The organism is Allobosea sp. UC22_33 (assembly GCF_042700715.1).
Taxonomy (GTDB): domain Bacteria; phylum Pseudomonadota; class Alphaproteobacteria; order Rhizobiales; family Beijerinckiaceae; genus Allobosea.
Genome location: NZ_CP170556.1, coordinates 1016758 through 1128918, shown reverse-complemented (window position 1 = coordinate 1128918; position 112161 = coordinate 1016758). Strand labels below are relative to the sequence as shown.

102 protein-coding genes and 1 pseudogene (1 of these 103 only partly in view) are annotated in these 112161 nt (G+C 67.4%); 40 read left to right on the top strand and 63 right to left on the bottom strand.

What is annotated here, in order from left to right; translation table 11 throughout:
- Together ACFJGT_RS05305 and ACFJGT_RS05300 are read right to left on the bottom strand one after the other, a co-directional pair.
- Nucleotides 1-724, bottom strand: the 5' portion of a protein-coding gene (locus tag ACFJGT_RS05305) for an amidase (protein WP_377846596.1). 689 nt of this gene lie to the left of the window's left edge; only the first 724 of its 1413 coding nucleotides appear in the window; it begins with the start codon at nt 722-724; its stop codon lies off the left edge, out of view.
- Between the two features lie 11 nt (nt 725-735).
- Nucleotides 736-1965 (bottom strand): M20 family metallo-hydrolase, encoded by a 1230-nt coding sequence (locus ACFJGT_RS05300; RefSeq protein WP_377846594.1) that lies wholly within the window; start codon nt 1963-1965, stop codon nt 736-738.
- A gap of 144 nt (nt 1966-2109) precedes the next feature.
- Here ACFJGT_RS05300 and ACFJGT_RS05295 point away from each other — a divergent pair, with 144 nt between their 5' ends.
- The 3 genes from ACFJGT_RS05295 (at nt 2110) to ACFJGT_RS05285 (ending at nt 5430) form a co-directional block, all read left to right on the top strand.
- Nucleotides 2110-3516 carry an MATE family efflux transporter gene (locus tag ACFJGT_RS05295; RefSeq protein ID WP_377846591.1) on the top strand — a complete coding sequence of 469 codons (1407 nt, stop codon included), beginning with the start codon at nt 2110-2112 and terminating at the stop codon, nt 3514-3516.
- 195 nt (nt 3517-3711) lie between these two features.
- Nucleotides 3712-4473, top strand: a complete 762-nt coding sequence (locus tag ACFJGT_RS05290; RefSeq protein ID WP_377846589.1) for a L,D-transpeptidase — start codon at nt 3712-3714, stop codon at nt 4471-4473.
- Between the two features lie 156 nt (nt 4474-4629).
- Nucleotides 4630-5430: a DUF2076 domain-containing protein gene (locus ACFJGT_RS05285; RefSeq protein WP_377846587.1), complete on the top strand. Its 801-nt coding sequence runs from the start codon at nt 4630-4632 to the stop codon at nt 5428-5430.
- 94 nt (nt 5431-5524) lie between these two features.
- Here ACFJGT_RS05285 and ACFJGT_RS05280 read toward each other — a convergent pair whose 3' ends face one another.
- Nucleotides 5525-6226 (bottom strand): L,D-transpeptidase, encoded by a 702-nt coding sequence (locus ACFJGT_RS05280; protein WP_377846585.1) that lies wholly within the window; start codon nt 6224-6226, stop codon nt 5525-5527.
- 281 nt (nt 6227-6507) lie between these two features.
- Entirely contained in the window at nt 6508-7938 is a 1431-nt protein-coding gene (locus tag ACFJGT_RS05275; protein WP_377846583.1) for a lipopolysaccharide biosynthesis protein, read from the bottom strand.
- A 213-nt stretch (nt 7939-8151) separates the two neighbouring features.
- Here ACFJGT_RS05275 and ACFJGT_RS05270 point away from each other — a divergent pair, with 213 nt between their 5' ends.
- Together ACFJGT_RS05270 and ACFJGT_RS05265 are read left to right on the top strand one after the other, a co-directional pair.
- Complete coding sequence (locus ACFJGT_RS05270; protein ID WP_377846580.1) at nt 8152-8643, top strand: GNAT family N-acetyltransferase; 492 nt, start codon at nt 8152-8154, stop codon at nt 8641-8643.
- The gene (locus ACFJGT_RS05265) at nt 8640-9482 is read left to right on the top strand and encodes a DMT family transporter (RefSeq protein ID WP_377846578.1); all 843 of its coding nucleotides are present in this window, start codon (nt 8640-8642) and stop codon (nt 9480-9482) included. The genes ACFJGT_RS05270 and ACFJGT_RS05265 overlap by 4 nt, the downstream gene beginning before the upstream one ends.
- Here the strand turns inward: ACFJGT_RS05265 and ACFJGT_RS05260 are convergent.
- The 3 genes from ACFJGT_RS05260 to ACFJGT_RS05250 all read right to left on the bottom strand — a co-directional run bounded on the left by ACFJGT_RS05260 (nt 9469) and on the right by ACFJGT_RS05250 (nt 10967).
- On the bottom strand, nt 9469-9897 hold the full coding sequence (locus ACFJGT_RS05260) for a DUF1801 domain-containing protein (protein WP_377846576.1): 429 nt from the start codon (nt 9895-9897) through the stop codon (nt 9469-9471). The two genes, ACFJGT_RS05265 and ACFJGT_RS05260, sit on opposite strands and share 14 nt — an antisense overlap.
- Nucleotides 9898-9959: 62 nt before the next feature.
- On the bottom strand, nt 9960-10442 hold the full coding sequence (locus tag ACFJGT_RS05255) for a PaaI family thioesterase (protein ID WP_377846574.1): 483 nt from the start codon (nt 10440-10442) through the stop codon (nt 9960-9962).
- A 69-nt stretch (nt 10443-10511) separates the two neighbouring features.
- The gene (locus ACFJGT_RS05250) at nt 10512-10967 is read right to left on the bottom strand and encodes a MarR family winged helix-turn-helix transcriptional regulator (RefSeq protein WP_377846572.1); all 456 of its coding nucleotides are present in this window, start codon (nt 10965-10967) and stop codon (nt 10512-10514) included.
- 229 nt (nt 10968-11196) lie between these two features.
- On the opposite strand from ACFJGT_RS05250, the gene groES reads away from it, so the two are divergent.
- The 5 genes from groES (at nt 11197) to ACFJGT_RS05225 (ending at nt 18044) form a co-directional block, all read left to right on the top strand.
- Complete coding sequence (gene groES, locus ACFJGT_RS05245) at nt 11197-11484, top strand: co-chaperone GroES (protein WP_061964603.1); 288 nt, start codon at nt 11197-11199, stop codon at nt 11482-11484.
- 47 nt (nt 11485-11531) lie between these two features.
- Nucleotides 11532-13169, top strand: coding sequence for a chaperonin GroEL (gene groL / locus ACFJGT_RS05240; protein WP_377846569.1), 1638 nt, complete (start codon nt 11532-11534; stop codon nt 13167-13169).
- Between the two features lie 216 nt (nt 13170-13385).
- Nucleotides 13386-14300, top strand: a complete 915-nt coding sequence (gene phnD / locus ACFJGT_RS05235; protein ID WP_377846567.1) for a phosphate/phosphite/phosphonate ABC transporter substrate-binding protein — start codon at nt 13386-13388, stop codon at nt 14298-14300.
- Between the two features lie 152 nt (nt 14301-14452).
- Entirely contained in the window at nt 14453-15565 is a 1113-nt protein-coding gene (locus ACFJGT_RS05230; protein WP_377846565.1) for a branched-chain amino acid ABC transporter substrate-binding protein, read from the top strand.
- A 385-nt stretch (nt 15566-15950) separates the two neighbouring features.
- Nucleotides 15951-18044, top strand: a complete 2094-nt coding sequence (locus tag ACFJGT_RS05225; RefSeq protein WP_377846563.1) for an ABC transporter ATP-binding protein/permease — start codon at nt 15951-15953, stop codon at nt 18042-18044.
- A 95-nt stretch (nt 18045-18139) separates the two neighbouring features.
- Here the strand turns inward: ACFJGT_RS05225 and ACFJGT_RS05220 are convergent, their stop codons facing one another.
- From ACFJGT_RS05220 to ACFJGT_RS05180, 9 genes and pseudogenes are all read right to left on the bottom strand, one after another.
- A complete protein-coding gene (locus tag ACFJGT_RS05220; RefSeq protein WP_377846561.1) occupies nt 18140-18625 on the bottom strand; it encodes an META domain-containing protein in 486 nt (161 codons plus the stop codon).
- A gap of 134 nt (nt 18626-18759) precedes the next feature.
- Nucleotides 18760-19746 carry an ATP phosphoribosyltransferase gene (gene hisG, locus ACFJGT_RS05215; RefSeq protein WP_377846558.1) on the bottom strand — a complete coding sequence of 329 codons (987 nt, stop codon included), beginning with the start codon at nt 19744-19746 and terminating at the stop codon, nt 18760-18762.
- Nucleotides 19743-20198 carry an ATP phosphoribosyltransferase regulatory subunit gene (locus ACFJGT_RS05210; protein ID WP_377846556.1) on the bottom strand — a complete coding sequence of 152 codons (456 nt, stop codon included), beginning with the start codon at nt 20196-20198 and terminating at the stop codon, nt 19743-19745. Before ACFJGT_RS05210 ends, hisG begins: the two co-directional genes overlap by 4 nt.
- Before the next feature lie 184 nt (nt 20199-20382).
- A pseudogene (locus tag ACFJGT_RS05205) lies at nt 20383-20826 on the bottom strand (ATP phosphoribosyltransferase regulatory subunit); the annotation flags it as partial.
- A gap of 234 nt (nt 20827-21060) precedes the next feature.
- Nucleotides 21061-22701 (bottom strand): histidine--tRNA ligase, encoded by a 1641-nt coding sequence (gene hisS / locus ACFJGT_RS05200; RefSeq protein WP_377846554.1) that lies wholly within the window; start codon nt 22699-22701, stop codon nt 21061-21063.
- Nucleotides 22702-22898: 197 nt separating this feature from the next.
- Nucleotides 22899-24272: a glycolate oxidase subunit GlcF gene (gene glcF / locus ACFJGT_RS05195; protein ID WP_377846551.1), complete on the bottom strand. Its 1374-nt coding sequence runs from the start codon at nt 24270-24272 to the stop codon at nt 22899-22901.
- A gap of 3 nt (nt 24273-24275) precedes the next feature.
- A complete protein-coding gene (locus ACFJGT_RS05190) occupies nt 24276-24911 on the bottom strand; it encodes a DUF2585 family protein (protein WP_377846549.1) in 636 nt (211 codons plus the stop codon).
- On the bottom strand, nt 24911-26098 hold the full coding sequence (locus tag ACFJGT_RS05185; protein WP_377846547.1) for an FAD-binding protein: 1188 nt from the start codon (nt 26096-26098) through the stop codon (nt 24911-24913). The genes ACFJGT_RS05190 and ACFJGT_RS05185 overlap by 1 nt, the downstream gene beginning before the upstream one ends.
- Nucleotides 26095-27531, bottom strand: a complete 1437-nt coding sequence (locus ACFJGT_RS05180) for an FAD-binding oxidoreductase (RefSeq protein WP_377846545.1) — start codon at nt 27529-27531, stop codon at nt 26095-26097. Before ACFJGT_RS05180 ends, ACFJGT_RS05185 begins: the two co-directional genes overlap by 4 nt.
- 138 nt (nt 27532-27669) lie before the next feature.
- On the opposite strand from ACFJGT_RS05180, the gene ACFJGT_RS05175 reads away from it, so the two are divergent.
- Both ACFJGT_RS05175 and ACFJGT_RS05170 read left to right on the top strand, forming a co-directional pair.
- On the top strand, nt 27670-28575 hold the full coding sequence (locus ACFJGT_RS05175; RefSeq protein ID WP_377848927.1) for a LysR family transcriptional regulator: 906 nt from the start codon (nt 27670-27672) through the stop codon (nt 28573-28575).
- 145 nt (nt 28576-28720) lie between these two features.
- Nucleotides 28721-29656 carry an SMP-30/gluconolactonase/LRE family protein gene (locus ACFJGT_RS05170; RefSeq protein WP_377846542.1) on the top strand — a complete coding sequence of 312 codons (936 nt, stop codon included), beginning with the start codon at nt 28721-28723 and terminating at the stop codon, nt 29654-29656.
- A gap of 9 nt (nt 29657-29665) precedes the next feature.
- On the opposite strand, the gene ACFJGT_RS05165 is transcribed toward ACFJGT_RS05170, so the two are convergent.
- The 4 genes from ACFJGT_RS05165 to mscL all read right to left on the bottom strand — a co-directional run bounded on the left by ACFJGT_RS05165 (nt 29666) and on the right by mscL (nt 34072).
- Nucleotides 29666-31021, bottom strand: coding sequence for a protoporphyrinogen/coproporphyrinogen oxidase (locus ACFJGT_RS05165; protein WP_377846540.1), 1356 nt, complete (start codon nt 31019-31021; stop codon nt 29666-29668).
- Nucleotides 31022-31156: 135 nt separating this feature from the next.
- Nucleotides 31157-32218: an AbrB family transcriptional regulator gene (locus ACFJGT_RS05160; protein ID WP_377846538.1), complete on the bottom strand. Its 1062-nt coding sequence runs from the start codon at nt 32216-32218 to the stop codon at nt 31157-31159.
- A 118-nt stretch (nt 32219-32336) separates the two neighbouring features.
- Nucleotides 32337-33530 (bottom strand): pyridoxal phosphate-dependent aminotransferase, encoded by a 1194-nt coding sequence (locus ACFJGT_RS05155; protein ID WP_377846536.1) that lies wholly within the window; start codon nt 33528-33530, stop codon nt 32337-32339.
- A 122-nt stretch (nt 33531-33652) separates the two neighbouring features.
- On the bottom strand, nt 33653-34072 hold the full coding sequence (gene mscL / locus ACFJGT_RS05150; RefSeq protein ID WP_377846534.1) for a large conductance mechanosensitive channel protein MscL: 420 nt from the start codon (nt 34070-34072) through the stop codon (nt 33653-33655).
- Between the two features lie 272 nt (nt 34073-34344).
- On the opposite strand from mscL, the gene ACFJGT_RS05145 reads away from it, so the two are divergent.
- Complete coding sequence (locus ACFJGT_RS05145) at nt 34345-37917, top strand: NahK/ErcS family hybrid sensor histidine kinase/response regulator (protein ID WP_377846532.1); 3573 nt, start codon at nt 34345-34347, stop codon at nt 37915-37917.
- Nucleotides 37918-38074: 157 nt separating this feature from the next.
- Here ACFJGT_RS05145 and ACFJGT_RS05140 read toward each other — a convergent pair whose 3' ends face one another.
- Nucleotides 38075-38638: a thioesterase family protein gene (locus tag ACFJGT_RS05140; RefSeq protein ID WP_377846530.1), complete on the bottom strand. Its 564-nt coding sequence runs from the start codon at nt 38636-38638 to the stop codon at nt 38075-38077.
- 105 nt (nt 38639-38743) lie between these two features.
- On the opposite strand from ACFJGT_RS05140, the gene ACFJGT_RS05135 reads away from it, so the two are divergent.
- The 4 genes from ACFJGT_RS05135 (at nt 38744) to ACFJGT_RS05120 (ending at nt 41289) form a co-directional block, all read left to right on the top strand.
- Nucleotides 38744-39256 carry a tyrosine phosphatase family protein gene (locus ACFJGT_RS05135; RefSeq protein WP_377846528.1) on the top strand — a complete coding sequence of 171 codons (513 nt, stop codon included), beginning with the start codon at nt 38744-38746 and terminating at the stop codon, nt 39254-39256.
- 148 nt (nt 39257-39404) lie between these two features.
- Nucleotides 39405-39869 (top strand): Lrp/AsnC family transcriptional regulator, encoded by a 465-nt coding sequence (locus tag ACFJGT_RS05130; protein ID WP_173049670.1) that lies wholly within the window; start codon nt 39405-39407, stop codon nt 39867-39869.
- A 75-nt stretch (nt 39870-39944) separates the two neighbouring features.
- Nucleotides 39945-40202 (top strand): exodeoxyribonuclease VII small subunit, encoded by a 258-nt coding sequence (locus ACFJGT_RS05125; RefSeq protein WP_377846526.1) that lies wholly within the window; start codon nt 39945-39947, stop codon nt 40200-40202.
- 166 nt (nt 40203-40368) lie between these two features.
- Nucleotides 40369-41289, top strand: a complete 921-nt coding sequence (locus tag ACFJGT_RS05120; RefSeq protein WP_377846524.1) for a pirin family protein — start codon at nt 40369-40371, stop codon at nt 41287-41289.
- A gap of 90 nt (nt 41290-41379) precedes the next feature.
- On the opposite strand, the gene ACFJGT_RS05115 is transcribed toward ACFJGT_RS05120, so the two are convergent.
- Nucleotides 41380-42609 (bottom strand): MFS transporter, encoded by a 1230-nt coding sequence (locus ACFJGT_RS05115; protein ID WP_377846522.1) that lies wholly within the window; start codon nt 42607-42609, stop codon nt 41380-41382.
- Between the two features lie 180 nt (nt 42610-42789).
- On the opposite strand from ACFJGT_RS05115, the gene dxs reads away from it, so the two are divergent.
- Entirely contained in the window at nt 42790-44700 is a 1911-nt protein-coding gene (dxs, locus tag ACFJGT_RS05110) for a 1-deoxy-D-xylulose-5-phosphate synthase (RefSeq protein WP_377846520.1), read from the top strand.
- Nucleotides 44701-44710: 10 nt separating this feature from the next.
- Nucleotides 44711-45433, top strand: a complete 723-nt coding sequence (locus tag ACFJGT_RS05105) for a TlyA family RNA methyltransferase (RefSeq protein ID WP_377846517.1) — start codon at nt 44711-44713, stop codon at nt 45431-45433.
- 167 nt (nt 45434-45600) lie between these two features.
- On the opposite strand, the gene ACFJGT_RS05100 is transcribed toward ACFJGT_RS05105, so the two are convergent.
- Nucleotides 45601-46101 (bottom strand): hypothetical protein, encoded by a 501-nt coding sequence (locus ACFJGT_RS05100; protein ID WP_377846514.1) that lies wholly within the window; start codon nt 46099-46101, stop codon nt 45601-45603.
- A gap of 87 nt (nt 46102-46188) precedes the next feature.
- Between ACFJGT_RS05100 and ACFJGT_RS05095 the strand changes: the two genes are divergently transcribed.
- Nucleotides 46189-46956 (top strand): SOS response-associated peptidase, encoded by a 768-nt coding sequence (locus ACFJGT_RS05095; protein WP_377846512.1) that lies wholly within the window; start codon nt 46189-46191, stop codon nt 46954-46956.
- 53 nt (nt 46957-47009) lie between these two features.
- Complete coding sequence (locus tag ACFJGT_RS05090) at nt 47010-48605, top strand: gamma-glutamyltransferase family protein (protein WP_377846510.1); 1596 nt, start codon at nt 47010-47012, stop codon at nt 48603-48605.
- A 107-nt stretch (nt 48606-48712) separates the two neighbouring features.
- Here ACFJGT_RS05090 and ACFJGT_RS05085 read toward each other — a convergent pair whose 3' ends face one another.
- Both ACFJGT_RS05085 and ACFJGT_RS05080 read right to left on the bottom strand, forming a co-directional pair.
- A complete protein-coding gene (locus ACFJGT_RS05085) occupies nt 48713-50122 on the bottom strand; it encodes an FAD-binding oxidoreductase (protein WP_377846508.1) in 1410 nt (469 codons plus the stop codon).
- A gap of 9 nt (nt 50123-50131) precedes the next feature.
- Nucleotides 50132-51370: a class I SAM-dependent RNA methyltransferase gene (locus tag ACFJGT_RS05080; RefSeq protein WP_377846506.1), complete on the bottom strand. Its 1239-nt coding sequence runs from the start codon at nt 51368-51370 to the stop codon at nt 50132-50134.
- 141 nt (nt 51371-51511) lie between these two features.
- On the opposite strand from ACFJGT_RS05080, the gene ACFJGT_RS05075 reads away from it, so the two are divergent.
- The gene (locus ACFJGT_RS05075; RefSeq protein ID WP_377846504.1) at nt 51512-52558 is read left to right on the top strand and encodes a cysteine synthase A; all 1047 of its coding nucleotides are present in this window, start codon (nt 51512-51514) and stop codon (nt 52556-52558) included.
- Between the two features lie 154 nt (nt 52559-52712).
- Here the strand turns inward: ACFJGT_RS05075 and ACFJGT_RS05070 are convergent, their stop codons facing one another.
- Complete coding sequence (locus tag ACFJGT_RS05070) at nt 52713-54080, bottom strand: dicarboxylate/amino acid:cation symporter (RefSeq protein WP_377846502.1); 1368 nt, start codon at nt 54078-54080, stop codon at nt 52713-52715.
- A 375-nt stretch (nt 54081-54455) separates the two neighbouring features.
- On the opposite strand from ACFJGT_RS05070, the gene ACFJGT_RS05065 reads away from it, so the two are divergent.
- Complete coding sequence (locus ACFJGT_RS05065) at nt 54456-55514, top strand: magnesium and cobalt transport protein CorA (RefSeq protein ID WP_377846500.1); 1059 nt, start codon at nt 54456-54458, stop codon at nt 55512-55514.
- On the opposite strand, the gene ACFJGT_RS05060 is transcribed toward ACFJGT_RS05065, so the two are convergent.
- The 4 genes from ACFJGT_RS05060 to ACFJGT_RS05045 form a co-directional block, all read right to left on the bottom strand.
- Complete coding sequence (locus ACFJGT_RS05060; RefSeq protein WP_377846498.1) at nt 55515-57293, bottom strand: SLC13 family permease; 1779 nt, start codon at nt 57291-57293, stop codon at nt 55515-55517. It lies immediately after the preceding gene.
- 33 nt (nt 57294-57326) lie between these two features.
- Nucleotides 57327-58316, bottom strand: coding sequence for a magnesium transporter CorA family protein (locus ACFJGT_RS05055; RefSeq protein ID WP_377846495.1), 990 nt, complete (start codon nt 58314-58316; stop codon nt 57327-57329).
- 102 nt (nt 58317-58418) lie between these two features.
- Nucleotides 58419-59279, bottom strand: coding sequence for an SDR family oxidoreductase (locus ACFJGT_RS05050; protein WP_377846493.1), 861 nt, complete (start codon nt 59277-59279; stop codon nt 58419-58421).
- A complete protein-coding gene (locus ACFJGT_RS05045; protein WP_377846491.1) occupies nt 59263-60144 on the bottom strand; it encodes an SDR family NAD(P)-dependent oxidoreductase in 882 nt (293 codons plus the stop codon). The genes ACFJGT_RS05050 and ACFJGT_RS05045 overlap by 17 nt, the downstream gene beginning before the upstream one ends.
- Before the next feature lie 242 nt (nt 60145-60386).
- On the opposite strand from ACFJGT_RS05045, the gene ACFJGT_RS05040 reads away from it, so the two are divergent.
- A complete protein-coding gene (locus ACFJGT_RS05040) occupies nt 60387-61181 on the top strand; it encodes a class I SAM-dependent methyltransferase (RefSeq protein ID WP_377846489.1) in 795 nt (264 codons plus the stop codon).
- A 17-nt stretch (nt 61182-61198) separates the two neighbouring features.
- On the opposite strand, the gene ACFJGT_RS05035 is transcribed toward ACFJGT_RS05040, so the two are convergent.
- Complete coding sequence (locus ACFJGT_RS05035) at nt 61199-62974, bottom strand: acyl-CoA dehydrogenase (protein WP_377846487.1); 1776 nt, start codon at nt 62972-62974, stop codon at nt 61199-61201.
- Between the two features lie 177 nt (nt 62975-63151).
- On the opposite strand from ACFJGT_RS05035, the gene ACFJGT_RS05030 reads away from it, so the two are divergent.
- Both ACFJGT_RS05030 and ACFJGT_RS05025 read left to right on the top strand, forming a co-directional pair.
- Nucleotides 63152-64132, top strand: a complete 981-nt coding sequence (locus tag ACFJGT_RS05030) for an L-threonylcarbamoyladenylate synthase (protein ID WP_377846485.1) — start codon at nt 63152-63154, stop codon at nt 64130-64132.
- Between the two features lie 173 nt (nt 64133-64305).
- Nucleotides 64306-65205: a LysR family transcriptional regulator gene (locus tag ACFJGT_RS05025; RefSeq protein WP_377848926.1), complete on the top strand. Its 900-nt coding sequence runs from the start codon at nt 64306-64308 to the stop codon at nt 65203-65205.
- A 185-nt stretch (nt 65206-65390) separates the two neighbouring features.
- Here the strand turns inward: ACFJGT_RS05025 and ACFJGT_RS05020 are convergent, their stop codons facing one another.
- Complete coding sequence (locus ACFJGT_RS05020; RefSeq protein ID WP_377846483.1) at nt 65391-66623, bottom strand: MFS transporter; 1233 nt, start codon at nt 66621-66623, stop codon at nt 65391-65393.
- A 314-nt stretch (nt 66624-66937) separates the two neighbouring features.
- On the opposite strand from ACFJGT_RS05020, the gene ACFJGT_RS05015 reads away from it, so the two are divergent.
- Both ACFJGT_RS05015 and ACFJGT_RS05010 read left to right on the top strand, forming a co-directional pair.
- Nucleotides 66938-68245, top strand: a complete 1308-nt coding sequence (locus ACFJGT_RS05015; protein ID WP_377846481.1) for a cell wall hydrolase — start codon at nt 66938-66940, stop codon at nt 68243-68245.
- 269 nt (nt 68246-68514) lie between these two features.
- Entirely contained in the window at nt 68515-69108 is a 594-nt protein-coding gene (locus ACFJGT_RS05010; RefSeq protein ID WP_377846479.1) for a hypothetical protein, read from the top strand.
- A 236-nt stretch (nt 69109-69344) separates the two neighbouring features.
- On the opposite strand, the gene ACFJGT_RS05005 is transcribed toward ACFJGT_RS05010, so the two are convergent.
- From ACFJGT_RS05005 to ACFJGT_RS04965, 9 genes are all read right to left on the bottom strand, one after another.
- Complete coding sequence (locus tag ACFJGT_RS05005; RefSeq protein WP_377846477.1) at nt 69345-69611, bottom strand: hypothetical protein; 267 nt, start codon at nt 69609-69611, stop codon at nt 69345-69347.
- 8 nt (nt 69612-69619) lie between these two features.
- The gene (gene infA, locus ACFJGT_RS05000) at nt 69620-69889 is read right to left on the bottom strand and encodes a translation initiation factor IF-1 (RefSeq protein ID WP_061964687.1); all 270 of its coding nucleotides are present in this window, start codon (nt 69887-69889) and stop codon (nt 69620-69622) included.
- A gap of 190 nt (nt 69890-70079) precedes the next feature.
- A complete protein-coding gene (locus ACFJGT_RS04995; protein ID WP_377846475.1) occupies nt 70080-71573 on the bottom strand; it encodes a DEAD/DEAH box helicase in 1494 nt (497 codons plus the stop codon).
- Between the two features lie 180 nt (nt 71574-71753).
- Nucleotides 71754-71963 carry a cold-shock protein gene (locus ACFJGT_RS04990; RefSeq protein WP_265058379.1) on the bottom strand — a complete coding sequence of 70 codons (210 nt, stop codon included), beginning with the start codon at nt 71961-71963 and terminating at the stop codon, nt 71754-71756.
- 230 nt (nt 71964-72193) lie between these two features.
- Nucleotides 72194-72565, bottom strand: coding sequence for a helix-turn-helix domain-containing protein (locus ACFJGT_RS04985; RefSeq protein WP_377846474.1), 372 nt, complete (start codon nt 72563-72565; stop codon nt 72194-72196).
- Between the two features lie 12 nt (nt 72566-72577).
- Entirely contained in the window at nt 72578-72832 is a 255-nt protein-coding gene (locus ACFJGT_RS04980) for a type II toxin-antitoxin system RelE/ParE family toxin (RefSeq protein ID WP_377846472.1), read from the bottom strand.
- A 43-nt stretch (nt 72833-72875) separates the two neighbouring features.
- Nucleotides 72876-73574 (bottom strand): HAD family hydrolase, encoded by a 699-nt coding sequence (locus ACFJGT_RS04975; protein ID WP_377846470.1) that lies wholly within the window; start codon nt 73572-73574, stop codon nt 72876-72878.
- 204 nt (nt 73575-73778) lie between these two features.
- A complete protein-coding gene (gene ppdK / locus ACFJGT_RS04970) occupies nt 73779-76463 on the bottom strand; it encodes a pyruvate, phosphate dikinase (RefSeq protein WP_377846469.1) in 2685 nt (894 codons plus the stop codon).
- A gap of 186 nt (nt 76464-76649) precedes the next feature.
- Nucleotides 76650-77144 (bottom strand): YcgN family cysteine cluster protein, encoded by a 495-nt coding sequence (locus tag ACFJGT_RS04965; protein ID WP_377846467.1) that lies wholly within the window; start codon nt 77142-77144, stop codon nt 76650-76652.
- 250 nt (nt 77145-77394) lie between these two features.
- On the opposite strand from ACFJGT_RS04965, the gene ACFJGT_RS04960 reads away from it, so the two are divergent.
- Genes ACFJGT_RS04960 through ACFJGT_RS04950 form a run of 3 tightly spaced genes read left to right on the top strand, consistent with a single transcriptional unit; the run spans nt 77395 to nt 80894 of the window.
- Nucleotides 77395-79617 (top strand): transglycosylase domain-containing protein, encoded by a 2223-nt coding sequence (locus ACFJGT_RS04960; RefSeq protein WP_377846465.1) that lies wholly within the window; start codon nt 77395-77397, stop codon nt 79615-79617.
- 57 nt (nt 79618-79674) lie between these two features.
- Nucleotides 79675-80265 carry a DUF1214 domain-containing protein gene (locus tag ACFJGT_RS04955; RefSeq protein ID WP_377846463.1) on the top strand — a complete coding sequence of 197 codons (591 nt, stop codon included), beginning with the start codon at nt 79675-79677 and terminating at the stop codon, nt 80263-80265.
- Nucleotides 80262-80894, top strand: coding sequence for a hypothetical protein (locus ACFJGT_RS04950; protein ID WP_377846461.1), 633 nt, complete (start codon nt 80262-80264; stop codon nt 80892-80894). The genes ACFJGT_RS04955 and ACFJGT_RS04950 overlap by 4 nt, the downstream gene beginning before the upstream one ends.
- A gap of 96 nt (nt 80895-80990) precedes the next feature.
- On the opposite strand, the gene ACFJGT_RS04945 is transcribed toward ACFJGT_RS04950, so the two are convergent.
- Complete coding sequence (locus ACFJGT_RS04945; protein WP_377846459.1) at nt 80991-81752, bottom strand: hypothetical protein; 762 nt, start codon at nt 81750-81752, stop codon at nt 80991-80993.
- Nucleotides 81749-81958, bottom strand: coding sequence for a hypothetical protein (locus tag ACFJGT_RS04940; RefSeq protein ID WP_377846457.1), 210 nt, complete (start codon nt 81956-81958; stop codon nt 81749-81751). Before ACFJGT_RS04940 ends, ACFJGT_RS04945 begins: the two co-directional genes overlap by 4 nt.
- Nucleotides 81959-82126: 168 nt before the next feature.
- Here ACFJGT_RS04940 and ACFJGT_RS04935 point away from each other — a divergent pair, with 168 nt between their 5' ends.
- Nucleotides 82127-83260: a DUF2336 domain-containing protein gene (locus ACFJGT_RS04935; RefSeq protein ID WP_377846455.1), complete on the top strand. Its 1134-nt coding sequence runs from the start codon at nt 82127-82129 to the stop codon at nt 83258-83260.
- Nucleotides 83261-83284: 24 nt separating this feature from the next.
- On the opposite strand, the gene ACFJGT_RS04930 is transcribed toward ACFJGT_RS04935, so the two are convergent.
- Nucleotides 83285-83620: a DUF1491 family protein gene (locus tag ACFJGT_RS04930; protein WP_377846453.1), complete on the bottom strand. Its 336-nt coding sequence runs from the start codon at nt 83618-83620 to the stop codon at nt 83285-83287.
- A gap of 322 nt (nt 83621-83942) precedes the next feature.
- On the opposite strand from ACFJGT_RS04930, the gene ACFJGT_RS04925 reads away from it, so the two are divergent.
- Nucleotides 83943-84140 (top strand): hypothetical protein, encoded by a 198-nt coding sequence (locus ACFJGT_RS04925; RefSeq protein ID WP_377846451.1) that lies wholly within the window; start codon nt 83943-83945, stop codon nt 84138-84140.
- Nucleotides 84141-84220: 80 nt separating this feature from the next.
- Here the strand turns inward: ACFJGT_RS04925 and ACFJGT_RS04920 are convergent, their stop codons facing one another.
- The gene (locus ACFJGT_RS04920) at nt 84221-86029 is read right to left on the bottom strand and encodes an ATP-binding protein (protein ID WP_377846449.1); all 1809 of its coding nucleotides are present in this window, start codon (nt 86027-86029) and stop codon (nt 84221-84223) included.
- A gap of 324 nt (nt 86030-86353) precedes the next feature.
- On the opposite strand from ACFJGT_RS04920, the gene ACFJGT_RS04915 reads away from it, so the two are divergent.
- Nucleotides 86354-86623, top strand: coding sequence for a hypothetical protein (locus ACFJGT_RS04915; protein ID WP_377846447.1), 270 nt, complete (start codon nt 86354-86356; stop codon nt 86621-86623).
- A 40-nt stretch (nt 86624-86663) separates the two neighbouring features.
- A complete protein-coding gene (locus tag ACFJGT_RS04910) occupies nt 86664-87092 on the top strand; it encodes a SufE family protein (protein ID WP_377846445.1) in 429 nt (142 codons plus the stop codon).
- Between the two features lie 6 nt (nt 87093-87098).
- On the opposite strand, the gene ACFJGT_RS04905 is transcribed toward ACFJGT_RS04910, so the two are convergent.
- The 3 genes from ACFJGT_RS04905 to ACFJGT_RS04895 all read right to left on the bottom strand — a co-directional run bounded on the left by ACFJGT_RS04905 (nt 87099) and on the right by ACFJGT_RS04895 (nt 88879).
- Complete coding sequence (locus tag ACFJGT_RS04905) at nt 87099-87893, bottom strand: DUF6456 domain-containing protein (RefSeq protein ID WP_377846443.1); 795 nt, start codon at nt 87891-87893, stop codon at nt 87099-87101.
- The gene (locus tag ACFJGT_RS04900; protein ID WP_377846441.1) at nt 87890-88258 is read right to left on the bottom strand and encodes a helix-turn-helix domain-containing protein; all 369 of its coding nucleotides are present in this window, start codon (nt 88256-88258) and stop codon (nt 87890-87892) included. Before ACFJGT_RS04900 ends, ACFJGT_RS04905 begins: the two co-directional genes overlap by 4 nt.
- A 204-nt stretch (nt 88259-88462) precedes the next feature.
- On the bottom strand, nt 88463-88879 hold the full coding sequence (locus ACFJGT_RS04895; RefSeq protein ID WP_377848925.1) for a MucR family transcriptional regulator: 417 nt from the start codon (nt 88877-88879) through the stop codon (nt 88463-88465).
- A gap of 330 nt (nt 88880-89209) precedes the next feature.
- On the opposite strand from ACFJGT_RS04895, the gene ACFJGT_RS04890 reads away from it, so the two are divergent.
- Nucleotides 89210-91384 carry a S9 family peptidase gene (locus tag ACFJGT_RS04890; RefSeq protein WP_377846439.1) on the top strand — a complete coding sequence of 725 codons (2175 nt, stop codon included), beginning with the start codon at nt 89210-89212 and terminating at the stop codon, nt 91382-91384.
- Between the two features lie 98 nt (nt 91385-91482).
- Here the strand turns inward: ACFJGT_RS04890 and ACFJGT_RS04885 are convergent, their stop codons facing one another.
- The gene (locus tag ACFJGT_RS04885) at nt 91483-92910 is read right to left on the bottom strand and encodes a hypothetical protein (RefSeq protein WP_377846437.1); all 1428 of its coding nucleotides are present in this window, start codon (nt 92908-92910) and stop codon (nt 91483-91485) included.
- A 288-nt stretch (nt 92911-93198) separates the two neighbouring features.
- On the opposite strand from ACFJGT_RS04885, the gene ACFJGT_RS04880 reads away from it, so the two are divergent.
- Complete coding sequence (locus ACFJGT_RS04880; RefSeq protein WP_257732534.1) at nt 93199-93795, top strand: superoxide dismutase; 597 nt, start codon at nt 93199-93201, stop codon at nt 93793-93795.
- Nucleotides 93796-93965: 170 nt separating this feature from the next.
- Here ACFJGT_RS04880 and ACFJGT_RS04875 read toward each other — a convergent pair whose 3' ends face one another.
- Entirely contained in the window at nt 93966-95651 is a 1686-nt protein-coding gene (locus ACFJGT_RS04875) for a methyl-accepting chemotaxis protein (protein WP_377846435.1), read from the bottom strand.
- A gap of 111 nt (nt 95652-95762) precedes the next feature.
- Nucleotides 95763-96596 carry a ChbG/HpnK family deacetylase gene (locus ACFJGT_RS04870; RefSeq protein WP_377846432.1) on the bottom strand — a complete coding sequence of 278 codons (834 nt, stop codon included), beginning with the start codon at nt 96594-96596 and terminating at the stop codon, nt 95763-95765.
- Between the two features lie 201 nt (nt 96597-96797).
- Between ACFJGT_RS04870 and ACFJGT_RS04865 the strand changes: the two genes are divergently transcribed.
- Together ACFJGT_RS04865 and murJ are read left to right on the top strand one after the other, a co-directional pair.
- Nucleotides 96798-97820: a glycosyltransferase family 2 protein gene (locus ACFJGT_RS04865; RefSeq protein ID WP_377848924.1), complete on the top strand. Its 1023-nt coding sequence runs from the start codon at nt 96798-96800 to the stop codon at nt 97818-97820.
- Nucleotides 97821-97830: 10 nt separating this feature from the next.
- The gene (gene murJ, locus ACFJGT_RS04860; RefSeq protein ID WP_377846430.1) at nt 97831-99357 is read left to right on the top strand and encodes a murein biosynthesis integral membrane protein MurJ; all 1527 of its coding nucleotides are present in this window, start codon (nt 97831-97833) and stop codon (nt 99355-99357) included.
- Between the two features lie 177 nt (nt 99358-99534).
- Here the strand turns inward: murJ and ACFJGT_RS04855 are convergent, their stop codons facing one another.
- The 4 genes from ACFJGT_RS04855 to ACFJGT_RS04840 form a co-directional block, all read right to left on the bottom strand.
- Nucleotides 99535-100512, bottom strand: a complete 978-nt coding sequence (locus tag ACFJGT_RS04855; RefSeq protein ID WP_377846428.1) for an NAD(P)H-dependent flavin oxidoreductase — start codon at nt 100510-100512, stop codon at nt 99535-99537.
- 17 nt (nt 100513-100529) lie between these two features.
- Nucleotides 100530-101402, bottom strand: a complete 873-nt coding sequence (locus ACFJGT_RS04850; RefSeq protein WP_377846426.1) for a branched-chain amino acid aminotransferase — start codon at nt 101400-101402, stop codon at nt 100530-100532.
- Between the two features lie 126 nt (nt 101403-101528).
- Nucleotides 101529-101846, bottom strand: a complete 318-nt coding sequence (locus tag ACFJGT_RS04845; RefSeq protein ID WP_377846424.1) for an AzlD family protein — start codon at nt 101844-101846, stop codon at nt 101529-101531.
- Entirely contained in the window at nt 101833-102564 is a 732-nt protein-coding gene (locus ACFJGT_RS04840; RefSeq protein ID WP_377846422.1) for an AzlC family ABC transporter permease, read from the bottom strand. The genes ACFJGT_RS04845 and ACFJGT_RS04840 overlap by 14 nt, the downstream gene beginning before the upstream one ends.
- Before the next feature lie 113 nt (nt 102565-102677).
- On the opposite strand from ACFJGT_RS04840, the gene ACFJGT_RS04835 reads away from it, so the two are divergent.
- The gene (locus ACFJGT_RS04835) at nt 102678-103286 is read left to right on the top strand and encodes a 4'-phosphopantetheinyl transferase family protein (protein ID WP_377846420.1); all 609 of its coding nucleotides are present in this window, start codon (nt 102678-102680) and stop codon (nt 103284-103286) included.
- 9 nt (nt 103287-103295) lie between these two features.
- On the opposite strand, the gene ACFJGT_RS04830 is transcribed toward ACFJGT_RS04835, so the two are convergent.
- The 8 genes from ACFJGT_RS04830 to pheS all read right to left on the bottom strand — a co-directional run bounded on the left by ACFJGT_RS04830 (nt 103296) and on the right by pheS (nt 112136).
- Nucleotides 103296-104039, bottom strand: a complete 744-nt coding sequence (locus ACFJGT_RS04830) for a TerC family protein (protein WP_377846418.1) — start codon at nt 104037-104039, stop codon at nt 103296-103298.
- Nucleotides 104040-104065: 26 nt separating this feature from the next.
- Complete coding sequence (locus ACFJGT_RS04825; protein WP_377846416.1) at nt 104066-104770, bottom strand: TerC family protein; 705 nt, start codon at nt 104768-104770, stop codon at nt 104066-104068.
- A gap of 30 nt (nt 104771-104800) precedes the next feature.
- The gene (locus ACFJGT_RS04820; RefSeq protein WP_377846414.1) at nt 104801-105877 is read right to left on the bottom strand and encodes a tartrate dehydrogenase; all 1077 of its coding nucleotides are present in this window, start codon (nt 105875-105877) and stop codon (nt 104801-104803) included.
- Nucleotides 105874-106776: an alpha/beta fold hydrolase gene (locus tag ACFJGT_RS04815; protein WP_377846412.1), complete on the bottom strand. Its 903-nt coding sequence runs from the start codon at nt 106774-106776 to the stop codon at nt 105874-105876. The genes ACFJGT_RS04820 and ACFJGT_RS04815 overlap by 4 nt, the downstream gene beginning before the upstream one ends.
- Before the next feature lie 232 nt (nt 106777-107008).
- Nucleotides 107009-109432: a phenylalanine--tRNA ligase subunit beta gene (pheT, locus tag ACFJGT_RS04810; RefSeq protein ID WP_377846409.1), complete on the bottom strand. Its 2424-nt coding sequence runs from the start codon at nt 109430-109432 to the stop codon at nt 107009-107011.
- Nucleotides 109429-109854 carry an ASCH domain-containing protein gene (locus ACFJGT_RS04805; RefSeq protein WP_377846407.1) on the bottom strand — a complete coding sequence of 142 codons (426 nt, stop codon included), beginning with the start codon at nt 109852-109854 and terminating at the stop codon, nt 109429-109431. Before ACFJGT_RS04805 ends, pheT begins: the two co-directional genes overlap by 4 nt.
- On the bottom strand, nt 109844-111025 hold the full coding sequence (locus ACFJGT_RS04800; protein WP_377846405.1) for a ceramide glucosyltransferase: 1182 nt from the start codon (nt 111023-111025) through the stop codon (nt 109844-109846). The genes ACFJGT_RS04805 and ACFJGT_RS04800 overlap by 11 nt, the downstream gene beginning before the upstream one ends.
- A gap of 28 nt (nt 111026-111053) precedes the next feature.
- Nucleotides 111054-112136 carry a phenylalanine--tRNA ligase subunit alpha gene (gene pheS / locus ACFJGT_RS04795; RefSeq protein WP_377846403.1) on the bottom strand — a complete coding sequence of 361 codons (1083 nt, stop codon included), beginning with the start codon at nt 112134-112136 and terminating at the stop codon, nt 111054-111056.
- Between the last annotated feature and the right edge of the window lie 25 nt (nt 112137-112161).

The window sequence follows — 112161 nt, the reverse complement described above, 5'->3', positions numbered from 1 at the left end:
GCAGCGCGGTCATGTCGCGTGCGTCGGGCTGGCCGATCACCTTCATGGCAAGCGCCGTGTCGGTGACGGTGCGCGTCAGCGGGCCGAGATGGGCGAGGAAGCCCATGACCGAGATCGGCCAGGCCGGGACGCGGCCATAGCTCGGCTTCAGGCCGACGACGCCGGTGAAGGCCGCGGGAATGCGGACGGAGCCCGCGCCATCCGTACCGATATGGATGCAGCCGAGATTGAGCGCCGCGCAGACCGCCGCGCCCGAGGACGAGCCGCCCGGTCCGGTGCCGGTGTTCCAGGGGTTGCGCGTGATACCGGTCAGCGGCGAATCGCCGACGCCCTTCCAGCCATATTCCGGCATGGTGGTCTTGCCGAGGAAGACGGTACCCGCCTCGCGCAAGCGCGCTGCAACCGGCGAATCCTCGGCAAAGGGCACGTCCGAGGCGATCGCCGAGCCGCGCTGCATCGACCAGCCGGCGACGCCGAGATTGTCCTTGATGGTGACGGGCACGCCGTCGAGCGGGCCGATCGCCTCGCCCTTCAGCCAGCGCGCCTGCGAGGCTTCGGCCATGGCCAGCGCTCCGGCGTCGTCGCGGACGGCGAAGGCGTTGACGGCCGGCTCGAAGCGCTCGATGCGGGCGAGCGCATCCTTCGCCACTTCGACGGGGGAGAGCTGCTTGCTCGCATAGAGCGGGCCGAGCTCGGCGGCGGACAGCGTGGCGATCGTCGTCATGCGGGAACCTCTCAGGCGTTGGCGACGCGCCAGGCGGTGGTGAGCAGGATATTGGCACCGGCGACCATGTCGTCATCGGTGCTGAACTCGGCCGGGTTGTGCGAGAGCCCGCCGATCGACGGGATGAACACCATCGCCGTCGGGCAGAGCCGCGCCATCATCTGCGCGTCATGGCCGGCGCCGGAGATCATGCGGCGGATCGGCAGGCCGAATTCGCCGGCGCTGCGCTCGACCTCGGCAATGATCTCCTCTGCGAAGGGCGTCGCCGGGAAGCGGGCGAGATCGCGGAAGGAGATCTCGATGCCGTCGCGCTCGGCGAGCTCGGCGCAGAAGGCGCGGACCGCGGCCTCAGCCTGGGCGAGCGGCTGATCGAGCGGATTGCGCAGGTCGAGCGTCATCACCACGGTCTCGGGCACGACATTGACGTTGCCGGGCTGGACACGGATGACGCCGCTATTGGCGAGCTGATTGGGAATGGTCCTGGTCAGTTCGTTGGCGAAGATGTTGATGCGCGCGGCCGCCAGCCCCGGGTCCTTGCGATAGGCCATCGGCGTCGTGCCGGCGTGGCTCGGGCGGCCCTTCAGGGTCAGCTCCAGCCAGCAGATCGCCTGGATGCCGGTGACGGCGCCGAGCCCGCCGCCCTCGTTCTCCAGCACCGGCCCCTGCTCGATATGCATCTCGATATAGGCATGGGCCGGCAGGAAGCCCGGTTTCTCCGCGCCCTCATAGCCTATGCGCTTGAGTTCGGCGCCGAGGCCAACGCCCTCGGAATCAACCTCCTTGTGGGCCGCCTCGACACTCATGCCGCCGGCCCAGACATAGGAGCCGAGCATGTCCGGATGGAAGCGCGCGCCCTCCTCGTTGGTGAAGGCGATCACCGCCATGTCACGCTTCGGCGTCAGCCCGGCATCGCGCAGGGCGGCGAGCACCTCGACGCCGGCGACGACGCCGAGCGCGCCGTCGAAGCGCCCGCCGGTGCCGACCGTGTCGATATGCGAGCCCATGACGACGGCGGGGCCGTCCTGCTGCCCCTTGAGGATGCCGACGATATTGCCGATGGCGTCGATGCGGGTGTCGAGGCCGAGCGCCTTCATCTGACCGACCAGCCAGTCGCGCCCCTGCTTGTCTTCATCAGTCAGGGCGAGGCGGCGGCAGCCGCCTTCCGGCGTCGCACCGATCTTCGAAAGCTCGGCAAGGCGCGAGGTCAGCCTCGCGCCGTCGATCCTCAGATTGGTGCTCATCCGTCCAGGCCCTCCGTCGTCGGCAAGGCAAGATGCAGACCGCGACGGCGGTTGTCGACCCGCGTCCAGCGCATCGGCTCCGGACGGTGGAGCGCGCGGCAACGGCTATTTCGGTGCTCGGATCGGCGGTAGAAGCGGCGCCCCATGTCCGAGATCGCCGCATCCCGCCCGCTTCGTCCCTGGCTCGCAGAGGCCAGCGCCATGCTGGCCCTGAGCTGGCCGATGGTGCTGACCAATGTCGCGCAGAACGCGATGACGGCGACCGACGTCATCATGATGGGCCATCTCAGCCCGGAGGCGCTGGCGGCCGGCGCACTCGGCAGCAACCTCTACAACGCCGTCCTGATCTTCGGCATCGGCGTGATGGGCGCGGTCTCGCCGATGATCGCGATCGAGCTCGGCCGCAACAGGCATGCGGTGCGCGACCTGCGCCGCACCGTCCGGCAGGGATTCTGGGCGGCCGCCACCATGGTCGGGCCGATGTGGCTCTTCCTCTGGCAGGCCGAGTTCATCCTCAGGGCGATGGGTCAGGATCCCGCTCTCTCCAAAGCCGCCGCGTCCTATGTCCACACGCTGCAATGGGGGCTGCTGCCCTTCTTCCTGTATCTGTGCCTGCGCGGCTTCGTCGCCGCGCTCCTGCGGCCGCGCTGGGCCTTCATCGTCGTGCTGTTCGCGCTGGCCTTCAACGCCCTCGCCAACTGGTGCCTGATGTTCGGGCGGCTGGGCTTTCCGGCGCTCGGCCTGCCCGGCTCCGGGCTGGCGACCGCCCTGTCATCGACGCTGATGTTCGTGGGGCTCGCGCTCGTCGTCGTGCGCGACAGGCGCTTCCGGCGCTATCACCTGCTCGGCCGCTTCTGGGTGCCCGACTGGCCGCGTTACCGCGCCTTCTGGCGCCTGGGCCTGCCGATCGGCCTGACGCTCGCCTTCGAGGTGGTGATCTTCAACGGCGCCGCCTTCCTGATGGGATTGATCGGCGCGTCATCGCTCGCGGCGCACGCCATCGCGATCCAGATCGCCTCGCTGACCTTCATGGTGCCGCTCGGGATCGGCCAGGCCGGTACGGTCCGTGTCGGCCGCGCCCTCGGCGCCGGCGACAAGGAGGGCATCCGCAGAGCCGGCACGATGGCCCTCGTCCTCGCGCTGAGCTTCATGACCTTTACGGCCCTGCTGATGGCGATCGTGCCGGAATGGCTGGTCGCGCCCTTCCTCGACCGCTCCAAGCCCGGCGCAGAGGCAGTGGCGGAGCTGGCGATGCTCTTCCTGTTCTATGCCGCCGTCTTCCAGATCGTCGACGGCGCACAGGTCATCGGCTCGTCGATCCTGCGCGGGCTCGGCGATACCCGCCTGCCGATGATCTTCGCCGGCATCGGCTATTGGGGCATCGGCCTGCCGCTTTCGGCTGCGCTGGGCTTCCTGACACCGCTCGCCGGGCGCGGCATCTGGATCGGGCTGGCGATCGGGCTGACGGTCGTCTCCGTGATGATGCTCTGGCGCTGGTGGGCCCGTGAAAGGCTGGGGCTGCTCAAATGGGGGCTGCAGGAAGCGGCCTGAACGGCCGGGCGGAGCCTCCCGGGCGGCCCACCCGCCTGTTGCCGAACGGCCACAGTGTTGCGCGGACACAATTTGGCCATCTCCTGTTCACCCCAAGGCCATCTCGGCCGCCTTGAACAGGGTTCGTCAACGGCGCATGGAACCACGGCGCCGTCCCGCAGTTCATTCATGCCCGTAACGCCGAGTTGTCCGCCGATGTCCTCCGTCCGCCCGCCCGCCTCCCCCCTCGCCCGGCCGACCCGCCGCGTCTTCGCGGCGCTCAGCCCGCTCTTCCTGGCGGCCTGCGTCAGCCAGCGCCAGCAGCCCATCGAGGCCGCGGCCTATCAGGGGCCGCATATCAGCGCCGAATATCTGGCGATGTATGGCGAGCGACCGGATGAACAGCATCCGCTGCCCGCGACGGATCTCTCCGAGGTCGAGCCGCAGTTCCTGCGCCGCATCGTCTCCTACCAGACCCGCGAACAACCCGGCACGATCGTCGTCGACACCGATAACCGCTATCTCTATCTCGTGATGGAAGGCGGCCGCGCCGTGCGCTACGGCATCGGCGTCGGCAAGCAGGGCATGTCCTGGCGCGGCCGCGCCACGGTCGCCCGCAAGGCGCAGTGGCCGCGCTGGACCCCGACCCCGGCGATGATCGCCCGCGAGCCGGAGCGGAACCGCCCCTGGGCCGGCGGCATGGCCGGTGGCATCGAGAACCCGCTCGGCGCCCGCGCGCTCTATCTCTACCAGGGCGGTCGCGACACGCTCTATCGCATCCATGGCACCTCCGAGCCGTGGTCGATCGGCAAGTCGGTGTCCTCGGGCTGCATCCGCCTGTTCAACCAGGACATCATCGACCTCTATGGCCGCGTCCCGACCGGGGCGACCGTCGTGGTGCTCAACCGCGGCACCCTGCAGGCACCGTCCGAGGTCGACGAGATGCCGCCGCCGGACGACGATCTCGGCAGCATCTGACGCCGGGCGATCCATCGGTTGTCGCATCGGATTCTCCCGGAAGGTGAAATCCACCTTTCGGTCCGATGCGGTCGCAGCACCGCCTTGATACTGTCACAGGCCGATCCCACCTCTTGAGCACGGCGCAACCGCGCTGCACAACGAGAGGAGATGACGATGACGCCGCAAGAACGCGACGTGATCGCCGGGATTTTCGACCGCCTTCGGCAGGCAGCCAACCAGCCTCGCGACCCCGAGGCTGAGACTTTCATCGCGGAACGCCTGCGCGAGCAGCCCTATGCGCCCTACGCCATGGCCCAGGCGGTCTATGTGCAGGAGCAGGCGCTCACCAACCTGAACCAGCAGGTCGAGAGCCTGCAGGCGCAGCTGCGCGAGGCCCAGAACCGCGCCAGCGAAGCGGCGCAGCCGCAGGCCGGCGGCTTCCTGTCGGGCATCTTCGGCGGTGGATCGGTGCCGCGCACCGGCTCGGTTCCGCCCGTGCCGCCGCGCAGCGATGCCCCAGCTCCGTCAGGCGTCTGGAACACGCAGTCGCAGGCGCAGGGCGCGCCCGGTCAGGCCATGCCGATGCAGGCACAAGGCCAGCCCGGCCCCTGGAGCAACCAGCCGCAGCAACAGGCCCGCGGCGGCGGCTTCATGGCGAGCGCGCTGACCACCGCGGCCGGCGTCGCCGGCGGCATGATGCTCGGCAATGTGCTGACCAACGCCTTCGGCGGCGGCAGCAAGCCCGCGAGCCAGACCGCGAGCGACACCGGGGCGAGCGCCAGCTCGACATCGGCTGCGCCGCAGCAGGCCGCGGCCGATCAGAGCGCCAGCGCCCAGCCCGCAGCCGACCAGACCGCCGGGGATAGCGGCTACGGCCAGGGCTATGACGGCGAGGCCAATTACCAGAACGCAGGCCATGACGACGCCGATCCCGGCTTCGACGATGGCGGCGGGGACGACGATAGCTGGGTCTGAGAACCTCCACCCGGTCTTGCCCGCCGGATGAAATGCAAACGGCGGCTCGCCTGGCGAGCCGCCGTTTTTCATGGTGTCGGGTGTGGCTTTCGCCTCAGATCACCAGCACCTTCGCGCCGACGCGGACCCGTTCGTAGAGATCGGTGACGTCGTCATTGGTCATGCGGATGCAGCCCGAGGACACGGCCTGCCCGATCGTGTTCGGCTCGTTGGTGCCGTGGATGCGATAGAGCGTCGATCCCAGATACATGGCGCGCGCGCCCATCGGGTTGTCGGGACCGCCGGTCATGAAACGGGGCAGATCGGGCCGGCGCTTCAGCATCTCGGCCGGAGGCGTCCAGCTCGGCCATTCCGCCTTGCGGGTGATCGTCTTCATGCCGGCCCAGGAGAAGCCCGGACGCCCGACACCGATGCCGTATCGCATCGCCCGGCCACCCGGCTGCACCAGGAAGAGGAAACGCTGCGGCGTGTCGATGATGATCGTGCCCGGCTTGTGCGGGCCGTCATACGCGACTTCCTGCTTGCGGAAGCGCGGATCGACGATGTGCTGGATGCCCTGCTGCGGCTCGACCGGCTCGCCGAGCGCAGCCATGCGGCGCGTGGCGCGTGGCTGGCGCGCCGCCTCGAACGGATCAACCTCGTAGCCGCCCTGCGGCTGCATGCGCTGGCCATAGGCGTAGCCGCCCGGACGGTTATAGACGGCACTGCCACGGCCGGCAGGGCTCGGGTCGCGGCCTGTCATCAGCATCTCGATGAAGCCGCCGCCGTAATTGCCGCGCCCGCCACCGGCAGCCATCGGATCGTTCCGGCGCGGCGTAGCCGTAATTCTGGCGGTAGCCTTGCGCGGCAGCCGGCCCGGCCGCGGCCAGGGCTCCGGCAACAGCGAGGAGCGGAAGGAAGATCTTTCGACGCATGACGCAAACACTCTCGACATCGACTGTCGGAAGCCTGCGTTGCGCCTTCAAAGGAATGGTGAATCGTTGACTCTCAGCGGCAAAAACCGACCTGAAACCGCTCAATTCGCAGAATTAACCTTAGCGAGCGGTCAAGCGACAGGGTGAAGGAAACCTTGCCGCCTCACCGACGCGCAGAGCGCCGGGCGAGCCAGCGCAGCTTGAGGCCGGTGCGCCAGCGGCCGACATCGCAGGCCAGGATGACCGCCGCATAGACCAGCCCTCCAAGTACGATCTGGAGCGGCAGCTCCAGCACCGCCGGCAACATGCCGCGCAGCGGCCAGATCGCCAGCCCCATCGCAGCCCCGGCAGCGAGGACGCAACCGATCTCGCGCCAGGGCGGCCCGACCGGAAGCGCGCGCAACGCCACCACCGCCGTGACCAGCAGCGCCGTCAGATAGGCGGCGCTCTGTGCGACCGCGACCGTCGTCGGCGCGAGCGCGCCCGGCAGGGCGAAGATGATGATGAGATTGACGGCCAGTCCCATCAGGGCGGCAAGGGCGGCGATGAGCGTGCGTTTCGCCAGGAGAAAGACCGGAGCCAGCGCCGCCTGGAACAGCGCGATCGCGGCGAAGCCCGGCAGGAGCAGCGCCATATGGCCGGCAAAGTGGCCGCGGAAGCCTTGCGGGACGAAGAGCCGCTCGAAGGCGGGCAGGATCAGCCAGAAGCCGAGCCCGACCGGCAGCACGCAGGCGACGACGACGACCATGTTGCGGGCGATGCGCTTCTGCGCCGCGACGCGCCCGCGCGTCTCGTCGAGGCGGATGATCTCGCGCAGCAGCACGATCTCGAGCATCGAGGCCAGCACCGGGAAGAGCCGCAGGCCGATATCGGAGGCCAGCGAGAAATAGCCGGCCTCGGCGAAACCATGGCTGTCGGCCAGGATGGCGCGATTGATGAGCGGGATCGCGGCATAGACCGCATTGCCCGCGACCAGCGGCAGGGCATAGCGCGCGAAATTGCGCATCAGGTCGGTTCGGACCGCTCCCGGCGCCGGCTTGGCATCGGACAGCCGGCCGCGATTGGCGAGAACCGCCGCGACCGCGCTGAGCACGCCGCCGAGCAGGACCACAGTCGGGTCACGGGTCCACCAGGCGCCGCCGACCATCAGCAGCAGGGCGGCAACGCTGCGGACGAGGACCAGCCGGGCATAGGCTGCGTCGAGGAAGCGGGCGCGGGCGATGGCTGCGTGATAGTCGAACCAGCCGGCGGCGATGCCACCCGCGACCGCGGCCATCAATAGCGCCGCCGGCAGGCCGGTATCGACGCCCGCCAGCATCGCTGCCGCGAGAAGCCCGCAGAGCGACAAGCCCACGCCGGCAAAAAGCAGATCGAGCGTCGCCCGGATGCCGGGATCGCTCTCCCGGCTCTGGAGCGAATAGAAGCGGACCACGGAGATCTTCAGCCAGTCGAGCAGCGCCGTGTTGACGAGCACGACGGTCGCGGCGCCGATGGCGTAGAGCCCGAAGGCTTCCGGGCCGAGGAACAGGGCGACGAGCAGCCCGAGGACGAAATTCAGCCCGGCATTGACGATGAAGGGCAGAAGAACGGTCATCGTGCCTTCGTCACTCCCTTCCGATCCTGCGGCTGCCACGCCGAAGCGCTCGACTCAGCGATCCCCGCGCCCTCGAAACCGGGGGTAGCCGGACGAAACCGGTTTTCCAAGAGGCGTTGCAAAGCACCGCCCGCTCCGCCCTGCCGCCACGGCATTGGGCGATGCCATTCCCGCATCTTCACGGCGACAGGATTTGACCGTAAGGCCAACATCATGACGACGCCCATCCGGCCTGCCCGAGACGACGATTCCGGCCCGCTTTCCGCCCTCATCGCGGCGAGTTTCGCCGAGTATCCGGGCTGCGTCTTCGTCGAGGACGAGCTGCCCGAATTGCGCCGGCCGGCATCCTATTTCGCCGCCAAGGGCGGCATGCTCTGGATCGTGGACGGACCGGAAGAGCGCATCGCCGGCTCGCTCGGCGTCAGGCCCGTATCCGAGCAGAATGCCGTCGAATTAGCCAAGGTCTATGTCGACCCCGCCTTCCGCGGCGCCGGGCTGGCGCAGACCCTCTTCGCCAGGGCACTCGATTTTGCCGAACAGGGCGGCTTCACCGAGATGACGCTGTGGTCGGATACGCGCTTCACCCGCGGCCATCGCTTCTACGAGAAGCTCGGCTTCGCGCGCTGGCCGGGCGAGCGCTATCTCGGCGATGCCTCGGAAAGCTGGGAATATCATTTCCGCAAGCCGCTTCGCGGCGCCCCGTGACCCTCTCGATCGCCTTCCGGGCCGCCCTCGGCATCGCCCTGCTCACCGCCATGGACGGGGTGATCAAGGGCCAGATGCAGCAGCATCCCTTCATCGTGGCGCTGTTCATGCGCTTCGTGATGGGCGGCATCTGCGCGCTGATCGTGCTCGCCATCGCGCGGCCGCCCCGGCCAACGCAGGCCAGCCTGATCGGCAATCTCGCACGGATTCCTCTGGTGGTGCTCACCGCCAGCAGCTTCTTCTACTCGGTCTCCGTGCTGCCGCTGGCGGAGGCGCTGACGCTCTCGTTCCTCGCGCCGGTCTTCGTCGCGCTGCTCGGCGGGCTCCTGCTCAAGGAGAAGATCGACAGGCGCATCCTGCAGGCGCTCGGCTTTGGGATCGCCGGCATGCTGGTCATGGTCTGGCCGCGGTTGCAGGGCCATGTCAGCGGCGCCAGCCTCGGCGTGGCCGCCGCACTGTTCTCGGCGGTGAGTTATGCCTTCAACCTGATCCTGCTCCGGCGCATCGCGCTCAGGGAACACCCGACCGTCATCGTCGCCTTCCAGAATGTCGGGCCCGCGCTCTGCCTCGCCGTTCCGGCGGCGCTTGCCTTCGTGCCGATGACGCTGGCGGATCTCGCGGCCTATCTGTTTGCGGGAGCGCTCGGCGTTGCAGGCCACCTCACGCTGACCTCGGCCTATGCCCGGGCGGCCGCCTCGCGCCTGGCCCCGATCGAATACACGGCGCTGATCTGGGCGAGCCTGCTCGGCTTCTTCGTCTTCGGCGAAGTGCCGCTCTACACGACCTATCTCGGCGCCTTGCTGATCGTCGCGGGCGCCATCGCCGTCAGCCGGCGTTGATGGCGCCCTTGAGGTGGTAGGTCAGGGCGAGCGCGATGCAATGGTCGAGCGCTTCCGTCGGCACAGCCTCGCCAAGGCGGAACACCAGAGCCCGCTCGCCATCCACGCGCAGGATGGCGGGGTAGAGCTGCCGGAACGTGCCTGCCAGGCTGGTCTGACAATGGACGTAGAGCGCGTAGGCGTCAGGCGCGCTGCGGACCGGGCCGAGCCGGATCGTCGTACCGATGCGCGCTCGGGCGGGATGATAGGCCGGCTCGTTCCATTTCAGGGTTTCGGCGAGAGCGCCGATGGCGGGCGTTGCAGCCGCGACGTCGAAGATGCGCTGGCGTAGCTCAAGCAGAGGATGCTGCAGTTGCGCCGGGAAGGAACGGTATCGCGCCGCGACATCCGGCGTGTGGAACGGGACGAACGGCATCGGGCAGCTCCCGCGACGGTGCTTGTCCCATAGCGCAGCCGCAGCAGGCCGAACAGCGCCGCTCAGACTTCCGCTCGCTTGCCGGGCAGGATCAGGCAGGTCTCCGTGCCGTGCGCGAGCAGCTTGCCGCGGGCATCGACCAGCCTCCCCTCCGTCGTGATCACCGTACTGCCGCGATGGATCAACTTGCCCTCGCAGCGCACCGGGCCGCTATCCGGCATGACCGGACGGACATAGTTCAGCTTCATCTCAAGCGTGGTGTAGCCCTCGCCGGGCTTCAGCGTCGCATGGGCGGCGCAGGCCATGGCGGAGTCGAGGATCGTCGCGGTCCAGCCGCCATGGATCGTGCCGAGCGGATTGAAGAAGCGCGCCGAGGGCTGGCCGACGAAGACCACCCTGCCCTCGTCGGCCTCGACCAGCTCGAAATCCATGGCATCGGCGAAGGGCGGCGCCGGATTGGTGCCGGCGATGATCCCGCGCAGGAAGCTCAAGCCATCGCCCGCGACCAGGTCCTCGCGAGACACCACCCCAACCGTGCGATTCATGCCAATCTCCAATCGTGTATCTGCACGATAGAGACATGGACCTGCGACGGTCAACCGACGAACCCAGCTTCAGCGCTCGCCGCGCGCGGCCCGGCGCAGCGCCTTCAGGCCGTCGCGGGTCTCGCGCCAGCGGTCCTCGCCAAAGCCGCCCTCGATCTTGTCCTGCGCCGCACGCCAATAGGGGATCGCGGCCTCGATCGCGGCCTTGCCTTTCTCCGTCACCGCATAGACCGATGCCCGCCCGCGGCACTCGACCGGCTCGACCATGCCCTCGGCCGCCAGAAGCTGGAGGTTGCGCGTCAGCGACGTCCGCTCCAGTGCGAAGCGTTCCGCCAGCTCCGTGACCGATTTCCACTGCCCGGTCGATAGCGCCGAGAGCAGTACGAACTGTGTGATCTTGAGGCCGCTCGGGCGCATTGCCTCGTCATAGGCCCGCGTCACGGCGCGTGCGGTCATGCGGACATGCAGCGCGACGCAGGAACGGGCGATGGCGTCGAGGCGCGGGTCGGGCGAGGGCGTCGTCATTACGCCATGTTAGCGTGTTCAAGCGCTGCTGCCAGCAGGCCTGCAGGGACCTGCGACATCGCATCCGCCGGCATTCACTTTATCGCGGGGCGCTTCCTTGACTCTCCGCGACCTCGCGCCTATCTCCGGCTGCAACTGTTAGCACTCTCACTTGGTGACTGCTAACAGCGTCCCCCGGGTGCCCGTCAGCGGCGCCCGAACCGAATAAGATCGAGAGGAAGACAGAACCATGAAGTTCCGTCCGTTGCATGACCGCGTCGTGGTCCGTCGCCTGGATGGCGAAGAGAAGACCAAGGGTGGCATCATCATCCCCGAGACCGCCAAGGAAAAGCCCCAGGAGGGCGAGGTCATCGCCGTCGGTTCCGGCGCGCGTGACGAGGCCGGCAAGCTCGTTGCCCTCGACGTCAAGAAGGGCGACCGCGTCCTGTTCGGCAAGTGGTCCGGCACCGAGGTCAAGATCGATGGTCAGGATCTCCTGATCATGAAGGAATCCGACATCATGGGCGTCGTCGGCTGATAGCCGCCTGACCGCCTCTTCCGTTTCCAGTTCAAGGAGTAGCTCTCATGGCTGCTAAAGACGTCAAATTCGGCACCGATGCCCGCGACAAGATGCTGCGCGGCGTGGATATCCTCGCCAATGCCGTGAAGGTGACGCTGGGCCCGAAGGGCCGCAACGTCGTGATCGAGAAGTCGTTCGGCGCCCCGCGCATCACCAAGGACGGCGTCACCGTCGCCAAGGAGATCGAGCTTTCCGACAAGTTCGAGAACATGGGCGCCCAGATGGTCCGCGAAGTCGCTTCGCGCCAGAACGACCACGCCGGCGACGGCACCACGACCGCCACCGTTCTCGCCCAGGCGATCGTCCGTGAAGGCGCCAAGTCGGTTGCGGCCGGCATGAACCCGATGGACCTGAAGCGCGGCATCGACCTGGCTGTCGAGGCCATCGTCGCCGACCTCAAAAAGAACTCCAAGAAGGTCACGTCGAACGCGGAAGTCGCGCAGGTCGGCACCATCTCGGCCAACGGCGACGAGTCGGTCGGCAAGATGATCTCGACCGCCATGCAGAAGGTCGGCAACGAGGGTGTCATCACCGTCGAGGAAGCCAAGACCGCCGAGACCGAGCTCGACGTCGTCGAGGGCATGCAGTTCGACCGCGGCTATCTCTCGCCGTACTTCATCACCAACTCGGAGAAGATGGTCGCCGAGCTGGAAGACCCCTACATCCTGATCTTCGAGAAGAAGCTGTCCTCGCTCCAGGCGATGCTGCCGATCCTCGAGGCCGTCGTGCAGACCGGCAAGCCGCTGCTCATCATCGCCGAGGACGTCGAGGGCGAGGCCCTGGCCACGCTCGTCGTCAACAAGCTCCGTGGCGGCCTCAAGGTCGCGGCCGTCAAGGCTCCGGGCTTCGGCGATCGCCGCAAGGCCATGCTCGAGGACATCTCGATCCTGACCGCCGGCCAGATGATCTCGGAAGACCTCGGCATCAAGCTCGAGACCGTGACCCTCCAGATGCTCGGCCGCGCCAAGAAGGTGCGCATCGAGAAGGAGAACACCACGATCATCGACGGCGCCGGCAAGAAGAAGGACATCGAGGCTCGCGTCGGCCAGATCAAGGCCCAGATCGAGGAGACCTCCTCGGACTACGACCGTGAGAAGCTCCAGGAGCGTCTGGCAAAGCTCGCCGGCGGCGTCGCGGTCATCCGCGTCGGCGGCGCGACCGAGGTCGAGGTCAAGGAGAAGAAGGACCGCGTCGACGACGCCCTGAACGCGACCCGCGCTGCGGTCGAAGAAGGCATCCTTCCCGGCGGTGGCGTTGCGCTCCTGCGCGCCCTGTCCTCGGTCAAGGGCATCAAGACCCAGAACGACGACCAGAAGACCGGCGTCGAGATCGTCCGCAAGGCGATCATGGCTCCGGCCCGCCAGATCGTCGACAACGCCGGCGATGACGGCGCGGTCGTGATCGGCAAGCTGCTCGAGTCGAAGGACTACACCTACGGCTACAACGCCCAGACCGGCGAGTACGGCGATCTGGTCAAGGCCGGCATCATCGACCCGACCAAGGTCGTGCGCACGGCGATCCAGGACGCGGCTTCGATCGCTGGCCTGCTGATCACCACCGAGGCGATGGTTGCCGAGCTGCCGAAGAAGGACTCGCCGATGCCCCCGATGGGCGGCGGCGGCATGGGCGGCATGGACTTCTGAGGAAGTCCAGACGCCCAAAGCGTCTGAATTCCGAAACCGGGCAACCCCGGTTTCGGGGGCGGCATGGACTTCTGATCCAGCCTCTCAGGCAATTACGGAAGGCCCGGCGCAAGCCGGGCCTTTTTCGTTTCACGGCACTGTCATCCGGCCGCCATCCGGCCGTCGTCGCGGGCGCGCATCGAGGCGCCATCAAAACTCACCGCGACAGAGATGATCATGCCGACACGCCGTTCCTTTCTTGCCGGCCTCGCCGCCAGCAGCGTCGCTCCTGCTTTCGCTCAAGGCGCGGACTGGCGGCAGGGCATCAAGGAGGTGCGCTTCGGCGTCTCCTCCGCCGAGAACGAGGCCGGCGCGATCGCCCGGACCCAGCCGATGGTGGATTACCTGACGCAGCGCCTCGGCGTGCCCGTGCGCTTCTTCCGGGTCTCGGATTATGCCGGCCTCGTCGAGGCGATGCGCGCCGACCAGGTCGACTTCGCCCGCTTCGGGCCTGCGGTCTACGCGCTCGGCCGCCGCGTGCTCGGCGACAAGCTCCAGCCGCTGATCCGTGACGTCGATAACCAAGGGCAGGAAGGCTATTACTCCGTGCTGCTGGTGCGGGCCGACAGCGCCTATCAGAGCCTCGCCGATCTCAAGGGTAAGGTGATGGCCTTCGCCGATCCGAACTCGACCTCCGGCTACGCCTTCCCCGCCTATTTCCTGCGCAAGCAGGGCATCGACCCCAAGGCCCATTTCAGCGGCACGGTCTTCTCCGGCGGCCACGACAATTCGGTGCTGGCGCTGGTGCGCGGCCAATTCGACGTCGTCGCGACCTATCAGGTCAATGCGGAGCATGGCGTCGCGCAGCGGCTGGCCCAGAAGGGCATGATCCCGTCCGGCTCGACCCGCGTGCTCTGGACCTCGCCCCTGATCCCGGCGAGCCCGTTCTCGGTCCGCGCCAACCTGCCGCAGGGGCTTAAGGACGATTTCGTCGCTGCGATGAACGCGATGAAGGAGGCCGCCCCCGAGGCGTGGAAGAGCTTCACCGACGGCCATGTCTCGCGCTATGCGCCGGCCCGCCACGAGGATTATCTCGACGTGATCGCCGTCACCGAGGAGCTGGAAGCCCAGCGCAAGGCACGCAGCGGCTGAGCGCGGGCGCCTCCTGCCACACCGCCATGCATTTCCCGCCAAGGCTGATGAAAGCTTGGGCAGTGCCCTCCGTCGGCTTCCTGGCCTATACAGGTTGCAAGCGATCCCGAACAGGATCGCGCGCTAAAGTTGCATGTCGTAGGGAGATGCAGATGAAAAAGTCACAGCTTTTGTCGGGCGCCGCATTGGCCGCCGCCCTCTTCCTCTCCGCCCAGGCTGCGCAGGCCGACATCACCATCGGGCTCGTCGCGCCGCTGACCGGCCCGGTCGCCGCCTATGGCGACCAGGTCAAGAACGGCGCCCAGACCGCCGTCGACGCCATCAACAAGGCTGGCGGCGTGCTCGGCGAGAAGCTTGTGTTGAAGCTTGCCGACGATGCCGGCGATCCGAAGCAGGGGGTCTCCTCCGCCAACCTGCTGGTCGGCGAGAAGGTCAAGTTCGTGGTCGGCCCGGTGACCTCCGGCGTCGCCATGGCGGTCTCGGACGTGTTCTCGGAGAGCGGCGTGCTGATGGTGACGCCGACCGCGACCTCGCCGGCGCTGACGACGCGCGGGCTGACCAATGTCTTCCGCACCTGCGGCCGCGACGACCAGCAGGCCGACATCGCCGCGACTTACGTCCTTAAGAACCTCAAGGACAAGAAGATCGCGATCGTCCACGACAAGGGCACCTACGGCAAGGGCCTGGCCGATGCCTTCCAGAAGGGCATCAATGCCGGCGGGCTCAAGGAGGTCATCGCGCTGACCGTCAATCCCGGCGACAAGGACCTCTCGGCGGTGGTGACGCGGCTGAAGGCCGCGAATGTCGAGGCGATCTATTTCGGCGGCTATCATCCCGAGGGCGGCCTGCTGGCGCGCCAGCTCGCCGATGCCGGCGTCAAGGCGGTGATCATCGGCGGCGAAGGCCTGTCCAACACCGAGTATGCCGCGATCGGCGGCGACCATGCCACCGGCACGCTCTTCACCAACGCGACCGACGCGCTGAAGAACCCCGACTCGGCCCAGGCCGTCGCGGCGCTGAAGGAGAAGGGCATCCCGCCGGAGGCCTTCACGCTGAACGCCTATGCCGCCGTCGAGGTGCTCAAGGCCGCGATCGAGAAGGCCGGCAAGCCGGGCGATGCCAATGGCGCCGCCAAGGCGCTGCAGTCGGGCATGCTGGTCAAGACCGCGATCGGCACGCTGACCTATGGCAAGACCGGCGACCTGAGCTCGCCGAGCTTCTCGATGTACAAGTGGGACGCCGGCAAGATCGTCGCCGCGCAGTAACCTGCGGGCAGCCGCCCCGCCCTCTTCCAGCCAGGCACCCCGGACGCGCCACGCTCGTCCGGGGTGTTTCGTTTTCAGACGCGCCGCACGACATTTTGCAAGAGCGCGGGTCATCCCGGACAAGCTGCGCAGCAGCGCCGATCCGGGATCCATGCCGGAACTTCCCCGGCGAAGGTTCCGGCATGGATCCCGGGTCTCCCTGCGGTCGCCCGGGATGACCGCGCGTTTTTCTAGAAGCCGGTCCCCTGGGTGGTTTGGCGCCTCGCGGCCACCTCTCCGCCAGATGACAATTTGCTCATCCGGGCGCGTCGCCATTGAAAGGCCACGCCCGCTGCGACATGGTCCGAATCGTGGCTTTCACCGTTCCCCGCCAGGATTCCCACCCATGCGCTTGTTGAGCATCCTCGTCGCCGCGCTGGCGGCCGCCACGCTGGTCATTGGCCAGCAGGCCGGCTCAGCCGCCTTGATCGGCATGGGCGTCATCGGCCTGCTGCTGGCGGTGGTGACCTTCCGCTCGCCGGTCCTGCCCTTCTTCCTGCGCATCTTCTCCAGCGTCTTCGCGATCGAATACCTCGTATTTGGTGGAGCAGCGATCGCGGCGCAGTTCGGCTGGTGGCCCACGACACTCGGCCTCCCGCCGGTGCCGACCAGCCTGCCGACGACCGTCGGCGTCTTCGCGATCCTGATCTACGCGATCTCCTTCGTGCCGGTGATCGGGCGCATCGCGCGCATCGCCTCGCCGTTTTTCGAATCCGACGAGGTCACGACCGGCAACCTCTGGCCGATCGGGCCGTTCCAGGTCCGGTTGGGGCGGCTCGCCGTCGCGCTCTTCGTCTTCCTGATCGTGATCAACCAGGCCCAGGTCGGCATCACGCTGAGGATCTCGTTCTTCAGCCGCGACATGTACGACGCCCTGCAGAACAAGGACGCATCAGCATTCTGGTATCAGCAGCTCCAGGTCTTCGTGCCCTGGGCCAGCATCTGGGTCATCTCCGGGCTGATCGAGCTCATCGCCAATTACACCCTGCTGATCCGGTGGCGGCAGTTCATGGCCAAGGAGTACAGCCAGCGCTGGCTCGACCATGCGACGCATTACCGGATCGCGCTCGCCGGCACCGTCGACAACCCCGACCAGCGTATCGCCGAAGACACGCGCTCCTTCGTCAACCAGACCTATAACTTCGCGCTGCCTCTGCTCTCGCAGGTCTCCACGCTGGTCTCCTTCTCGATCGTGCTGTGGAGCGTCCCGGCCGTCTTCACCCTGCCCGGCACCGGGCTTGTGATCCCCGGCTACATCTTCTGGGTAGCGTTCTTCTACGCGGCGGCGGCGACCTGGATCACGCATCTGATCGGTCGCCCGTTGATCCGCCTCGAATTCGAGCAGGAGAAGCGGGAGGCGAATTTCCGCTTCGCCCTGGCCCGCTTGCGCGAGTATTCCGAGCAGATCGCGCTGATGGTCGGCGAGCCGACGGAGCGCGCCCATCTCGCCCGGCGCTTCGGCGACATCGTCGAGAATTTCTACCGCCTGGTCTGGCGCCGGCTGAAGCTGACCAGCTTCACCTTCTCCTACAATCAGCTCAGCGTGGTGATGCCGACGATCATCCTGGCGCCCTACTACTTCGCCGGCACGATCACGCTCGGCGTCATGATGCAGGTCGCCGGGGCCTTCGACCGGGTGCAGGCGGCGCTGTCCTTCATCATCAACAGCTATTCCTCGATCGCCCAGTATCTCGCCGCCATCAGCCGTCTGACGACATTCGAGGCGGCGATCGCCGAGGCACAGCACGGCGCGATCAGCGAGGAGGCGCTCGGCCGCGAGAGCTCGCGCGACGAGAGCCTGCATATCCGCGACGCGACGCTCCTCCTGCCGAACGGCAAGCCGATCGTGAAGCTCGGCGCGCTCGATCTCGGGACCGTGCGCTCGACGCTGCTGATCGGCCCTTCCGGTTCGGGCAAGTCGACGCTGTTCCGCGCCATCGCCGGCATCTGGCCCTTCGGCGACGGCAAGGTCGGCATTCCCGCCGAGGCCGACATCATGCTGCTGCCGCAGCGGCCCTACCTGCCGCAGGGCTCGCTCAGGGCGGCGCTCGCCTACCCGGCCGAGGAAGGCGCCTATGACGACGCCGCGATCCGCGCCGCGATGGAGAAGGTCAAGCTCGGCCATCTCACTGAGAAGCTCGACGAAGTCGACCTGTGGGGCCAGCGCCTCTCGGGTGGCGAGCAGCAGCGGCTCGCTGTCGCGCGCGCGCTCTTGAGCAAGCCGGACTGGCTCTTCCTGGACGAGGCGACCGCGTCGCTCGACGAGAAGCTGGAGGGCGAGATCTACGCGACGATCGATCGCGAACTGCCGCACACCCGCATCGTCTCGATCGGTCACCGCGCGACGCTGCGCGCCATGCACGACGCCATCGTCACCATGGAGCCCAATGCGGACGGCACCTTCACGCCGACGCCGGCCGTCAAAGCGCCGGCCGCGTAAGGCGGCCGTCTCCATTATCCCGCAACGAAAAAGGGTCGCTCACGCGACCCTGTTTCTATCCGCCTGCGGCGATGCCCCGGCGACGGGGCGGCCCATCAAAGCGAGCGGCTGAGCGTCAATTCCCCGGCCCCACCCTTCAGGACGAGGCGGCCATTGACGATATCCCATTTGTTCGTCGCGCGCAGCGCAATCAGGAACGCCTTCTCGAAATCGAGCAGGCCCTTGTCGCAGCTGCGCTTGGTCAAGGCGATAGGGCCGACCGCCAGCCCCTGCTGACGCAAGGGATAGGCGGAGGCCGAGAAGGTGTTGCAGCCACCGAAGCCCGTGCCGCGCAGGTTCTGGTCGATCATCAGGGTCGCACGCCGATCCTGGACCGGCTTGCCGTTCAGCGCCACGACGCTCCAGCTCGCGCCCAGCGGGAAGGTCTTCTCCTGCTGCGGCATCGGTATTGGCGTGCCGCCCCCCGCCCGCTCTTCAGCAGAAATCGCCGGTCCCCGGCGCTGCGCAGCTGCTTCGCCCGGCATCAGCATCGGCACGGCCAGTGCCGCAAGAACGGCCGCAAGGCCAAGGCGTCGGATCATGATCGTCTTACCCGCATTCACTCGCACGGCAACGCGACGTGCCGCCAAACCGGTTAACACGCCTAGAGGCCAATTGGTTCGGGATCAAGACTGAACCGCAGGCGATCCCGTCATTCCGATGCTGCCGCGCAGCATCAGATGCGGGCGTTCAAACGCTCCAGCAGGCGGTTCGCACGGCGGAAGACGTAAGCGGGAGCGCTGACGGTGATATCGCCGGCACCCAGACCGTCGAGATGCTCGACCAGTGCGAAGACCGCCTTGTCCGGGCAGTGCAGCGTCAGCGGCGTTCCGGTCACTGGTGCGCCGAAGGGCAGGCGCGCGCCGAAACGCTCCTCCAACCCGGCCAGCGTCTCAGTGGCGAGATCGAGCCGGGCGCGGATCTCGCGAACCGTCCGCCCCTCCTCCTCGGCCGCGATGCGCGACAGGATGGTCTTGGCCGCCGCCTTCGCGCGCTCGCCCCAGGGGGCCTGCATCGAAGCGACGAGATTGGCCTCAGACGCCAGCATCACGCCATCGTCGAGCACCTTGAGCGCATTGGCGGAGAGCGTCGCGCCGGTCGTGGTGATGTCGACCACGATCTCGGCCGTGCCGGCGGCCGGCGCGCCCTCAGTCGCGCCGAGGCTTTCGACGATGCGGTAGTCTGCGAGGCCGTGTTGCGCGAAGAAGCGGCGGGTCAGGTTCACGTATTTGGTGGCGACGCGCAGCTTCTTGCCGTGGCGAGCCCGCATGGCGGAGGCGACGTCGTCGAGATCGGCCATGTTGCGCACGTCGATCCAGGCCTGCGGCACGGCGACGACGACATTGGCCTGGCCGAAGCCGAGCGGGGTCAGCATCTCGACGGCAGCGTCGGCATCGGAAAGCTGCTCGCGGACGAGGTCCTCGCCGGTGATGCCGACATGGGCGGCGCCGGAGGAGAGCTGCGCCACGATCTCGGAAGCCGAGAGGAAGGCCACCTCCGCGCCGTCGACGCCGGCAATGGCTCCGCGATAGTCGCGCTCGCCGCGCGACTTGACGAATTTCAGGCCGGCGCGGCCGAAGAAGGCGGTGGCGTTCTCCTGCAGGCGCCCCTTGGAGGGCACGGCGAGGACGAGCGGGGCGTCGTTGTCGGGCAACTGGCTCATGCGGCGTCTCCCGTCAGGCGGTCGAGCCAGAGCGAGGCGCCCACAGCCGGGATCGGCCGGCTGGCGCCCAGACGTCCGAGGACGTTGTCATAGCGGCCGCCGCCGGCCACGGGCTTGCCGTCGCCGCGGGCGGTGTCGTGAAGCTCGAAGATGAAGCCGGTATAGTAGTCGAGATTGCGGGCGAAGCCGGCCGAAAAGCGGATCGCGCCGATATCGACGCCGCGGGCGGCGAGGAAGCCGGTGCGCTCGTCGAAAGCGTCGAGCTGGCGGCAGATATCGAGCGAAGCCTGGTCGGCGAGCGCACGCAACGAAGCGGACGCCGCATCGGGATCGCCGGAGACGGCGAGTACCTGCGCCAGCAGCGCCTTGACGTCGCCATTGACCGGGTTCTCGCGCTCGGCCGCGCGCGCCAGGAAGCGTTCGGCGATATCGGCGGCGGAGCGCCCGCCCACGGTCGAGATTCCCGCGATCGAGAGCACGTCCTCGACGAAGGCGCGGGCAGCCTTGGGGTCCTGCCCTTCCAGCGCCTTGAGCAGGCCGGCATGGGCGGCCTCGCCCTCGGCAGCGGGGGGGATCGAGCGCGTCGACGGCCTCTGCGCCCTTGCCCTGCACCACGGCGCGGACCAGCCGGCGGCGAGCGCCCTGCGGGACGTTCAGTCCGTCGAGCAGCGCGCCGAGCACGGCGACATCGCCCATGACGATGCGGGGTTCGGCGAGGCCGAGCATGGCCGTCGCATCGATAGCCAGCGCCATGATCTCAGCGTCAGTGGCGGTGAAGTCGCCGCGACCGAAGGATTCGAGTCCCGCCTGCAGGAACTCGCCCGGCTCGCCGGAGCGCATGCGGAAGACCGGGCCGGCATAGGCATAGGCCGCCGGCTCGGTCTTGCCCGAGGCGATGTGATCGAGCGCGACGGGGATGGTGTATTCCGGGCGCAGACACCAGTCGCGGCCCTCTGCATCCTGCGTCATGAAGATGCGGCGGCGGATATCCTCGCCCGAGAGATCGAGGAAGACATCGGCCGGCTGCAGGATCGCCGGCTCGGCATGGGCATAGCCCTCGCCGGCGAAGAGCGCGATCACGGTCTCGATGCTGGCGCGGCTTGCGGGCACGGCTCGTCCTGTCCTGTTGCGAGCGCCGTCCTAGCAGTCGCGCCGCCGGTTTTCGAGGGATTTGAATGAAATGGGTGAACGGGAATCGAAGGGAGCCGCCTTCGTCATGGTCGGCTCGTCCCGACCACCCACGTCTTCGCCCGACTGAGGCTGCGCTCAAGACGTGGATGCTCGCCCCAAGGGCGAGCATGACGGCAGCGCCCTTTACGAATGTCGCGCCAGCACCCGCTTCACGCCCTCGACCAGTTCCGCGACCGGCACGGCGAACTGGGCTTCGGCCTGCTTGGCCTTATGCTCGGCGGAATCCTTGACGTCGCGGCTGGCGGCGGCGAGCTCGGCCCCGAGGATCAGGTCCTTGATGACGACCGTGCCGGCCTCGCGCTCCGACGAGCCCTGAATGATCGCGCAGACCGCGCCGCGGCGGTCGGCATATTTCATCTGGGCGTTGAAACCGGAGGCCCCGAGATAGAGATCGGCGCGCAGCAAAGGCCTACCGTTCTCATCCTTCGCCTGCCGGAGAGCCGAGACCATCGCCTGATAGCCCGGCATGAATTCCGGCGACTTGTTGTCCATCGCGGTGACGACGACGAGCGGAAGCTCGTTGCGGCTGTCGACGATCGGAGACTTCACCGCCTTCAGCGCCGAGAAGAGACGCGAGACGCCGATGGAGAAGCCGGTGGCCGGCACGGGCTCGGGGCGGAAGCGGCCGACAAGGCCGTCATAACGCCCGCCGCCCGCGACGGAGCCGAAGCGCACGACCTGTCCGTCCTCATTGGTGACCGGGAAGGTCAATTCCACCTCGTAGACCGGGCCGGTGTAGTATTCGAGGCCGCGGACTACGGAGGGGTCGATGCGGATGCGGTCGGGGCCGTAGCCGGCGGCCTGCAACAAAGCAGATATATTTGTAAGTTCCTGAATTCCGGCTCGATATTTGTCGTTGATCATGAATCTTGAACGCGCGACGGCGGCAGCAGCCACCGAATCGTCAGCTTTAAATTCTTCATCGACGAAGCCTAAACCACTCATGGTTTGGATTGCTTCATAATCGGTCGGAAAGAGCGCAATAGCGTCCTGAACCATGTCATCGGCTTCAGCCGCATTCAAAAGCCCTAGAATTTCGTCAATTGCATCCGAGTGAAGCCCCGCGCCCTTCGTAAAGTCCCCGCTCTCATCCTTCCGCCCCTCGCCGAGGAGCAGGCGCACGCCCTCCGGCCCGAACTTGTCGAGCTTGTCGATCGCCCGCAGCACGGTCAGCCGGCGCCCGGCATTCTCCTCGCCGCCGAGGCCAATGGCCTCCATCACGCCGTCGAGCACCTTGCGGTTGTTGACCTTCACGACGTAGTCGCCGCGCTTGATGCCGAGCTTTTCCATCGTGTCGGCGGCGAGCATGCAGATCTCGGCATCGCCCGCGACGGTGCCCGATCCGACGATATCGGCGTCGAACTGCATGAACTGGCGGAAGCGGCCCGGCCCCGGCTTCTCGTTGCGGAAGACATAGCCGACGCGATAGCTGCGATAGGGCTTCGGCAGCGCGTCGAAATTCTCGGCGACATAGCGGGCGAGCGGCGCCGTCAGGTCGTAGCGCAGCGAGAGCCACTGATCGTCATCGTCCTGGAAGGAGAAGACGCCCTCGTTCGGCCGGTCCTGATCCGGCAGGAACTTGCCGAGCGCGTCGGTGTACTCGACGAAGGGCGTCTCGACCGGATCGAAGCCATAGACCGAGAAGCTCTCGCGGATGACGGAGAGCATACGCTCGGTGGCGGCGACATCGGCCGGGCCGCGATCGACGAAGCCGCGCGGCTGGCGGGCCTTCAGCTTGGCAGGAATGGGCTTGTCGGCGGACATGGGGGCGAACTCGGATTGGGGCGTGCGGTACAAAACGTACGAGGCGGGTTAGACCGCCGCGACGCAGGGAGCAAGTCGCGGGGCGTCATTCTCGGGCGGAGCGAAGCGCAGACCCGAGAATCTCGCGACGAGAAGGCGCCTACGCCCCCTTCGGCAGGAGATGCTCGGGTCAAGCCCGAGCATGACGCGTTTGTTGGCTATTCGGCCGCCGCGAGTGTCGCAACGCGCAGCGGCCGATCCTCGATCCCCGCCCGCGCCAGCTTCTCCGGCAGTGGCCCGCCGGTCGCCCAGTCGAGCAGCTCAGCCGTATGCACCACCGGCGTGGTGGCGCCCTTGTCCGCAAAACCCTTCGCGAGCTGGGTCATGCAGCCGATATTGCCGGTCGCGACCAGCATCGGCTTCGTGCGCTCGATATTTCCGATCTTGCGCTCGCGCAGCTTCCCCGCAATCTCGGGCTGGAGGATGTTGTAGACGCCGGCCGAGCCGCAGCAGATATGGCCCTCCGGCACCTCCTTGACCTTGAAACCGGCGCCCGACAACAGTCGCTTCGGCCCGTCCTTGAGCTGCTGGCCGTGCTGCATCGAGCAGGCCGAGTGATAGGCGATCGGCATCGCGACGTCGCGGACCGGAGCAAGCTCCAGCGTTTCCAGGAACTCGGTCACATCCTTCGCCAGCGCGGAGACCGTCGCCGCCTTCTCGGCATAGGCAGGCTCGTTGCGGAACATGAAGCCGTAATCCTTGATCGTCGTGCCACAGCCGGAGGCGGTGATCAGGATGGCGTCGAGCCCCTCGCCGTCGATCTCCGCCATCCAGGCGTCGATATTGGTGCGGGCGAAGGATAGGGCATCATGCTCCTGGCCCATATGATGGACCAGCGCGCCGCAGCAGCCCTCCCCCTTCGGCAGCACGACCTCGACGCCATGCCGGTTGAGCAGGCGGATCGTCGCCTCGTTGATGGCGGGATCGAGCACGGGCTGGGCGCAGCCGGAGAGCAGGGCGACGCGGCGCTTGCGCTCGGTCGGCGGCGGGAAGTTCTGCGGGCCTTCCATGGCGGAACGGGTCGGCAGGCGCGCGGGGGCCAGCGCCAGCATCGCCTTCAGGCGCGAGCCGATTACAGGGATGACGCCGAAAACGGGCGCCAGCGGCTTGGCGACCAGCGCCATCAGCATCGCCGCGCGGAAGCGGCCGGGATAGGGCAGGACCGCCGCCAGCACCTTGCGCAGCAAACGGTCATGCCAGGAGCGCGTGTAGGTCTCCTCGATATGCGCGCGGGCATGGTCGACGAGGTGCATGTAGTTCACGCCGGACGGGCAGGTCGTCATGCAGGAGAGGCAGGAGAGGCAGCGGTCGATATGGGTCACGACCTCCGGTGTGGCCGGCTTGCCGTTCTCCAGCATGTCCTTGATCAGGTAGATGCGCCCGCGCGGGGAATCGAGTTCGTCGCCGAGCAGCAAATAGGTCGGGCAGGTCGCGGTGCAGAAGCCGCAATGTACGCAGGTGCGCAGGATCTTCTCCGAGGCCGGCATGCGCGGATCGGAGGCGAGGCGCTCGGGAGTGAAGTTGGTCTGCATCGTTCAGGCCCCGCCCTGCCAGGCTTTGATCCAGTCCATCGGCCAGAGCAGCATGATGACGTTGAGGGTGAGGTTGTCGCGGATCAGCCAGCCGACGATCAGCTCCATCGCCAATGCGCTGGTCGCAGTCAGCCAGACCGGCACGAGGCGCGCGATCAGGAAGCCCAGTACCATCGAGAGGATGTCGCAGACCGAGTTCAGGACGCTGTCGCCGTAATAGTCGAGCGAGATCGTCGCCGAGCGGTAGTGCTCGATCACGCCGTTGGTATTCTCGGTGATCTCCCAGGCGCCTTCGAGCAGGATCGCGAGGAGGAGCGCGAGACCGAAGGAGATCGGCAGGCCGGTGATACGGCGGATCAGCCAGAACAAGCCGTAGAACAGGAAGCCGTGGATGATATGCGAGAAGGTGTACCAGTCGGCGATGTGCTGGGAGTTCTCGGAAGAGACCACCGTGCCCTGCCAGAACTTGATCGTCCCGCATTTGCAGATCGGCTCGCGGCCCATCCAGAGCAGGATCGCGGCGACGCCGGCGATCAGCAGCGCTGCGACAAGCACGAGCGCGACGGGGCTGAGCCGGTTGGGGGCCCAGCTGGCACGGCTATCGCGGGTTTCGGCGGAAAGCGTATCGGCGAGCGTCATCAGATCCCCGCATAGATCCGGCCGGGCTCGAAGATGCCGGCGGGATCGAAACTTGTCTTGATGCCAGCCGTGACCCGCATCAGCGGCTCGGCCAGCGGCTGGAACACGTCGACGGCGGCGCGGATCGCATCGGGCGCCCGCACCAGCGTGGCATGGCCGCCGAGCGGCTTCAGCGCGGCGCGGATCGCGGCGGCGCCGGCATCGCCATAGGCGGGAACTGCGAGCCAGACCAGTCCGCCACCCCAGTCGTAGAAGCAGCGCGCGGCCGGGATCATCCGCGTGATCGCAGCGGCGGCCTTCGGACCATGGGTCGGGGCGAGCGAGAGTCGCCAGACCGCGTCATCGCTCCCGGCGAAGAAGGCCGCATCGCGGATGCCGACCCAGAGTTCGGTTGGGGCTGCCCCTTCCAGCCGATCGGGCGTGCCATAGTCGTCGAGCAGCAGCGCGAGTTCAGCGGCACGGTAATCGATCGAGTCCGAAAAATTCTCCAGGCGCAGCAGGGTCAGCGCCTCCTCGCCAGCGATCCGGGCCGGGAGATGCGCCGCCGCCATCGGCTCGAAGGGCGAGCCCAGCGCTTTCGCCAGCAGGGCAACTCCCACGTTGTCGGAGAGGCCGCGCCATTGCAGCGTGACGATGCGTTCCGGCCGCGGTAGCACGCGGAATGTCACTTCGGTGAGGAAGCCGAGCGTGCCGTGGCTGCCGCTCAGCAGTTTAACCAGATCGAGGCCGGTGACGTTCTTCATGACCCGCCCGCCGGACTTGATCATCTCGCCGCGGCCATTGACCAGCCGGACACCGATCAGGGAATCGCGGGCGGCGCCGGCGTTGATGCGGCGCGGACCGGAGATGTTGCAGGCGGCGACAGCGCCAATGGTGGGCTCGCCCTCGCTACCATAGAGGGCGCGGTGGTCCATCGGCTCGAAGGGCAGCATCTGGCCGCGCGCGGCGAGTGTCTCCTGCACCAGCGAAAGCGGCGTGCCGGCGCGGGCGGCGATGACCATCTCGGCCGGCTCGTAGAGGGTGATGCCGGTCAGGCTGGCGCTGGAGAGCGTGCTCGCGGCCTGGGCCGGGCGGCCGAGGCCATGACGGGTGCCGCCGCCGCGCAAGGTGAGCGGCACGGCGCTGTCGACGACCGATTTCACGACGGCGCAGGCCTGCGCCTCGGTGGTGGGAGTGTGGATGATCACGCCGCCACCCTGCCTTCCAGCGGGAACACCTTCGCCGGGTTGAGCAGCCAGCGCTCATCGAACACCGCCCTCACCCGCATCTGCTGGGCGAGGTCCTCGGGATTGAACTGGAAGGTCATCAGGTCGCGCTTCTCGATGCCGACGCCGTGCTCGCCGGTGAGACAGCCGCCGACCTCGACACAGAGCTTGAGGATGTCCATGCCGGCATCCTCCGCCTTCTGCGCCTCGAACGGGTCGTTGCAATTATAGAGGATCAGCGGATGGAGATTGCCGTCGCCGGCGTGGAAGACATTGGCGACGCGCAGGCCATAGCCCTTCACGATCTCGTCCATGCGCCTGAGCACATAGGGCAACTGCCCGGTCGGGATCGTGCCGTCCATGCAGATATAATCGGCGATGCGGCCGGTGGCGCCGAAGGCCGATTTGCGGCCCTTCCAGATCGCCGCCGCCTCCATCGCAGATTTCGATTCCTTGACGGTCTTCACGCCGTGCTCCCTGGCGATCGCGACGATGCGGGCGAGCTGGGCGTCCATCTCGTCGTCGGAGCCCTCGACCTCGATGATCAGCAGGGCCTCGACATCCATCGGATAGCCGGCCTTGGCGAAGGCCTCGCAGATTTCGATCGCCGGCTTGTCCATGAACTCCATCGCGACCGGGATGATGCCGGCGCCGATGATCGCAGCAACCGCCTCGCCCGCCTGCTCGCTGGTCGGGAAGCCGAACAGCACGGGCCGCGCACCCTCGGCTGCCCGCAGGATGCGCACCGTCGCCTCGGTGACGATGCCGAGCTGGCCCTCCGAGCCGTTGATCAGGCCGAGAAGGTCATAGCCCGGCGAATCGAGATGGGCGCCGCCGATCTCAACGATCGAGCCATCGAGCATGACCATGGTGACGCCGAGCACATTGTTGGTGGTGACGCCGTATTTCAGGCAGTGGGCACCGCCCGAGTTCATGCCGATATTGCCGCCGATCGAGCAGGCGAGCTGCGAGGACGGATCGGGCGCGTAGAAAAAGCCCTCGGCCGAGACCGCGCCGGTGACAGCCAGGTTGGTCACCCCGGCCTCGACCCGCGCGACGCGGTTGGCATAGTCGATCTCGAGGATGCGGTTCATCTTGGAGACGCCGATCACCACGGCGTCCTCCTGCGGGATCGCGCCGCCGGCGAGCGAGGTGCCGGAGCCGCGCGGCACCACCGGCACGCCCTCGTCCCGGCAATAGCGCAGGACGGCAGCGACCTCCTGCGTGGTCGAGGGCAGGACGACGGCGAGCGGCATGCGCCGATAGGCGGTCAGCGCATCGGTCTCATAGGGGCGGCGCTCATCGTCGCTGGTGATCAGCGCCTGCGGCGGAACGAGACGCGCGAGGCCGGCGATGATCGATTCGCGGCGGGCGAGGATGCCGGCATCCGGCACCGGAAAAGCAATCGCGCTCATCTCTCCCCTCCGCTTTCAACGACTCGCAACACGCCATGCACGGCATTCTCTCTGCGCGGCAGATTAGATCAATTCAATGGCACTTGCAGTGCGGCCAAAGCCAGCCATTATTTCCAGATTGGAAAAGGTGGCGTGGCGATGGACCGGTTCGGCGATCTCGATGTGTTCGCCCATGTGGTGACGACCAAGAGCATGTCGGCGGCCGGACGGCAGCTCAACCTGTCGCCGGCCGTGATCTCGAAGCGCATCCGCCGGCTGGAGGAGCGGCTCGGCGTGCGCCTGCTCCAGCGCACGACGCGGCAGCTCGCCCTCACCGAGGCCGGACAGGGTTTCTACGAGCGCGTCGTCTCGATCCTGTCCTCGATCGAGGAGGCCGAGTCCTGGGTGTCGAGCGGTGCCGGGCAGGTGCGCGGTACCCTGCGCGTGTCGGCGCCGACCTCGTTCGGCCGGATGCATGTCGCGCCGCATCTCAAGCGCTTCCTCGACGCCAACCCGCTGGTGACGGTCGAGCTCGTGCTGAGCGACGCCTTCGTCGATGTCGTCGGAGAGGGTTTCGACCTGGCGATCCGGATCGCCGACCTGCAGGATTCGAGCCTCGTCGCCAAGCGACTTGCCCGCAACCACCGGGTGCTCTGCGCGACGCCGGGCTATCTCGCCGAACACGGCACGCCCGCCGATATCGCCGCGCTGTCGGGCCATACCCTGATCGCCCATAACGCCGACCATTGGCGGCTCGACGGACCGGAAGGCCCGGTCTCGGTGAGGGTCAACGGCCCCTTGCGCACGAACTCCAGCGAGGTCGTACGCGAGGCGCTTCTGGGTGGCGTCGGCATCGCCCTGCGCTCGACCTGGGATGTCGGGCCGGAATTGAAATCGGGCGCGTTGCAGCGCGTCCTGCCGGCCTATGCGGTGGGCTCGCGCGTCGCGATCTATGCGGTCTATCCGAGCCGCCGGCACATGGAGCAGAAGGTGCGCGCCTTCGTCGACTATCTCGGCGAGCTCTACGGCGCCACGCCCTATTGGGATGCGGGGCTTGCGCTCTAGGCCATTGCCTCGCGTGGTGCAGCATCGTCATGCTCGGGCTTGACCCGAGCATCTCAAGACAAGAAGGCTCCTCTTCTGCCTGAGATTCTCGGGTCTACGCTTCGCTTCGCCCGAGAATGACGACCGGTGGAAAGGGAGGAATGACATGTTCGGCCAGCTCGAAGGCACGGGGGTTACGGTCCTCGATCCGCGGTTCCATCGCGTCATTCCGGGCTCGGCCCGGGTCGAGCGGCTTTGGACGGGGGCGCGCTGGTCGGAAGGGCCGGCCTGGTTCCCGGCCCATAACACGTTGATCTGGTCCGATATCCCGAACGACCGCATACTGCGCTACGACGCGCTGAGCGGCCAGGTCGGGACCTTCCGCCAGCCGGCGCGCAACTCCAACGGCAACACGGTCGACGCGCAAGGCCGGCTCGTCACCTGCGAGCATGGCGGGCGACAGGTGACGCGCACCGAGCATGACGGCTCGATCACCGTCCTCGCCAGCCATTTCGGCGGCAGGCGCCTGAACTCGCCCAATGACGTGGTGGTGAAATCGGACGGCTCGATCTGGTTCACCGATCCCGATTACGGCATCCTCAGCGACTACGAAGGCGACAAGTCCCCCAGCGAGATCGGCGCCTGCCATGTCTACCGGATCGACGGGCGTACCGGCGAGATCGCCGTCGTCGCCGATGATTTCGTCAAGCCCAACGGCCTCGCCTTCTCGCCGGACGAAAGCATCCTCTACATCGCCGATACCGGCGGCAGCCATGATCCCGAGAACGGGCCGCGGCATATCCGGGCCGTCACCGTCGAGGCCGATGGCGAGACGCTCGGCGCCTCACACGTGTTTGCCACCTGCACGAACGGGCTGTTCGACGGTTTCCGCCTCGATATCGAAGGCCGGATCTGGACCAGCGCGGCCGACGGCGTCCACATCTACCACCCGGACGGCACGCTGATCGGCAAGGTCCATATTCCGGAGATCACCGCGAATGTCTGCTGGGGCGGACCGAAGCTCAACCGCCTGTTCATCTGCGGCACGACCTCGCTCTATTCCGTGATGACGCATACGAACGGAGCGGTGCGGCCGGCCTAGAGCGGGGCGTCAGACGTCCTGCCCGACATAGCTGGCGACGTCGCCCATTCGCTTGCGCGTGCGCCAGTAGATGTCCTCCATCAGGAGATGCGCGAACTCGCCGTTGCGGCCGATGCTGTAGAGGCCGTCGACACCGGTGCTCTCAGCGAAATCCTGGCGGCGCTGCTCGTAGCGCGAGAGATAGACCGGATAGGCGAAAGGTGTCTTCAGCATGCCGCCGGCGCCGACATAGCGCTCGCGCATATGCGGATAGATCCGGCAGAGGCCGTCGAGGCAGGCCTCGGCCAGCTTCTCGTCGGACATCGTCCACCAGGAATCGCCGACCTCGCAGCCGATGTCGAAGGTCAGTTGCGTGCGCCCCTCCGGCGCGAGCCATGGCATCGAGAACGGTGCCTCGGTAACCCGGAAGAAGGGCTGCGTGCGATCCGGCACCCAGAGCATGGTGTCGGGCAGCAGGTTGCGGCCTTCGAAGCGCAGATTGACGAAGATCATCGGGCGGTAGCGGAAGCCCGCGAGTTCATCGAGCGCGTTGGCGCCCTCGACGAGCCTGGGCAGGACATGGACCGGGGCCGTGCTGATCACGGCGGAGACGCCGATCTCGCGGCCATTGACCTTCACCGCCGCGACCCTGCCGTTCTCGACATAGACGCGCTCGACCTTCGATTCCAACGCGATGCTGTCGCTGAGGCGGGCGACCGTCGGCTCCAGCAGCTTGGCGACGCCGCCTTCGGGATAGACATGATAGACGCGCGGGCTCTCCGGCATCTCGTGCGAATAGCCGTTGCAGACGGCCCTGCCCGACAGGCGCGAGGCCGCCTTCAGCAGGAAGGTCTTCATCACGCCGGCGGCGAGCTTGTTGCCGACGGCGGGGGAGAGTTCGCTGGCCGGCGCGCCCGACCAGGCCTCGGCGAGCGGGATCGCGACATCCTCGGCGAGCGCCTCGCCATAGGCGTTGCGGAACCAGTCGGCCGCGCTCGCGACGGGCTGGGGATGCAGGCGGGCCGAGACGGCGCTCGCCGCGTAGCGCGGCGAGAGCGCGAGGCCGAAGGGGTAGCTGTAGCTCTTGCTGCCGAGCGCGACCGCCTCGCCGTAGTGACGGACCGTGCGCGAGACCGCACTTGCCCCCATCGCATCGGCCAGTCGGTTGCTGACGAAATGCGCGCCGAAATCGTAGGTGTAACCCTCTGAATCCTTGAAGGAGGAGGCCATGCCGCCGACCGCGCGGCCGCTTTCGAAGACGGTCGCGCGAATGCCGCGACGCTCCAGATCGTAGGCTGCGGTGAGACCGGCAATGCCGGCGCCGATGACCGCGACGGGCTTGGCGAGGCGGCGCCAGACGGTCGGCGCCTTCACGGCGGTGTTCATGGCGGTCGCTCCGCTGTCATCGACCTCTGTCGACGGCTAAGTCCCTAGCAGGAGCGAATGAATTCGGATTTGCGGAAAAGCCGCAATCGAAGACCGGAACTATAATGGATCGTTAAGCTTAACCGCGCGGGACGGTCAGCGTGGCGGCGCGTTCTTCATGCGGCTGAGCACGAGCGGCATCGCCAGCCCGATGACGACAAAGCGCACGAGATGGTGCGCGCCGACATAGAGCGTATCGAGCCCCATGGCGAAGGCGAGCATCGCCATCGCCTCCAGGCCGCCCGGCGCGAAGGCCGCCATGCCGCTGGCATAGGACACGCCGGCAAGCCAGGCGGCCGGCCAGGCGAACAGGAAGGCGACGCCGATCGAGACCGCGAAGCCGCCGATGGCAAGCGGAAACAGCCCCTTCAATTCGTTGCGCGGGATATGGGCGATGCGCCCGCCCATGGTGGTGCCAAGCAGCACCTGCACGGCGATTTGGATCGGCATCGGCAGAGCGCCCTCGACGAGGCCGCTGCCATGCAGGGCTGCGCTGGCGAAGGTGGCGCCGAACATGAGCGGGGCGGAGAGACCGAGCCGCTCGAAGAGGAGGCCCAGCGCCAGCCCGGCCATGGTCACGCCGAACATGGTGCCGGCATCGACCTCCTGAACGACGGGGACCGGCATGCCGGTGGCGGCGCCGCTGAGCTGCATCACGCTGGGCAGGAGCGCGACGAGCACAAGCAGGCGGAAGAGCTGGACGACGGAAATCCGGCCGATATTGGCGCCCTTCGCCTGCGCCACCGCGAGCACGGTCGACAAGGCGCCGGGCGCAGCGGCGAGCAGAGCGTCGATCCAGGGCCAGCGCGCGACATGGCGCAGATAGGCCCCTGTTGCGAGCATGATCGCGGCGACGCCGGCGAGAAGGATGACGAGCGAGCCGGGGTAGCGGGCGGCGGCAGCCAGCGCCTCGGGCCTCGCCGCCGAACCGAGGATCGCACCTGACAGAACCATGGTGGAATCGAACCAGGGCCGGCGCAGGTTCGGCAGCGGGCGGATCAGCGAGACGACCGCGCTGATCAGCATCGACCCCGAAAGCCAGGCGGCAGGCATGCCGAGCAACGCGAAGGCCCCGCCGCCGACGGCCGCGAGCGCGATGACCAGAATTTCCCGCCAGAGAATGACCAGCCGGTTCGTGGGGTAGCCGAACGGTTTCATCGCGTTCCCGCCGCGCCGGAAACAGGCGGCGCCGGGCGTTCATGACGATGGCCCGGCGGCGGGTCAACCGACCCGCTGCCCGCCGGGTGCAGAGCGGCGTTGCGCCGCCGCCGTGAGATCAGACGATGGCCAGGGCCTTCTGCAGGCGCGCCACGGCCTCGACCAGATCGCTGGACTTGCGGGCGAAGCAGAGGCGAAGGCCGGTCTCGCCGCCGGGGCCGAACGCCGTGCCGGGGGCAAGGCCGACATTGGCGCTGTCGACCAGATCGAGCGCGAGCTTGCGTGAATCCTCACGGCCGTCGACCGAGAAGAACTGGTAGAACGCGCCGACCGGCGCGGAGAGCGTGACGCGGTTCGTCGCCTTCAAACCCTCGAACACGATCCGGCGGCCTTCGGCAGCGCGGGCGATCTGTTCGGCGACGAAGCCCTCGCCATCGTCGAGGGCGGCGATGGCGCCACGCTGGACGAAGACCGGCGAGCCCGAGGTCGAGTACTGGATCAGGTTTTCGACGATCTGGCCGAAGGCGACCGGCACTTCGATCCAGCCGATGCGCCAGCCGGTCATCGCCCAGTTCTTCGAGAAGGTCTGGACGAAGATGACGCGGTCCTCGCCTTCCATGATGTCGTGGAAGGACGGCGCGCACTCGGAGCCGTCATAGACGAAGCGGCCATAGATCTCGTCGGCGACGATCCAGATGCCATGCTTGCGCGAGAGCGCCAGCAGCGCCTCCTGCTCGGCCTTCGTCGCGGTCCAGCCGGTGGGGTTGGACGGCGAATTCACCAGGATGCCGCGGGTGCGCGGCGTGATCGCCTTCGCGAGCCGGTCGAGATCGAGGGTGAAACGGCCCTGCGCGTAGTCCATGGGAACGCAGACGGTCGCCGCGCCACTGACGCCGACGGCGGCACCGAAATTCGGCCAGGCCGGAGTCGGGATGAGGATCTCGTCGCCGGGGCCGGCGATCATCCGCACGGCGATCTGGACCGACTGCATGCCGGAGCCGGTGACGTAGAAGCTCTCGGGCGAGAAGGCGCGGCCGTAGAGGCGCTGGTGGTAGCGAGCGAGCGCCTCGCGCAGCTCGGGGATGCCGCGCTGCCAGGTGTAGAAGGTCTCGCCCGCTGCGAGCGAGCGCGCCGCCGCATCGGCGATGAAGGCGGGGGTCGAGAGGTCGCCCTCCCCGACCCAGAGCGGGATCAGGCCGGGCTTGAGACGGCCGTGGTTGACCACCTCGACGATGCCGCTTTCCGGCGCGTTCCGCGCTTCGGGGCGAAGCTCGGCAAGCAGGGTGCTGCCCGGCAGGTTGGCGCTGTTCATCGGGGTCGGCCTCACGAAAATCAGTACCCCACCTTTAGCCGATTGCGGCGCGGCGAGGCATGAAATCGCGAGATCGGGTCGATCGGCGGCCGTGATGAATCACGGCCGCGCGGGCATCCGGATCAGGCCTGCTTCTGCTTGAGCAGGTCGCGGATCTCGCCGAGCAGGACGACATCCTCCGCCTTGGCAGCGGGAGCTTCCGGCTGGGGCGGCTGCTTCTTCTGGAGCTTGTTGATCCCCTTGACCACGAGGAAGAGAACGAAGGCAATGATCAGGAAGTTGATCGCCACCGTGACAAAGTTGCCGTAGGCGAGGACCGCTCCCTGCTTCTTGGCTTCTTCCAGCACAGGGGCCGTGACGGCGCGATTAAGGCCGAGGAAGTAGTTCGAGAAGTCGACGCCGCCGAGCGCGCCGATAAAGGGCATGATGATATCGGAGACGAGGGAGTCGACGATCTTGCCGAAGGCCGCACCGATGATGACGCCGATGGCGAGATCGACGACATTGCCCTTGAGAGCGAATTTCTTGAATTCTTCCAACATGCTGCACCCCTTGAGAATCGGCAAGGCTACCCCAACAGCCTGAGCCGGACGCTAGACCAGCCGCGCGGAACAGGGAAAGCCCGAAAACGCGCTAAAGCCGGCCCAACGGCGCCTTAAACGCAAAGAGTTGGGGATGAATCCGGCCCAATGGCTTGCGCCAATGGCCTATGGCGAGCCGGCAGGCCGTCCGATACTCTGGGGGAAACCCCGAAGCGGAAGATCATGACGCCAGCACCCCGGCCCCTTTGGCATACGACTCCCCCGAGGGCGGCATGATCCCCGCCTGGTCCGTGGTGCTGGTCGCGCTCGCCTACCTGTGCGGGCTCTTCGCCGTCGCGCATATGGCCGACACCTCCGGGCGCAAGCTGATGACCGGGCGGGCGCGGACGACGATCTATGCGCTGGCGCTCGGTGTCTACTGCACCTCCTGGACCTTCTATGGCTCGGTCGGCTTCGCCAATCGCGCCGGCTTCGACTTCCTCGGCATCTATGTCGGGCCGATCCTCGTCATCGGGCTGGGCCATCGCTTCGTCGCCCGCATCGTCGGCATCGCCAAGTCGCAGAACATCACCTCGATCGCCGATTTCGTCGGCGCCCGCTACGGCAAGAGCGAGCGCGTCGCGGCGCTGGTCTGCCTCGTCGCGGTGATCGGCGCCCTGCCCTATATCTCGCTGCAGCTGAAGGCCGTCGCCAACTCGCTTTCGGTCTTCCTGGCGGCGACCGGCGGCCATCCGCCGACGCCGGACGTGCCGGTGCTGAGCGACCTGCCCTTCCTCGTCGCGATCGTGCTCGCCGGCTTCGCTTGCGCCTTCGGCACCCGCCATATCGACGCGACCGAGCACCAGGACGGGCTTGTCCTGGCGATCGCGGTCGAATCGCTGATCAAGCTCGTCGCCTTCCTCGTGCTCGGCTTCTTCATCGTCTACGGGCTGTTCGGCGGCCCGGGCGACCTGCTGGCGCAAGCCGCCAAACCGGCGGGCGGCGCCCTGCCGATCTGGGAGCGCACGTCGAGCTGGCCGAACTTCCTGACGCTGACGCTGCTGTCGAGCTGCGCCGCGCTGCTGCTGGCGCGGCAGTTCCACATGACGATCGTCGAGAACCGCGACGTGCGCGATGTCCGCCGCGCGGCCTGGATGTTCCCGCTTTATCTCGTACTGATCAACCTGTTCGTGCTGCCGCTGGCGGCGGCCGGCGAGATCCTGATCCCCGGCAGTGGCGTCGACCGCGACATGACCGTGCTGCTGCTGCCGCTGCAGCGCGAGGCCGGGGTGGTCGCGCTCCTGGTTTTCGTCGGAGGCCTCTCGGCGGCGACCGCGATGGTGATCGTCGCCTCCGTCGCGCTCGCGATCATGATCTCGAACCATCTCGTGATGCCGCTGCTGCTGCGCGGCCGGCGGGGCTTGAGCGATCCGGGGCGAGCGGTCCGGCTGTTCGGCCGGCGCGGCGACGGCAACAGCAATCTCGGCGGCGATCTCGGCTCGCAGGTGGTGGTCATCCGGCGGATCAGCATCTTCGTCGTGATCCTGCTCGGCTATCTCTACTACCGTGCCTCGGGCGAAGCGGCGCTGGTTTCGATCGGACTGCTCTCCTTCGCCGCGACGGCGCAGATCGCGCCGGCTTTCTTCGGCGGCCTTTTCTGGCGGCGCGGCACGGCGCTGGGCGCTGTCGCCGGGCTGACGCTCGGCACGCTGGTCTGGGCCTATACGCTGCTGATGCCGAGCCTGGCCTTGCCCGGCGGCTGGTGGAGCAGCATCGTCGCCGACGGCCCGTTCGGGGCCGGCATCTTCAGGCCGGAAGCGATGTTCGGGCTGGAATGGCCAGCCCTGCCGCATGGCGTGTTCTGGAGCCTCGGCGTCAACATCCTCGCCTATATCGGCTTCTCGCTGCTGCGGCCTGCCAATGCGATGGAGCGGCTGCAGGCCAATGCCTTCGTGGAGTCCCAGCCGGCAACGATGGCGCAGTCCTTCTCGCTCTGGCGCACCACCATCACCGAAGGCGAGCTGCAATCCACCATCGCGCGCTATCTCGGGGCGGAGCGCACGCAGCGTGCCTTCGAGGGCTTCAACAGCGGCCGTGGCGAAGCTTCGGAAAGCGGGCGCCAGGCCGATATCCATCTGCTGCGCTTCGGCGAGCATCTGCTCTCCTCGGCGATCGGCGCGGCATCGTCGCGGCTCGTGCTGTCGCTCTTGCTGAAACGGCGCAACCTCTCGACCGAAGCCGCCTTCAAGCTGCTCGACGATGCCTCGGCCGCCCTCCAGTACAATCGCGACATCCTCCAGCACGGGCTCGACCATGCCGGCCAGGGCATCACGGTGCTCGACCGCGACCTCAGGCTGCTCGCCTGGAACCAGGCCTTCATCCAGCTCTACGATCTGCCGGCCTCGCTGGTCCGGTTCGGCACGGGCCTCGACGAGATCGTGCGCTACAACGCGGCGCGCGGCGCATACGGCACCGGCGCGCGCGACGAATTGATGGCGGCGCGGCTGGAGAGCTTCATCAACGATCGCGAGCCGGTGCGCCTCAAGCTCTACCCGTCGAAGAAGGTCATCGAGGTCCGCACCAACGCCCTGCCCGATGGCGGCTTCGTCACGACCTATACCGACATCACCGAGACCGTCGCCGGCGAGGAAGAGCTCGAACGCGCCAACGAGGGCCTCGAACGGCGCGTCGCCGAGCGCACCGAGGAGCTGCTGCACGTCAATGCCGAGCTTCAGCGCGCCAAGGCCGAGGCGGAGGCCGCCAACGCCTCCAAGACGCGCTTCCTCGCCGCCGCCAGCCACGACATCCTGCAACCGCTCAACGCTGCGCGCCTCTATGCGACCTCGCTGGTCGAGCGCGACCGCAGCGGCGGGCAGCCGGAGCTGGCCGAGAATATCGACGCCTCGCTCGACGCGGTCGAGGAGATCCTGACCGCGTTGCTGGAGATCTCGCGGCTCGATGGTGGGGCGCTCAAGCCGGAGCTGTCATCCTTCCGTCTGGACGAACTGATGCGCCAGCTCCAGCGCGAGTTCGAGCCGAGTGCCCAGGAAAAGGGCCTGAAGCTCGTGTTCATGCCGACCAGCCTGACTCTCCGCTCCGATCGGCGCCTGCTGCGCCGCCTGCTTCAGAACCTGGTCTCCAACGCGATCAAGTACACGCCGAACGGCAAGGTGCTGATCGGCTGCCGGCGCCGCGGCAGCCAGGTCGCGGTCGAGGTGATCGATACCGGGCTAGGCATTCCCCAGAGCAAGCAGAAGACCGTGTTCCGCGAATTCCAGCGGCTCGACCAGGGGGCGAAGGTCGCGCGGGGCCTCGGGCTCGGGCTCTCGATCGTGCAGCGCATCGCGCGGGCGCTCGACCACGGGCTGACGCTCGATTCGGCGCCGGGGCGCGGCACGCGCTTCTCGATCTCGGTGCCGCGCGCCGCGCCATTGCCGGCGATGACGACGTCGGCGGCACCACGCAGCGCCCCCGCCGGACAACTCGCCGGCATGCGGCTGCTCGTGCTCGACAACGAGCCCGCCATCCTCGACGGCATGAAGCGCCTGCTCGAAGGCTGGGGCTGTCGTGTGACCATCGCCGCCAGCCTCGAAGAGGCGCTGCCGCATGTCGGCAGCAAGGGCGAGGCCGATGTGCTGATCGCCGACTACCATCTCGACCATGGCAACGGCCTGACCGCGATCAGTGCGCTCCGGGCCCGCGCCCGCACGCCGATGCCGGCGATCCTGCTCACCGCCGACCGGACGCCGCATGTGCGCGAAGCGGCGAACGCGCTCGACGTGCACCTGCTCAACAAGCCGCTGAAACCAGCCGCCTTGCGCGCGCTGCTGGCCCAGTGGCGGGCGACGCGGCTGGCGGCGGAGTAGCGGCGTGGCCTTTCAGTACAAGCGAGCCCTCATCCTGAGGAGCAAGCCATAGGCTTGCGTCTCGAAGGATGCTCCAGATGGGTCCGGAGCCTCCTGGAGCATCCTTCGAGACGCCGCTCACGCGGCTCCTCAGGATGAGGGCTCAGTTTTGGACAAGTCAGCGCTCGCTCGCGGCGGCCGCATTGCGCATCGCATCTTCCGAGGCGAGGAAGGCCGCGACTTCCGGGCTCGGCTCCGGGCTCTCGGCGGTGACGCCGATCTCGCCGAGCAGGCGCGCGACCGGGACATAGGCCCGCGCCTTCTTGTCGTAGAGCGCGGCCCGGACCAATGCGACCGCCGCGACGATCTCGGTGCCGTCGCGGCCCTGCATCAGCATGCGGTGCTGCATCACCAGCCAGTTCTCGCTCCAGCACAGGATTTTCGTCTCGACCCGGAACGGGCGGAACAGGCGCATCTCGCGGCGAAAGCGGATGGTGCCGGCATTGACCACCGGCAGCCAGCGATGGCGCAGCACCGCCCGCCACAGGCCGCTGCGCAGCATCAGGTCGAGCCGGCCGAGATCCATCAGCGTCCAGTAGCGGCCATTGTTCATGTGCAGGCTGGTGTCGAGATCGTGGAACCAGACCCGGAAAGGCAGGACGGATGCATCTGCCGGCAGGTCGAGCCGCTTGCGGAAGCGCGTCGTCAGCAGGAGCCAGATCAGGCGGAACCAGAGATTCATGGGGAGTTTTTCGGCACGGGATCGATCGGGACAGCGCCTCCATGTCATGGAGATGCCGGCACTGTCGATCATGCTATCGTCTGCCCATCGCTTCGGAGCCCGTCCTTGCCCACCCTCCACGTTTCCCCGCTGTCGCGGCTCGACGAGACGGTCGCAGCCGTCCGCGCCCGGCATCTCGTGACGCTGATCAATGTCGGCACCACGGTGGCGCGGCCGGAGGGAATCGCACCGGAGCGGCATCTCTTCCTGGGCATGTCCGATATCAGCCAGGCGTTGGACGGCCATGTCCTCGCGGGCCAGGAGCATATGGGGCGGCTGCTCGCTTTCGTTCGCGACTGGGACCGCGCAGAGCCGATGGTCATCCATTGCTGGGCCGGGATCAGCCGCTCGACGGCGGCGGCCTATATCGCGGCCTGCGTTCTTGATCCCGAGCGAGACGAGGAAGAAGTTGCCGACGTTCTTCGCGCCGTCGCACCTTCTGCCACACCAAATGCCAGACTGGTCGCGCTGGCCGATGCGGCGCTTGGGCGGCGCGGCCGGATGATCCGCGCGATCGAGCGAATCGGGCGCGGCGCGGATGCGTTCGAAGGCACACCTTTCAGCATGCCGCTCGCCTGAATTCCCGCTTCAGGCCACGCAGCTTCCTGCAGACTTTCTCCGCAGACGCTGTGAATGCTACGGCACTTGCGCCAGATCGCTGCAGAAGATTGCTTGCATCCGGCGAAATTTGCGACGATGCATCGTGCGGGAGGCTTTCACCGTGACCATGACGATCGAGCTCGACTCGCGCGACCGCTCCATCCTGCGGATTCTCCAGCAGGACGGGCGCATCACCAATTCGGACCTCGCCGAGAAGGTGCATCTGTCGCCCTCGGCCTGTCTGCGCCGCGTACGACAGCTCGAGGAGAGTGGCCTGATCCGCGGCTACGCGATGATGCTCGACGACAAGATCGCGGGCTTTCCCGGCACGGCCTTCGTCTTCGTCACGCTGGATCAGCAGGGCCGCGCCTCGCTGGAGAGCTTCGAGCAGGCGGTGCAGAGCCTGCCCGAGATCCTCGAATGCCATCTGCTGGCCGGCGCGCATGACTATCTGATGCGCGTGATCTATCGCGACAGCGCCGATTTCGAGCGCATCCATACCGACATCATCACGCAGTTGCCGGGCGTCACCCGCGTCCAGTCGACGCTGACGCTGCGCACGATCAAGAAGACCTCCGCCCTGCCAGTTTGAGGCAGGATCGCCGCGAACCGGGTTGCGGCCGGGCACGCTCCAGCCGATAAGCTCACCGCAAAGAGGAATCAGGCCGTGAGCGAAGAGAAGACCAACGCCGATGTCGCCGCCCTGCCCTTCGAGGCGGCGATGAAGGAACTCGAAGCCATCGTCGCGCGGCTGGAGCGCGGCGACGTTCCGCTCGAGGAATCGATCGCGATCTACACCCGCGGCGAGGCGCTGAAGGCGCGCTGCGACGCCCTGCTGAAGCAGGCGGAAGCCCGCATCGAGCGCATCACGCTCGGCGCCGACGGCAAGCCGACCGGCGCTGCCCCGCTCGACGTCGAGAGCTAAGCCGCTCTCCTGGGCAGCGCCTATCGCGGCGCAATGACAATCGTTCGGCAATGCCGCGACGCTTCAGGCGTCCCGGCATTGCATTTCTGCCAGCGGCCCGTTGCGATCCGGCGCTTGCCTGCCGGCCCCAGCGGGGTCAGATTCGGCCTCAACCAAGGAGGCCCTCATGTCGCAACTCCCCGCCGGCGATCCGATCCTGGGCGATGCCCGCTCCTGCGAGGCGATCGAGAAGGTGATCGTGCCGCGTTCCCATGATCTTGGCGGCTTCCAGGTCCGACGGGCGCTGCCTGCGATCGGCCAGCGCATGGTCGGCCCCTTCATCTTCTTCGACCAGATGGGACCGGCCGAATTCCATCTCGGCGAAGGTCTCGACGTGCGCCCGCACCCGCATATCGGGCTCTCGACCGTGACCTATCTCTTCGACGGCGAGATCATGCATCGCGACTCGCTCGGCACGGCGCTCGCGATCAAGCCCGGCGCGGTGAACCTGATGACGGCCGGACGCGGCATCGTCCATTCCGAGCGCACCGGCATGGAAGCGCGCGCCACCGGCCCGAAGCTCTACGGCATCCAGGCCTGGCTCGCCCTGCCAAAGACGCATGAGGAGACCGCGCCGGAGTTCAAGCATCATGGCGCCCAGGACCTGCCGCGCATCGTCGAGGGCGGCAAGCGCATCAGCCTGATCATGGGCTCGGCCTATGGCCAGACCTCGCCGGTCAAGTTCCCGTGGGACGCGCTCTATGCCGAGGCGGTGCTCTCGCCCGGCGCGATCCTGCCGCTCGACCCCGATTATGACGAGCGCGCGATCTATATCGTCTCCGGCAAGGTCGACATCGCCGGCGACGAATTCGGCGCCGGCCAGCTCCTCGTCTTCAAGCCGGGCGACAGGATCTCGATCCTCGCCATCGACCAGGCCCGCGTGATGATCGTGGGCGGCGAGCCGATGGACGGCCCGCGCAACATCTGGTGGAACTTCGTCTCCTCCTCGAAGGAGCGGATCGAACAGGCCAAGCACGAGTGGAAGACCGGCCGCTTCGACACCGTGCCCGGCGACGAGAGCGAGTTCATCCCGCTGCCCGAGGGCTGAGGCGACGTCTTCAGGTCATCATCCACGGCTCAGGTTTGTCCGTCATTCCGGGGCGATCCGAAGGATCGAGCCCGGAATGACGCCATAGGTTCACGCGGCCTCGGAGATATCCCGTAGCTGCGGCACTCGCGAGAAACCGATCAGCAGCAGCTGGATCAGGAAGCCAGCGGTCGCCAGCGCGAGGCAGGCGGCGATGCCGAGATGCGCCGCCACGGTGGCGCCGATCGCCGCGCCCACCGGCCGCGCGCCGAAGGTCGCCGTCATGATCAGCGCCGAGACGCGGCCGAGCATCGCGTTGGGCGTCACCGCCTGGCGTAATGTCATGGTCGAGATCGTCCAGATGATCGGCCCGACGCCGAACAGGAAGAAGCTCGCGGCGACCAGATAGACCGAGGGCAGCCAAAGCGTCGCGAGCATCACGCCGGCCGCGCAGAGCCCGGCGAAGGGCCCGAGCAGGATCAGCGTCCCGAAGGTGACCTGCTTCGCGATGGCCGGTGCCAGCACGGCGCCGACGATCATGCCCGCGCCGTAGATGCCGAGCGTCAAGCCGACCTGCGTCGCGCTCAGGCCCAGATTCTGGACGGCATAGGCGACATAGATCGCCTGGAAGATGAACCAGGAGACGTTGAAGAACACCGCCGTCATCAGGATCGGCCGGAGCAGATCGTGGCCGGCAACGAAGCGGGCGCCCTCCTTCAGATCCTCAAGCAGATCACGGCGCGGACCGGACGGCGCCTCGTCCTTCGGCAGGCCGGACAGCAGCATCGCCGCGAGGATCGAGAGCCCGGCCGCCAGCCCATAGGCGGTGGAGACGCCGATCCAGCCAACGAGCGCGCCACCGAGCGCCGGCCCGCCGGCATAGGCGGCGCTGCGCGCCAGCTCCAGCCAGCGATTGGCGTCGGCGAGCCGCTCGCGCGGCACGACAGAGGGAACGAAAGCCGGCGCCGCGACGCTGTAGCAGACCGTGCCGATGGCCCCGAGCGCACCGATCAGGGCGAGCCAGGCCAGGTTGAGGCTGCCTGCCGCGAGCAAAAGCGGGATCGCCAGCAGGGACACCGCCCGCAACGCCTCCGTGCCGACCATGAGGCGGCGCCGCGAGGCGCGATCGACCATCAAACCGGCGGGAATCGACAGGAGGAGGAAAGGCAAGGTCTGCGCGGTCTGGAGCCAGCCGGTCTCGGCCGGCCCGGCCGCGAGCATGAGAACGGCGGCCAATGGCGCGGCGGCAAGCGCGATCTGCTCCGAGAACTGGGCGAAGAGATTGGACCAGCCGATGCGGCGGAATGCCGTAGGCAAGGGCGTGGCGTCGGTCGGTTGCATGGCCTGATATCCCCGGAAGCGGTCGTATACGCACTGAAATGCGTTGTCGGCGCCGGAACCACCCGTTTCGTGGCAAGATGGGCGCGCACCGTCCACTTGGTCGAAAACGCAACTGCGGTTTGCATGCGCGCCGCGCAGGCTCTATTTCGAGGGCATCCCAGCGAAGGATTAGACAGCCTCGTGCCCCGTCCCGCCACGCCGCTCCTCGACACGATCCACGACACCGCCGACCTGCGGGCCCTCGACGACGCCAAGCTGCGCCAGGTCGCCGATGAGCTCAGGCTCGAGACGGTCGACGCCGTCTCCGTGACCGGCGGGCATCTCGGCGCCGGGCTCGGCGTGGTCGAACTCACCGTCGCGCTGCACCATGTCTTCGACACGCCGCGCGACCGCCTGATCTGGGATGTCGGCCACCAGGCCTACCCGCACAAGATCCTGACCGGGCGGCGCGAGCGCATCCGCACGCTGCGCCAGCCGGGCGGCCTCTCCGGCTTCACCAAGCGCGCCGAGAGCCAATACGACCCGTTCGGCGCGGCGCATTCCTCGACCTCGATCTCGGCCGGGCTCGGCATGGCCGTCGGGCGCGATCTCAAGGGCGAGCGCAACAACGTCATCGCCGTGATCGGCGACGGCGCCATGTCGGCCGGCATGGCCTATGAGGCGATGAACAATGCCGGCGCGCTCGGCTCGCGCCTGATCGTCATCCTCAACGACAACGACATGTCGATCGCCCCGCCCGTCGGCGCGATGTCGGCTTATCTGGCGCGCCTCGTCTCGGGGCGGACCTATCGCTCGATCCGCGAGGTCGCCAAGCAGCTCGCCGAGAAGCTGCCGCGCTTCTTCCACGACAAGGCCAAGCGCACCGAAGAATATGCCCGCGGCTTCTGGACCGGCGGCACGATGTTCGAGGAGCTTGGCTTCTATTATGTCGGGCCGATCGACGGGCATAATCTCGACCATCTGCTGCCGGTGCTGCGCAATGTCCGCGATGCCGAAAGCGGCCCGATCCTCGTCCATGTCGTGACGCAAAAGGGCAAGGGCTACGCCCCGGCCGAGGCCAGCGCCGACAAATACCATGGCGTGGTCAAGTTCGACCCCGTCACCGGCCTGCAGGCCAAGGCGCCCGCGAATGCCCCGAGCTACACCAATGTCTTCGCCCAGGCCCTGATCAAGCAGGCGCGGGAGGACGACAAGGTCGTCGCCGTCACCGCCGCGATGCCGTCCGGCACCGGGCTCGATACCTTCGGCAAGGAATTCCCGGGCCGCACCTTCGATGTCGGCATCGCCGAGCAGCATGCGGTGACCTTCGCGGCCGGCCTCGCGACCGAGGGCTACAAGCCTTTTGTGGCGATCTACTCGACCTTCATGCAGCGCGCCTACGACCAGATCGTGCATGACGTGGCAATCCAGAAGCTGCCGGTGCGCTTCGCGCTCGACCGGGCCGGCCTCGTCGGCGCGGACGGCGCAACCCATGCCGGTTCCTTCGACATCGCCTATCTCGCCTGCCTGCCCGACATGGTGGTGATGGCCGCCGCCGACGAGGCGGAGCTCACCCATATGGTCGCGACCGCCACAGCCTATGACGAAGGGCCGATCGCGCTCCGTTATCCGCGTGGCGAAGGCGTCGGCGTCGAGATCCCCGACGTCGGCGTGCCCTTGGAGATCGGCAAGGGCCGTATCGTCCGCGAGGGCACGCGGATCGCGCTGCTCTCGCTCGGGACGCGCCTCGCCGAATGCCTCAAGGCCGCGGATTTGCTGGCGCAGCGCGGCCTGTCGACCACGGTCGCCGATGCCCGCTTCGCCAAGCCGCTCGACGAGGCGCTGATCCTGAAGCTCGCCGGCGAGCACGAGGTTCTGGTCACGGTCGAGGAAGGCTCGGTCGGCGGCTTCGGCAGCCATGTCCTGCACCTGCTGGCACAGAACGGGGCGCTCGATACCGGCCTGAAGGTCCGGAGCCTGACCCTGCCGGACGTCTTCCAGGACCATGACAAGCCGGACGCGATGTATGCCGCAGCCGGGCTCGACGCCGCCGGCATCGTCAAGGCCGTCGAGATCGCGCTGGGCACGCCCAGCGCGGTGAAGCTGGCCTGACCTCCCTGCCATGAAAAGCCGTGCCGACCAGTTGCTCGTCGAGCGCGGCTTCTTCGAGAGCCGGGCGCGGGCGCAGGCCGCGATCGCGGCGGGGCTCGTCAACGCCAACGGAACGGCCGTTCGCAAGGCTTCCGAAATGGTGGCTGACGACGCCGACATAACCGCGCAGGCGCCGCACCCTTATGTCTCGCGCGGCGGATTGAAGCTCGCCGGCGCGCTCGATGCCTTCGGCTTCGATCCGCAAGGGCTCGCCTGTCTCGATGTCGGCTCCTCGACCGGCGGCTTCACCGACCTGCTGCTGCAACGCGGCGCGCGCCATGTCGTCGCCGTCGATGTCGGGCGCGACCAGCTGCATCACTCGCTGCGCGCCGATCCGCGCGTCACCAGCTTCGAGGGGCAGGATATTCGCACGCTGGACGCCGAAGCGCTGCCCGAACGGCCCAGCCTCGCGGCGATCGATGTCAGCTTCATCTCGCTCAGGCTGGTGCTGCCGGCGGTCGCTTCCCTGCTCGCGCCGCATGCCGGGATCGCCGCGCTGATCAAGCCGCAATTCGAGGCCGGGCGCGCCGCGCTCAAGAAGGGCATCGTCCGCGACGAGGCTATCCAGCTTCAGGTCTGCGACGAGATCGTCGCGGCGCTGAAGACACTCGGCTTTGCGGTCGAGGGGCCGATCCCCTCCCCGATCGAGGGCGGCGACGGCAATCGCGAGTTTCTGGTCGGGGCGCGGCGCTAGCGCGTTCTCATTTTCCTCGGAAACACCGCGTCATCCCGGGCTCGCTCCGGGATCCATCGGAAAGCTCCGCACTCTAAGATGTATCCCGGATCGGCGCTGCTGCGCAGCTTGTCCGGGATGACGGCGTGGTTCCGCTGGAAACTGGATTGCTGAGACCTTGAGCCCGGTCAGCGCGCGAGCAGGGCGTCGATCTCGTCCTGCAAGGCCGCGTCCTCGAACACCCCGATATCGATCGTACCGTTCGCGTTGATGAACTGGGTGGCGCGGGCGATCTGCCGGCGCAGGGCCTCGCCGGCGACCTCGACGATCTCCGGCAGTTCCTGCAAGGGCGGCACTTCCGCGAGAAGCGCGGTGACCGTGCGCACGAGCCGTGTCATCGCATGACAGGCCTCGTCGAAGGCCCGGGCCCTGTTGGGGTTCAGGTCGTCATAGGCGGCGAGTGCCGAAGCGGCACAGCGCAGCGCCGATGCGGCGAAATGCTCGCGGTAGCCGACAGCCTCCCAGGCCTGGAGATCGGCGAGGATGGTCTCGTCCATCGCGACCATCTCGATCAGCATCAGGGCTTCGCTGTAGCGATTGAGAAAATCGGTCGACAGACGCGGATGGAGACCGGCATCGAGCCGTTCGGCCGCCGTTCCAGCCAGCATATCCGCCGCGATGACGCTCATCCGCTACCCCAAACCGGTGCGACTATGTTGGTGCAACCGCAAATAAAGTGTTGATTCCGAGCGCTCGTCTCGACGTAAACAGCGAGCATGTGCGGACGCTATGCGATCACCCTGCCTCCCGAGGCGATGCGCGAGACCTTCGGCTATCGCGAGCAGCCGAACTTCCCGCCGCGCTACAACATCGCGCCGACGCAGCCGGTGCCGGTCGTCAGGCCGCATGACGGCGCGCCGCAGTTCCTGCTGATGCGCTGGGGCTTCATCCCCGGCTGGGTTAAGGACCCCCAGGATTTCCCGCTCGTCATCAATATCCGCATGGAGAGCGCCGCCGAAAAGCCCTCCTTCCGCAACGCGCTGACGCGGCGGCGCTGCCTGCTGCCGGCCGACGCCTTCTACGAGTGGCGGCGCAGCGGCACCGGCAAGCAGGCCCAGAGCGAGGCCTTCCTGTTCCGCAAGCCGGATCGTAGCCTCTTCGCCTTCGCCGGGCTGTGGGAGACCTGGCATTCGCCTGACGGATCGGAGATCGACACGGTCGCGATGATGACGGGGCCGGCGAACGGCACGATGGCCCCGATCCATCACCGCAGCCCGATCATCCTCGATCCGCGCGACCACCACGCCTGGCTCGATCCGCAGGCCACGCCGGAGCAGACCGGGCGCCTGCTGAAGCCGCCGCCGGACGACCTGCTGGAGGCCGTCGCCATCGGCAACGCGGTCAACAAGGTCGCCAACGACGCGGCCGAGATCCAGTTGCCGCTGGCCGAGCTTCCGCTGGAGGAGGCTCCCGAGGAACCCAAGCGCCATGCGCGCAAAGCGACCCGGCCTCCCGCGGATGACGGGCAAGGCAGCCTGTTCTAGCGCCGGATTCGTGCTCTGATCGTCGCCAGAAGACGACGAGGAGGAGACTGACGATGCATGGCCGCCGCCCCACGATGACCTCTCGCCACGGCATGGTCGCCGCGGCCCATCCCTTGGCGGCACAGGCCGGCGCAAGGCTGCTGGCCCAGGGCGGCAACGCCTTCGATGCCGCAGCCGCCACGGCAGCCGCCCTGAATGTGGTCGAGCCCTTCATGTCGGGTCTTGCCGGCATGGGCCTGTCGACGATGTGGGTCGCGGCCGAGAAGCGGGTGCGCGTCCTCGATTTCGTGCCGCCGATCCCGGCGAGCTTCCCGGCCGACCGCTTCAGCAAGCGCACCGACCTGGAACGCGGCGCGCTCGCCGTCGCCTCGCCCGGCAATCTCGCCGGCTGGTGCGAACTGGTGAAGACCTATGGCCGCAAATCGCTGGCCGAGGTTTTCGCCCCGGCGATCGCGCTGGCGCGGGACGGGTTCGCGCTGGCGGAGTTCGGCGCGGCGGAGTTCGAGGAGAACGACCCGCTGCTGGAGAAGATCCCGGCCCTCTATCCGGCCTGGTCAAAGAACTATCAGCCCAATGGCGCGATGCATCTCGGCTCCGTGCTCGTCCAGTCGGACCTTGCGAAGACGCTGAGCGAGATCGCCGAGAAGGGGCCGGATCATTTCTATCGCGGCTCGCTCGGTGAAAAGGTCATAGCGCATCTGCAGGCGCTCGGCGGCTCGCTGACCATGGCCGACCTCGCGGCGGTGAAGACGGTCTGGCGCGAGCCGATGGCGGCGAGCTTCAAGGGGCTCTCCGTGCATGTGCCGCCGCCGCCCTGCGAGGGCTTCCAGTTCCTGCTGACGCTGCGCCTGCTCGACGGGATCGACCTTGCGTCCAAGCCGAGGGACGGGGCGGATCATCTCGACCTCGTCTATCGCGCGATCCGCCTCGCGGCCGGCGAGCGCATCGCCCATAACAACCCCTCGCCGGAGAAGCTCGCCGAGATCATGTCGGAGGCTTCGGTCGCGCGGCTGCGCCAACGCCTGACCGACGGCCAGCCGGTGACCGGGCCGACCGAGCAATGGGTGCCGCAGGACAAGGAAGACCCGGCGCACACGACCTCGCTCTCCGTCGCCGACAGCGAGGGCAACCTGATCTGCATCACGCAGAGCCTCGGCAGCCCCTTCGGCAGCGGCGTCGTCGTGCCCGGCACGGGGCTCTGCTTCAACAACTTCCTGTACTGGGCCGATGTCCAGCCGGGCAGCCCGAACCGCTCCAAGCCCGGCGACGAACTGCCGATGTGCATGTCGCCCTCGCTCTCGACCCGCGACGGCAAGCCGGTGCTCGCACTCGGGACGCCCGGCAGCTACGGCATCATGCAGACGCAGGCGCAGGCCATGGTCCAGCATCTCGTCTACAGCCTGCCCTTGCAGGAGGCGATCGAGGCGCCCCGCGCCCGCCTCTGGGACGGCCGCCTCGTCGAGATCGAGAACCGGATCACGCCGGAGACGATCGCCGAGCTGGTCAGGCGCGGGCACGAGGCGCGCGCCTTCGATGTCGGCTGGACGATGCGCTGCGGCGGCATGCAGGCAGTGGCGGTCGATCCGGCGACCGGGGTGTTTACGGGTGCCGCCGACCCACGCCGCGATGGGTATGTCGCGACGCCGTAAATGAAGGTCGTCATGCTCGGGCTTGACCCGAGCATCTCGGAAACCAGTGCCTTTTCGTCATGAGATTCTCGGGTCGAAGCTATGCTTCGCCCGAGAATGACGTTGCCCTACGCCTGAAGCACGGCGCCCGGGTTCAGGATGCCCTGCGGATCGAGCGTCTTCTTCAGCGTCCGCATCAGGTCGAGCTCGACCGGGTCCTTCACGCCCGGCAACAGGTCGCGCTTGAGGCGGCCGATGCCGTGCTCGGCCGAGATCGAGCCGTGGAGCTCGGCGACGATGGCGTGGACCGCCGCGTTCATCTCGCTCCAGCGCGCAAGGAAGCCGGCCTTGTCCGCGCCGACCGGCTGGCTGACGTTGAAATGGATGTTGCCGTCGCCGAGATGGCCGAAGGGCACCGGCCGGCAGCCCGGCACCATCGCCTCCACCGCAGCGATGGCGCGCGCCAGGAACTCGGGCGTCGCGTGGATCGGCACGGAGACGTCGTGCTTGATCGAGCCGCCCTCATAGGTCTGCACCTCCGAGAGCATCTCGCGCAGCTTCCAGAAATCCGCACGCTGCGTCAGCGAGCCCGCCAGCGCCGCATCGGTGACGATGCCCTTCTCCAGGGCCTCCCCAAGGAAGGTCTCGACATGCTCGTCGAGCCCCGAGGCCTGCTGGGCGGAGACCTCCATCAGCACATACCAGGGCGACGGCTCAGAGAGCGGATCGCGCGTGCCGGAGGCGTGACGCAGCACGAAGTCCATGCCGATGCGCGGCATCAGCTCGAAGGTGGTGAGCGTGCCGCCGGCACCGGCCTTGGCGGCGTTCAGCAGTTCGAGCGCGGCTGCCGGATCGGGCACGGCGAGGAAGGCGGTGGCGCGCGCGGCCGGCGCGGGGAAGAGCTTCAGCACGGCGGCGGTGATGATGCCGAGCGTGCCCTCGGCACCGATGAAGAGGTTCTTCAGGTCGTAGCCGGTGTTGTCCTTGCGGAGCTGGCGCAGGCCGTTCCAGATGCGCCCGTCCGGCAGCACGACCTCAAGGCCCATGCAAAGCTCCCTGGCATTGCCATAAGCCAGCACGGCGGTGCCGCCGGCATTGGTCGAGAGATTGCCGCCGATGGTGCAGGAGCCTTCGGAGGCCAGCGAGAGCGGGAAGAGCCGGCCCGCCGCCTCCGCCGCATCCTGCGCGCGCTTCAGGGTGACGCCGGCCTCGACGATCATCGTGTCGCCATCGGTGTCGACGGCGCGGACCTTGTCGAGCCGCTGCAGAGAAAGGATGATCTCACGGCCCTCGGAGATCGGAATCTGGCCGCCCACAAGGCCGGTATTGCCGCCCTGCGGCACCAGCACTGTGCCGGTCTCGGCCGCGAGCTTCACGAGCTCGGCGACCTCGGCGGCCGAGCCGGGCCGGACGATGCCCTGCGCCTTGCCGCGGAAGAGATCGCGCCATTCCTTGAGATAGGGCACCATCGCGTCGGCATCGGTGATGATGTTCTTCGCGCCGACGATACCGGCCATGCGATCGAGAATTGCGCTCATCCTGAAGCCCTAGCCCTTCCTGCCTCGCCGGAACACGCCGACGAGCTCGACATGAGCGGAATAGCGGAACTGGTCGACCGGCGTCACGGCCTCCAGCGCATAGCCGCCCGCAACGAGGGTCGCGGCGTCGCGCGCAAAGCTCGCCGCATCGCAGGAGACATAGATCACGTCCTTGACCTTGGAGGCCGCCAAGCGCTTGACCTGCGCCTCCGCGCCGGCCCGCGGCGGATCGAGCACGATCACGTCGAAGGCGTTGAGCTCATGCTCCAGAAGCGGGCGGCGGAAGAGATCGCGCGTCTCGGTCGCGATGGGTTTAAGGCCTTGCGTCGCGCCGGCACCCTTGGCCAGTGCCAGCATCGCCGCCTTGTCACTTTCGACGGCCAGCACCTGCATCTTCTCCGCGATGCGGAAGCTGAACGGGCCGCAGCCGGCGAAGAGATCGGCCGCGCGCTTGCCCTTGGGCAGCGCCGCCATGACGAGCCCGGCCAAAACCTCCTCGCCAACCGCCGTCGCCTGCAGGAAGCCGCCTGCAGCCGGCGCGACCAGCGCCTTGTCCATGCGCTGCAAGGGCGGGCGGCGCTCGACGACGATCTCGCCATGGTTGGAGAGTCGGGCGAGATCGAGCCGCTCGGCCAGCTGAGTCAGGGCGAGGCGGAGCTTGTCACCAAGCGGGCCATGGCCGCGGATATCGACATCGAGCCCGGCTTCCGAAGCCGTGACCTGGATATCGAGCGGCTTGTTGGCGCCGCCCATGCGGTTCGCCAGCATCAGAGCGACGGCCGGCGCGCGATCGAGCCCTGGCGCCAGCACGGGGCAGGCCTCGACCGAAATCAGGTCATGGCTGCGCGCCGCCATGAAGCCGACGATCATCGCCTCGCCCTCGCGGCGGGCATGGAAGATGACGCGGCGGCGCCCGGCACCATGGGCATCGACGAGATCGCCGACCGGCGCCGCGATGCCCGCGCGGCTCAGCGCAGTGACGACCTGCTGGCGCTTCCATTCGCGGTAGAGGCCGGGCGCCATGTGCTGCGCCGCGCAGCCGCCGCAGCGGGTGAAGAGCGGGCAGATCGCGGCGATGCGCGACTCGGAAGGCGCAATGATCTCGACGAGCTGGCCGCGCTCGCCATCGACCACGGCGCGCACGGTCTCGCCCGGCAGCGCATAGGGGATGAAGATGCTGCCGGAGGCGGCCTGCACGATGCCGTCGCCCTTCTGGCCGAGGCGATCAACGGTCAGGATTTCGTTCATAGCGAGCTTCGGAGAAGAAATTTCTCCGGCTTGCGGCTTGGCGACTGGCATTGTTCCGAACTCGGGGCGTGAAGCCCGCTGGCTGGTGACCTCGGTAAGGCTTTCGCCTATCAGGTCCGAGAGACATTGGGAAATCCTGCCATGACTATCCGCAACGGCGTCATCGAAGCCATCGGCAACACCCCGCTCATCAAGCTGGAGCGCGCCTCGGCGGAGACCGACTGCACCATCCTTGGCAAGGCCGAGTTCATGAATCCCGGCCAGTCGGTGAAGGACCGTGCCGCGCTCGCGATCATCCGCGATGCCGAGGCGAAGGGGCAGTTGAAGCCGGACGGCGTCATCGTCGAGGGTACGGCCGGCAATACCGGCATCGGCATCGCGCTCGTCGGCAACGCGCTGGGTTATCGCTCGGTGATCGTCATCCCGGAGACGCAGAGCCAGGAAAAGAAGGACATGCTGCGATTGGCCGGCGCGACGCTGGTCGAGGTGCCGGCCGCGCCCTATGCCAACCCGAACAACTACGTGAAGGTCTCGGGCCGCCTCGCCGAGGAGCTGGCGAAGACCGAGCCTAACGGCGCGATCTGGGCCAATCAGTTCGACAATGTCGCGAACCGGCAAGGCCATATCGACACGACCGGCCCGGAAATCTGGGAGCAGACGGCAGGCCAGGTCGACGGCTTCATCTGCGCGGTCGGCTCAGGGGGAACGCTGGCCGGCGTCGGCATGGCCTTGAAGGCGCGCAATCCCAAGGTGACCATCGGGCTCGCCGATCCGATGGGCGCGGCGCTCTATTCCTACTACACGGCGGGCGCGCTCAAGGCCGAGGGCTCCTCGATCACCGAGGGCATCGGCCAGGGCCGGATCACGGCCAATCTGGTCGATGCGCCGGTCGATATCGCCTTCCAGATCCCGGATGCGGAAGCGGTGCAGATCGTATTCGACCTGCTGGAACATGAGGGCCTGTGCCTCGGCGGCTCGTCCGGCATCAATGTCGCCGGCGCGATCCGGCTGGCAAAACAGATGGGGCCGGGCCACACCATCGTGACGGTGCTCTGCGACTACGGCACGCGCTACCAGTCGAAGCTGTTCAACCCGGAATTCCTGCGTTCGAAGAACCTGCCGGTGCCCGGCTGGCTGGAGCGCGACGGCTCGGCGCTGAAGCAGGTCGTCGCGAAGGTTATGGGCTGAGCTACGCTCGCTTTCCACGGAAACACGTCGTCATCCCGGGCTTGACCCGGGATCCATCCTAGAGCGCTGACGCCCTTCGATGGATCCCGGATCGGTGCTGCTGCGCAGCTTGTCCGGGATGACGCCGTGGTTACGCTGAGAAACAGCGGCTTCCTCAAGTCGCTTCAGCAACCCCGTCGATCGCCTCGATATCGCCGGCGCGGTCGTACTGCGCCTGATCGAGTATGCCCTGGCGCTTGGCGACGAGGGTCGGCACCAGCGCCTGGCCGGCGACGTTCACCGCCGTGCGGCCCATGTCGAGGATCGGGTCGATCGCCAGCAGCAGGCCGACGCCGGCGAGCGGCAGGCCGAGCGTCGAGAGCGTCAGCGTCAGCATCACCGTGGCGCCGGTGAGGCCGGCGGTCGCGGCCGAACCGATGACCGAGACGAAGGCGATCAGCACGTATTCCTGGATGCCGAGCGGCACGCCGTAGAACTGCGCGACGAAGATCGCGGAGATCGCCGGATAGATCGCGGCGCAGCCGTCCATCTTGGTGGTCGCGCCCAGCGGCACGGCGAAGGCGGCATATTCGCGGGGCACGCCGAGGCTCTTCTCGGTCACGGCCTCGGTCACCGGCAAGGTACCGATCGAGGAGCGCGAGACGAAGGCGAGCTGGATCGCCGGCCAGGCCCCCGCAAAGAAGCGCACCGGCGACAGCCCGTGCAGGATCAGCAGCGCGGGATAGACAAGGAGCAGCACGATCGCGAGGCCGAGATAGACGGCGAAGGCGTACCAGGAGAGCTGCTCCAGCGTCTGCCAGCCGTACTGCGCGACCGCGTTGCCGAGCAGGCCGATGGTGCCGATCGGCGTCAGACGGATCACCCACCACAGCACCTTGCGAACGATCGCCAGGAAGGACTCGTTCAGCGCGAGGAAGCTGTTGGCGCGCTCGCCGACCTTCAGCGCGGCGACGCCGACGACGATCGAGATCACCAGCAATTGCAGCACGTTGAAGCCGAGACGCGTGGTCGCACCGCTACCCTCGACGCGAGTCGTCGCCTGCAGGCCGAACATGTTGGCGGGGACAAGGCCCTTCAGAAAGTCGAGCCAGGAGCCGACCGAGCCGGGCGCCTTGGCGCTGGCGGCGGCGACGCCGGCATTGATGCCGGGCTGGATGATGAGACCGAGCGCGATGCCGATCAGCACGGCGATGAAGGCGGTGATCGCGAACCAGAGCAGCGTCTGCCAGACCAGCGCGGCGGCGTTCGAGAGTTGGCGGAGATTGCTGATCGAGGCGACGATGGCGGTGAAGATCAGGGGCGGCACCAGTGCCTGCAGGAGCTGCACGAAGATCGAGCCGGTGGTCGAGAGCGTGACGGTCAACCAGTTCGGCTGGCCCGGCGCGACCGGGCCCATGTTGCGGGCGATCCAGCCCAGGACGAGGCCGATCGCCATGGCCGCCAGGACCTGGAAGCCGAAGCTGGAATAGAACGGTTTCGAACCGGCGCCGGCTGAGCCGGTCCGGGGAATTGCGGTGGTCATGACAGGATCTCTTCTGGCTCGGCCCACGGCCGTAGATGAATGTTCCTATACACCTCCCGAACCGGCCGCTGCAAAAGCGGATATTTCTGTTTTTGATCTCAACGCGATAAAAATATTCTCCAGAACTCTCAAGTTCAGATGTCATCCCGGACGCAGCGAAGCGGAGATCCGGGATCCATGCCTGAACCTTCATCGGAAACGTTCCGGCATGGATCCCGGGTCTCCCTGCGGTCGCCCGGGATGACATCTCGATCGGTCAGCGGAGGTGGCGAGGCCACCGCAGCATCATCCCCCTTTGCCGGAAAAGTGTTTCCCCCGGAGATCGAACGGTTCTAGCCTGCACTTCGATGATCCAGCGATCGGCGAGGTGGTCGCATGTCAGTCTCTGAAGTCCCGCTCACGCCCTCCTCCGCGCGGGAAGCGGCGCGCGCCGCCGGTCCACTCGAACAGGACCACCCGCATCAGGACGGGGTCGTCGCGTCCGGCGTCTATGTCCATGGCGTGCGCGTCGCCGATATCCCTGTCACCGAGGCCGGCGAATGGGCGCGCAAGGACGACCATGTCGTCTGGATCGGCCTGTGCGAGCCGGAGCCCGCGCTGCTGCGCTGCGTGCAGCAGCAGTTCAACCTGCACCCGCTCGCGGTGGAGGACGCGACCAACGCGCATCAGCGACCGAAGCTCGAGCAATATGGCGACGCGCTCTTCGTCGTCGCCCGCACCGCCCAGTTGATCGACGGACGCATCGCCTTCGGCGAGACCCATATCTTCGTCGGCCGCGGCTATATCGTCAGCGTCCGGCACGGCGCCTCGACCTCGTACAAGTCGGTGCGGCAGCATTGGGAGACCTGCCCGACCTCGCTGGCGAAGGGCGAGGATTTCATCCTCTACGCGATCCTGGATTTCATCGTCGACAACTACATGCCGGTGCTCGAAGCGATCCATGACGAGGTCGAGGAGATCGAGGACAAGATCCTGGCCAAGCCGATGGGGCGCTCGGATATCGAACGGCTCTACATGCTCAGGCGCGACCTGCTACGCCTGCGCAATGCGGTGGCGCCCTTGGTCGATGTCTGCCAGCGCCTGATGAACGGCACCGTGCCGCAGGTCCGGCCGACGCTCGCCCCGATGTTCCGCGACGTGACCGACCATGTCCGCACCGTGCAGGAGAAGATCGACAGCCTGCGCGAGGTTCTGGCCTTCGCCTTCGAGGCGAGCCTGCTCGTCGGACAGAGCCAGGAAAGCCTGATCACCAAGCGCCTGGCCTCCTGGGCCGCCATCCTGGCCGTGCCGACGGCGCTGGCCGGCATCTACGGCATGAATTTCAAGAACATGCCGGAGCTGGAGATGCAGTACGGCTATTTCGCGGTCATAGGTGTGATCGTGACGGTCTGCTCGATCCTGTATTGGCGCTTCAAGCAGAACGGCTGGCTGTAACTATTTGAGCGGCCAGACCAGCAGGATCATCGGCACGGCGTGCAGGATGACCAGCAGGGAGAGCGGGGCGCCGAGCCGCGCATAATCGCTGAAGCGATAGCCGCCCGGCCCCATCACCAGCGTGTTGCACTGGTGGCCGATCGGCGTGAGGAAGTCGCAGGCCGCGCCGATCGCCACCGCCATCAAGAAGGCATCGGGATTGTAGCCGAGGTTTTTCGCGAAACCTGCGCCGATCGGCGCCATGACCAGCACCGTCGCGGCATTGTTGAGGAACGGCGTCACCGCCATCGCCGCCACCAGAATGAGCGCAACCGAGGCCCAGCCCGGCAATCCGCCGCCGATGATGGCGAGCCAGGAGGCGAAGAGATCGGTCGCGCCGGTCGTCCGCAGCGAATCGGAGACGGGGATCAGCGCCGCCAGCATCAGCAGGATCGGCGCGTCGATGCTGTGATAGGCCTCGCGCAGGGGCACGCAGCGGAAGGCGATCAGCAGCACCGCGGCGGCGAAGAAGACGAGCGGCACCGGGGCGAGCCCCGCCGCCAGTGCGATGATGGCAGCCAGCACGATCGTCACGGTCAACACGACGCGGCGTGTCGAGCCCAGCGGCACCAGCCGGTCGGCCAGCGGCAGCAGGCTGAGCTCGGAGAGCTTCTCCGGCAGCAGTTTCTCGTCGCCCTGGATGACGACGATATCGCCGGCCCGCAGGCGAATATCGCGCAGGCGCTGGCTGAAGCGCTCGCCGGAACGGCTGATGGCGATCATGTTGACGCCGAAGCGGCTGTGCAGCGCCATGTCGCCGGCCGATTGGCCGATCAGCGTCGAGTCCGGCCCAATGATCGCCTCGGCGATGCGATCGGGATCGAGCGCATCGTCCTTCTGGGTCGGGCGGTCCTTACCCGTGAGATCGAGCCCGCCTTCCGCGACGACCCGCTCCAGCACGGCAGCATCGCCGCGCAGCAGGAGGATATCGCCGGCCCTCAGGGAGGCGTCGGGTAGCGGAGCCTGCACCCGGCGCTCGTCGCGCAGGATCGAGACGATCTCGATGGATTGGCCGCCGATCGCCTTCAGCTCGGCCACAGTCTTGCCGGCGAGCGGCGATTTCTCGGCAACCTTCGCTTCCGTCAGGTAGTCCTTGATATCGATCGCCTGGTCCAGCGAGACCGCGCCGCGGCGATCGCGCGGCAACAGGCGGTAGCCGAGGCTGAGGAAGAGGCAGCCGGCAACGGCCACGACTATGCCGACCGGAGCGAAATCGAACATGCGGAATGGCTCGCCGCCGAGCTCCTGCCGGACGCGGGAGACGATGACGTTGGGCGAGGTGCCGACCAGCGTGACGATGCCGCCGAGCAGCGAGGCGAAAGCCATCGGCATCAGGAAGACCGAGGGCGATTTCCCGCTCTTGCGCGCGAGCTGGTAGGCGATCGGCAGCATCATCGCGAGCGCGCCGATATTCTTGATGATCGCCGACATCACCGCGACGACGAAGACGAGCAGGGGCACCTGCAACTGCGTCGAGGTGAGACCCGAGCCCAGCTTCGAGAACAGGCGCTCGATGATGCGGGAGCGCGCCACCGCCGAACTCAGCACCAGCGCACTGCCGACGATGATGACGATATCGTCGGAAAAGCCCTTGAAGGCCTCGGCCGCCGGCACCAGTCCGAGCGCGACAGCGGCAAGCAGCGCCAGCATCGCGACGATGTCGTAGCGCAAACGCCCCCACAGGAAGGCCGCCATCATACCGGCGACGAGAAGGACGGAGAGAATCTGCGGCTGGGTCATCCGGCCTTCAACGTATCGCGCACCGCTCTCGCCTCACAGCCACTTCTTCCAGCGGAAGAACAGGTAGGGCAGCACCGCGAACAGGATCATCAGACCGACCGCCAGCGGATAGCCCCACTGCCACTCCAACTCCGGCATAGTCTTGAAGTTCATGCCGTAGATCGAAGCGATCAGCGTCGGCGGCATCAATGCGACCGAGACGACGGAGAAGAGCTTGATGATCTTGTTCTGCTCGATCGAAACGAGGCCGAGCGTCGCGTCCAGCATGAACTGGAGCTTGTTGGAGAGGAAGGTGGCGTGCTCCTCGATGGCCTGCACGTCGCGCACGGCCGAGCGCCACTCGGCCGAGAAGCCGGTCTGCGCCTTCTTCGGCCTCATGTAGTTGGCGGACAGGAACAACAGTACCCGTTCGACCGACATCATGCTTTCGCGCACGTTCGAGATGATGTGTTCATGCTGGCCGATACGCTGGATCACGACCTGGTAGGCGCCGCCCTGCTCCACATCCTTCGCGCGGCCGGCGAAGATGCGGCGGGAGGCCATGTCGATCTTGTCGCCGACGCCGCGCAGCACTTCGGCCGCACGATCGACGATGGCCTCGATCAACCCATCCAGCACAGCTTCCGGCTGCTGGCCGCAGCCGCCCGGCTTGCTGGCGCGGTTGAGGAAGATGTTGAAGGCGCCCGGCTCGTCATAGCGCACCGTCACCAACGCCTTGTCGGTCAGGATGAAGGTGACATCCGCCAGCAGCGGGACGATGGTATCGGACTGGCAGATGATCCGCGCCGTCATGTAGCGCGCGCCGTTTTCGGTATAGATGATCTCGGACGGCTCGAGATCGTGCATCTCCTCGCGCGTCGGGATCGAGATGCCCAAATGCTTCTCGACCCGCTTGTCCTCTTCCGGCGTCGGATTGAGCAGGTCGATCCAGACGATATCGTCGGGAAAGTCGCCGTAGGCGTCGAGTTTACTGGGACGGAGCTTGTCGCGCGTGTCGGGGCATGAGCCGTGGATCATCAGCATGGGCGCGAATCTCGCTGCACGGTCAGGGCGGAAACCGGCAGGAACTCCGATCCGAGCCGCGTGTCAAACCGATGACGGCCCGGATCGAAGCGCTACGAGGCCTCAGACGCCGCCCTTCACGCCCTGCGGAGGCAGGCTGTCGGCCGGCACGAAGAAGTCCGGCATCAGCGGCACGGAAGCGTCGACGCGGTACGGGCTGAAATCGGTGACGCCCTCGCCGGCCATGAAGCTGTCGTCGATCAGGAAATTGCCGGAGAACTCGCGGGAGGGCTTCGAGAAGATCATATGCGCGGCGTCGGCGAGGATCTCGGGCGTGCGGCTCGCCTGCACCATCTTGTCGCCGCCGAGCAGGTTCTGGACGGCCGCGGTCGCGATGGTGGTGCGCGGCCAGAGTGCGTTCACCGCGATGCCCTGGCGCGCCAGCTCGCCGGCGAGGCCGAGAACGCACAGGCTCATGCCGTATTTCGCGATCGAATAGGCCAGATGCGGCGCGAACCACTGCGTCTTCATGTCGAGCGGCGGCGAGAGCATCAGGATATGCGGGTTCTCGGCCTTCGCCAGGTGCGGAATGGCGTATTTCGAGACCATGAAGGTGCCGCGCGTGTTGATCTGGTGCATCAGATCGAAGCGCTTCATGTCGGTCGTCTGCGTGTTGCTGAGCTGGATCGCGCTGGCATTGTTCACGACGATGTCGATGCCGCCGAAGGTCTCGGCCGTCTTGGCGATCGCCTCGGCGACGCTCTGCTCGTCGCGGACATCGACCATCAAGGGCAGGCATTTGCCGCCAGCGGCCTCGATTTCTGCGGCAGAGGTGTAGATCGTGCCGGGGAGCTTCGGATGCGGCTCGGCCGTCTTGGCGGCGATGGTGACATTGGCGCCGTCCCTTGCTGCCCGGAGCGCGATGGCGAGTCCTATGCCGCGCGAGCCGCCGGTGATGAAAAGCGTCTTACCCTTGAGCGACATCGCCGCCTCCCTGTTGGTTATCGATGACGTAGCGAGCCGGTTGCGAACCGTCCCGGTCGGTGAAGCCATAGGCACGCGCGAGATCGGCGACGTGGAGGACCTGACCGGCATGGCGCGAGACATCCGGATCGGCAGCAAGCGCCGCAACGGCCCGGCCGGCATAGAGCGGGGTCTCGGTGGTCTCAGCGCCGAGACCGGCGTCGCGGACGCGCTCGGTCAGGACATGGCCCGGCGACAGCCCCAGCGCCGTGACGCCGAAGGGCTTCAGCTCCTGCGCCATCGCGAAGCTCAGGCGGTTCATCGCCGCCTTAGCGAGGTCGTAGAAGACATCGCCGAGATAGCCTCCGGCCATGTCGAAGCTCAGCGTGACGATCAGCCCTGAGCGGGCCTGCACCATGGCCGGCGCCACTGCCCGCGCCAGCAGCAACTGGGCATAGACGCCGCTTTCGAAGCTCTCGCCCAATCGCGCAACCGGGCGACGCCAGAACGGCGTGCCGAAGCTTGAGCCATCGGGATAGCGCTCGCCGTCATAACCTTCATTGCCGCCCCAGACCGCGTCGACGACGCAGTCGAGCCGGCCGAAGCGACGCAGCGCCCAGGCGACGAGCCCATCGACATCGCGCTCGCTGGTGTGGTCGCAGCGATAGGGGTGGCCCTTGCCGCCGGCCGCCTCGACCTCGCGCGCCGTGTCCTCGAAGGTTTCAAGGCGCTGGTCGGTGCGCGGCCCGGCCTCGCTGGAGCGGCCGGTGACGATGACGGTCGCGCCGGCTTCGCCCAAGGCCTTGGCGATGCCGCGTCCCAGCCCACGCGAAGCGCCGGCGACGAGGCAGATGCGGCCGGAAAGAAACGGTTGCGTCGTCGTCATGCTGGCAGCCACAGCTTTGGTGGGTCAATCCACCCCGCCCCGCCAAGGTCATCCCGGACAAGCCGCGTCAGCGGCGCCGATCCGGGATCCATGCCTGAACCCTTGCCGGAAGCGCTCCGGCATGGATCCCGGGTCTGCGCTTCGCTTCGCCCGGGATGACCCGCGCGGTTGGAACGGAAATCGGCTAGCCACGCTCCATCCGCTGCTCTATAGCCCCGCTCCCCTCGCAATGGAGCAGCACCATGGACAGCACCGATGTCGCCGCCTGCTGGGAGGCCAATGCCGAGATCTGGACCCAGCATGCGCGGGCCGGCTACGACCTCTATCGCGATGCGCTGAACACGCCGGTCTTCCTGGCGAACCTGCCGGACATCACCGGACTGAGCGGCCTCGATATCGGCTGCGGCGAAGGCTCGAACACGCGCAAGCTCGCCGAGGCCGGCGGGCGCATGATTGGCGTCGATATCGCGCCGACCTTCATCCGCCATGCGCAGGAGATGGAAGCCGCCGCGCCGCTCGGCATCGACTACCGGTTCGGGGACGGCACCGCCCTGCCCTTCCCGGATGCGCAGTTCGACTTCGCCACGGCCTTCATGTCGCTGATGGACATGCCCGCTCAGGACAAGGCGCTGGCGGAAGCGGCGCGCGTGCTGAAGCGAGGGGGCTTCCTGCAGTTCTCGATCCTCCACCCCTGCTTTGCACCGCCCTATCGCAAGGTGCTGCGCGACGATGACGGCAACATCCGCGCGATCGAGGTCGGCCGCTATTTCGACGGCGTCGACGGCGAGATCGAGACCTGGCGCTTCGGCGCCGCCCCGGTCGCGATCAAGGCCAGCGTCGAGCCCTTCCGCGTGCCGCGGTTCCACCGCACGCTGAGCGAGTGGGTGGCGATGATCGTCGCGGCCGGGCTCACGATCGAGCACATGGCCGAGCCGCATGTCGACGCGGAGACGGCGAAGGCCGTGCCCTATCTCGCCGACACGCATATCGTCCCGTTGTTCCTGCACATACGCGCCCGCAAGGGCGCGGCGGCCTGAACAGGGCGCGGCTGGGCTCACGCGGCGAAGACCGCGGCCGCGTCGGCAATGGCGCCGGCGCCCTCCGTCACCGCGAGCTCCAGCGCCGGAGCCTCGGTCGCGATGCATTCGGCATAGAAGCGGGCGGTGACGAGATCGGCGGCGCCTTCCGCTTCGGAGCGCGTGGCGAGCGCCTTCTTCGCCAGTCCCGTGCCGCCCTGCGCCAGCGCGAAGAGCTTCAGGTAAGGGGTTGCGCCGGCCAGCGCATCGGCCTGGCTCGTACCGAGCGTCGCCAGCATCCATTCCGTCGCGCGCTCCAGCGCATCGACGGCGGCGCCCAACCGGGCCGCGGCATGGCCGAAGCCCGGGGTATTCGCACGCTCGACCTCGCCGACGATGCCGCGCATCTCCGTGATCAGCGCCTTGACCGCCTCGCCACTCGACAGCGGGAGCTTGCGGGTGACCAGATCGATCGCCTGAATGCCGTTGGTGCCCTCGTAGATCGCGGCGATGCGGGCATCGCGCAGATGCTGGGCGGCGCCGGTCTCCTCGACGAAGCCCATGCCGCCATGGACCTGCACGCCGGTCGAGGCGACGTCGATGCCGATATCCGTCGCATAGGCCTTGGCGATCGGGGTGAGGATCGCGGCGCGCTCGGAGGCGGCCTTGCGCCTGGTCTCGTCGGTCTCGCGATGCGAGCGGTCGAGCGCTTCCGCTACCTGATAGGAGATCGCGCGGGCGCCTTGGGTCTTGGCGCGCATGTCCATCAGCATGCGGCGCACGTCTGGATGGACAATGATCGGGCTCATCGGGGCGCCCTTGGGCGCATCGAGCGCAGCGCCCTGCTTGCGCTCATGGGCGAAGGCGAGCGCCTGCTGATAGGCGCGCTCGGCGATGGCGACGCCCTGCAAGGCGACGTTGAGGCGGGCGTTGTTCATCATCGTGAACATGCAGGCGAGGCCGCGATTCTCCTCGCCGATCAGCCAGCCGATCGCACCGCCATTGTCGCCGAAGGCCATCGAGCAGGTCGGCGAAGCGTGGATGCCGAGCTTATGCTCGATGCCGGAGCAACGCAGGTCGTTATGGGCGCCGAGCGAACCGTCGGCATTGACCATGAATTTCGGCACGAGGAAGAGCGAGATGCCGCGCGTGCCGGGAGGGGCATCGGGCAGGCGCGCCAGCACGAGATGGATGATGTTCTCGGTCAGGTCGTGCTCGCCATAGGTGATGAATATCTTCTGACCGGTGATGCGATAGGTGCCGTCGCCGACGCGCTCGGCCTTGCTGCGCAGCGCGTTGAGGTCCGAACCCGCCTGCGGCTCGGTCAGGTTCATCGTCCCCATCCATTCGCCGGAAACGAGCTTGGCGAGATAGGTCTCCTTGAGATGGTCGGAGCCATGGGCGTAGAGCGCCTCGATCGCGCCGACCGTCAGCAGCGGGCCGAGCGCGAAGGCGAAGGCGGCCGAGTTCCACATCTCGATACAGGCCGATTGCAGCAGCGTCGGCAGGCCCTGCCCGCCATAGGCCTCCGGCGCCGGCAGAGCGTTCCAGCCGGCCTCGGCCCAGGCCTTGTAGGCCTCTTTCCAGCCCGGCGGCGTGGTGACGGCGCCGTCCTTCAGCTTCGAGCCGGTGAGATCGCCGACACGGTTCAGCGGCGCGATCACGTCGGCGGCGAATTTCGCGGCCTCGTCGAGCACGGCTTCCGCCACACCGCCGTCGAGCTCGGGCGCCAGCCCCTCAGTGATCAGCCGGTCGAGGCCCGCGACGTGGCGCATGGTGGAGAGCATGTCCGAAACCGGGGCGCGATAGCTCATAATCGTCTCTCCCTGAGGCCGGCGCTTACCCTAGAAGGCAGCCGCAGCCTGCATTTACCGTTGCCGCGATGGTAGCGAGGAACTATCGCCTAAGCCACGCGCAAGCGAGCGCGACCTTCGTCCCGTGCCGCGCCTCACAGTTAGTTTATATATAAACCATCATCGGTCAATCGCGTCGTGAACAAGCCCCTTCCCGCATCCCGCCAGACGAAGCTCCTCGCCGCCGATGCCGCCGGCATTGCGGAGGCGGCAGCGCTGCTTCGCGCGGGCGGGCTCGTGGCGATGCCGACCGAGACGGTCTACGGGCTCGCGGCCGACGCGACCTCAGGCACGGCGGTTGCCGGCATCTATGCAGCCAAGGAGCGGCCGAGCTTCAACCCGCTGATCTCGCATCTGCCCGATCTCACGAGCGCGCGCCGGCAGGGCCTGTTCGACGCGAACGCGCTGGCGCTGGCGCAGGCCTTCTGGCCGGGTCCGCTGACGCTGGTCGTGCCGGCTTCGTCAGGATGCACCGTCAGCGATCTCGCGCGGGCAGGGCTGCCATCCGTGGCCTTGCGCGTGCCGGCCCACCCCGTCGCTCATGCCGTGCTGGAAGCGGCCGGGCGGCCGATCGCGGCACCCTCAGCCAACCGTTCCGGCCGGATCAGCGCCACCAGCGCCGCGCATGTGCTCGCCGACCTCGATGGGCGCATCGACGCCATCCTCGATGCCGGCCCGACCGAGGTCGGGGTCGAATCGACCATCGTCGCCTGCCTGGACGGCGCGCCGCGTCTGCTCCGACCCGGTGGCGTGCCGCGCGCGGCGATCGAGTATGTCATCGGCCGGCCGCTGGTCATCGCGGGCGATGCCGGCCACGCGCCGATCTCGCCGGGCATGCTCGCCTCGCATTATGCGCCTGCCGCGCGGGTCAGGCTCGATGCCGAAGCGCCCGAAGACGGCGAGGCCTGGCTCGGCTTCGGTCCCGAGGGTCGCGAGCACCCGGCCTCGCTCAATCTGAGCCCCAGCGGCGATCTGCGCGAGGCTGCCGCGCATCTCTTCGGCTATATGCGCCGTCTCGACGAGATGGGGCGGCGGACCATCGCGGTCGCCCGCATTCCCGAGCATGGGCTCGGCGAGGCGATCAATGACCGTCTTCGCCGCGCGGCGGCGCCGCGCTGAGGCCGAGGCGTCATTCTCGGGCGAAGCGAAGCGCAGACCCGAGAATCTCTTGAAAGCGAGGCGCAGGAGCCCTCCGTCCTGAGATGCTCGGGTCCAGCCCGAGCATGACGGCGATCCAAGCTTGCATCATTGCAAGATATCGGCTTGCGTGCCCGCAGGAGGATGCGGTGCCGATGAATGCCAAGCTCGCCTGGGACGATTTCCGGCTGATCAAGGCCATTGCCGATCATGACGGGTTGACCGGCGCGGCGGCGGCGCTCTCCGTCAATCATTCGACCGTGTTCCGGCGGCTCGGCCAGATCGAGGAGCTTGTCGGTCTACCGCTCTTCGAGCGGCGCAAGACCGGCTATGTCGCGACGGTGGCGGGGGCCGAGATGGCGGCACTGGCGAGCCGGATGGACGAGGATGTCACCGCCTTCGCCCGGCGCCTCGCCGGGCGCGACGTCGCGCCATCGGGCGAATTGCGGATCACCACCACCGACACGCTCTACCAAAACGTGCTGCTGCCGATCTTCGCGGCTTTCCGCCAGGCGCACCCGCTGATCCGGCTCGATGTCGTCATCGGCAACCAGGCGCTCAACCTGTCGAAGCGCGATGCCGATATCGCGATCCGTGCCAGCGACACGCCGGGCGAGACGCTGGTCGGCCGGCGCATCGCCACCATCGCCTGGGCGATCTATGGCCGCGCCGCGGACGGCATCACGCCCGAGGAGGAAGCGAGCCCCGCCCTGCTCTACCAGCGCGACTGGGTCGCGCTCGGCGACCAGCTCTCGCATGTGAAGGCGGCCCGCTTCGTGCGCGAGCATGTCGCGCCGGAGCGGATCGCGCTGAAGAGCTCCGCCGTGCTGGGGATCGCCGAGGCGGTGGCACAGGGTCTCGGCATCGGCCCGCTGCCCTGCTTCATCGCCGACCAGCGACCGGACCTGATCCGGCTTCTGCCGCCGAACCCGGATTTCGCGACGGGTCTGTGGGTGCTGACCCATCCCGATATCCGCCATGTGCCGCGCGTGCGCGCCTTCATGGATTTCTGCAGCAACGAGCTCGCGCGGCAGCGAGCCCTGTTCGAGGGGTAAGCCTCAACCGATCTCGACGACGCCGCGCTGGATGAAGGGCGCGCTCAAAGCCGGCGGCCCTATGCCCTGAGCGAGGCCGCAGGCGGCAATGACGCCGCCGTGTTTCATGACCGGTAGCAGGCCCGCATGAATGTACGAGCCGATGGCAGCGACGCCATCGGCCGTGCGAGAAAACCTCTTCCCCCTCAGGCGGGCTGCGCTTCCGGCCTCTGCACCGGCCGCTCGACGATCGGCAGGTTGATCAGGGCCGAGACCACCCCGAGCACGACCGAGAGCCACCAGACGAACTGGTAGTTGCCCATCGATTCGTAGAGCACGCCGCCGAGCCAGACCCCAAGAAACCCGCCGACCTGGTGCGAGAAGAAGGCGAAGCCGTAGAGCATCGCCATGTATTTGGTGCCGAACATCAGCATGACCAGCGAGGAGGTCGGCGGCACGGTCGAGAGCCAGAACAGGCCGATCACGATGCCGAAGGTGATTGCGGTGGTCGGGCTCGGCGGCAGCAGGATGAAGGCGGCGATCGCCACCGCCCGGCCGAGATAGATCCAGGCGAGGAGATGGCGCTTCGGCATGCGCGTCGAAAGCCAGCCCGAAGACAGCGACCCCACGGCGTTGGCGAGGCCGATCACGGCGAGCGTCCAGCCGCCGACCCAGGCCGGCAGGCCGGCATCCTTGAGATAGGCCGGCATATGCACGGTGATGAAGGCGAGCTGGAAGCCGCAGGTGAAGAAGCCGAGCACGAGCAGGACGTAGCTGCGATGCTTGAAGGCCTCGCCCAGCGCCTGCGCGATCGTCTGGTTCGGCAGATTGGCTGCGGCGGCACCTGCCGCAGCGCCGGTCTTGCGTGTCGCCATCACGATCGAGATCGGCAGGATCGGCAAAAGCGTGAACGCGAACACGACCAGCGCCTGCTGCCAGCCCAGCGTGTCGATCAGAATGTTGCCGATCGGCGGGAAGAGGAACTGGCCGAAGGAGCCGGCGGCCGTGCCGGCGCCGAAGGCCATCGGCCGCCACTGCTCCGGCAACAGCTTGCCGAAGGCGGCGAGCACGAGGTTGAACGAGCAGGCCGACAGCCCGAAGCCGATCAGCACGCCCGCGCCGAGATGAAGCTGCAGCGGCGTCGTGGCGTAAGCCATCATGACGAGGCCGGCGGCATAGAGGAGCGCGCCAACGCAGAGCACGCGCACTGTGCCGTAGCGGTCGGCGATCGCACCGGCGAAGGGCGCACCGAGGCCCCAGAGCAGGTTCTGGATCGCCAATGCCAGGCTGAACGTATCGCGTCCCCAGTTGAACTGGACGGTCATCGGAATCTGGAACAGGCCGGCACTGGCGCGCGGGCCGAAGGTGATCAGGGCGATCAGGCAGCCGGCGGCGACGATGATCTCCGGAGCGTAGCTGCGCGCTGGCGTGGACGTCATTGCTGTCTCCGAAGCGTCGAATGTGTGGCTACACGTTAGCGCCCTGCCCCTATGGCAACCAGCGCGATTTCGTGAAATCTCGCATCACGGCAAAGCATGGAAGGCAAGGGGCGTTCTCGCTTCTCCCATGTGGGAGAAAATGGCTTGGCGAAGCCCGGACGGCGAGGTGTCGCGTCCCCTTGCATCGTCATTGCATGCGATGCTCCGCCGTCGTTAACCGGGGCTCAACCTTACCGAGGTGATAACGGATTCCAACGAAGGCGCGCGCTCAGCTGCGTTTTTCGGTCCGTGCGGTCGGGACGGGTTTTGTCGCTTTGAGTCATTGGCGTGTGCACAGGCATGGGCGGAAGGCGCGCCCCCTCGGCATCAAATGGGCCGCGAGCACCGTCGCGCCCTGGGCTCTGTCCGTCGGCATGCTCGTCTCCTTCACCGCCTCCGCCGGCCAGAATTTCGGACCGACCGGCCTGCCTTCCAGCGCCATTCCGCGGGTCGCCCCCGGCCCGGTCTCCGAGCTGGCCGAAGGCCCGTCCATGCTGGTCGCGGCCAGCGCGTTTCGGCTGCCGGGCCTGGCGCTGACATCCGCCGTCACGCAGGCGAAGCTCTCCTTCGAGGACCCGGAGCGCCGCATCATCATCGATCCCCGCGCACCGCGCGAGGACATGAAACGCTCGGTCGCCGCGACCTTCCCCGAGGTCGACCGCACGGCCAAGGGCGACATGCTGCCGAGCCTGCGGCCGGGGCTCACCGAACACCCTTCCATCGAGCTGGAACGCGTGGTCTTCGGCGACACCCAGCCGAAGCTGATCTCCGGCGGATTCTCGATCGATGCCATGCGCGCCGCCGAGGCCGTCGACGGGCCGCAGACCGGCTTCGAGCCCTATGCCAATGACGAGGGGTTGACCGACCCGGCCCTGTCCGATTCCTCGCCGGTCTCGCCACTGAAGCCGAGGATCCATTCGGCGCGGCAGGCCGAGCTGCATCTCGAAAGCATCGACGGCTCGTCGCCCTCGGTCCCGCAGGCGAAGCAGGCCTCGTCCTCGACGCCGCTCGTCGCCTCGGTCATCGGCACGCTGACGCCATCGGCCCTGCCCGCCCACCCCGCGCCGCAACAGCGGGGGCGGATCGCGCTGGCATCCGCGCCGGCCAATCGCGACCTGCGCCTCGCCGAGCCCGGCCTGAAGCAGGACTACACCAAGCTGATCGCGCCGGAGAGCATGGCCAAGGAGCAGCGCTGCCTGGCCGAGGCCGTCTATTTCGAGGCCCGTTCCGAGTCACTCCAGGGACAGGCGGCCGTGGCGCAGGTGGTGCTCAACCGCGTGAAGAGCGGGCTCTATCCGAGCAGCGTCTGCGGCGTGGTCTACCAGAACAGCAACCGCTATCTCGCCTGCCAGTTCACCTTCACCTGCGAGGGCAAGTCGCTACGCATCACCGAGCCCGCCTCCTGGCGCGACGCGGTCAGGATCGCACGCGAGGTCTATGACGGCACGACCTATCTGCCGGAAGTCGGCGCCTCCACCCATTACCACGCGAATTACGTGCGGCCTTACTGGGCAAAGAAGCTGAAGAAGATGGACACGATCGGCCAGCACGTCTTCTACCAGTTGCGACCGGGGCAGACCTGATCGTCTGGAGAGCCGTTCCGGGACGAAAGCCCTGCGCGCCCGATCTTAACGTCAGCACCCCGCAGCGCAGGGCCGCCGCGTCACTGTGAAACACCTAAAAAGCGAGTGATTTCCTTCACTTGACTACAAGCTGGGTGAACGAGCCCGGCAGGCGCCAACTGGTTAATTTTACCTTGTTTTAGCGTTTACCTTGCGTTCATCACTTCGAACGGGCTTCCTGTCTCCAACGAACGGCGCCCGGCGCCGAAACCGACAGGGTCAGGTCCACCATGGTGCGCACGCTTTCCTCAGGCATCATCACTGCTTCCAGCCTCGCAACCGCGCTTCTGCTCGGCGCCACGGCCGCCCAGGCCGGTGGCGGCTGCCGCGGCTCCGCCTGCTACAATCTCGTCAACACGCCGCCGGTCTACGGCTCGATCAACGAGACCTACCAGGTCCGTCCGGCGCAGGTGCAGCGCCACGTCGTCCCGGCCGAATACGACACCGTGACCGACAATGTGATGATCGCCCCCGAGCGCCGCATCCCGCATCACCGCGCCGCGGTCTACGAGACCGTGACCGAGAAAGTTCTGATCTCGGCCGCCACCCGCCGCTGGGAAGTGACCCGCGACGCCTATGGCAACACGGTCGGCTGCTGGGTCGATGTGCCCGCCCGCTACGGCTACCAGAGCCGCCGCGTCGAAGTTTCCCCGGCCACCGTCGATTACGAGACGGTCCCGGCCGTCTACACGCAGCGTCAGCGTCAGGTGATGGTGCGTCCGACCCAGGTCGTGCGGGAGGAGATCCCCGCCGTCTACGAGACCCGGCAGCGCCAGGTGATGGTCAGCCCCGGTTCGCAGTATTGGTCCCGCTCCCGCTACTGAGCGGATCGGGACAGAGTTCACGCAGACCCTTTTTTACCACGGAACGACCACTTTCACCCCGGCCCCGCGCCGGGGGTTTTTCTTGGGCGATTGACCCGGGGCATCGCCGTCATCCCGGACAGACCGCGTAGCGACGCCGATCCGGAATCCATCGAAGGGCTCAGCGCCCTACCATGGATTCCGGATCGGCGCTTACGCTCGCCCGGATGACGATCGGCAAATGGAATTCTGCCCGCTCAGGCGAGCTTGCCGGCGAGCAACAGGATACAGACGCCGACGGCGAAGGCGAGGAAGCGGGCGGGCATGCCGACCAGCGCACCCGGAGGGCGGCCGGCCGCGAAGCCAACGAGCAATTCGACGATCCCCAGCCCGAACAGCACGATCGCGAAAGGCGGCAGCGCTCCGTCCGGGGCAATAAGGCCGGCCCGGGCGGCCCAGGCGACGACGGCGCCGAGAACAGCGCCCAGCGCGATGAACAGAAGCTCGTTTCGCGACAGGCGCATCGCTTCGGTCAGCGCCGGCGGAAATTCTGGCGCGGCGGACCACCCGGAGCGGGACCGGCCGTCTTCTGGCGGAAATTGATGCGGCCGCGATCGAGGTCGTAGGGCGACATCTCGACGATGACACGGTCGCCCGCGATCGTGCGGATGCGGTTCTTCTTCATCTTGCCGGCGGCATAGGCCAGGATGATGTGCTCGTTGTCGAGCTTCACCCGGTAGTTGCCGTCCGGAAGCACCTCGACCACGGTGCCGTCGAATTCAAGCAGTTCTTCTTTCGCCATCTGTCGTCCTTCGTGAGCCCTAGAGCACGCGCCGACCAGATTGCATGGCAATCCGATCGGATCACGCGTTCTCTACCAATAGTCCGGAGACGAATTCACCGGACAGATCAAACGATCTGTCCGGATCCGGCTCCTGGCGCATGGGCGAGCCATCGTTTGCGAGGCTCGCCCTGTTCTGGTCGATCGCGCGTCAGCGCGCGCGCCGCCGGGCGCCGTTGGTGCGTGGTTGCTGTGTTCTTTGCTGCAAGAACGCGACGCCGCCAAGCCCTTCTTTTGCGGAAACGCCGTCTTTTCGCTGTGCCGCCTGCTCAGGGCGCGGGGCACGCTCGGGATGGCGCGGACGCTCGTGACGCTCCTGGCGCTGGGCGCCATTGGCCGGCTGGCTGCGCTGGCCGCCCTCACCGGGCTTGCCGCCGCGCGGCTGCTGCTGCCCTTGGGGGCGAGCCTGCTGCTGGCCCTGCGGGCGGCCTTGAGCGCGCCCACCGCCATTCTGCTGCTGTCCGCGCCCGCCGCCGCGCTGGTTCTGCGGCGGCTTCTTCGGCGTGCGACCATCCCAATGGGGCACGGCGCCGATCGGGGTGATCGCGACCTTGGTCAGCTTTTCGATGGCGGCGAGATCGCCGCGCTCTTCCGGCGTGCAGAACGCGATGGCGATGCCCTCCGCGCCGGCGCGCGCCGTGCGGCCGATCCGGTGAACATAGGTCTCCGGCACGTTCGGCAGGTCGAAATTCACGACATGGCTGATGCCGTCGACATCGATGCCGCGGGCGGCAATGTCGGTGGCGACGAGGATACGGAGCGAACCGTCACGGAAGGCGCCGAGCGCCCGCTCGCGCTGGCTCTGGCTCTTGTTGCCGTGGATCGCCGCCGCCTCGATGCCGGAGGTGCCGAGCTGGCGCACGACCTTGTCGGCACCGTGCTTGGTGCGAGTGAAGACGATGGCGCGCTCGAGTTCCGGCACGTTCAGCGTCTTCGCCAGCAGCGAAGGCTTGTCGCCCGGCTCGGTGAAGATCACGCGCTGGTCGATCTTCTCGGCTGTGGTCGCGACCGGCGCCACCGCGACCTCGACCGGATCGGTCAGGTAGGCGGACGCGATATCGCGGATCGGCTTCGGCATGGTCGCCGAGAAGAGCAGCGTGTGGCGCTCCTTCGGGATCAGGGTCGCGATGCGGCGCAGCGCGTGGATGAAGCCGAGGTCGAGCATCTGGTCGGCCTCGTCGAGGACGAGGAACTCGATCTCGCGCAGCGAGACGGCGCGCTGGTCGACGAGGTCGAGCAGGCGGCCGGGCGTGGCGACGAGGATATCGACCTTCTCGCCGAGCACGCGGATCTGCTTGCCGACGGGCACGCCGCCGAAGATCACCGCCGATTTCAGCGAGGTGAAGCGGCCATAGGTGCGGATGCTGGCCTCGATCTGAGCCGCCAGCTCGCGCGTCGGCGACAGGATGAGCGCACGCACGGCGCGGGCCGGCATCTGGCGCGGCTTGCCGAGCAGGCGATGCAGCATCGGCAGCGAGAAGGCAGCGGTCTTGCCGGTGCCGGTCTGGGCGGCGCCAAGCAGGTCGCGACCCTGGAGAATGTGCGGGATGGCCTGCGCCTGAATCGGCGTGGGCGTCTCATAACCTTCGGCTGCGAGCGCCTTGAGAAGGGGCTCGGCAAGGCCGAGATCGGTAAACTTGGTCAAGAAAGGGCTTTCTGGGCGCCGTGATCGCGGGGGGCGCATGTGGAATCGGCTGCGCCGCAGGCCCGCATCCGGCCTGAATTCAAAGATAGTCGGACCTGCCGGCGAACCGCTAGCCACAGCGCCGGCAGGCTTGTCGTGGACCGGGGGGCTCGAGGCCCGACCGGTCGATCAAGTATCAGCTCAGGCGACGACGAGGTTGCCGGCCGAGGTCTTGCCGGTCTTGCGATCGGCAACGAGTTCGAAGGAGACGACCTGGCCGTCGCGCAGCTCGCGCAGGCCGGCACGCTCGACGGCGGAGATGTGGACGAACACGTCCTGGCCGCCGTTCTCAGGGGTGATGAAGCCGTAGCCCTTGGTGGCGTTGAACCACTTCACGGTGCCTTTTTCCATGGCATGGAATCCTTACGTTTCAGATCCGCGTATCGTTGCGACCCAAAGCTCGACGCGCGGACGCCTTGCAATGGTCTTGTAGCGATGTGTGGTGGATCTGAATCGTGCCCGCCGACCGGATTGCCCGCGCGGAGGATTGGCCAGAACCCGGCCGCATCTCGTCATACATCGGTGCGGATAGCACGAAATGCAAGGAGGGTCCAGCTTAGGGCCGGAAACACGCGCTTTGCCTAAACAAGGTCATCCGACTGCACATGCAGGGCCTGGGCAATCCGCTCCAACTTCTCTCCCGCCGGGCGGCGCGCGCCGGTCTCGATCTGGCTGAGATATGGCTGCGAAAGGCCAGCCGCCTGCGCGAGACCGCTGACGCTCAGGCCACGATGCTCCCGCCAAACGCGGATCGGGCTTTCGCCTGCGAGAAGGCGTTCAACCATGGCAGCCGGCAGCAACTCCTCCTCGCCCGCTTCCAACCGTTCACGGAAAGCCCGCACCGCGGCGCTGTCGGCAGCGTCCTCGGCGGCAGCCAGCAGAAGCTGATAGTCCGCCTCCGGGAGCATCACCATCCGCTCACCATTGGGGGTCGTGAAGATTTGCGCGTTCATCGCCTCAACCTCTTATTCGTAGACGGAGCCACGCGGCGCGATCCTCAGGATGGCGATGACGCGACCGTCCTCGGAAAACAAGATACGCCAATCGCCGACCCGCAACCGGAAGATACCGGCTTCGCCCTTCAGTGCTTTCACATTATTGGCCAGCGAGCCCGGATCGGCGGCGTACTGGTCGACCTTCAGGCGGATCGTAGCAGCGACATTGGCAGGCATCCGCCGCAACGTGCGCACGGCTTCCTTGCTGTATGTCACCAGCCTCATGGCCGATATATAGCAAAATTATTGCACACTGCAATAAAACTTCTCAACGCAGGCGCTTCACGATACCGCACAAGCCGCCCAGGTCGGTCAGCTTGACGAAACGCTCATGCCCCGCCGGCTCTTCGGCATGCTCAAGCGCCCAGGTCAGCTCATGCGGGACATGGGCGGCCCACGACCCTGCTTCCAAGGCCGGCAGGATATCGGACTTCAGGGAGTTGCCGACCATCATGGCCTGCCCTGCCCCGTCGCCATGACGGGCGAAGATGCGGCCATAGGTCTCCGGCTTCTTGTCGCTGACGATCTCGACCGCATGGAAGAAATCGCCGAGGCCGGACTGGGCAAGCTTGCGCTCCTGGTCGAAGAGATCGCCCTTGGTGATTAGCACCAGCCGGTAGTCGCCCGAGAGCGCCGCAAGTGTCTCATTCACATGCGGCAAGGTCTCGACCGGATGGGCCGCCATCTCGCGGCCGGCAGCGAGGATTTCGCCGATCACGGAAGCAGGCACCTGCCCCCGCGTGATCTCGATCGCCGTCTCGATCATCGACAGCACGAAGCCCTTGATACCGAAACCGTAGAAGCCGAGATTGCGCTTCTCCGCTTCGAGCAGGCGCCCGGAAATCTCGGCCGCTTCGCCGTGATCGCCGAGCAGCGCGACGAAGCGATCCTCCGTCATCCGGAAAAACTGCTCGTTCTGCCAGAGCGTGTCGTCGGCATCGAAGCCGATGGTGGTCAGTCGAGGCATGGCGCTTCCACAACTATGATAAGCTACCGATCAACGACAACGATCCGGCAATCGCAAAATGGCTCGTTCAAACTCTCCCATCCGAAATAGCCGGATAGGATTCATGACCGGCCCCGAACTGCCCGAAGATTTCGACAGCATGGGCGCGGAGGAAATCGAAACCCAGTTCCTCTGCAACCCTATCTGCTCGGCAGCCGAGATGCCTCAGCCATCCTTCGGCTTGATCGCCCCAAGCGCCGCCTGCGCCGCCGCCAAGCGGGCGATCGGCACGCGGAAGGGCGAGCAGGAGACGTAGTCGAGGCCGACGCTCTCGCAGAAGCCGATCGAGGCCGGGTCGCCGCCATGCTCGCCGCAGATGCCGAGCTTGATGCCGGGCCGCGTCTTGCGGCCGCGCTCGGCGGCGAGCTTGACCAGTTCCCCGACGCCCTCCTGGTCGATGGTGACGAAGGGGTCGGCGTCGAGCAGGCCCTTGGCGGTGTAGGAGCCGAGGAAGGAGGAAGCGTCGTCGCGCGAGATGCCGAGCGTCGTCTGCGTCAGGTCGTTGGTGCCGAAGGAGAAGAACTCGGCGCTCTCGGCGATCTCGGCGGCACGCAGCGCGGCGCGCGGCAATTCGATCATGGTGCCGACCTGATAGTCGATCTTGGTGCCGCTCTCCGCGATCACGGCCTTGGCCATCGCGTCGATACGGGCCTTGACGAGGTCGAGCTCGGGCTTGCCCATGACGAGCGGCACCATCACCTCGGGGATCACCGGCTTGCCGGTCTCCTTGGCGGCGATGACGGCCGCCTCGAAAATGGCGCGGGCCTGCATCTCGGCGATTTCGGGGAAGGCCACCGCCAGACGGCAGCCGCGGAAGCCGAGCATCGGGTTGAACTCGTGCAATTCGGCCGCGCGGTGCTTCAGCGCCTCCGGCGTGACGCCGAGCGCGGCGGCGACCTCGCCGATCTCCTTGTCGCCCTGCGGCAGGAATTCGTGCAGCGGCGGATCGAGCAGGCGGATCGTCACCGGCAGACCGCTCATGATCGTGAAGAGCTGGACGAAGTCCTGGCGCTGCACCGGCAGGAGCTTGGCGAGCGCGGCGCGGCGGCCCTTGTCGTCCTGGGCGAGGATCATCTCGCGGACGGCCTGGATCCGATCCCCTTCGAAGAACATGTGCTCGGTGCGGCAGAGGCCGATGCCCTCGGCGCCGAACTCGCGGGCGGTCCTGGCGTCGTCCGGGGTCTCGGCATTGGCGCGGACCTTGAGGCGGCGGACCTTGTCGGCCCAGCCCATCAGCGTCGCGAACTCGCCGGAGAGCTCCGGCTTCTGCATCTTGATCTCGCCGAGCAGGACCTGGCCGTTGCCGCCGTCGATGGTGACGAAATCGCCGGCCTTCAGCGTGGTCGGACCGACGGTGAGCGTTCCCTTGGCATAGTCGATGCGGATCTGGCCGGCGCCGGAGACGCAGGGCTTGCCCATGCCGCGCGCCACGACCGCCGCATGCGAGGTCATACCGCCGCGCGAGGTCAGGATGCCCTCCGCGGCATGCATGCCGTGGATGTCCTCCGGCGAGGTCTCGACGCGCACGAGGATGACCTTGCGGCCGGCCTTCTTGGCGGCCTCGGCATCGTCCGAATTGAAGACGATCTCGCCGGCGGCGGCGCCGGGCGAGGCCGGCAGGCCGGTGGTCAGCACGCGGCGCTCGGCCTTGGGATCGATGGTCGGGTGCAGGAGCTGATCGAGCGCACCGGGCTCGACCCGGCCGACCGCCTCCTCCTGCGTGATCAGGCCTTCGGTCGCGAGTTCGACCGCGATCCTGAGCGCCGCCTTGGCGGTGCGCTTGCCGGACCGGGTCTGCAGCATCCAGAGCTTGCCCTCCTGGATGGTGAACTCCATGTCCTGCATGTCGCGGTAATGCTTTTCGAGGATGCCGTAGATGCGGCAGAGCTCGGCATAGGCCTCCGGCATCTCCCGTTCCATCGAGGGCTTGTCGGAGCCTGCCTCGATGCGCGCGACCTCGGTGATGTCCTGCGGCGTGCGGATGCCGGCGACGACATCCTCGCCCTGGGCGTTGATCAGGAACTCGCCATAGAGCGCGTTCTCGCCGGTCGAGGGATTGCGGGTGAAGGCGACGCCGGTCGCGGAAGTGTCGCCCATGTTGCCGAACACCATCGACTGGACGTTGACCGCCGTGCCCCAGCTCGCGGGGATGCTGTTCAGCTCGCGATACTTGATGGCACGGGCGTTCATCCAGGAGGAGAACACGGCGCCGACCGCGCCCCAGAGCTGCTTCTCGGGGTCCTGCGGGAAGTCGGAACCGAGCTCCTTCTTCACGATCTCCTTGTACTTGCCGACCAAGAGCTTCCAGTCGGCCGCCTTGAGATCGGTGTCGAGATGAAGGCCCTTGCGCTCCTTGTAGTCTTCCAGCGCCTCCTCGAAGAGGCCGTGGTCCACGTCGAGCACGACATTGGAATACATGGTGATGAAGCGGCGATAGCTGTCCCAGGCGAAACGCTCGTCGCCCGAGGCCTTCGCGACGGCCTCGACCGTCTCGTCGTTGAGGCCGAGATTGAGGACGGTGTCCATCATGCCCGGCATCGAGGCGCGCGCGCCCGAGCGGACCGAGACGAGGAGCGGATTGGCGGGATCGCCGAAAGTCTTGCCGGTGAGCTTGCCCATGCCGGCGAGCGCAGCCTTGACCTGCCCGTCGAGCTCAGCCGGGAAGCTCTTGCCGTTGTCGTAATAGGCCGTGCAGACCTCGGTGGTGATGGTGAAGCCGGGCGGAACGGGCAGGCCCAGATTGCTCATCTCGGCGAGGTTCGCGCCCTTGCCGCCGAGCAGGTTCTTCATTCCCGCCTCACCCTCGGCCTTGCCGTCGCCGAAGGTGTAGACCCACTTCCCACCTGCCATCACATAGCCTCTTCTGTTCAACCGGACGAGGCAAACGCCGCGCCGACCTGAAAGTTTCGTGTGCGTGCCGTCGATGACCATGGGTCACCGGCAGCGGGATGAGGCGCTCATGCCCAAAACGACATGAACAATCAATGAGCGTGTGCAGCATCGCCTGATGCAGCGCAATAGCACCGCAGGGTTGCGTTAGGCGCCCTTCCCCCGTGCGGCCCGGGGCCAGCGCAGCGGCCAGTTGACGATGCGCTCGGCAACCTCCTCTTCCGGAATCTCGTCCTCGTTGGCGAAGACGCGGCCGCGCACGGAGACGCCGGCCGCAACCACCGTCTCGGGATCGCCGGAGACCAGCGGATGCCACCAGGGCAGGTCCTTGCCCTCGGCAACGAGGCGATAGCCGCAGGTCGGCGGCAGCCAGGGCAGCGTGCGCACCTCCTCGGGCGTCAGCGTCACGCAATCCGGCACCTTCTGCGAGCGGTTCGGATAGTCCCGGCAGCGGCAGGTGCCGGCCTCGAACAGGCGGCAGCCGACATCGGTCGCGAAGATGCGCCCGGTATCCTCGTCCTCCAGCTTGACGAGGCAGCAGCGGCCGCAGCCGTCGCAGAGCGATTCCCATTGCTCGCTCGACATCGCCTCCAGCGGCGTCGTCAGCCAGAAAGGCTGATCTTTCGGCGGGTTTTGCGTCATGGCAGGCTTATGCGCCCGCCGGCGGCAAGATGGAAGGCCAATCCCACCCTGTGCCTTTGGTCTCGTGACGGGCCGCCGCCGCCGGCGCATTTCCCATTCCCGCCGATGAAATTTACCCTCCTGCCTCTTATCCGAGCGCTGGACATGCCTATGTGTCCATTCCCTGGCGCTCGCCTGTTGCCAAGACGGCAGGCACGCGGCAGGACTAAGTGGCTCTTAGACGGGGGCCATTCGGAAAGCCTGGAACGCCATGGAGTTCAGGAAGGCGGGCTGGAGGACGCGGCTGAAGCGCTTCGCGCTGGCCGCCGATTCATGGCTGGATGCCGGCCTGTGGGGCGCCGGGCGCCGCGCCGGCGAAATCCATGAGCGCATCCGCAGCGTCGCCGACCGCCTGACCGTCAGCGGCGGCAAGCGCATCGCCGCCGAATTCGCCAGCGAGGGCCTGAATATCGGCATCGTCGGCACGCTGATCCTGCTGATGCTGGCGCTGCCCGCCTTCCGGATCGGCAATGACGAGGCGCTGAGGAACCAGGTCTTCGCCGTCACCTTCCTCGATCGCTACGGCGCGCCGATCGGCCATCGCGGCGCGCGACACAACGATTCGCTGAAGCTTGAGGAAATGCCCGACCATCTGCTCAAGGCCGTGCTCGCGACCGAGGACCGGCGCTTCTACGACCATTTCGGCATCGACCTGATCGGCACCTCGCGGGCGCTGTTGGTCAATACGCGGGCCTCGGGCGTCGTCCAGGGCGGCTCGTCGCTGACCCAGCAGCTCGCCAAGAACCTGTTCCTCAACAACGAGCGCTCGCTCGACCGCAAGATCAAGGAAGCCTTCCTCGCCCTGTGGCTGGAGACGCGGCTGAGCAAGAACGAGATCCTCAAGCTTTATCTCGACCGCGCCTATATGGGCGGCGGCACCTTCGGCGCGGCTGCCGCGGCGGAGTATTATTTCGGCAAGTCGGTGAAGGACGTCTCGTTGGCCGAGGCCGCGATGCTTGCCGGCCTGTTCAAGGCGCCGACGAAATACGCGCCCCATGTCAATCTGCCGGCCGCCCGCGCACGGGCCAACGACGTGCTCAACGCCATGGTCGATGCCGGTTTCATGACGGCCGGCCAGGTCGACAGCGCCAAGCGCAACCCGGCGACCCCGATTGACCGCAAGCGCGACGCCAGTCCCGATTATTATCTCGACTGGGCCTTCGATGCGGTGAAGGAGCTCGCGAACGAGGGCAAGCTCGGCGCGGACCGCGTGCTGAGCGTGAAGACACCGCATGATTCCGCGATCCAGCAGCGCGCCGACGAGGCGATCGAAACGATCCTGCGTCAGCACGGCCCGGCCTATCGCGTGAAGCAGGCTGCGACCGTCGTCATGGACCCTGACGGAGCCGTGCGCGCGATCGTCGGCGGCCGGGACTATGGCGCCAGCCAGTTCAACCGGGCGACGGCGGGGCAGCGGCAGCCCGGCTCCTCGTTCAAGCCCTTCGTCTATGCTGCTGCACTCTCGGCCGGGCTCTACAAGCCGACGACGATCGTCACCGACCGGCCGGTCTGCATCGGCAACTGGTGCCCGAACAATTACGGGCGCTCCTATGCCGGCTCGATGCCGCTGACGGTGGCGCTGGCGAAGTCGATCAACACGATCCCCGTGCAGATGTCGATCGCCATCGGCCGCGCCACCGGCGAGACGCACGAGGCGCGCGCAGCAACGATCGGGCGCAGGAAGATCATCGAGACCGCCCATGCCATGGGCCTGACCACGCCGCTGACCGACACCGTCTCGCTGCCGATCGGCGCGGGCGAGGTCACGGTGATCGACATGGCGGCCGGCTACTCCGCGCTCGCCAATGGCGGCAAGCGGGCCAAGCCCTATGCCGCGATCGAGATCGCCAATTCGCAGGGCGAGGTGATCTATCGCCATGACCGCGACGAGCCGGAACCCAAGCAGGTGCTGAGCCCGCAGGTGGCACAGGACATGAACTTCATGCTCTCGAAGGTGCCGACCGAGGGCACCGGCCGGCGCGCGGCGCTCGACGGCGTCGTCACCGCAGGGAAGACCGGCACCACCAACGGCTACAAGGATGCCTGGTATGTCGGCTATTCCGGCAATCTCGTCGGCGCCGTCTGGTTCGGCAACGACAACTCGGCCGAAACCGCGAACATGACGGGCGGTTCTCTCCCCGCGATGACCTGGAAAGAGATCATGCAGTTCGCCCATCAGGGGCTGGAGCTGAAGCCGATCCCCGGCGTGCCGGCGGCCGATCCCAAGGGTGCAGCGATCGCCAAGGCCGGGGCCGCGGCGACGCCTGCCGGCGCAGTATCCGGCCCCGGCGCCGGCCATATGCCGCGCCAGTCCTTCGAGGTGCTCTCGGCGGTCGGCTCGATGTTCAAGGCCGTGGAACCCCGGCGCGTGGCGGGCCGCCCCGTGCAGGTCGGCATCCGCGATATCTCGGGGAACGAGCCGCGGGTACGCTGAGGCGCGAAGAGTTGACGATGACCGGCGCGGCGGCTCAACTCCGCACCGGAATGCCCCGTGCAGAGGGACAGCGTGCGGATTCTCGACCTCGCCTATATCCTCGCCCTCGGGGCCGGTCTCGGGCTGGGCTCCGCGCATTGGGCGATCGCCGGGCGCCCCCCTATCGGCCGGGTCGAGGTCGGCGCCTGGACGGCCTGGCCGCGCAGCGGCAGCCGCGAGGTCGATCCTTATATGCGAGCCTATCTCGCCCGCGGCGTCCATCTGCCGCTTGGTTCCGGCGAAGGATTGGAACTGATCGCCGAGCGTGACGATCTCGGGCAGGCGCTGGACGGGCGCTGCCGCTACCGATTGTCCGGCGCGACGCCGACGACGCGCGGCTGGACCATCGGCATCACCGATGGCGACGGGCTGCCCTTCCGCCTGCCTCTGGAGCGTGCGGGCTTCACCGATTCGGAGATCGTCCGCCCCGAGGATGGCGGCCTCGCCATCCTTGCCTCGTCCACACCCGAGGCCGGCAACTGGCTGCCGCTGCCCGCAAGCGGGCGCTTCCAGATTCGCCTGCGGCTCTACGATACGCCGATCTCCAGCCAGACCGGCGAGACGCGTGCGACCAACCTGCCGCGCATCGCGCGCGTCGATTGCCGATGAGCGCCGTCAGCCACGATCCGCCAGGGCGACGCAGCCCGCCCTTCGCCGGCTGGCAGCCACGCCTGCGCGCCGGCTTCGCGCGCTTCGTCATGACGACGCTCGCCGGACTGATCCTCGCGGCCATCGTCCATATCGTCACGATCCTGGCGATCCCGGCGCTCTCCCAGCGCGACGCTGCCCATGCCTACCGGGAACTCGGCACCGAAGGCCATGCCGAAGCGATCCCCTCCCCCGGCAATGCCCGCGGTCTGCCTGCCCAGCGCGAGGCCGATCCCCATGTCGTCACCGCGATCTGCAGCTACGATCTCTCGGCCGGCCCGATGCGGGTCGTCGCCCGCACGGGCACGTTGCCGCTCGGCTTGACGCTGCACCGGCAGGGCGGCGGCGTTCTCTACGCCATCACGGATCGCGCCGCGATCCGCGGCACGCTCGAGTTCCTGGTGATGACCGAGGCCCAGCGCGACGAGCGCATCGCCGCCGACGAGGAAGGCGAGACCAGCCGGGAGTTGCGCGTCGTGTCCGATGCCGAGCAGGGCCTGATCGTGGCGCGCGTGCTGCTGCGCCTGCCCTCCGACCGGGCCGATGCGGAGGCGCTGGCCACGGGCGTCGCCTGCGGAGCGGCGAACTGAGCCGAGCGAGTTAAATTTTCAGACGCTGGTCATCCCGGATGGAGCGAAGCGGAGACCCGGGATGACGGCGTGGTTCCGCGGAAAACGACGAGGCTTCTAGCCCTTGTAGACGACCGGGCGCTTGCCCTCGCCGAAGGCACCGTTGAGCTGCATCTGGCAGAGCGGCCGCGCCTCCATCTCCAGCGCCATGATCGTGCGCTCGGCCTTCACGGCTTCGCGCGAGGGCATCTCGACCACGAGATTGGCCAGCGCGTGGCGGTAGCTGCGGATGCGGAAATCGACACGCTCGCAGACCCAGAAGACCAGGCCCTCGTTCTCGACGACGCGCGCCATCGCCGGTGCCTGCTTCTCGGCGGGAACATCGGGAGAGGCTTCGGCCGTGCGCATGCGCACCCGGTCCATGCTCACAACCCGTCCCGCATTGGCGCGGAAGGGGCCGATCAGCAGGCGGTCGGCATTGGCATCCTCGGCCAGCCGGTTGTAGCGCGAGGCCTGTGAGGCGAAGGAAATCCCGGTCAGCCCGCGAAAATAATCGGAGACATCGGTCGATTGGGCCGCGACCGGCAGGATGCGGGTATGGGCAAGGTTCGAGACCTCGCCCTGGAAGACACTGTTCGGGCTTGACGGCATGACGAAGCGCCAGGCGCGGTCGCGCATCCGCTCCTCGTCGTCGGTCAGGCGGAAATAGGATGTCTCCTCGCCGCGGAAGGTCGCGGACCAGTAGCCGGCCTCGGGCGCGATCAGTTGCGACCAGATCGTCGGCCGCGGCCGGCCGAGATCGCCCGTCGTCGCGGTGCAGGCCGAAACGGAGAGCGTCGCCAGCAAGACGAGCGGCAGCTTGGCAGGCCCTCGTGTCACGCAGGCTGCCTGCGATCGCTCTTGCGCGCTGCGACCTTGCGCGGCCGGGCATTGGTCGGGGCTTTCGCGGCCGGCGGCCGGGCCTCGGGCGCGCGCTCGTAGCGCACGCCGGTGAAGAACAGGATCTCCGCCGTCCGCGGCGGAAGGGGGCAGGCCGATGCCTGCTGCGGGCGCCGCTGCGGCGCAAAGGGGATGACGATGGCCATGATGCGCCTCCTTATCCAGCGCCAGAGTTGCAACGCGAGAATCGGCGAGGTGCGGGCAGCACCCGGTCGCAGGCCCCGCAAGCCCATCAGGCCCGGACATGGTTAACGCAGCCTTAACGGTCGGGGATTAATGCTGCCGAATCTTCGGTTTCCCGCTCCGAGCTTGCCATGCCCGCATCCGTTTCCAAGGAACTCGCCGATCTCGCTCGCCTGGCGCGCGAAGGCGGGCTCGACCTCAGCCCGATCTCGCTGCGGGTCAAGGCGGACCTGCTGCTCTCGACGCCCCACCCCTCGCCCGCCGACCTCGCCGCCTTCAACGAAATGGCCGAGGCGCTGCTGCCGGGCATCGACGAGGCGACGGCCCTGATCCTGGCGCGCAAGCTCGCCGGCTGGTCGCATACGCCCGCGCCGGTCCTCACCGGCCTCGCCGCGAAGGGAGGTGCCGTGCTGGCCGAGCTGGTGCGACACGGCATGCAATTGTCGCAGAGCGACCTGGAACGCTTCGTCGAAACGGGCGACGAGGCGATGCGCGCGGCGCTGGCGGTCCGCAGCGACCTCACCGCCCAGGCCGTGACCATGCTGGTGTCGGGCGCGAATCGCGAACTCGACCTCGCCCTGATCGCCAATCACAGCGCTCCGATGCCACGCGCGGCCGTGGACCCGCTGATCGCGCGGGCACGGGTGGAGCCGGCCTATCGACCCGGCCTGCTCGCGCGCCCGGACCTGTCCAACATCGAACTCGCACCGCTCTTCCTGCATGCCGGTGCGGAGCGACGCCTCGCGATCATCGAATCGCTGATGGCCCGCGAAGCGCTGCATCCCAGCGAAAGGCGCCCGGCCCTGTCCGGCCCGGTCTTCGCCGGCTGGCTCGACCTTGCGGCCGACGACCGCGAGACCGCCTTCATTGCCATCGCCGACCATCTCGGCGGCGGCGCGGCGCTGGCAGGCGCCATGGCGGCCGACGCGTCGCGGGACCTTGCCGCGCTTGCGCTGACCGCGTGCGGCACCACGGTCGAGGAAGCGACACGCTTCCTGATCCGGCTTGGCGACGATGCCGCCCATTCGGTCGAGCGCATCTTCGCGGTGGTTGCGCTGATGCGCTCGGTCAGGCCCGCCATCGCCTTCCGCCTGGCGATGCATATCGCCGGCGCGACGGCCGCGGCGCCGCAGCGGCGGGGCCAGCACCAACCCGCGATGGACCCGAGCGGCACGCCGTCGCGCGCCGGCAACGCCCGGCCGGAAGCGCAGCCGGCCCTCTCGGAGGTCCTGGGAAGGATCGGGGCGAAGCGCGAGCGCAGCTGATACGCGTCGCTTGACTGGACCGGGTCAGCTCTCGACGAGCAGAAGTCGAGGGTCGCCGGCCCGGTTCTCGATCTCGACGAGCCAGAGATCGCCGTCGAAGCGCAGTTCACGATCCACGCGGTCCTCGACCGCGAGCGGATCGGCATCGAGCAGGAGCTGGAAACGACGCTCGCCGTCATCCTCGGCCAGCGCCTGCGGCGCCGGGCCGTAGAGTGCGGCCGTGCCGTCCAGCCGATCGAGCTTGACGAAGATGGCGCCCGCCTCGCGCGCGCCGCGGCGACGCAGCACGGCGACGAGACCTTCGAGCCCCGCCTGCCGCAGATAGGCCGAAACCCAGAAATCGCTGGTCAGGCGCGCCATGTCAGGCGCCGCGTATCAGGTGCGCGGCGCCGCCGCTGCACGTCCGGCGGACCGTATATCCGCCGGCGGACGCAGATCGCCGCCATTGATGAGATCTGCAATCGGATCGCGCGCAGGAGCGGGAGCGGCGGCAGCGCGAGGCGCCGGAGCCGCCGGCGCGGCGGCACGCGGCGCGGCGGGCACGGAAGCGGGCGGCCGGGGCTGTGCCTCGCGGGCCTGCGGCGTCTGCGAGAGATCGTTCGGGCGCGCCGGCGGGCGCACCGGCTGAGCTGCAGGAGCCTCGACAGCGGACGCGGGCGCCGGCTCGGCGCGGCGCTCGGCCGTGGCCCGCGGTTGCGAGACCGGCGCCGGAGCGGAGAGCATCGGAGCCGGATGGCGCGCCTTCTGGAACATCAGCGCATTGGCGACGATGGCGAGCGAGACGATGCCGAAGGCCAGCAGGACGAGCGCCCTGCCCGGCCGCTGCCCGGCGACGCGGGCGACCCGGCCGAGCCATCAGCTCTTGCGGCGCGCCGCTTGAGCACGGCGTACCGGGGCGGAGAGGGAAGCACCGGAATGGGCGCGGGCGGCCATGGTCACGGACATTGCGTCAGCTCGTCTTCAGGCGGTCAGGCGGAGAGGTTCTTTGGTATCGATGCCCCGGCGCGGAGCCCGGGCGAAAGTCACGATCTTGGCAGGCTGCTCGACGCCCTCGGTGCCACCGACCGGCAGACGGACGGAGACGCGCGTGCCGATGCCCGGCGCGCTCTCGACGGTGAGGCGGCCGCCATGCAGGCCGACGAGCCCGCGCACGACGGAGAGGCCGAGGCCGGTGCCCTCATGGGTCCGGTCATAGGCGCCCTTGGCCTGGAAGAAGGGATCGCCCAGCCGCGGCAGGTCGGCAGCGGCGATGCCGATGCCGGTATCGGAGACGGAGAGGTCGATCGTGTCGCCGTCGCGCACGACGGCGAGCGTCACCCGCCCGCCGGCCGGCGTGAACTTGATCGCATTCGACAAGAGGTTGAGCACGACCTGCTTCAGCGCGCGCCGGTCGCCTTCCATCGCCGGGAGGCAAGGGCCCGCCACGCGCTCCAGCGCGATGCCGCCGGCCTCGGCCCGCAGCGCCATCAGCGCGCAGCAATCCTGCGCCATTGCGGCGAGATCGAGCGGCTCGCGCTCGATGGTCATCGCGCCGCTCTCGATCTTCGAGATGTCGAGCAGCGTGTTGACGACATCGAGCAGGTGATGGCCGGACGCATGGATGATGCGGGCGTATTCGAGGCGCTTCTGCGCATCGAGCCAGCCATTGTCCTCGGCGCTCAGCATCTCGGAAAAGCCGATGATCGCGTTGAGCGGCGTGCGCAGTTCATGGCTCACCGTGGCCAGGAACTGGCCCTTGATGTCGTTTGCGCGCAGCGCCTCTGCATGGCCGCGCTCGCGGGTTTCCTCGGCGGCGCGGCGCTCGGTCACATCGCGCATCACGCAGACGACGGCGGCGCCATCAGCAGCGGCCGCACCTGCTACGCGGCAGGCCTGCATCTCCAGCCAGAGCGAGACCGGCAGGCGATTCTCGCCCGCAGTCGCATGCGGCACGAAGAGCGTGCGGAAACAGGCGGTCACGCCCTCCTCGCCATGGGCAGCATCGCTCAACGCCTTCAGGAAGAGCGGCCGGTCGGCGATATGAACACGCTCGAACAGGCCGCGCCCGAGCAATTCGCGGGGATCGGCACCGGCGAGCGTGCGCGCCGCGGCATTGGCGAAGACGACGGCGCCACCGGCATCGTGCCAGGTGACGAGATCGCCGACATGATCGAGCAGAAGCTGCGAGCGCGCGTCGGAGATGCGCTGCTCGCGCTCCTCGGCATGGCGCCGGCGCAGCAGGACGGCGGTCACGACCAGCGCCTGAGCGAGAGCGGACATCGCCAGGAACGGCATGGCGTCACCAGTCCACGGCATGGCTTCGGCAAACAGGCCGAGCCACTGCAATCCGATGGCGGCGGACAATGCAGCCACCGCGATCCAGCCGGCCCGCAGCATGAAACCACGCGAACCGAACAGTGCGGCCTCGACCGGCACGACCGCCAGCCAGAGCAGCAGGGGCGAGGAGATGCCGCCGGTCGTGCCCGCCAGCGCGACGATGAAGAGAGAGAGCGCCGCTGAGGAGAGCGCATGGGCCGCATCGAGGCGGCCGGTACGGGAGACCAGCGCGACGGAGAAGACGGCGAGCGCGGCAGCGACGATCATCGCGGCCTCGAAGGCGCCGGGCGCACCGCGCCAAGCCAAATAGGCGGGGGCGAGGCCGAGCATGCCGCCGCCGACGAGCAGACGCGACAGAACGAAACGTTCGTGACGCTGCCTTTCCGCCGGGTCCGACTGCACCGATGCATGCACCAGTGCCGCCGCCTGTGTCCTCAGTGCTGTAATCGCCATACGGAACGCAACGCCTTACTTTCGCGGATACCCCCATCCGCTGACTGCATCTCGCCATGGCCGGTTTAAGCGGGGCTTAAGGCGAAAGGCAGCGAAAGAGCCCGCCAGAGTGACGCGTTGAATTTTACGACGATTTTTCATGTAGTTATCTCAAATCGAATCGATTTTCCGGTGTCCGGCGATGTTCGCGGCAAGGTGAACGGAACCTGAAGATCACCTGCGGCATTCGACTCGCATTTGAGCGTTCGAAATGACGCGATTTTTCGAGATCCCGGTCTAGGTTGCTCTCGCGGCGCATCGGAGGCGCCGGCGACGGAGACCGACATGGCCTATCTGCTGCGCAAGATCGCGATTATCGGCCTGATCGCCGTGAATTCGCCCGTGCACGGCGGCAAGCCGGCCGATGACGCCTTGCCTGTGGCGGTGCGGCAGGCGGCCGAGACCGTTCGCACGGAAAGCCGCGGCATCGCAGGCAGCTTGACGGCCGCGCGCGAGGCGGCGGAAATCCTGGCGGGGATGGACCCGGTCTTGCGCGAGCGCATCCTGCATGCCGCCGCCACAGCGGCCGCCGGGAAGCAGAGCACGCAACGCTGAACGCTTGACGCCTCCCCGCAATCGCGGGAAGAGGCCGGACATGACGACAAGCCTCGACGACATCGTCGCGAACTTCGAACTGCTCGACGAGTGGGACGATCGCTATCGCTACCTCATCGAACTCGGCAAGAGCCTCGAGCCCCTGCCGGAGGAGGATCATAGCGACGCCAACAAGGTGCGCGGCTGCGCCAGCCAGGTCTGGCTCGTGGCTCATCGCGAGGGCGGCAGCGGGCCGAAGACCCGGCTTCGCTTCGTCGGCGACAGCGACGCCCATATCGTGCGCGGGCTGGTGGCGCTGGCGCTGGCGATCTTCTCCGGGCGGGAAGCGGCGGAGATCCTGGCGACCGATGCCTTCGCCATCTATGAGCGCCTCGGCCTCGCCGCCCATCTTACGCCGCAGCGCTCGAACGGGGTGCGCGCGATGATCGACCGGATCAAGCGCGACGCCCAGGCTGCCGCCGCGGCCTGAACGCCTTCACCCGGACGCCGGGAATTCGCGCGGCCGGGCATCGGCCGCCTGCCAGCTCAGCACCTCGTGCTGCCGGACGCGGCGGTCCAGGCCGTAATGCGTCACCAGCGTGGCCAATGCGACCCTCAGCACGACCTTGGCCGAACGCGGCGGCCAGCGACGCTCCTTCTCGACAAGATCGAGTCCCTTGAGAAAGCCGCAGATATCGATGGCGAGGCCTGAAAGCTCAGGCCCCAGTCGATCGCAGGCCAGCCTGACGCGCTGGCGCGCTGCGAGCGCGGTATCGGAAGAACCGGCAACATCGCGCGGCCCGATTCCCGCCTGTTGCGGGGTGAGCGCCGCATCCCAGTTCATCGTCACGCGTGGCAGCATGCCTGCCAAGGTGACGTCGGCGCGGAAGCGCTCGCCCGCCGCGAATTCCTCGTCACTGATCTGCGGCCTGCCATCCTTGCCCGGACGGCGATACAGCCAGAGCAGCGGGCTCTCGCGGTCGTCCATGGCGGGGGCAGGCAAAGCGCCGGCTCCGCATTGCGCCTTCTCGGTAGCCGACGCATCGGGTCTGGGCGAAGCGAGCCCGAGCCGCGGTGGTTTCGCATCCTGCGACCAAGAGACGAGCCCTTCGGTCTCGAGGGCCTGCACCGTTTCCGCCGAGACATAGCCTGCCCCCAGGCTCGTGCCGTTGACCGTGCGGAAGAGCGCGATGCGGCCGCAGCCCAGGGGCGAAACCAAGCCGTAGCATCCGGACACGCCGAGATGGTTCAGGAGGCGACTGGCCTCGTTGCGCGCGATCGCGACGGTCATTGGCGCATCTCCGCGGGTTGTTCGAGCAATCTCGTCATCGTGGCCAGAAGCGCGACCTCGAGGGCAGCCAGGCCGAATTCGAGGGCGGGGTCGTCGCGGCGATCCTCGATCAGGGCGCAGGCGTGGCGGACGGTGGTGCGGTCCCGGCCGAAGCAGATGCCGACGCGGGTGAGACTCAGCCCGAAGGCGACATGCGCCAGGTACATCGCCGTCTGCCGGGCCAGCGCGATCGATTTCCGGCCCCGGCTCGCGGCGCGCAGGCCGGTCAGCGGAATGCGGATCGCGGCGACGATCGCGGCTTCCGCCAGCCGCGCGCCAGCGGCGTCCCGCAGGGCCGCTTGCGATGGGCCGCTCGTTATGTTCATGATATGTTCCTATATGGAAGCAGCACGCCCCTCCATTGAGGCGTGACGCATATAGGATTATATTCTTATATCCTGACTGGCAAGCCCGGAGCCGGCTTTATCCCCGCCCTGCCCGTCCCGCCCTGCGCGCAAGAAAAAAGCCGCCGAGATCATCGGCGGCTTTTTCTTCAGGGCAGCGCGTTCATTCCGCGCTGGACCGGTCTCTCAGCGGCGCTTGCGGCGCTGCTGGCCCAGGCCCATCTTCTTCGCAAGCTGCGAGCGCGCCTCGGCATAGTTCGGAGCGACCATCGGATAGTCCGGCGGCAGGCCCCACTTCTCGCGATACTGCTCGGGCGACATGTTGTACTGCGTGCGCAGGTGGCGCTTCAGCGACTTGAACTTCTTCCCGTCTTCAAGGCAGATCAGGTAATCGGCCGTGATCGACTTCTTCACGGGAATGGCAGGCTTGGGAGCCTCGACCTGCACCACCGGCGCAGCGCCGCCGATCACACGGCTGAGCGCCGAGTGGACTTCGCTGATCAGAGCCGGCAGATCGGACGCCGGCACGGAATTGTTAGAGACATAGGCGGAAACGATATCCGCCGTCAGCTCAATGAATTCAGCCCCCTCGTTATCGGCCATGGCGATGTCTCTCCTTATCGTTTTTGGTAGCGTTTTGCGCTGATCGTCCACCGCCTCGCATCCGATAGCCTGATCAACATTGCCAATAGTGGGTCAAGCACCATCGGCTCAGAATCGGACAACGCGGACTGATCGGGATATGCGTTTAGTCGATACTGTTTATTCGTGCAAGTCAGCAATTCCCAACAATTCATGCATGCAAAGCTCAACAATTCATCAATGGGATGCTGCAATGCACTGAACGGTAAAATCAAAGCCGCGGCAGGCCCCGCTGTCTTGCAAGCTGTTGCCGCCGCCTCTACCTGTCGGCTCCCAATGCCGGAGATCGCCATGCGCCTGGATCAGGACCCTCGCTCCTCGAACACCGCAGCACGCAGGCGCAAGCCTGCACCCCTGCCGCCGCAGGCCGCGATTCGGACGACGGAAACGGTGGTTCACGGCGTCACGCTGCGCGACGACTATGGCTGGCTGCGTGCCGCGAACTGGAAGGACGTGCTGCGCGAGCCGGACGTCCTGCCGGCCGATATCCGCGGCTATCTCGAAGCCGAGAATGCCTATTGCAAGGCATTGATGGCGCCGACACGGGCCTTACAGAAGGACCTGGTCAAGGAGATGCGCGGCCGCATCAAGGAAGACGATTCCAGCGTCCCGCAGCCTGACGGGCCGTTCCTGTACTATTCACGCTATCGCAAGGGCGCCGAGCATCCGCTGATCTGCCGCAAGCCGCGCAACATGGCGGGGAAGAGCGGCCGGGCGGGCGAGCAGATCATGCTCGATGCCGACGCGCTCGCCGCCGACAAGGATTTCTTCGATCTCAGCGACGCCGCGCATAGCCCGGATCATCGCCTGCTCGCCTGGAGTGCCGACGAGGCCGGTTCGGAGCTGCATACGATCCACCTCAAGGACCTGGAGAGCGGCAACGACCTGCCCGATCTCGTCAGGGACACGACCGGCGAGATCATCTGGGCCAGCGATGCCCGCTCCTTCTTCTACGTCGCGCTCGATGACGACCATCGCCCCTCGCGCGTGAAGCGCCACCGCCTCGGCACGCCTGCCGAGGCGGACGAGTTGCTGCATGACGAGGCCGATGCCGGCATGTTCGTCGATATCGACAAGACCCAGTCCGGCCGCTTCCTGCTGATCACGATCGGCGACCACGAGACGTCGGAGACGCGCATCCTCGATCTCGACCGTGCGGAGGCGCAGCTCGTGCTCGTCGCCGAACGCGAACCGGGGCGCCAGTACAGCCTGGAACATCACGGCAATGTGTTCGCGATCCTGACCAATGCCGAGGGCGCCGAGGACTTCAAGATCGTCACGGCCCCCCTCGACGCGCCCGATCCGGCGAACTGGCGCGACCTGATCGTGCACAAGCGAGGGCGCCTGATCCTCGACCATGTCTGCCTGAAGGGGCGCCTGATCCGGCTGGAGCGCGAGGACGGGCTGCCGCGCATCGTCATCCGCGATCTTGCCACCGGCTCCGAAAGCAGCATCGCCTTCGACGAGGAGGCCTATGGGCTCGGCATGGATGCGGGCTACGAATTCGACACGAATACGCTGCGCTTCATCTATGCCTCGATGGCGCGACCGGCCGAAACCTATGATTACGATCTCGCCACCGGCGCGCGGACCTTGCTGAAGCGGCAGGAGGTGCCCTCCGGCCATGATCCTGCCGGCTACCAGGTGCGGCGAATCTTCGCCACGGCCTCGGACGGTGCGCGCGTGCCGATCTCAATCCTGCACCGGGCCGATCTCGCGCTCGACGGCAGCGCGCCCTGCCTGCTCTACGGCTATGGCTCCTATGGCTCGGCGATGTCGGCCTCGTTCCGGACGCGCCCGCTCAGCCTGGTCGATCGCGGCTTCGTCTATGCGATCGCCCATGTGCGCGGCGGCACCGACAAGGGCTGGGGCTGGTATCTCGACGGCAAGCGCGGGAACAAGCACAACACCTTCACCGATTTCATCGCCGCCGCCGGAGCGCTGACCGAAGCCGGTTTCACCCGGCGCGGGCGCATCGTCGCCGAAGGCGGCAGCGCCGGCGGCATGCTGATGGGGGCGGTCGCCAACATGGCGCCGGAGCTCTTCGCCGGCATCGTCGCAGAGGTTCCCTTCGTCGACGTGCTCAACACGATCCTCGACGACACCCTGCCGCTGACGCCGCCGGAATGGCCGGAATGGGGCGATCCGATCCGCGACGCGAAGGCTTTCGAGACCATCCGCAGCTATTCGCCCTATGACAACGTCACGGCTCAGGCCTATCCGCCGATCCTCGCGATGGGCGGGCTGACCGATCCGCGCGTGACCTATTGGGAACCGGCGAAATGGGTCGCGCGACTGCGGGCGACGATGACCGGCGGCGGGCCGGTTCTGCTGCACACCAATATGGAAGCCGGCCATGCCGGGTCGGCCGGGCGCTTCGACTCGCTGAAGGAGACGGCGCTGGCCTATGCCTTCGCCATCCATACGGTGGGCGAAGGCTGGGATGGAGCAGGATCAACGGACTGAATATCGCATTCAGCCCGTTGATCCTGCTCTTTGGTCTTGCATCGGCCTTTCCCGAAAACCGCGCTCCCCTTTTCGGGCCGATGCCGCCGGGCGCCTGATCAGACGCCCAGCCGGCTCTTCTCGCTGGCGAGATAGACCTTCAATTCGTCCATCGAGGCGAAACTGTACTCGCCATCGGGCGTGCGGGCGCGGATCGACCCATCGGCATAGATGGTGAAATGCGCGTCGCCGACCTGATAGGCGCCGACGATGCCCTCGTCGGAGGCGGGACGGCTGCCCGCAACGGCCGAAGCTTCCTCGGCCTGCGGCTCGTCGGCCACGACCGGCTCGGGCAGTTCCTCCGCGCTCGCGTCGGCCGGTTCCTCATAGGCGGGCGTCTCGGCCGGATCGGCATGCGTCTCGGCTTCGGCGCCGACAGCCGCGGTCTCGGCCGATACATGGAAGGCCGGGGCCTCGGTTCGCGGCGGCCAGAGCGGAGCCGCCTCGTCCACCGGTGCGGGCTCTTCGGCCGGCGGCGTTTCGAGCCAGGGTTCGCGGCGCGGCGAGGCACGATCCATCCAGGACTCTGCCGCGGCGAAAGGATCCGGTTCCGGCGAGAAGGATGGCTCGATGCGGCCGGTTCCACGCTCCGGTTCGTTGAGATGGCCGGCCAGGCTGGCGCGCAGCGCGCTGAACTCGTCGAGCCCGTCTTCGGCGGCAGCCATCCTCTCCACCGCTTCGACGGGGGCCGCCGATCGTTCGTCTTCCACCGGCTGCTCGTCCGCAGCCCCCTCGTCGAGAGGTTCCGGCGCGTCATGCATGGCGAAGGTTTCCTCCTCGACGGGGGGCTGCACCTTCATGGCGACCAGTTCTGTCGGCTCCTGCTCTTGCTCTTGCTCTTGCTCCTGCTCTTGCTCTTGCTCCTCCGCCTCGAACGCGACGGGAGGCTCGGCAAGCTCCGGAGGCTGCCCCGCCGACAGCGCTTCTTCGAACATGTCGGGGAGCGGCTCGGAGATTTCCGCCATGGGCTCTACGGCCGCCTCGGCCGCGTCTTCGGCGGCGGGTTCGGGCTCCTGCAGCTTCTGCGCGACCAGCGCGCCGAACAAGTCGCGCTCCCCGGACGCAGCGGGCGCCTCGGCTGGTGCCGGCGCGGTCTCGTCGTCGGATGCCGCGAAGGCCTGCGCCACGGCGCTCGTGGCCGCAGCGCCCGCGACCGCGCCGATCGCAGCCGGAGCCACGGAGCGCGAGAAGGACGGGCCTTCGGACCGGCCGGGCGACGCCACGAACGGCGCCTCCTCGACCGGGGCAGCCGGAAGCGGCGCTTGCGCCCGAAGTTCGATCGCCTCGAGCAGCATACGCCGGGTCGCGCGGACCTCGCGAAGAATCCAGGCGAGCGAGAGCATGATCAGGCCGGCAGCGTTCGCGATCGAACCGATGATGACTTCCGTGAAGCCGCGCTCCAGCACCAGATAAGGCCAGCCGTCATAGATGGCGAAGGCGCCGCCGCCGAACAGGAGCAAGCCCAGAACAGTAAAAATCGCGATCAATTCGGCATCCTTGGCAGGGCCGCACCAGTGCTGGGCTGAGGCGACTGTCGCGGCATTATCTAACGTATTGAATAAGGGAGAGTTTCCAATCTGGACCGCTTAGGGCGAGAAATCTGGCGCGATTGTGGCGACCTGTCGAGAAGACATATGCTTTTCGCAGCCGGAGCGGTTGTGGACCGGCCTGCGGGCGCTTAACTATCGCGGGGAATGGCAGGGCCGCCACGGCTCAGCCTGCCCCCGGCAGGCCATTCTCATTTCAAGCGATTTCACAGCCCAAGGAGAGGCCTCATGTCCTTTACCCTTCCCGATCTGCCCTACGCTCATGATGCGCTCCAGCCCTTCATGTCGAAGGAGACGCTCGAGTACCATCACGACAAGCACCACCTCGCCTACGTGACCAACGGCAACAATGCCATCAAGGGCACGGAGTTCGAGGGCAAGTCGCTGGAGGAGATCGTCAAGGGCTCCTATGGCAAGAACCCCGCCGTCTTCAACAATGCCGGCCAGCACTACAACCATCTCCATTTCTGGAAGTGGATGAAGCCGAATGGCGGCGGCAAGATCCCGGGCGCGCTGGAGAAGGCGATCGTCGACTCGTTCGGCTCGGTCGACAAGTTCAAGGAAGACTTCGTCGCCGCCGGCGTCGGCCAGTTCGGCTCGGGCTGGGCCTGGCTGGAAGTCAAGGGCGGCAAGCTCGCCGTCAGCAAGACCCCGAACGGCGAGAGCCCGCTCGTCCATGGCGCCACCCCGATCCTCGGCGTCGACGTCTGGGAGCATTCCTACTACATCGACTACCGCAACCGTCGCCCCGACTATCTCAAGGCTTTCCTGGAGAGCCTGGTGAACTGGGACTACGTGGCCGAGCGGTTCGACGCCGCCAAGTAATCGGCAGGTTGCCGGATACGAGAACGGGGCCTTGCGGCCCCGTTTTTGTTTGCGGTCATCCCGCACGCGCTGCGGCGCGAAGTGCCGCTGCGCAGATGCGGGGCCGTCCTCGGGAAGAGGCGCCTTCTCGTCACGCGATCCCGTGCCCTGGAGGAGAACCCGCGCCCCGCTCAGGCGGCGACGTTGCGCAGGAACTGGTCGACGGTCGAGTCGAGGCGCTGGGCCTGGTCGGCGACCTCGCCGGCCGCACTGCGCACCTGCTCGGCCGAACGTCCGGTCTCCTCGACGCTGTCGGCGAGCACGCTGAGATCACTCGACACCGAGAGAGCCGAGGTGCTGGCCATGGCGACGCCGCTGGCGATCTCGCCGGTCGCGATGGCCTGCTGCTCGATCGAGGTCGCGACCGAGTTGGCGAATTTCTCGATCGCATTCATGCGCTCGGCGATGTTCTGGATCGCGCCCACCACCTGTCCGGTCGCGCCCTGAATCGCGGCGACCTGCGCCACGATGCGGTCTGTCGCATCCGCGGTCTGGGCCGCCAGCGACTTGACCTCGTTGGCCACCACGGCAAAACCGCGGCCTGCCTCGCCGGCGCGCGCCGCCTCGATGGTGGCGTTGAGCGCAAGCAGGTTGGTCTGGGCGGCGATGTCGCGGATCAGGTTGACGACCTCGCCGATGGCGCGGGCGGTCTCGTCGAGCGCCTGCACGGAGCCCGCCGTGTCGCGCGAGACGGAGGCCGCCTCGACGATCTCGGTGCGGACGCGGCGGACCTGGAACTCGACCTCGCGGATGGCCGCGCCCATCTCCTCGGCGGCCTGGGCGGCATTCTCGACATTGCCGGACGCGCCATGGGCGTTGTCGGCGGCGCGCGCTGCACGCTCGGAGGATTCAGCCGCGACGCGGGCGAGCCCGTCGGAGGCCTCCCGCATGCGCTCGGCATTGTTCTTGAACGCCTCCAGCGCCAGGCCGACATCGGTGCGGAACAAGGTGATCGCGTGGTCGACGCCCTGCTGGCGCGAGAGTCGCTCGACCTCGGCCACGCTCTGCCTCTCCTCCAGGGTCGCGCGCTCGGCGAGGCGGATCTTGAGGACGCTGAGCGCGCGGGCGATCGCACCGATCTCGTCGCGCCGGCTCAAGGCGTCGATCTGCGTCCCGAGATTGCCGTCCGAAATGCTGACGATCGCCTTGGTCATGCTGCGCAGAGGGCGCATCGCCCGCGACAGCGAGAACCAGAGCAGCGGCCCGAGCACCAGCAGGATCAGCAGGCCGAGCCCCATGGTGACGAACTGCTCCCAGGCGGCGCGCGCCACGAGGCGCGTCTTGTCGAAGCGGAGCGCGACATAGCCGATCTGCGTGTTCAGCGCGCCGACGCGCACGGCATGGATTTGCGTGAGGAAGGTATCGTCCTCGACAGCGATCTCGCCGCGCTCCTTCAGCGCCGTCCACGGCTCCTGGCCAATCGCGGCAGTCAGCCAACGCGGCGTCAGCGACAGGCGCGCTTCAACCGTGCGCCCGGCAGAGGCCAAGGCGACGAGATCATCGCCGACGATGCCGGCGTCGAAATCGGGGTCGCGCTGCAACGACGCAAGAATGGATCCGAGCGTGCTGTTGTCGCGCGACAGGATCAGGGATGGCGCAGCATTGACCACCATCAAGGTCAGCGCCGTGACCTTCTGATCGAGATCGGCGCGCGTACGGCTGTCATTGTAGCGAGCGATCGCCAACACCACCAAGACGATGGCGACGGCAACGATCGCCACCGCCGCCATTGCGATCTGCCGACCAAGGGAGCCCAGGCCATGCCTGCCCGGCTGCGCCTGCTCTCCCGCGCCGGCTGCGCGCCTGAACACCTTCATCGAGCCGATCATCTCCGAAACCGGGCATCCTGCTGCGAAGAGCGGCGCCTCCAACCCGTCGCCACAATGGCCGGTCCCGGTAAACAAATCGCTTGCGCAGGCCGCGCTCGATCACCCCTCCAATGCGCCGAAGCGGCTCAGCGGCAGGCCGGGCGGCGGCGCGAAGGCGGCGATGGCGGCGTGCTCGACAGGTCGTGGCGCCACTACGGGATCGAGCGTCGCGAGCTCGGCATCGATGAAGCCCGGATGGCACATGACGAGATGGCACGGACCTGGGTCGACGAGGAAACGGGCGAGATCCGCCGCGAAATCCCGCTGCGGATCGAAGGGAGCCACGCCAGAGAAGCCGCGATTGACGCGCAGGCCCCGCTTCAGCGCCGCGCTGCGGAAGCCGGTCGCCAGACCGGCGATGACGAGCGCCTTGCCGACGGCCACCCCGCGCGCCCGTATCGCAGCCGCGCTATCCGCGGGATCGCGCACATAGAGAGCCCCAGCCGGATAACGCCGGGCGAGGATATCGAGCAGTGCCCGCCGCACGCCGGGCAGCACATGCACATGCTGGTGCCCGTCGACGAAATCGGGAGGCCGGCCAAGCGCATCCTCGAAAGCGTCGAGCTGGCGCGCGATCTCGGCCGCGATCTCCTTGCGTGTGGCGGGAGAGGTGGCGGCGGCGCGCGCGACATCCTTCAGGCCCGGCAAGGCGCCGCCAGGCGCGAGACGCGGCATCACTGACAGCGGCGCGGCACAGGTCAGGTTGAGATGCAGGCCGAGATCGGCCTTGCCGGCGAAAGCCGCGAGCTCCGGCGCCAGCCGGCGCCAGTGCGGGCGATTGGTCATCGCGCCCGTCGCGGTGAGCTTGCCGCGGCCGAGAAGATCGAGAATCGCGCGGCTGACGCCATCCGTCATGGCGAAATCGTCGGCACAGAGGATGAAGCCCTTCGCCATCGCGCGTGTTGTCCCTCGTTGACCGGGCTCGCGCTATAGCGCGCCGCCTGCACGATGGAAACGCGCAGGCATGAAGCCCTGCGTTTTACCAAGGCCGTTTGCCGCGCCGGGCTTGTCGCCCGGCAAGCTTTGCGGTTCTGTGCGTCGCGCATCGCCCGCGAGGCGACGGCAACCAGAATTGAAAGGTCGTTCGTGTCGGATATCGGGTCCCAGCCGGTTCAACGTGCGCCTCGGGCTTCGCGCTGGCCCGAGCTCTCCATCGTCGTGCCCGTGCACAACGAAGCCGACAATCTGCCTTTGCTGGTCGAGCGCCTGCGCACGGTGCTGGCCGGCGAGGTCGCCTCCTGGGAAGTCGTCTTCGTCGATGACGGCAGCCGGGACGAGACGCTGGCCGTGATCCGTGACCTCAATGCCGCCGACCCGCGGATCAGCGCCGTCTCCTTCAGCCGCAATTTCGGCAAGGAGATCGCGATCGCGGCCGGGCTCGACCACGCCTTGGGCGATGCCGTCATCATCATGGATGCCGATCTGCAGCATCCGCCGGAGACCATCCCCGCCTTCCTCGCAAGATGGCGCGAGGGCTATCTCAACGTCTTCGGCCAGCGCACCGACCGCGAAGGCGAGACGCGGATGAAGCGCGGCTTCGCCAAGCTGTTCTACCGGATCTTCGGCTATTTCGGCGAAACGCCGCTGCCGGAAGGCGCCGGCGATTTCCGCCTGCTCGACCGCAAGGCCGTCGACGCACTGCGCGCCCTGCCGGAGCGCGCGCGTTTCTCGAAAGGGCTCTACGCCTGGGTCGGGTTCCGCTCGATCGGCGTGCCCTTCCATGTCGCCGAGCGCGAGCACGGGCAGTCGAAGTTCAGATACGGCAAGCTGTTCTCCTTCGCCTTCGACGGGCTCTCTTCCTTCTCGACCGTGCCGCTGAAGATCGCGACCTGGTCGGGCGTGCTCATCGCGGTGATCGCGACCTTCTCGGCGCTCTACTTCATGCTGCGCACGCTGCTGTTCGGCACCGATCTGCCCGGCTTCCCGTCGCTGATCGTCTCGATCATGTTCTTCTCCGGCATCCAGCTCGTCTCGCTCGGCATGATCGGGGAATATGTCGGGCGCATCTTCGCAGAGGTGAAGCGCCGTCCGCTCTACCTGATCGGCGAGCGCGTCGGCTTCGATGCCCGCACCGTCGACCATCCGCGCGGCGACGCCCTGCCGCCGCTGATCCGCTAGAACGGCATCCATGCTCAAGAACATTCTGTCGGTCGGCGGCTATACGCTGATCTCGCGGATCACCGGGTTCGTGCGCGATATCGTGCTGGCGGCCGTGCTGGGCGCCGGCGCGACGATGGACGCCTTTTCGGTGGCGCTGCGCCTGCCCAATCATTTCCGCGCGATCTTCGGCGAGGGCGCCGTCAACCAGGCCTATGTGCCGACCTATGCCCAGATCGCCGAGAAGGAGGGCCCCGAGGCGGCCAGCCTCTTCGCCGACCGGCTCTTCACCGTCCAATTGATCGTTCAGGTCATCCTGCTGGCGCTGGCCCTGCCCCTGATGCCCTGGCTGGTGAGGCTGCTGGCGCCGGGCTTCAGCGCCGACCCGGCCGTGTTCGAGCTCGCGGTCGCGCTGACGCGGATCACCTTCCCCTATCTGCTGTTCGTGACCATGGTCACGTTCCTCGGCGCGACCCTCAATGCCGTCGAGCGCTATGCCGCCTTCGCCGCCGCGCCGATCCTGCTCAACGTCTTCATCGTCGGCGCGCTGGCCGTGCCCTTCCTGTTTCCGAGTGCCGCCCATGCCGCCGCCTGGGGCGTCGCGATCTCCGGCGTCGCGCAATGGATCGTGCTCTATGTCGCGGCCAAGCGGGCCGGCGTGTCGAGCAGGCTGGTGCGCCCGCGGGCGGATGCCGGCGTCCGGCGCTTCCTCAAGATGTTCGGGCCGGCCGTCATCGGCTCGGCCGGCGTGCAGATCGCGATCTTCGCCGACACGATCATCGCCTCTCTCCTTCCGCGCGGCGGCTATGCAGCGCTCTACTATGCCGAGCGGCTCTACCAACTGCCGCTCGGGCTGATCGCGATCGCGGTCGGCACCGTCGCACTCTCGGCGATGAGCCGCGCCATCGCGCGTGGCGACGACGCGGCCGCCAACCGCGCACAGAACCGCGCCATCGCGATCTCGCTCGTCGCGAGCGCGCCCTTCGTCGCCGCCTTCGTCGCAGTGCCCGAGCTGATGGTCGCCGGCCTGTTTCAGCGCGGTGCCTTCGATGCTCAGGCGAGCGCGGCGGCAGGTGCCGTGCTCTTCGCCTATGCGCTCGGCCTGCCGGCGATCGTCATGATCCGCGCGCAGGTTTCGGCCTTCCAGGCGCGCGGCGACACCACCACGCCGATGCTGATCGCGCTCGCGGCCATCGCCTGCAATCTCCTGCTGAAGCTCCTGCTCTGGCGGGACTGGGGCGCGCCGGGGCTGGCGCTGGCGACCGCCGCCGGCGCCTGGATCAACCTGCTGACGCTGTTCGTGCTGGCGCGGCGGCGCGGTTGGACGGAACCGGACCGGCGTCTGCCGGGCTTCGCGGCCATCGTCTGCGGAGCCGCGGCGATCTGCGGCCTGCTGGCCTGGTGGGGCAAGCCGGTGGCTCTGAAGCTCACAGCCGCCCTGCCGTTCGAGCCGCTCCTGATGACGGTGCTGCTGCTGTCCGGCGCCGCGGCAATCGTCTACGCCGTGCTTGCCGGCGGGCTGCTGAAGGTGACGGGACTGCTCAGGCTGCTGCGGTAGAGCTATCCGCAGCCAAGCCCTTTGTCATTCCGGGGCTTCGCATAGCGAAGAGCCCGGAATCCAGAACCGATACGGCTTACAAGCTTGCCCGCCCGTTTGCGCGCACTGGATACAGTGCATCGGTTCTGGGTTCCGGGCTCAGGCCTGCCCCGGAATGACGGCGCGGTTCCGGGACGTTCAGGCGACGAAACGCCCTGCCCTGCCGAGCAGCGCCGCCGCCTCGGCAACCATGCGCTCGACGATCTCGCCAGCGCTGGGGATATCGGAGATCAGCCCTGCAGCCTCGCCGAAGATGACGGCGGCCTTGTCGGGATCGCCGGCCATGAAAGCTTCGCGATAGGCGGGGCCTTCGACGGCGATGGCGTCCTTGAGCGCGGCGTCGCGGCCGGCCCAGCTTGCGATGAAGGCATTGTCGGAGACGCGGATATCGAAGGGCTTCGGCCAGTCGAGCTGGCGGGCGATGTCCGGAAGCGATGAGCGAACGGTCTGGTCGCCGGTCGCGGCGACGGCAGCGGCGTGGTGGCGCTCATGAACCATCGCCTCGCGGCTCGCCCAGAAGCGCGTGCCAGCAAGCACGCCATCGGCGCCGAGCATCAGGGCGGCCGCCAATCCGCGGCCATCCGCAATGCCGCCGGCAGCGAGGAGCAGGGTATCGGGGCTTCCGCGGGCGATCAGGTCTGCCGCCTCGGGCACGAAGGGCAGCGTCGCGCGGCTGGCGCCATGCCCGCCGGCTTCGGAGCCCTGCGCGACGATGATCGCGGCGCCCGCTTCGATCGCATCACGGACATGGGCCAGCGACTGGCACTGGCAGATCAAGGGCACGCCCGCGGCTGCGATCTCGTCGGCGAAGGGGCGTGGGTCGCCGAAGGAGAGCATCAGCGCGGCCGGCTTGTGGGCCAGGGCCTGCGCCAACAATTCCGGCTTCTTCGCCATCGACCAGGTGATGAAGCCGCAGCCGACCTGCGTATTGCCGGCTGCGGAGAACTGCTGCTCGATCCAGGCGGCATCGCCATAGCCGCAGCCGATGAGGCCCAGCCCGCCGGCGCGCGTGACCGCCGCAGCCAGCGCCCCGCCACCTGCCAGCGCCATCGGCGCCGACAGGATGGGATGAGCGATGCCGAGGCGTTCGGTCAGTCGCGTGGCGAGGCGCGCCATGGTCCCTGCCTTCCGGCTCAGGCAGCCTTCGGCTTGCTGTGGGCGTAATCCATGTAGAGCTCGCGGGCACGGCGGAAGAGCGGGCCGGGCTGGAGCGTGCGGTTGTCGATGCGGGTCACCGGCATGCACTTGGAATAGTTTCCGGACATGAAGATCTCATCGGCCTGCTCGAAATCCTCGTAGCGCAGGCTGCATTCCTCGACCGGCACGCCGCTGTCGCGCAGCAGCTTGATGACGCGCTGGCGGGTGATGCCGTTCAGGAAGGTGCCGTTCGGCACAGGGGTCTTCACGACGCCGTCCTTGGCGAGGAAGATGTTCGAGGTCGCGGTCTCCGCGACATTGCCCTGCATGTCGAGCACCAGCGCGTTGTCGAAGCCGGCGGCCTTGGCCACCTTCAGCACGCGGGCATTGTTCGGGTACAGGCAGCCGGCCTTGGCATCCGTCGGGGCGGTCTCGTAGCTCGGGCGGCGGAAGGCGCCCTTCGTCACGGAGAAGCTTGCAGTCGGGCCGGGCATCGCCGCCTCGAACAGGCAGAGCGCGAACTGGGTCGATTCCGCATCGGGCATGATGCTGGACGGACCATCGGCCTCGGCCCAGTACATCGGCTTGACGTAAACCGCCGTGCCGGGGGCGAATTTCTTGACGCCCTCGAACATCTTCCCGACGATGAAGTCCGGCGTGACCGTCGGGTTCAGGCCGAGCGCCAACGCCGAACGGTTGACGCGGGCGGCGTGCAGGTCGATGTCGGGGGCGACGCCGTCGAAATAGCGGCCGCCGTCGAAGACCGAAGAGCTCTGCCAGAGCACATGGCTGCGCGGACCGACGATGCCGGGGTTGCCCTCATGCCAGGCCCCATCGAACCAGGTCCACGTCTGAGAATACCATGCCATGACGGCGCTCCGTTTTAGCCAGTTTTGCTGTGACGCACCGTCCTCCCCTCTCTCTTCGCCGTCAACATGCGGCGATGCATATCGGGATGACGTGATGTGATGGAAGCAATCGGCTCGCGTGATGGATCAGTAACCCAGCGCACGCAGGCCCGAGATCGCGGCCATGCCGACGAGCAGGGCCAGCAACTCGCTGCGCCGCAGGATCATGGTGCCGACCGCGGCCAGCAGCGCGACCGCCGCAGCCCAGCCCAGCCGCTCAACCATTGGCAGCACGGTCGCGACCACGATCGAGCCCGGCAGGGCCGCGAGCCCGCGACGGACATGCGGGGTTAGCGGGATGATGCTCATCAGCGCCACGCCGGAGATGCGGCAGAGATAGGTCGCGGCCGCCATCGCGGTAATGGCGACGAGCGCGCCCCAGGTGCCGAGATCAGGCAGCGTCATCGCGGAACGCTCCCGTGATCGCGCCGGCGAGCGAGCCGACGATGATGAAGGCGTAGCCGTCGACAAGTCGGGCCGTGACCAGCGCGACGAGGCCGGCGACGACCCAAGGCACCATGCCGCGCTTGCCGCGCCAGAGCGGCACGATCATCGCGGCGAAGAAGATCGGCATGACCAGGTCGATGCCATAGCGACGGGGATCGCTGACCAGCGCGCCGAGCATGTAGCCACCGCCAGTCGCGATGACCCAGACCAGCCAGAGCGCGAGCCCCGCGCCGACCAGCACGCCGAGATCGCGCCCGCCCTCGGCCCGGTAGCGCGTGCCGATCAGCCAGTTGGCATCGGTGAAGAAGAAGAGATGGAAGGCGTTGAGCGTCTTCGGATATTTCGCGAACCAGGGCTGCAGCGAAGCGCCCTGCAGCACCATGCGGGCGTTGACGGTCGCGGTGACCACAGCGATCCCGGCAATAGCACCCCAGGTCCATTCAGGACGCCAGAGCTCCAGCGAGACGAGCTGGGCCACGCCCGCATAGACGAAGCCGCTCATCAGCAAGGTCTCGAACAGGCTCAATCCCTTCGCTGACGCCGCCGCACCGAAGGCGACGGCGAAAACGACGATGCCCGGCATCAGCACCGAGACCTTGCGCAAGCCGAGCATCATCCCGGCGGCGGTGATCGGCGCTTCCGAGGCGGCCGGCTGCATGTTGGGATCGGATGACATGATCCTTCCAAAAGCGGGAAAGCCGGCGCGAAGGTCAACGCGCGCGAACGGCGCGGCTGCATGAATTCCGCGCAGGGCGCGACAGCATTCGGCAGGAGCATTAGAGATGGGTCATGCTCTGGTTCGACGACGCCGATGCCATCGCCCCTGCCCTGCCTGCGATCTGGCTGGTTCGCACGGATGCCGAGCCGCGCAACCTGACCGAACGCTCAGCGCTGCGGCGCGGCCTGGCGCTGCGGATCGTGGCGCGCCAGCTCGGTTGCCCGGAAGACGATGTTCTCATCGACCACGACGCGGCGGGCCGCCCGCTCATCGCTTTGCCCTCAGTCACCGGGCTCCATCTGTCCTTGGCGACGCGGGCCGGCACTGTTGCTGTCGGGTTGGCACAGCGCCCGCTGGGCGTGGATGTGGAACGCGTCGACGCGGAGATGAAACCGCCATTCGACCTGCTCCACCCGGAGGAGCGCGGGATGCTCGAGGCGATGTCGCTCGCCATGCGTCCGCTTGCCTTCGCCCGCCTCTGGGCCGCGAAGGAAGCCTATGTGAAGGCGCTCGGCACCGGCTTCACCCGGCCGCCGGAGAGCTTTTGCGTATCGCTGCTGTCGGATAGCCATTTCAGCACCCGCGACCCGCAGCACCGCACGGAATGCCAAGGCGCGCTGCGCCTCATGAAAAACGGCGGCCAGGATGTCCTGGCCGCCGCTGCGATCGTTCTCGACTGAGGCCGGGCTTCAGCCCGCCTGATCGATCGGCTTCTTCTTGAGGGCGTAGGCGACGATGCAGACGAAGGCCGCACCGAGCACCGCCGCCGTGTAGAACGGCACCTTGGCGGGCAGGAGACCGGCGGGGTTCGTGTCGGAGACCGGCACGCTCTGGACCCAGCTCGGCATGTTCACCTGGAGCCACTGCATCACCGCCATGTCGCTGAGCAGCATCTCGCCGGCGATCCAGCCGAGCAGCGCCGCACCGAGCCAGATCAGGATCGGGAAGCGTTCGAGAACCGACGAGAGCATGCGCGCACCGAAGATGATCAGCGGGATCGTCAGCAGCAGGCCGAACACGAACAGCTCGAAATGGCCGCGGGCGGCGGCTGCGATCGCGAGCACGTTGTCGAGGCTCATCACCGCGTCGGCGATGGCGATGGTGCGCACCGCTTTCCAGAGATTGTCGCTGGCAGCGACGTCGCCATGGACCTCGTCCTCACCCTTGGCGAGCTTGATGGCGATCCAGAACAGAAGGAGCGCGCCGACAACCTTCAGGAACGGGACGTTCAGCAGGTAGCTGACAACCACCGCGAAGATGATGCGCAGGCCCACCGCCGCTCCGGCGCCAAGCCAGATGCCGACTTTGCGCTGCTTCTCCGGCAGCGAACGCACGGCGAGCGCGATCACGACCGCGTTGTCGCCCGAAAGCAGCAGGTCGATCCAGATGATCTGGAGTAGCGAGGTCCAGAAGGCGGGGGATGCGAAATCCATCGGTCAGGTCGTCCCTTTGCAGTTTGTCAGTGGGCCGGATCAGGCCGGCGCGATTTGATGAGGTAGCCGAGTCCGAGCACGAGCAACGCACCCAGGATCGCAGCCGGATACTCCAGCTTGTGCAGCAGTTCTTCGCCGAAGCGGGCGATCAGCCAGGGGTCGCTCTCGAACATCTCGCCCGCGACCCAGCCGAGCAGACCCGCACCGGCCCAGACCAGGATCGGAAAACGCGTCAGCAGGTTGGTGATCAGCGAGGCGCCGAGCACGATCAGCGGGATCGAGATGACGAGGCCGGCGATCAGCAGCGGAATCGAATCCTTGGCGACGGCGGCGATCGCCAGCACATTGTCGAGGCTCATCACGATGTCGGCGATGGCAACCGTCTGCACCGCCTTCCAGAGCTTGCTGCTGGCCGTGACCGAATCCTCGTCCTGGCCTTCGTCCTCGACGATCAGCTTGACCGCGATCCAGATGAGCAGGCCGGCGCCGACGATGCGCAGGAAGGGCGTGTTCAGCAGCGAGGCGATCAGCACCGTGAAGACCACGCGCAGCACGACGGCGACGCCCGCGCCGAGCGCGATGCCCTTGGCGCGCTGCGCCGGCGCGAGCGCGCGGCAGGCGAGCGCGATGACCACGGCGTTGTCGCCGGACAGCACGATGTTGAGCAGGATGATCTCGGCCAGCTTGCCCCAGACAAGCGGGTCGACGAAGGAAATCGACGACAGATCCATTTCTTCAAATCCTCGCGTTCAAATTCCGGCTCAAAGCGCCTGCTCGACGGCCTTGCCGGCGGCTTCCGTGCCGAGCGAACCGCCGAGATCGCGGGTGCGGGTCCGTGCATCGCCGAGCGCGCGTTCGATCGCCGCTTCGATGCCCTTGGCAGCCTCGTGCTCGCCGAGATGGTCGAGCATCATCGCGCCCGACCAGATCATGCCGACGGGATTGGCGATGCCCTGTCCCGCGATATCCGGCGCCGAGCCGTGGACCGGCTCGAACAGAGAAGGATGGTCGCCCGTCGGGTTGATGTTGCCGGAGGGGGCGATGCCGATCGTGCCGGTGCAGGCCGGGCCGAGATCGGAGAGGATGTCGCCGAAGAGATTGGAGGCCACGACCACGTCGAAACGGTCCGGGTTCAGCACGAAATGCGCGGTCAGGATATCGATATGGTACTGGTCGACCGCCACATCCGGATAGTGCTTCGCCATCTCCTTCACCCGCTCGTCCCAGTAGGGCATGGTGATCGAGATGCCGTTGGACTTGGTGGCCGAAGTCAGCTTCCTGCGGGGACGGCGCTGCGCCAGTTCGAAGGCGTATTTCAGCACGCGGTCGACGCCGACGCGGCTCATCACCGTCTCCTGGATGACGATCTCGCGCTCGGTGCCGGCATACATGCGCCCGCCGACCGAGGAATACTCGCCCTCGGTGTTCTCGCGCACGACGAAGAAGTCGATATCGCCGGGCTTGCGGTTGGCGAGCGGGCCTGGCACGCCCGGCATCAATCGCACGGGGCGCAGGTTGACGTACTGGTCGAATTCGCGCCGGAACAGCAGCAGCGAGCCCCAGAGCGAGATGTGGTCCGGCACCTGGGCGGGCATGCCGACGGCGCCGAAATAGATCGCGTCATGGCCGCCGATCTTCTCCTTCCAGTCATCCGGCAGCATCTTGCCGTGCTTGGCGAAGTAGTCGCAGGAGGAGAAGTCGAACTCGTCGAGACGCAATTCGAAGCCGTATTTCTTCGAGGCGGCGGCGAGCACGCGCAGGCCCTCGGGCATGACCTCCTTGCCGATGCCGTCGCCGGGAATCACGGCGATGCGGTAAACGCGGTTGGTCCCGGTCATGCGGTTTCTCCGAAGAAGGCCCTGAACTCCGCGGCGACGAGATCGGGGACCTCCTCCGCGAGATAGTGACCACCCGGCAAGGCATGGCCACGCACATCCTGCGCACGCTCGCGCCACAAGGCCAGAGGGTCGAAGCATTTTCCGATGACGCCGCGCTCGCCCCAGAGCGCCAGCAGCGGACAGGCGAGCTTGCGGCCGCCATCGGCATCGTCATGCGCGATATCGATCGTCGCGGCGGCGCGATAATCCTCGCAGCTCGCATGGATCATCGCGGGATCGCGGAAGCAGCGCAGATATTCCGCGAGCGCCTCGGGCTCGAACAGCCGCATGTCGGAGGCGCGCCGGCTCGTCCAGTAGAACTCCGGATCGCTCTCGATCATGCGCTCCGGCATCGGCGCCGGCTGGATCAGGAAGAACCAGTGCCAGTAGGCACGCGCAAACGCATCGGTCGTATCGCGATACATCTCGCGCGTCGGCGCGATGTCGAGTGTCGCGAGCTTCAGCACGCGCTCGCCATGGTCGAGCGCCAGACGATGCGCGACGCGGGCACCGCGATCATGCGAGCCGACGAAGAAGCGCTCGTGGCCCAGCGCGCTCATCACCTCGGCCATGTCCTGCGCCATGGTGCGCTTCGCATAGGGCGCGTGCGCGGCGTCGCTCGGCGGCTTGTCTGAATCGCCGTAGCCGCGCAGGTCCGGGCAGATCAGGGTAAAATGCGGCGCGAGCAACGGCGCGATCCGGCGCCACATCACATGCGTCTGCGGATAGCCGTGCAGCAGCAGGAGCGGCGGACCCTCGCCGCCGATACGCACGCGAATGCGCGGCCCCGACGTGGCGACATCGAGCAGGCGGAAGCCAGGGAACAGATTGTCCGTGACGGGACGTTCGGTGAGAACCATAGGACCAGGGAGATGCAAGAATGCGTCAGCGCATACCCTGAAAGCGCAGGGATTTCGCGCATGGATTATTACATAATCTCGATCAATGGTTGGAGACCAACGGCTACGCAGCCGTCATTCTCGGGCGCCGCGAAGCGGCGACCCGAGTATCTCCTGCCGATAAGCGCGCGGGAAACCTCATCCTGCATGAGATGCTCGGGTCAAGCCCGAGCATGACGCGCCCATCTGCGTCTCAGCCGCGCAGCGTCGCGCCGTAGCGCTTGCCGATCTCGGCGACGATCTTGCTGCCGACGGCCTCGATCTCGGCCTCGGTCAGGGTCTTCTCGGTCGGCTGCAAGGTGACCGCGAGCGCGACCGACTTCTTGCCGGCCTCGACGCCCGCGCCCTCGTAGAGATCGAAGACGCCGACATTGGCGATCAGTGCGCGATCCGTGCCCTGCGCCGTCTTGACCATGTCGCCGGCCGCCACCGCCTTGTCGACGATGAAGGCGAAGTCGCGCGTCACCGGCTGGAAGTCGGAAAGCGCGAGCTTCGGCTTGACCTTGGTCGGCTTGGCCTTGGGCAGCGGCAGCGTATCCAGATGGATCTCGAAGGCGACCAGCGGCCCCTTGACGTCGAGCGCCCGAAGGATCTTGGGATGGACCTCGCCGAAGGCGCCGATCACGCCGTTCGGGCCGAACTGGAGCGTGGCCGAGCGGCCGGGATGCGCCCAGGCCGGGCCGCCCGCGACGATCTGGAGACCGCCGGTCGGGATGCCGAGCCCGGAGAGCAGGCCGAGTACATCGGCCTTGGCATCGAAGACGTCGACAGGCTTGGCACCGCCATCCCAACGCCGGCCGGTGCCGTCGAGGCGGGCCGAGCCGCGGCGCAGGCCGGCCGCAGCGATGAGCTGGCCTTCCGGCTCGTCGCTCTTGAAGACCTGCCCGACCTCGAACAACGCGACATCAGGGAAACCGCGATCCGCGTTGCTCTGCGCGGCACGGATCAGCCCCGGCAGCAGCGAGGGCCGCATGTCCGAGAGATCGGCCGCGATCGGGTTGGCCAACGCGAGCCTGGGCGAGCCACCGCCGAAGAGCTTCGCCTGATCCTGCGAGATGAAGGACCAGGTCACGGCTTCGACGAGACCGCGCGCCGCGAGCGTGCGCTTGGCGGTGCGGGTGCGCTTCTGCAGCACGGTCAGCACCGGCTTGACCACCTCGCCCTTGATGCGCGGCAGCGGCGTCGAGGCGACGCGATCGAGCCCGGCGATGCGCACGATCTCCTCGACGAGATCGGCCTTGCCGCCGACATCGGCCCGCCAGGACGGGACCGCGACCTTGACCCGGTCACCCGCGCCCGAGACGTCGAAGCCGAGCGAGGTCAGCGCCGCCTGCATTTCGGCCTGCGGCAGGTCGAGCCCGGTCAGGCGCTTGACCTGGGACCAGGGGAAGTCGATCGCGGCTGGGCTGGCGGGCAGTTCGCCGACGAATTCCATCTCGGAGGCTTCGCCGCCGCAGAGCTCGATCACCATCGCGGTTGCGAGATCAAGGCCGGGACGGGCGAAATCGGGATCGACGCCACGCTCGAAACGGTAGCGCGCGTCCGAATTGATGCCGAGCGCGCGGCCCGAACGAGCGACGTTCAGCGGGTCCCAGAGCGCGCTCTCGATCAGCACGTCGGTGGTCGCCTCGCTTGAGCCCGAGGCCTCGCCGCCCATGATGCCGGCGAGCGACTCGACGCCGTGCTCGTCGGCGATCACGACCTGCTCGTCGGTCAGCGTATAGGTCTTGCCGTCGAGCGCGAGGATGGTTTCGCCGGCCTTGGCGCGACGGACGGTGAGGTTGCCCTTCACCTTGGCGGCGTCGAAGACGTGCAGCGGCCGGTTGCGGTCGAGCGTCATGAAATTGGTGATGTCGACCAGCGCGTTGATGGGGCGCAGGCCGACGGCGCGCAGGCGCGCCTGCAGCCAGTCCGGCGAGGGGCCATTCTTGACGCCGCGCACGAGGCGCAGAGCGAAGGCCGGGCAGAGCTTCTTGTCGTCGCCAGCGAAATCGAGCGTGACCTTGACCGGGCACGGGAAGGAACCGCCGATCGGCTGGATGGCCCTCGACTTCAGCTTGCCGAGGCCGGCGGCGGCGAGATCGCGGGCGATGCCGGCGACGCCGAGCGCATCCGCGCGGTTCGGCGTCACCGCGATCTCGATCACGGCGTCGTCGAGCCCGGCATAGAGGGCATAGGGCTGGCCGACCGGAGCGTCAGCCGGCAACTCGATGATGCCGTCATGGTCGTCGGAGAGCTCGAGCTCTGCTTCCGAGACCAGCATGCCGTTCGATTCGACGCCGCGGATCACGCCCTTGCCGAGCGTGACCTTCTTGCCGGGGATGTAGCTGCCCGGCGGCGAGAACACGCCCTTCATGCCGGTGCGGGCGTTGGGCGCTCCGCAGACGACCTGCACGGGCTCGCCCGCGCCGGTATCGACCATGCAGACGCGCAGGCGATCGGCATTCGGATGCGGCTTCGCCTCGATGACATAGGCGATGGTGAAGGCCGAGAGCGCGGCGGCGCGATCCTCGATCGCCTCGACCTCGAGGCCGACGCGGGTCAGGGCATCAGCGATCTCCGCAACGGAGGCGTCGGTGTCGAGATGCTCTTTGAGCCAGGAGATCGTGAACTTCATGCGTCTACGTCCATCGGGGTGAACACTTCCACCAGACGGAAGCGTTCGCAAAGCAAGGGCATGTCGGGGCTGAAGACACCGATGCGCCGGAAATAGGATTCGTGGGCGTCCCGCCAGAAGGCCAGGGAGCGGTCCCCCTCCCCTTCGTCGAAGGCGAAGGCCTCGTCAACTTCGTCGAAGCGACGGGGGATGAGTTCGATCGTCTCGATGACGCAGACGGGACGCCCCGTGCCGTCAAGCACGATCCAGAGCTCATTGAGCTTGGGGCAATCGGGCGCGTCGAGCGTGTTCACCGTCGCGATCTTGCGACCGCTCACGACCAGCGCGGCGAGTTCCGTCGCCAGTTCCGGGCTGTCGCCGAAGGAAAAGCTCGGGCAGCCGCGATAGCGCTCGGGAACGGATGCGAGGAGGTCAGCGGCCATCGCGCCCCACTTGCCCTGGTGCAGCCGGCACCGCATCGTTGAGCTTGTTGGCGCCGTCGGTGCTGATCTTCATGGCGTTGCCGCGCCAGCTCACCTCGCCGCCGACGAAGGCATAGGCCCAGATGCCGGGGAAGGCGATGTCGCGCGCCAGCATGGCGAGCGGCGTACGCCAGTTCAGGAACCAGCCGACGCGGGCCGACAGCACGATATCGCCGGCATACCAGACGAGCAGAACGAGCAGCGGCGCGAGCCAGGCCGGCAGGCCAAGCGCGGACGCTCCGAAAGCGGCCAGCACGACCGCGAGGAAGGGCGTGGAGAGGATTTCCAGCGCGAAGAAGGGCAGGAAGGTCACGCGCCGCAGACGCGCCCAGCGGAACTGGCGCTGCACGACGTCCCTCAATCGGCGCCGGCCAAGCGGCTGCTCGAAGGGTTGGCCGACGAGATGGACATGCCGGCCGGTGTTCCGAACCAGCTTGGTCGAGGCCGCATCCTCGGCGATCTCGGCGCCCAGCGCGGCGATGCCGCCATTGGCGTCGAGGAAGGGCTTGTTCCAGAGCATCGACTTGCCCTGTGCGAAGCCGAGACCCAGCGCCTCGCCGACATATTGCCAGCGCGCCTGGAAGGCGTTCAGGAAGGCACATTCGACTTCGGCGCCAATGCACAGAGGCCGGGAACCGGCCGGCGTCGAGCAGACGAGACCGGTCGCGGGCTGCCAGGCGGCCAGCATGCGCTGAATGTAGTCCTTGGGCATCAGCACGTTGGAATCGGCGAGAATAACCCAATCGGTCTCTGCCGCGTCCCAGCCACGCACGCAGTTGTTGAGCTTGGGATTGGCGCTGACCGGTACGTCGCCGACGATCAGGCGGGCCTTCTCGGCACCGTAGATGCCGATCAGCTCCTCGATCAGCGGGATGATCGGGTCATGCGCATCGGCGACGCAGAAGATCGTGCTGTAGCGGGGATAATCGAGCTCCAGCCCCGAGATCGCCGTCTCGCGGCTGAAGGCCTCGATGCCGCGCAGCGGACGGACGATCGTGACCGGCGGCAACTCGTCGAGCAGGGCCGAGCGCTGCAGGGGCCGGCGCAGCCGCCAGAGCGCGATGGCCTGGCTCGCCAGGTTCATCACGACCAGCAGCACGGCGATCACCGCCGCCCAGCCCGCGGGCGTCATCGCGCCCTCCCCTGCCCGGTCGGTGCCGTCATGAGGACAGGCCGCCCGTCAGCGTCGGCAGGTCGAGCGGGCGGAAGCCGTAATGCGCGAGCCAGCGCACATCCGCCTCGAAGAAGGGGCGCAGGTCCGGCATGCCGTATTTCAGCATGGCGATGCGGTCGATCCCCATGCCCCAGGCGAAGCCCTGGTAGACCTCCGGATCAAGCCCGCAATTGCGCAGCACGTTCGGATGGACCATGCCGCAGCCGAGGATCTCCAGCCAGTCGTCGCCCTCGCCGAAGCGGATTTCGCCGCCCTTGCGCGAGCACTGGATGTCGACCTCCATCGAGGGCTCGGTGAAGGGGAAGAAGGACGGACGGAAGCGCATCTTCACGTCGTCGATCTCGAAGAAGGACTTGCAGAATTCTTCGAGGATCCACTTGAGGTGGCCGAGATTGGCGGACTTGTCGATGACGAGCCCCTCGACCTGATGGAACATTGGGGTGTGGGTCTGGTCGGAATCGTTGCGATAGGTCCGGCCCGGGCAGATCACGCGGATCGGCGGCTGCTGCGCCAGCATGGTGCGGACCTGGACCGGCGAGGTGTGGGTGCGCAGCAGCTTGCGCTCGCCATTCTCGTCCGGCGCGAAGAAGAAGGTGTCGTGCATCTCGCGGGCGGGATGGCCGACCGGGAAGTTCAGCTTGGTGAAGTTGAGGTCGTCGGTCTCGACATCCGGCCCTTCGGCAATGGCGAAGCCCATGTCGCCGAAGATCGCGGTGATCTCGTCGATGACCTGGCTGATCGGATGGATGCGGCCGCGCGCCTCCGGGCCGTCCTGCACCGGCAGCGAGATGTCGACGCGCTCTGAGGCGAGCCGGGCTTCGAGAGCGGCCTCGCCCAAAGCTTCCTTGCGCGCCGCGATCGCACCCTGAACCCGATCGCGCAGGCCGTTGATCTGCGGGCCCTTCTCCTTGCGCTCGTCCGGGGTCATCGCGCCGAGCGTCTTCAGCAGCGCCGAGATCGAGCCGGACTTGCCGAGGGCGCCGATGCGCACATCCTCAATGGCGGCTTCATCGGCGGCAGAATCGATCGCGGCGAGGACGTCGCGTTCCAGGGTGGCGAGATCGGTCATGAATTAAGTCGCAAGCATCTGAAGG

What these genes read in the sequence shown, in the direction of transcription:
- ACFJGT_RS04915 (WP_377846447.1), top strand. Translation starts at nt 86,354, where the DNA reads ATGGCCTATCTGCTGCGCAAGATCGCGATTATCGGCCTGATCGCCGTG.
- ACFJGT_RS05130 (WP_173049670.1), top strand. Translation starts at nt 39,405, where the DNA reads ATGACGATCGAGCTCGACTCGCGCGACCGCTCCATCCTGCGGATTCTC.
- ACFJGT_RS04850 (WP_377846426.1), bottom strand. Translation starts at nt 101,402, where the DNA reads ATGGCATGGTATTCTCAGACGTGGACCTGGTTCGATGGGGCCTGGCAT.
- ACFJGT_RS04985 (WP_377846474.1), bottom strand. Translation starts at nt 72,565, where the DNA reads ATGAACGCGCAAATCTTCACGACCCCCAATGGTGAGCGGATGGTGATG.
- ACFJGT_RS05300 (WP_377846594.1), bottom strand. Translation starts at nt 1,965, where the DNA reads ATGAGCACCAATCTGAGGATCGACGGCGCGAGGCTGACCTCGCGCCTT.
- pheT (WP_377846409.1), bottom strand. Translation starts at nt 109,432, where the DNA reads ATGAAGTTCACGATCTCCTGGCTCAAAGAGCATCTCGACACCGACGCC.
- ACFJGT_RS04975 (WP_377846470.1), bottom strand. Translation starts at nt 73,574, where the DNA reads ATGCCTCGACTGACCACCATCGGCTTCGATGCCGACGACACGCTCTGG.
- ppdK (WP_377846469.1), bottom strand. Translation starts at nt 76,463, where the DNA reads ATGGCAGGTGGGAAGTGGGTCTACACCTTCGGCGACGGCAAGGCCGAG.
- ACFJGT_RS05180 (WP_377846545.1), bottom strand. Translation starts at nt 27,531, where the DNA reads ATGAGCGCGATTGCTTTTCCGGTGCCGGATGCCGGCATCCTCGCCCGC.
- ACFJGT_RS04835 (WP_377846420.1), top strand. Translation starts at nt 102,678, where the DNA reads ATGCTCTGGTTCGACGACGCCGATGCCATCGCCCCTGCCCTGCCTGCG.
- ACFJGT_RS05100 (WP_377846514.1), bottom strand. Translation starts at nt 46,101, where the DNA reads ATGAGCGTCATCGCGGCGGATATGCTGGCTGGAACGGCGGCCGAACGG.
- hisS (WP_377846554.1), bottom strand. Translation starts at nt 22,701, where the DNA reads ATGTCCGCCGACAAGCCCATTCCTGCCAAGCTGAAGGCCCGCCAGCCG.
- ACFJGT_RS05225 (WP_377846563.1), top strand. Translation starts at nt 15,951, where the DNA reads ATGCGCTTGTTGAGCATCCTCGTCGCCGCGCTGGCGGCCGCCACGCTG.
- ACFJGT_RS05220 (WP_377846561.1), bottom strand. Translation starts at nt 18,625, where the DNA reads ATGATCCGACGCCTTGGCCTTGCGGCCGTTCTTGCGGCACTGGCCGTG.
- ACFJGT_RS05040 (WP_377846489.1), top strand. Translation starts at nt 60,387, where the DNA reads ATGGACAGCACCGATGTCGCCGCCTGCTGGGAGGCCAATGCCGAGATC.
- ACFJGT_RS05055 (WP_377846495.1), bottom strand. Translation starts at nt 58,316, where the DNA reads ATGCTGATGATCCACGGCTCATGCCCCGACACGCGCGACAAGCTCCGT.
- ACFJGT_RS05145 (WP_377846532.1), top strand. Translation starts at nt 34,345, where the DNA reads ATGATCCCCGCCTGGTCCGTGGTGCTGGTCGCGCTCGCCTACCTGTGC.
- ACFJGT_RS05105 (WP_377846517.1), top strand. Translation starts at nt 44,711, where the DNA reads ATGAAAAGCCGTGCCGACCAGTTGCTCGTCGAGCGCGGCTTCTTCGAG.
- ACFJGT_RS05160 (WP_377846538.1), bottom strand. Translation starts at nt 32,218, where the DNA reads ATGAAACCGTTCGGCTACCCCACGAACCGGCTGGTCATTCTCTGGCGG.
- ACFJGT_RS05095 (WP_377846512.1), top strand. Translation starts at nt 46,189, where the DNA reads ATGTGCGGACGCTATGCGATCACCCTGCCTCCCGAGGCGATGCGCGAG.
- ACFJGT_RS04855 (WP_377846428.1), bottom strand. Translation starts at nt 100,512, where the DNA reads ATGGCGCGCCTCGCCACGCGACTGACCGAACGCCTCGGCATCGCTCAT.
- ACFJGT_RS05070 (WP_377846502.1), bottom strand. Translation starts at nt 54,080, where the DNA reads ATGACCACCGCAATTCCCCGGACCGGCTCAGCCGGCGCCGGTTCGAAA.
- ACFJGT_RS05120 (WP_377846524.1), top strand. Translation starts at nt 40,369, where the DNA reads ATGTCGCAACTCCCCGCCGGCGATCCGATCCTGGGCGATGCCCGCTCC.
- ACFJGT_RS05010 (WP_377846479.1), top strand. Translation starts at nt 68,515, where the DNA reads ATGGTGCGCACGCTTTCCTCAGGCATCATCACTGCTTCCAGCCTCGCA.
- ACFJGT_RS04935 (WP_377846455.1), top strand. Translation starts at nt 82,127, where the DNA reads ATGCCCGCATCCGTTTCCAAGGAACTCGCCGATCTCGCTCGCCTGGCG.
- infA (WP_061964687.1), bottom strand. Translation starts at nt 69,889, where the DNA reads ATGGCGAAAGAAGAACTGCTTGAATTCGACGGCACCGTGGTCGAGGTG.
- ACFJGT_RS04825 (WP_377846416.1), bottom strand. Translation starts at nt 104,770, where the DNA reads ATGGATCTGTCGTCGATTTCCTTCGTCGACCCGCTTGTCTGGGGCAAG.
- mscL (WP_377846534.1), bottom strand. Translation starts at nt 34,072, where the DNA reads ATGTTGGAAGAATTCAAGAAATTCGCTCTCAAGGGCAATGTCGTCGAT.
- phnD (WP_377846567.1), top strand. Translation starts at nt 13,386, where the DNA reads ATGCCGACACGCCGTTCCTTTCTTGCCGGCCTCGCCGCCAGCAGCGTC.
- ACFJGT_RS05155 (WP_377846536.1), bottom strand. Translation starts at nt 33,530, where the DNA reads ATGAACAGCGCCAACCTGCCGGGCAGCACCCTGCTTGCCGAGCTTCGC.
- ACFJGT_RS05065 (WP_377846500.1), top strand. Translation starts at nt 54,456, where the DNA reads ATGTCAGTCTCTGAAGTCCCGCTCACGCCCTCCTCCGCGCGGGAAGCG.
- ACFJGT_RS04890 (WP_377846439.1), top strand. Translation starts at nt 89,210, where the DNA reads ATGCGCCTGGATCAGGACCCTCGCTCCTCGAACACCGCAGCACGCAGG.
- ACFJGT_RS05290 (WP_377846589.1), top strand. Translation starts at nt 3,712, where the DNA reads ATGTCCTCCGTCCGCCCGCCCGCCTCCCCCCTCGCCCGGCCGACCCGC.
- pheS (WP_377846403.1), bottom strand. Translation starts at nt 112,136, where the DNA reads ATGACCGATCTCGCCACCCTGGAACGCGACGTCCTCGCCGCGATCGAT.
- ACFJGT_RS05115 (WP_377846522.1), bottom strand. Translation starts at nt 42,609, where the DNA reads ATGCAACCGACCGACGCCACGCCCTTGCCTACGGCATTCCGCCGCATC.
- ACFJGT_RS05090 (WP_377846510.1), top strand. Translation starts at nt 47,010, where the DNA reads ATGCATGGCCGCCGCCCCACGATGACCTCTCGCCACGGCATGGTCGCC.
- ACFJGT_RS05045 (WP_377846491.1), bottom strand. Translation starts at nt 60,144, where the DNA reads ATGACGACGACGCAACCGTTTCTTTCCGGCCGCATCTGCCTCGTCGCC.
- ACFJGT_RS04950 (WP_377846461.1), top strand. Translation starts at nt 80,262, where the DNA reads ATGAGCGCCGTCAGCCACGATCCGCCAGGGCGACGCAGCCCGCCCTTC.
- ACFJGT_RS05190 (WP_377846549.1), bottom strand. Translation starts at nt 24,911, where the DNA reads ATGACGCTCGCCGATACGCTTTCCGCCGAAACCCGCGATAGCCGTGCC.
- ACFJGT_RS04965 (WP_377846467.1), bottom strand. Translation starts at nt 77,144, where the DNA reads ATGACGCAAAACCCGCCGAAAGATCAGCCTTTCTGGCTGACGACGCCG.
- ACFJGT_RS04845 (WP_377846424.1), bottom strand. Translation starts at nt 101,846, where the DNA reads ATGACGCTGCCTGATCTCGGCACCTGGGGCGCGCTCGTCGCCATTACC.
- ACFJGT_RS05165 (WP_377846540.1), bottom strand. Translation starts at nt 31,021, where the DNA reads ATGAACACCGCCGTGAAGGCGCCGACCGTCTGGCGCCGCCTCGCCAAG.
- ACFJGT_RS05230 (WP_377846565.1), top strand. Translation starts at nt 14,453, where the DNA reads ATGAAAAAGTCACAGCTTTTGTCGGGCGCCGCATTGGCCGCCGCCCTC.
- ACFJGT_RS05025 (WP_377848926.1), top strand. Translation starts at nt 64,306, where the DNA reads ATGAATGCCAAGCTCGCCTGGGACGATTTCCGGCTGATCAAGGCCATT.
- ACFJGT_RS04940 (WP_377846457.1), bottom strand. Translation starts at nt 81,958, where the DNA reads ATGGCCATCGTCATCCCCTTTGCGCCGCAGCGGCGCCCGCAGCAGGCA.
- ACFJGT_RS05020 (WP_377846483.1), bottom strand. Translation starts at nt 66,623, where the DNA reads ATGACGTCCACGCCAGCGCGCAGCTACGCTCCGGAGATCATCGTCGCC.
- ACFJGT_RS05280 (WP_377846585.1), bottom strand. Translation starts at nt 6,226, where the DNA reads ATGGCTGCCGGTGGCGGGCGCGGCAATTACGGCGGCGGCTTCATCGAG.
- ACFJGT_RS04840 (WP_377846422.1), bottom strand. Translation starts at nt 102,564, where the DNA reads ATGTCATCCGATCCCAACATGCAGCCGGCCGCCTCGGAAGCGCCGATC.
- ACFJGT_RS05140 (WP_377846530.1), bottom strand. Translation starts at nt 38,638, where the DNA reads ATGAATCTCTGGTTCCGCCTGATCTGGCTCCTGCTGACGACGCGCTTC.
- ACFJGT_RS05285 (WP_377846587.1), top strand. Translation starts at nt 4,630, where the DNA reads ATGACGCCGCAAGAACGCGACGTGATCGCCGGGATTTTCGACCGCCTT.
- ACFJGT_RS05050 (WP_377846493.1), bottom strand. Translation starts at nt 59,279, where the DNA reads ATGTCGCTCAAGGGTAAGACGCTTTTCATCACCGGCGGCTCGCGCGGC.
- ACFJGT_RS05270 (WP_377846580.1), top strand. Translation starts at nt 8,152, where the DNA reads ATGACGACGCCCATCCGGCCTGCCCGAGACGACGATTCCGGCCCGCTT.
- ACFJGT_RS04875 (WP_377846435.1), bottom strand. Translation starts at nt 95,651, where the DNA reads ATGAAGGTGTTCAGGCGCGCAGCCGGCGCGGGAGAGCAGGCGCAGCCG.
- ACFJGT_RS05250 (WP_377846572.1), bottom strand. Translation starts at nt 10,967, where the DNA reads ATGACGACGCCCTCGCCCGACCCGCGCCTCGACGCCATCGCCCGTTCC.
- ACFJGT_RS05085 (WP_377846508.1), bottom strand. Translation starts at nt 50,122, where the DNA reads ATGAGCGCAATTCTCGATCGCATGGCCGGTATCGTCGGCGCGAAGAAC.
- ACFJGT_RS05035 (WP_377846487.1), bottom strand. Translation starts at nt 62,974, where the DNA reads ATGAGCTATCGCGCCCCGGTTTCGGACATGCTCTCCACCATGCGCCAC.
- hisG (WP_377846558.1), bottom strand. Translation starts at nt 19,746, where the DNA reads ATGAGCCAGTTGCCCGACAACGACGCCCCGCTCGTCCTCGCCGTGCCC.
- ACFJGT_RS04880 (WP_257732534.1), top strand. Translation starts at nt 93,199, where the DNA reads ATGTCCTTTACCCTTCCCGATCTGCCCTACGCTCATGATGCGCTCCAG.
- ACFJGT_RS04800 (WP_377846405.1), bottom strand. Translation starts at nt 111,025, where the DNA reads ATGACGCCCGCGGGCTGGGCGGCGGTGATCGCCGTGCTGCTGGTCGTG.
- ACFJGT_RS04895 (WP_377848925.1), bottom strand. Translation starts at nt 88,879, where the DNA reads ATGGCCGATAACGAGGGGGCTGAATTCATTGAGCTGACGGCGGATATC.
- ACFJGT_RS04920 (WP_377846449.1), bottom strand. Translation starts at nt 86,029, where the DNA reads ATGGCGATTACAGCACTGAGGACACAGGCGGCGGCACTGGTGCATGCA.
- ACFJGT_RS04910 (WP_377846445.1), top strand. Translation starts at nt 86,664, where the DNA reads ATGACGACAAGCCTCGACGACATCGTCGCGAACTTCGAACTGCTCGAC.
- ACFJGT_RS04905 (WP_377846443.1), bottom strand. Translation starts at nt 87,893, where the DNA reads ATGACCGTCGCGATCGCGCGCAACGAGGCCAGTCGCCTCCTGAACCAT.
- glcF (WP_377846551.1), bottom strand. Translation starts at nt 24,272, where the DNA reads ATGCAGACCAACTTCACTCCCGAGCGCCTCGCCTCCGATCCGCGCATG.
- ACFJGT_RS05080 (WP_377846506.1), bottom strand. Translation starts at nt 51,370, where the DNA reads ATGAACGAAATCCTGACCGTTGATCGCCTCGGCCAGAAGGGCGACGGC.
- ACFJGT_RS05075 (WP_377846504.1), top strand. Translation starts at nt 51,512, where the DNA reads ATGACTATCCGCAACGGCGTCATCGAAGCCATCGGCAACACCCCGCTC.
- ACFJGT_RS05260 (WP_377846576.1), bottom strand. Translation starts at nt 9,897, where the DNA reads ATGCCGTTCGTCCCGTTCCACACGCCGGATGTCGCGGCGCGATACCGT.
- ACFJGT_RS04870 (WP_377846432.1), bottom strand. Translation starts at nt 96,596, where the DNA reads ATGGCGAAGGGCTTCATCCTCTGTGCCGACGATTTCGCCATGACGGAT.
- ACFJGT_RS04980 (WP_377846472.1), bottom strand. Translation starts at nt 72,832, where the DNA reads ATGAGGCTGGTGACATACAGCAAGGAAGCCGTGCGCACGTTGCGGCGG.
- ACFJGT_RS04930 (WP_377846453.1), bottom strand. Translation starts at nt 83,620, where the DNA reads ATGGCGCGCCTGACCAGCGATTTCTGGGTTTCGGCCTATCTGCGGCAG.
- ACFJGT_RS05170 (WP_377846542.1), top strand. Translation starts at nt 28,721, where the DNA reads ATGTTCGGCCAGCTCGAAGGCACGGGGGTTACGGTCCTCGATCCGCGG.
- ACFJGT_RS05295 (WP_377846591.1), top strand. Translation starts at nt 2,110, where the DNA reads ATGTCCGAGATCGCCGCATCCCGCCCGCTTCGTCCCTGGCTCGCAGAG.
- ACFJGT_RS04815 (WP_377846412.1), bottom strand. Translation starts at nt 106,776, where the DNA reads ATGGTTCTCACCGAACGTCCCGTCACGGACAATCTGTTCCCTGGCTTC.
- murJ (WP_377846430.1), top strand. Translation starts at nt 97,831, where the DNA reads ATGCTCAAGAACATTCTGTCGGTCGGCGGCTATACGCTGATCTCGCGG.
- ACFJGT_RS05175 (WP_377848927.1), top strand. Translation starts at nt 27,670, where the DNA reads ATGGACCGGTTCGGCGATCTCGATGTGTTCGCCCATGTGGTGACGACC.
- groES (WP_061964603.1), top strand. Translation starts at nt 11,197, where the DNA reads ATGAAGTTCCGTCCGTTGCATGACCGCGTCGTGGTCCGTCGCCTGGAT.
- ACFJGT_RS04805 (WP_377846407.1), bottom strand. Translation starts at nt 109,854, where the DNA reads ATGGCCGCTGACCTCCTCGCATCCGTTCCCGAGCGCTATCGCGGCTGC.
- ACFJGT_RS05005 (WP_377846477.1), bottom strand. Translation starts at nt 69,611, where the DNA reads ATGCGCCTGTCGCGAAACGAGCTTCTGTTCATCGCGCTGGGCGCTGTT.
- ACFJGT_RS04820 (WP_377846414.1), bottom strand. Translation starts at nt 105,877, where the DNA reads ATGACCGGGACCAACCGCGTTTACCGCATCGCCGTGATTCCCGGCGAC.
- groL (WP_377846569.1), top strand. Translation starts at nt 11,532, where the DNA reads ATGGCTGCTAAAGACGTCAAATTCGGCACCGATGCCCGCGACAAGATG.
- ACFJGT_RS04960 (WP_377846465.1), top strand. Translation starts at nt 77,395, where the DNA reads ATGGAGTTCAGGAAGGCGGGCTGGAGGACGCGGCTGAAGCGCTTCGCG.
- ACFJGT_RS04830 (WP_377846418.1), bottom strand. Translation starts at nt 104,039, where the DNA reads ATGGATTTCGCATCCCCCGCCTTCTGGACCTCGCTACTCCAGATCATC.
- ACFJGT_RS05275 (WP_377846583.1), bottom strand. Translation starts at nt 7,938, where the DNA reads ATGACCGTTCTTCTGCCCTTCATCGTCAATGCCGGGCTGAATTTCGTC.
- ACFJGT_RS05255 (WP_377846574.1), bottom strand. Translation starts at nt 10,442, where the DNA reads ATGAATCGCACGGTTGGGGTGGTGTCTCGCGAGGACCTGGTCGCGGGC.
- ACFJGT_RS05060 (WP_377846498.1), bottom strand. Translation starts at nt 57,293, where the DNA reads ATGACCCAGCCGCAGATTCTCTCCGTCCTTCTCGTCGCCGGTATGATG.
- ACFJGT_RS04990 (WP_265058379.1), bottom strand. Translation starts at nt 71,963, where the DNA reads ATGGAAAAAGGCACCGTGAAGTGGTTCAACGCCACCAAGGGCTACGGC.
- ACFJGT_RS04900 (WP_377846441.1), bottom strand. Translation starts at nt 88,258, where the DNA reads ATGAACATAACGAGCGGCCCATCGCAAGCGGCCCTGCGGGACGCCGCT.